We start from the raw sequence: 113,455 nt of genomic DNA, 5'->3' as shown, positions 1-113,455 counted from the left end.
AAAAAGATTGAGTTTTCCGACGGAACTTCAATGGCGATGATCTACGAGGTTTATCCGTATGAAGGAAGCCAGTAATTCGAGTTTATTAATCCAGGTGGTAGGGATATTGCCAATTGAGTCAGGTACCGAGTTGGTAAACGCTACTTGGGCAACTTCATTCCGGAACAGACCTTATCAAGGGGCCGGTATCACCTCCTGCCAGGAGTTTACCCCAATTCTCATGAAATAATCGGCGAAAGCAACGAAGCGTATCTTCGTATTGGAACTTTGCCAGGTTCTTGGTTACGCAGTTGGTAGTGCATATCGTCCCGAATTGGGCAATGAAAGCCCCATGATCCCACCTGAACCCCAGCCAAGTAATGGGAGGAATAGGGCATGCCTGCCTCCTAACCCTGGTTTATCGTTTTATTGCGATCCTGGCATGGTTTTGATTTAGTCCTATATTCTATCAATGCATCAAGCTAGTGTTTATGAAAATTTTTTTAACAGGAATTATAGCGGGTTTAGCGATTGGGTACCTGACGGCTCCGCGCTCGGGAAAAGAAAGTCGTTCCCAATTATCGAGAGCCATCGATGAACAAACGAAGGGGGTAAAAAGTCAGTGGAATAAAGCAATGGCCCAGGAAAAAGAAACGGTGGAAAACCTAAAATCGCAGGCCAATAACTTAGCAAATAAAGATGTGGGCCAGATTGAGCAGGCCGTCAAAACGTAATAGCAGCATCTCTCGTACTCAACGATATGAAAAGAAATCCTGATCATAACTGACCAGGTTTTTTTTATTTTCTTCAGCCTACAGGGCTCGGCATAGCCAGCTGTTGCTCTACGCCTATTTACAAGCCACTACCATCTAATTAGTTTACCTCCGCTCTTTTTAGTTTACCTCCGCTCTTTTGCACGGCTGAATAGCATCGTTCGGACGAGCACGCTTCTGTTCCTGACGAATTCTGGATTGTAACCAAACAATACTAATAAAGAATGTAAACACCTTCCCATGCAACTCGTTAAATTTTCCAACCGGGACAAATCCCAATTCTTTTCAGTCCTGCGGGGACGGGTAGAAATTTATTTCAAGCAGGGGGCCATTTCCAAGCAGGGAGACAAGTCTTTAATCGGAAAGGGCATCTTTATGTTAACCTTACTGCTGCTCCCCTACAGCTTGATTTTAAGCTACCAGTTTTCACCCTGGGCCTGCCTGGGATTGGCGGTGGTCATGGGGCTGGGTACAGCCGGCGTAGGTATGGCAGTAATGCACGATGCGAACCACGGGTCTTTTTCGAGCCACCCCTGGGTTAACGCCTTGTTTAGTTCAAGCCTGTATTTACTGAGAGGAAATGTCTTAAACTGGAAGGTTCAGCACAATACGCTTCACCATACCTATACCAATATTCATGAGGTTGACGAAGACATTACGGGCAAGTTTTTACTTCGGTTATCCTGGGGTGACCCCTATTGGAAGATCCATCGCTATCAGCATATTTATGCATTTTTCCTCTACGGGTTAATGACATTGTCCTTCCTGGTAAAAGACTTCCGGCAAGCCTATAAATACAATCACCGCACAGAAAATAAGCTGGTCAAACCGTTTTCGAATTATGATATCGGCCTTTTAATCACTAGCAAACTGATCTACGTGCTGTTCATCGTCGGATTGCCACTGGCCATTACGAAACTAACGTTTGGGCAGTGGCTAATAGGTTTTTTGGTGATGCACTTCATTGCGGGCTTGGTTTTGAGCACCATTTTTCAACTGGCTCATCTAGTTGAAGGAGCCGAGCAGCCCGCCCCCGACCAGAACGGTTTGATTACGAACGCCTGGGCTATTCATCAGCTCCAGACAACAGCGGATTTTTCGAGTCCGCGGATAGTATCCTGGTTTATTGGTGGTTTGGATTTTCAGGTTGAACATCACCTTTTTCCGACCATCTCCCATATTCATTACCGCGCGTTGTCTTCAATTGTTCAACGCACGGCTGAGGAGTACGCCATTCCTTACAACCGTAAGGAATCTTTTTTTAAAGCCATTGCGTCTCACATCAGGATGTTGAAAAGGTTGGGTAATTAAGTGGGAGCGAAAGGATGTAATAGTCTTAATTAAAAATTGGATGGAATGGAGCGAACAGGAAAGCGAATACCCCAGAACACCTTGTTTTTGGGGATCTGATGGCTCGGTGTTGTATGGAATAGTGGGCCGATGCGACCGTTGGAAGTTAATTGCTTCTGAAAACCGGGGGGAGTATAGTACGGGAGATATTACCTTAACGGAAATTGGCCGTGCCCAAAAGTGGGCCAACGATCAATTAGCCCGGCAATAACTTCAATTCCGTTTTTTAGGGCGATTAACCTGAACCGATTGCCTTTGGTGATACTTCCCGGGCGAATTTCGCAAATTATAAATGCTCCTGCGGGCAACTTAAGTGAAAATAAACTGTTCAGTGTATATAGCTACCTCTTCAACGGTCCCTCCGCTTCACCCTATTGGGTCCTCCGTTAATCTGCCCTAGCACCCTGTCGCCTACTACGCTCGTTCGTGGAATTATTTTACGTTCCACCAATCAGGTTCTTTTGTAATTGAAATATACAACCCGTTCGATCACGATAACTAATTATGTTCATTTTTTACCCATCAGCCATGACCTTATCAGGATTTCGATTTAAAGTTTATCGCGTTAGCTTTTTACAAATTGCTGGTATCAGGGATCTTTTACAAAGAATCTTCCGTCCCGTCATTGATCAGAAACCATCCATTTTAGAAAGATTCGGCCCCTTTACAACGGCTGGTTTATCCCTGTTTACGCGCCAGCCGGAAGTAAGGCCGTCTATTCCCTTGCTCCAGGATGGCCAACCTGGTTGTCCAGTATTTTTAAGGCAAGTATCCTCCCCGCAGTTTCAAACCTTTCAGCGTGAAAGTTAACCTCAATCCGATCGACATTCCTTTCCAGGCAGGAGAACAGGTATGCGTTAAACATCTTTTCATGATTGGAGTGGTAACTACCCAAAAAAGTACTATGCTAACCATCCTGCGTTTTTTTGTCTATGACAATTCCGACCGTCACACAGCCCATCATTTGCATGCCGATATGTCAGGAAGCTTGTTGGCAGACTTTAGGTACGGGGAGCGATTAAGTATTACGGAACAATTCGAGGGAAGCACGGCGAAAAAGTACGTGGTTGCGGATTTGCCTTTCAGAAAACAACAAACCAGTAACTTACCCGGTATGATAGAGCAGACAATCGACGTTTATTTAGTCCCGGAAGAAAAATGGAATGAATTTACGCCTGATTTCTCTTCAATCGATAACCCCTGGCACGGTCCAACCTTATAACGGGTGAAGTGAACGATCGATTCAATCAAACTAACTTTTAATCCATGCCATGAAAACGCTATTAGAGTGGGCCATTGGGGAGCTAACCAGCCGCCATCGTTTACGCAACAATCAGATTTTAGGGGAAATAAATCACGCCGGGCGAAACTCGGTCGAGCTTCTATTCCTGGATAAAGACCAACCGGAACGGGGTGCAGTTGAATTGTTACTGGTTCAGAGTAATTCGGTTCAACTACTGGTGAACGGAAGCTGCTCGGCGTTTTCCTGTCAGATTTCTACGTTGATGGAACTGGCGGGTCGGTCTGACCAATCGAAAAAGCATCACACCACACTGCAATTTACTACGACCCAGGAGGTTATTGACTGGCTCGAAACCACCCATATTGCCAACCAATAAATCTAACAATATATGTCTAAAATGCTCTCAAAACAGCGCAAATCAGCAGCGCTTCGAATTCTTCCTTGCGATAAAATGCCCTACCTGGTGCGGGGGGTGGCTAACACAATTTTACATTTAACGGATACACAGGCCGCCAAACGGTCTGACTTAATTCCGCAATTTAAGGTGGTGCCGGTAAAGTCGGGACTGGTACGAATATGACTATTTTATTTGATAAGTTGTTTACCCAGACGGTGAATGGATTTGTCTGTCGGGAATCAGTACGGATCACGGTAATCGGAGTATTGCTCCAAAAAGGAGATACCACCGATGCACTTGAAGCTGGAGGTATTAATATATACCAATGGGTTGGCAAAAAACTGAGCGTTTCTTTAACCGCCGGCATCCATACCATTACCGGCCTGCCGGATTAACGTTGATGATTGTAAAATTACATTAAAGCCGGACTACCTGATTACTGGCATATTAACTCGACTGAAACGAAAATGGACGAACAGGATTTATTAGATCACATTGCACTGGTTGAAGGTTGGACAGTCAATGAACAAGGTCGTTTTTATACCTGGCCACTGCGTGATTTCCATTTTGCGACCGTTACAGAACATGAGGGGCGGCGGAAATACTCGATTCATAATGGCAATATGGATCGTAATCCGGAATGGGTTTCGGTAGTTTACTTTAAAACCAATTCGTTCGACTGGTTCCAGGACGCTTGGCAGGACATTCGGAATATGGAACAGCATCAATATGAAGCTACCTTTTAAGCCTTGCTTCGGATGTGTTACAACGTTAAAGCCGTAACCCCGTTAGGGGAGTTAGTCAAGCAATTTAAAGCCGTTCAGGCTCCTGCAGTTGAGTTTACGCCTTACGAGAAGGGCAGCGGTTTTGCTCATCCGATTTTGCCAGTCATCTCAGTAGGTAAACCCAACCAAATCCAACTGTTTAAATGGGGATTAATCCCCGCCTGGGCTGGTGGCTTCGTCGGGTTTAAGCATTGAGGTGGTTGCCTGCCCTAACGGTCACCATCACCTGGTGGACCTTGCCGCTGCTAGTGACGGTAATGTCCCTTGTTTCGAGCTGTCCCAAATTAATCAGTATCAGACTATCACGGCTGGATGCACTCATTTTCTGAACCCAGTTCCCGTGTTTGCCGGAGGTAATGACCTGCCGGGTTTGCAGTGCTGATTAGAAAAATACTTCTTAAACAATCGAAACGGCGAAACGTTTTATTCTTCGACCGGAATTAGCCTGCGATCAACCAGCATCTTTTAACCAGGCATTTTTCTTTACACTTTGTAAATCGATTCAATGCATGTTTACGGGGCCAATTATCATAATCGAAGACGACGAGGATGATCAGTTTATTCTTGAAGAAATCATCCGGGAGCTTAATGTGCCCAACCCAATCCGCTTTTTTGCGAACGGCGAGCAGGTTCTGGAATACCTGCTCGCCTCCCTAGAGCAACCCTTCATCATTCTTTGTGACATCAACATGCCGTTGATGAGTGGACTGGAGCTTCGGCGCGCTATTGATGAAAACGAAACCCTGCGCCGGAAAGCCATTCCGTTTATTTTTCTGTCCACGGATGCTTCTCCGCAATTGGTCAATCAGGCTTATGAGACGACCATTCAGGGCTTTTTCAAAAAAGCCGTCGTTTACCAGCAGACCAAGGAGCAGTTGCATTGGATCATTGGTTATTGGCGTCACTGCGTGCACCCGCATATTTGGAATTGAATCCTACCAATTCCAAATATGCGACAAACAAAATCCGGCGCAGGCCAGACGCTATTCTAGCCACCCAGGTACCGAGAAGAAAGGTTTTTATGGAAAGAACCGCTGGTCCGGCAATGTTGCCGTGTTCAGCCAATAGTCTTTCAGAGTTTGCAGGTACTGGACCCATCTTTCAAAGCTTTCGGGCTTGACCATATACGCGTTTACCCCCCGGTCGTAGGAAGTCCGGATATCTTCGGGTGAGTCCGAGCGGCTCAGGACAACGATGGGAAGACGCCGAAGCCGGGGAGCTAGTGCCCGGATTTCTGCCAGCAGCCTCCAGCCATCCTCCCGGTCAGGTAGATACAGATCCAACAAGATGAGATGGGGTACTCGTAAGCTAGTAGTGATACAATGATTTAGGTAATCCAGCGCCTTCACTGGGCCGTCGGCTAGCATCACGTCAACCTGCTGGAAGGCTTCGCCAATAGCCCGCCGGATAATGATCTGTTCATCGGCATCATCTTCGATGACCAGGATGCTGATCTTTTGTGGGTTGCGGGTTGATTGAGTTAGGTTGGGCATTCATTTGGGGTGATTGTGAGGGAGACCACGGTGCCAGCCCCGGGACACCTTCTGGGTTAAGGATGGGGAAGGTACGCTTACTAGCTGCCAACTCCAAGTTATTTCCGCAGAACCTGAGGTTACGATAAAATTCTGGCTCTCAAATGAAACAATTGACGTTTTAAATGGATTGATATAGGTTAATCTGAATCCTACAGGAAAAGAAAGCTTAATGCCGTACAACTACCATGAAAAGTCGAGTGGTAATGATTGATGATGATGAGGAAGAAGCTTTACTACTGTATCATGCCTTTATTGCCTGGCAGCCTTCCATCGAGCTAAACTGGTACGCTTCTGTTCAAGCCTTTTTAGACAACCACCCCACCGCAGCAAAGGCCCGGCTGATTCTGTTGGACTACAACTTACCGGGTCAAACTGGCAAGGACTGGTTACCGACCTTTCTGGCCCATCCCTGTTGTCAGGGTGTGCCGGTCGTGCTGTTCACCGGGTCTGAATCAAAGAAGGTTCATCAGGAAGCTATTCAAGCCGGGGCCGCAAACGTTTTTGTCAAACCAGAGACACAGGAGGAAATGAAAGAGCTGGTTAAACACTTCGCCCGTACCTGGTTAAGCGGCTAGAAGTAGTGATCGCCTAGTTCCGAAAATAGAACTAGGCGATACCTGGCGACGAAAAAACTCCCCATCCGGTTCACCGCGCAGACGCGGGTTATTGCGGTTTGGATACCTAACACCAATGCGGCCAGTGATCAGCCGTGGAGCGGTTTCAGGGACAGCATTGATGAGATCCAGAGCAAAACCGGTTATGATTTGCTGAGCAATGTTCCGAGTCGGCGATTGAGAAACAGGCAGATAAGGTGACCGTGCAGGCGGTAGATTTTCACCCGGATTTATAAAGGGCTTTGCAGGATTCCGAGTTGTCTTAGCTCTGAAACCTCGGGTTCCCTAACTCGTAAACTGCGCTGGTTTCCGTACGTTAATTGTTGGAATGAGTTTCCGATTTCTATTAAGATTCAGTCAGTTCCATAAAGTCACATTCTACTCTGTTTTTTAACACTCGTTTTATGGATTCTCTATTTCTCGATAGGCGCGGATCAAAGTGATCGCGTCCATAATGACTGAAGGATCGGTTCGTTCAAACGGATGATGCCTCAATTTAAACCCTCTTTTGACAATCCATTCTAATTCTCTGAGATGGTGTTGTATACTTTTTTTTCCATAAAGGGATAACTACATCCAAGTAGCACAGATACCCTGATCGGTGGAAAAACACTCGAAAAACAAGCTAACGGCCTTATGGAATGATCGAAGAGGAAGCAGCGTCAGTTAATCAATGGTTTGGTCCAATAATTGTTGTACATTCTACCGCCACCGTAACAAACCGATACTCATGTCTCAAATTATCCAGATTCAACAAAACGATACTGTTTTTCTCACCCGATTCGTTGAGTATTTACAAAAACAGGGACTCTCTGTGGGTCGGGAAGGAATATACATGGGGGAAGGCATCTGGTCTTCTTTTGAAAAGTACAACACAGATGAGGTCCTATCCGATTTTATAAACAGTACGGCCAATTATCCGGTCAAAACACCTAATTCAAGTAGAATGATCCAATAATCTCAATCAATTAATCTCCACTTTTCAAACTCATTATTGGAAAGGAACAAGGAGATCTTTTAACTACCAAAAATTGGTATGATTAGGCAGCGACACCGTTTTCAGCCAATATTCTCCCAGCATTTGAAAGGTTTCAACCCAGGAAGTTGTATCGGTGGGTTTGACCATATAGGCAGTGATACCTCGATTATAAGAGTTCGAAATATCGCCCTGGTCATTGGAACTACTCAGCATGACAATCGGAATCAGATTTACCGGAGCGGGTAACGATCTGATTTCATGGAGGAGGTGCCATCCCATCTCTCGTTCGGGTAGGTATAAGTCCAGTAAGATCATCGATGGAAATTCTACACCAACAGTCAGACAGTCGTTCAGATAGGCCAATGCCTCCTTCGGGTTGGTAACCCTGATCGGTTTAACCCCCATAATGGCAGATTTAATGGCAAGTTTCATCAGTATCCACTGATCCTGACCGTCCTCAATAACAAGCAGGCAACCCTTCTGTAGATTCGGCTTTTGGGTTGAAGAGTTCATGAGTATGTGTTGGGGTTGGGGTATAGAATAAAAATTGAAAGTGCAATGTTTGCACTGAATGAATAAACTAAAAACGGATTAAAGAACTTTGAGTAGTGGTGCAGTTTGCCGACTCACCTACTTAAAGGAGCGGAAAAGGGACCTTGTTGAAAAAAAAGGAAGGTAATTTATAGTAACTACCAGAAAAGCTATTTGTTAAATAAACGTCCGGTTATTACACCCAAAATCACTCGTTTTATGGACACTGGCAATGATTGGAAGGGAGTCTTCCATTTGCCTACCATTTAGAATTCGTGATGAATAATATAGTGTGTCACCTCAAGTATTTACCTGCCTCCAAACAAAACAGGCTGGATTTGCAGCGGGGCGTTTGACAAAGGCAAAGTATTTGGATTTAAGCTCGGTCCCCGAACAGTTTATGGATATTTGTACCAAAAATTTAGGGGAGTTGCCCAGGACCGTATCACTGATCAGAATCCGCTCATGTTGATTAGAACCGTTTTTCCAGGCGGATTTAACACTAATATCATTGCTCAAGGTGTCTTTCTGGGGAAAGATTTCAAAAAGTATGGACGCCCCGGTGGTCTCTTTGTAATCTGAAGCAATTAAATAAGTTCCCTGATAGCCACTTTCACAATTCGATTGGGCTATCAACGACAGGGGAGGCTGGCAAGCCTCTGGCTCCTGCTCTTTTCCCGACTGACAAGCGTTAAGAAGCAAAATAAAGACAAATGCAACTATTGTTTTCATGACCAGCAGACGGGCTATTTATACGGTTTGTCCTTTCTTAAACTAGTCCCTTTAACAGTGCGGATCAGGTTAATGTTTTGCAACCTCTACCTATTTTGATACGGCTTTTAATTACAAGTTTACCTCCGTCTAGACATCCTCCGCTTCACAAACTTAATAGTGGAAAATCGGAAAGGGGAAGATCTTCGACCTGCGCCTTTCTCAAACTTAATAAAGTTTCCGGATATGCGCTGGCTTTTCATTTGGTGGTTAGATAAATAACAACAGACTCAAAATCAAGAAAATGGAGCCTTGTGGTATCTTGTTCCCGGTCTTTATAGTCAACCACAAAGCCAGTTGAATAATGGATGGCAACATCAAAAGTAGTTGGGTATACATTACCCCCTCGTCTGAAATGAAGACGAAACAGTTTGGAGCCGTTTAAGGCATTCGATTTGTGAAAATTGGAGAGTTGGTATCCGCCATCGGTAAGAGTGCAGTAGTCCAGTAATTTCTGTAATTTTATTGCTAGTTGATCCATCACTTTTTTAAATGTTCCTGTATTAATTATACTAATTTGGTGATCTATTCATACATGTAATCCAGTTTCATTTTTAGGAATGTAGACCGAAACGGAATATTAATTATCCTCGATACCTTAAGGAGGGGTAGCGGATCAGACCAATGTCTGAATCCAAAATTCGGCAGAACAGTATCAGCTAATAATTTATTCCAAGACGAAATCTGTAAGTTCTGATCTAAATCAGCATGTTTATTCACGGTTAAGAAGGGCATTTTGATAATCAAAAAAGGTAAGCAAGGAAACAAGTAATTAGCCAGGTTTCCTTAGATATAAAAAGATGTGCTGGACTAAAACAGATGCGATATGAGCAGAACGAAAGTCCTATCATTCCGGAGCCAATGAAGAGAAGCAGGTACCCTAATAACGTCGCTCCGCAAATTAAATTCCCTTACTGGCGTATTAATTTTTAATTTCAACTAACTAATTAAGCAGATTAAGGCTCTTTTTAACAAACTAGCCCCATTTTGGGCTTGATTACATGGAGACTAGGCCATTGAGTAAAGTACCTGCCCGATTGAAAGAGCCTCATTACCGTTATCTCTAAACGCAGTCCTTCCTGGCCTCGGTCTTTTTTCGCTTGGTAGCCTTGTCAGGGCTACCCATTTCCGGACGGCCCGCCCCTGCCGGATGTAGAGATGTTTCCCAGATAACAACATGGTGCCCCTTACTGATTCCTCCCAGGCTCTTCTGGCCCTTTTGGCTACTTACCGCCCGACGTCAAGCCCTTTTAAATAATTGGCGAACGGTCTGCGAAGGCGATACGTCCCTTCACACGATTGCCAGCTTAAGCCAGGAGGGATGAGAATCTGTTTGTTTGATGACGCTAATCTGACCATTCCGCTCCAGATGAGCCTCTTTAATTGTGGTGACTGCGTCTATATTGGCCTTGATGCGAACCTCTTCCAGCAGGTCTTCTTCGGTGATATATTCCCGACGCATGTTTTGGTGTAACCAGGTTCCATTGCGAAAGAGCACTATTTTCTCGCCTTTGATTAGCGCTTCCAGTCGGTGACTCCGGCAACTCACCCAGCCCAGGAGTCGATGTAATAACACCAGTACCAGGCAGGCCGTCAAGGTGGAGACAAAGGGAGAAGCACCGACCACCGCCCGACTTAAAATTGCGCCCAGTAATAATAAGATCACATTGTCGAACGGAGCATGCATACCGAAAGCGCGCTTTCCAGCGATTCGGTTGAAGAACAGGGCTACAAAGAAAACAACAAACGCCCGGCAACCCATCTGCCAGGGAGTCAAATCCCGTCCCTGACCAAAGATTACAATTAAATAATCCTGAAACATATTTGGTGTCGTTATTATGCAGGAGCGTGTTACTCTGCTCAAGGTCGCTAACATCCGAGCGGGGCAATCTGTTTGAAGAAGATGATACCGGTCAATCCATACTTGATTCTATGGAAGCATCATTTATACCCTGCCCGGTGAGGCCATTTTGGTTTGATCAAACGGGCAGGTAAATGCGAAAGGTAGCTCCTTTTCCCGGCTCACTGCTGGCTGTAATGGCTCCCCCGTGATTATCCACCACTTTTTGGCAGATAGCCAGACCGATACCACTGCCGGCAAATTCCTTCCGACCATGCAGCCGCTGGAATACCTGGAAAATCCGACTGCTGTATTTTGGCTCAAACCCGATGCCGTTATCGGCTACATCGATCCGGTGATAGTGTTCCGTTCGACGGGCAGGCGTTACGCCGGCGGGGAGGGCATTCACCGGTACGACAGACGCCTGAATACTGATGAGCGGAGTGACGCCTGATCGGCGAAATTTCAAGGCATTGCCCAGCAGGTTCTGAAACAACTGCCCTAATTGCGAGGCGTCCCCCTGAATTATCGGTAAGGGGCCGACCGTGATAGTCGCCCCCGTTTCCTGGATCAGTAGGTCTAAATCCGTCAGAGCAGTTGTCACTACCTGACCCAGGGATACTCGCGTCGTGGCGGCTGCTAGGGAAGAGAAGCGGGAAAAGGCCAACAGGTCTTTGATGAGCATCGACATGCGGCTGGCCGCCGCCTGCATCCGTTCCAGGTAGCTCAGGCCCGGGCCTAACGTGTCGGCGTACTGGGTCTGGAGTAGATCGCTGAACGATTGGATTTTGCGCAGGGGCTCCTGCAAATCGTGAGAGGCCACCGAGGCGAATTGCTCCAGGTTTTGATTCGAACGCGTCAGCATCTCATTGGATTCGGCCAGTTGCTGATTGACGGCGTTTAACTCCCGAGTGCGCTCGGTAACGATCTCTTCGATCTTCCGCCGTTCGGTCACCTGCTGCGTATTTTCCAACACCCAGACGGCTACCTTGATGACCCGGCCGTCGGCATCTTTCAGGGGCGAATAGACGAAGGTAACGTAAATGATTTCTTCCTTTCCGTGGCGGATCAGCATCAGCTCCACCTCGTTGGCAAAAAACGGCTTCCCTTCGCTGACGACCCTGTCCAGCGCTTGGGCGTAGTAGGGAGCCGCTTCAGCAAAGGGCACCCAGTAGTTTTTGCCAATGATGTCCTGGTAAGGCTTGCCGGCTACTTCGATAAAACTGGCATTGACAATTTCACTCACCAGATCCGGGGCGCTCATCACACAAATACCGATTGGAGCCTCCAGGACCATATTCCGCAGCACCTCTTCGCTGGCTTCAATTTTTTTACGGACCAGTACCTGCTGGGTGACGTCGGTCGCCACCACCAGAATGCCGGATACTTGCTGATTGGCCTCGCGTCGGGGTTGATAGGTCAGATCCACGTAAATAGTCTCCAATTGATAATTCCGCTGGATCTGGACCGACACTTCGTTGGCAATGTAGGGGGTACCAGTGGCAATCACCTCCCGGAGCAGCCCGTCAAAGCCCTGCCCCTTTAATTCAGGCAAGGCATCCAGCAGGGATTTCCCGACGATCTGCTCGGGTTGGCGCCCTACCAGGTAGCCATAAAAAGGATTCGCCATTCGGAAGGTCAGATTCTCCTCACTGATAATGGCAATGGCGACGGGAGACTGTTCAAAGAAGGCCAGCACCTGTTGCTGGGTTTCCTCTTGAACAAGACGGGTAGTATTGGCGGGGGTAGTATCCTGCCCGATAACCAGCACCCCCATCACCTGGCCCGCTTCATCCCGGACGGTGCTGATGCTGAAGGTCCAGTAGCTGTCCTGCCGTTGGCCGTTGCGCTGGATGGGTAGGTATTGATTCGGCGGCCAGGTGGCTTCTTCGCCAGCCAGGACCTGATCGATCAGCGGCTGGATGGGTGGCCAGCTTTCGGGCCATCGCTGTTGGCTGGGTTGGCCTACGTCCATCGAATGCTGTTCGTCACTGCCCAGACTAGTGAGATACGCGTCGTTACCGAAGAAAAGTTGGTCAGGTCCCCAGAACAGAAACAGGGGAAACGTCGATTGCAGAAGAATGCTCAGGGTCGTCTTGAGGCTTGGGGGCCATTGGTCGGGCTCGCCCAGCGAGCTTGATGACCAATCGAAAACCCGTATTCGTTGACCCATCTGGCCGCCACCATCTAAGAAGGGGTATCGATGGGCAGATGCAGTGCTGATTGGCATAGAGTGATGGGAATGCCGACAAGATACGAAAAGGCGGGTAGAATCGGAAAGAGGTCCTGGTATGCTACCCGTTAACTTATTCATTGGCAGCAAGGCCGAGTTTTTGAATCAATCAACGCCGGGCAGCGGGATCTTTTAAATCGGAGTAGTGATTTACAAACGTCATCGGTTTGTCAAATGATACAAGAGCTGCCTCTTAAAACGCCCGTTTTCTCTGGACGGTGACCCATCGTGCCACCTAGCCCTTTTCGGCTTAATCCGTTAGTCTCAAATTGCCGTCTCCTGAATCTACGTTCCAATTTTAGTGACATAGATGAGTTTGTGATACTAAAATCGAGTAAAGAAAACGTCGACTTACTTTAATAATTCGGGCAATTATTTTCACACCAAAAACAGGCGATTTGAGACACTTAACGACTAGGTAACACAAAGAGTTGATTTTCGGCAGAGCGCATCGCTACGGGCGGGTTTTGCGGGACGAATCGACCGGATGGCGAGTTAAGCAGGGCGTTGGCTGGCCGATTGGCGAAGCGGGACAAATATTTGTACGTACAAATTAATGGACAATGCAGGTACCAGTGTACTACATGTGTTGCTTCGTGTCTATTAATGTAGTAGATTTACCCGGTAGCGAAAATATTTCTATGGCAAAGGTTCACTTATCTTACCGGCTTAAACAGGAGACGATCGATCAAACAAAAGAGCTTGCCCAACTCCTAAGCAGAAGCGAAGCGGTTATCATTGAAGAAGCCGTAAATGCTTATTATTCAAGGAGAAAGGAGTTGTTTGAAGAGGACACAAAGAACCGTCTGAATAAGCTCAAGTAAACTGTTATAACCGCTATTGTATTGTTTTAATACTCTCCGTTCAATTCAACGAATTACCGGATAATCAATATAATTTATTAAATAATGTGTGGCGTGGTATTGCTTCGTGTCCGCTAATTGTATATATTCGCTTAATCAATTCAAAATCAAGTGCGAAAAACTGAACAGGCCCGCAAGGGATGACGGCAAAGTAGGCGCGATTTTGAGCAGAAACAGTAAACCCCGGCGCTGAACTTTCTCACGGTCGTAGCGTCGGGGTCCCAAGTCAAACACTTTAACTTATCATCAAAATGTCAACGGGACGAAATTACGACCGGGTAAGGGATTCTACAAGCCTTTCCCAAGAAAAAGGACCGGATTTTGTGCAAACGGTCAATCCATCGGATGAAACGCACATTTCTTCATTTGTAAATCGCGCCAATCAGCAGATAGAAGCTGCGATTGCCTACCTCATCAAAGATTACGAGGGCATTGAAATCAACGAACAGGGCCTTGCTGACCTGTCTGCCCGAATCAAGGGTATTATTTCACAAACTTTTGCGGGTGAAGCTGAAATCCTGCCCGCCACCGACCTGCCGGTATTCGTTCAATTCCCTGACCTGCTTGCCTGCTGTCTATCCGAGCAGCACGACGTAGACAACCTGCTGAAAACGATCCAGAGTATGCGGGCAGCGGCCGAAAACGATCCGCAGTTTGAAGCCGATATCTACACCTTTGACCGGGTTGCGGAAGCCCTGCAATGGATCGTAGTAGCGGGACGCATTGCATTTGTCGGCCGCGAAACCGGAACGATTGTACTTCCCGCAATGCAGGCCCCCAGCCGCGCCGAATCGCCTGCGAATCCGAAACAGGACAACTTCTACGACGCCGTAAAACACGCCAATAACAATCCGGTCACCATTTCTTCTGACTGCATCTTCTTTAGCATGCTGACAACGCCGGAGAACCTTGCCAGCTTCATTGAGAACATTTCCGCATGGTTTGCTATCTGGTCGAATACCGAAGAAAAATGGGCGGGCAATTTACGCACGTCTGCCTGTGACTACTCGGTCATTATGGAGTTTCTGGGTAGGATGGTGGCAGCCGTTGCCGAACATGATGCCGAAGAGTCGGAAAGCGAAGCCGAATTGAAAGCTGAGAATGCGGCCTTACTTACGGAACGGAAATGGCTGGCTAAAACACTGGACAAATCCAACGCCAACGTCGAAACCCTGAAAGCGGGTGCCGAAAAGATTAACGAGCTACAGGCGGAGGTTGATCGGTTGAAAGCCAAATACGAACCAAACGGCGAAACGAAGAAAGGAGGATCGGCGAAATGAGTCGTCATGTCCAACTTAACCTGTTTTACCTCAGCCACGGCGCTGACAATTCAACGGCGATGTTGGTTTACCACGCGCTGCGTAACGAACAGGAACGGCTTATTACCCAATTAGCGAAAGAGCACGCTGATCAGGATTACAACAAAGCGGCTATCACTAACGACGAACTGGACCGGATCACCATCGAGATGGGTCGTATTGCCACCGGACTGGCTAATGAGTGCGAACGCCTGTCCGATGAAATCGAGCGGTTGAAAGACCCGAAGGCGCACGAGCTAATTGTTAAGTCTTACGATAAGCAGGCCGAACTGGCAGGGCTGTACGATGAGCGGTTTTTCGATAAGCCGTACAAGCCAGGTGCCGAGGAAGGGGGACAGCCCGCCCAATGAGTAACCTAACCGCCCAACGCGATAGCCTGATCGCTGAATTGAATCAGGCTATCACCGCCCAGGCTGGCCAGCCGATCACGGGCCCGCTACCCGCCCAAATCCTGCGTCTGTTGAGCCGAATCCAGAAAGTCAACCAGCAACTCAACGCGGACACCCAAGCGTCTGTAGCACGGATTCTGGACGCGCAGGACGCACTGGCTGAGAAGGTGTTCGGCGAAGGTCAAACCGGGCCTGAACTGGTGGCAGAAATCAACCGCGTTTCGGAGTCGATTGAGGACTTTGGCCAGCAGTTGTCCCTCGGAGCCTACTACTACGCAGCCGCGTAAGCAACGCTTTCACTGATGAGGTAAGTCCGGACTTACCTCATCCCTTCGCTACAATTTCATAACATCAAATCAGACAAACCGTCATGAATACCCCGAACTATATTGTACTAATTGGCGCCCTTGCCGCCGTGGATCTGCGCGCTTATTACCATTCAAATTTCGACAACGATGAAAATTATCGGGGCTGGGTAACCCGCCGGTTCGATGAGCTGGATATGCGGGAATGGGAAGCCTACCGCACCCTGAAGGATGGTCCGGCCAAGCGGCACATTACCACCTTGCCCGCCTTGAAAGAAATGCTGCTGGTTGGCCGTGGTGATGCGACCCGCGACCAAAGGAATGCCGTTAAAATCGTTGCCAGTCAGTTGCTGGAAGCGGGCTTTCTGGTTCCTGATTCGATCCGCGATTTTCCGGAGTCGGCATTTCAGCCGGTGGCGTTTGGCCCACTGTCCGAAGAGCAGATGCTAACGGTTGAGGTGGACCAAACCGAAGAAGGTGCCTTTGTTGATGGGTTTGCACTCTACCGTCGCTTTGTGAAGCAAGGTGGCACGGAGTTCAACGAATGGATGCGGGGCCGTATTGAAAAAAACGAACTGGCCGAAGGGGTGAATTTTATTAGGTTCGAGAATGGTATTCCCGATCGGTTCGTCAAAACGCGGGGCTATCGACTTACCCTCGATGCGGCCATCACGGTTGCCAGGAACGAAGCAAAATCAAAGGGCCACACCATTGCCAACTTCCTTTCCGGCTTTCGAAATGCCCTGACGGCTCAATCATCGACTGCAAAAAACGATCAGGCCGACACGGTTGATTCAGATCCCGAAAACGTGCGTAAGGTTGAGTTGGAACCAGCGGATGCGGTCAATGATCAACCCGCAGATGAAGGTCACCTGCAACGGGCATTATTCGCCAATCCGGTACCGGTCGACTCAGTAACTCCTCTGCCGGTGAGCGAAGGTAAAGAGCCGCAGGCTGTAGAGCAGGCCCCTAATCCCGGCTTTGAAAGCGAAGATACTCCGCAGGTTGAGAGTGACGCCGACCGGAAGTACTACGAACCCGAAGAACCAGAACCAGCCGAGGAAAACCCGAATGCAGTACCCACAACCGGACAGATGCTGCTCCAGTCGGCGCAGCTTCTTTTGCAACTCGCGCACGTAGTAGTGGATCAGGAACGCAAGCTGTCCGAGACGCGGCAGGTGGTCGGCCAAATCGTTTCCATTGAACAGCAATCCGCCCAGCAGACGCTCGGACTTTTTGCCGGCAATGTTGAACCGCCCCAGCAGACCTTGCGATCCCGCATCCGGCAGGCGGTTAACGACCGGTGCCGGAAAACCGGCGAGACGCAGGATCAGGTGTACGCCTTCATCTACAACCGGCTTTACTACGTCTTTGGAATCAACGTCAACGCCCGCGACCGGGGCAAGGATGAAACGTATCTGATGCTCTGCGAACGCATCGGCGTACTGGACCGGGTGTATACCATTGTCACCAGTGAAGAGTTTCAGGTAGCTATTCGGAACGCTCCCGTTCAGCCGAAAGCGGCTGCCTGAATTAGTTGACAGAAATAGTGAGGTTCAAAGGCCCGGCGATGTCGGCCGGGTCCTTTCTACCTCTTTGACAAAAACGCCGTTTCCAGCGAGTTGTCGCATTCATCACCCACTTTTCACCCTTTCAAACAATGAGCTTAAAACGAATCATGTGCCGATTCTACCGAATGGTAGACCGGTACGACGGACTTGTTCTGTCCTTTTACCTGGTCGTTTTCGTGGTATTGCTGGCCGCATCCTTCGCGTTCTCCTTTGATCCGATCACCGTCCTGGTATGGAAAAGGTAACATTCGCCCGTATCTGGAATGCCTGCCTACCGAACTTCATCGACTTTCGGATCAGTACCCATTTAGGCCCGCTTTACTTCTCGCTGATCGAAATCGAAACGGATTGCGAGGATATGAATTACCGACCCCGGCTTGAGCCGTATTTGCCCCGCATCGGGCTGATTTCGTTTCAATGGGAGAAAGCATTTTCGGTCTGAACGATCGCTGGTCGGCCATTAACTCAATTGCTATCCGGGCGAAAAGGTGAAGGGTAAAAAATCCGAGGACGAATACTGGCACATTGTCAGTATCCTGTTTTACGACTTCTGGTTTCGGGCGAAGGGTCCGCTTAAACTCCACATCGAGCCATGAAAAAGCACAAAGCAGAAGTGCTACAATCGGTAATTGAGCAAAGCGTGTCGGAGGATATTAAACTAAGCGAGTTCGTCCGCCTACTAGAAGAAAACGGATGTTCGGGTGTGGTCTGGCTCGAAGAATCCAACCAGCAAAAAGACGTCATTTCGTGTATTAAGGCGGACCTGTACGATCCAACCAGCACGAGGGGCAAATCCCTCATCCTGGCCACCACTTCAACCGGCGTGTAGCATCCCATGAAAACAGGCTTCCAGATACCCGATTTTACCATTCGGCTGTTCGGCTACGACCTCAGACGAAACGAGAAAGGTCACGTGCATTTTTGGGTTAGAATCCTTCAACTGGATTGTAGCTGCCGATGGTTCGACCTCTTCCGCTCCCTTTTTGAATACTCCTTCAGCGAACAACTGGCAGTCGAAAACGACCACGATCCTGACTATGCCATGCACGAGTTGGAGCTGCTTTTCTTCCGGTTTCGCTGGCCGATGAGCAAACGGCGATACCGCCGGATAATGTCAGAAGCTGGCAAAACCTTAACCGACGTATAGCAATGGCCGTAAGCATCAATTTTACGCTGGAGGTAGTCGTCTTTGGCTGGCACTTCAACCTGGTAACGCTACTTGTTGGCGAGCAGGCGGAGCCCTATTTCGCACTGCTAGGTATCTGGCAGGAGACATTTACCCAGCATCACTACTTTTCCATTGAACGGCGAGCGTTGGGCTATTCATTCTACACCAGCTACAGCGGTGAAGACTGGAGCGAACCCGAACGACCCATGCACTGCATTGACTTACTTTACCTGCGAATCCTGATCTCGGCAAAACAACCATGAGCTACGCCGTACCCTACCGACGGATATCCGCAAAGATTGTCCGCCAGGTGATCGATGCCAACCCCGCGAAACGGCTGCAGGAGCTGCGCCGAACGCTTCGCAAATCTTACCCGTTTGGCCCGCCCGAAGGAGATGCACTCAGGCTGTGGAATCTCGAAGTGGCTAAACAATTAGAAGCCCGAAAACGTCCGCGAAAGTGCGCAAAATAATAGACTTATTCTTTGATTATCAACCCATTAAATCGTAAATTGATCATGTCAAACGGCGCAGATTATGGGGGCGATGTTGAAAGCATCCTCAACAGCAACCTGTTTTCATTGACCCGAAACTCGGCGGTTAATAAGCATGTGTCTATTCCGTCACTGGAAGGCAAAAGCAAGTACCGGGTGTACGGGGATGGCATTACGCGGCCGGTCTGGATATACATCTATCCCTACCAACTGGCAGCCAAGAATGCGAAGTACAAAGCGCGTAAGCAGTGGCTGTTCGGGCCGCTGCCAAATGATGAGTAAACCATAAACAACAGGACTATGAACATAATTAACCCCGATTGGGTCAAGCTGGTACACCTTGACTACCCGAAGCATTCCACCTACTGCGCTTCGGAGTTTATTAATACCGCTGGAATGACCCCCCGCGAATTGATCGAAGTTTTAGCCAAAGGGCCGATCTTTGACGACAATTGCATCATTGAGGGGATCGGCATCAACGACCTGCCAGACTTCGTAGAAGCGCCTGAAGATCGGGCCGTTTTATCGCAGATGCTCGAAAACACAGGGCTAACCGGTTCGGGCCGAACATTTGCGGAGTCCATTGACACCGACCCATACCGGTACCTCGGCTTTGAACGCGTAATGGTAACGGCTCAAAATCACTATGTCTATAAGCGCAATGGAGTGTCTTACTGCTCATTGGGGTACACCTACACCTCGTATGGCGTTCGGGTCAATGCTATGTTTATCGCTTTTTTAATGTCGCTCGATGATGATCCAGGCATCGACCTGATCTGGTTTGTAACGACGACCAACAGGGGCGTTAACGAGTCGTTCGACGTGCTTTACGACATGCGGTTTCAAGAGTATCTGATCAAGATCGGCCGTGATTACCAGGCGCGGTTTGTGGATATGCAGGAGAATGTCCCTGCTCCCGAGACGTTGCTTGAAACCGTTACTTTTGACCCGTTACCAGAGCGTGAACCATTCACTGAACCTTTTGACGTGCTGCATGAACGTTATCACGGTGACTGCCGGTATGAATCCGCAATATCCAGTGGCGCAGATGAGAAAAAGCAAATGGTCGCGCTATTCACTGATGATCTGGATTATTCGTTCCGTTCCTGGCTGGTGAAGCCCCGAACGAATATGCGCCGGGTATACTACAATGTGGAGGATCTGATCACCTGGGCGGGCGATGACGCTCCGAAGGTGATGCAGCTGGTGCTGGGCGAGTTAAAGAAGCAAATCATCGAGCATGAGTTTTACGAGTACATGCCCCGGTTCGAGAAGGGGCTGGTGATGATCAGCAAGCGCGGTGGAATCACCATCAAAATTGACGAATAAATGGCATTACGGTTATGAGGTAGTTAAATCGTTAAAGGTGTGGGCTGTTGCTCTACACCTTTTTTTATTGCTGATAATCAGCTATATTAGGAAAGGTTAAATTGGTTCATCCATTCTAGTCTTGTTGTTGAGATTCAAAACGCCCGGGCTGATGGTCTGGGCGTTTTTCACGAACATTCGTAAAAATTCGGCTGTGTACTTTCAAGAAAGTCCAGTGTAACGGAAAAGGCCAAAGTCCCGAATCGGCTGGCTACCTAATATGCTTGATTACTTCAGTTTTAAATTTTAAAGAGGTTTTGTCTAAAACGATTTCCTTGATTGCAATTCCCCTGTAACCACCCTTTTTAATGGCAATCAACACTTCTTTCTTGTTTTCACTTGTGGTGCGATACCCAAAAATAACCTCTTTCAGACATGCTTTATTAAATTGAAAGAGCCCATTCTGGTAATACTGAAAGACACGCCATTCCTTTTCATAACTCCATATTGAAGATTTGGTAAGAATTAAATGTCGTAAGGTTTCTTCATTTCCTGTAAAGTAGCTTTGAGCTATTATTTGATCCAAATAATCTACTGGTTGAATAAAAAACTGCCCCCCTTGCATTACAGGCATAATGTTAAACCCTAGAGCAATTCCTTTGTGCGATTCGGTATAATGGCTCCACATTAAAGCATTATCAGGATCTGAAGTAAAACAACAGACTCCGCAATTTTTCCTTAAGCCGGTAAACAGGTTTTTCACGAAGGTATAAAAACCTTTTTTAGGTGTACTTTTTACGAACTCTTCCTTTGGCCCTAGGTTTTCAAACTCGGAAACTCTATCATACCATTTCGCTAACGTTTCCTTATCATATTTGAAGTCGATAAGGCACTCATTCATATCAAGTGGGTCATTAAACTCAGTGGGAGAGCGAAAGAATAACTTTTCTGACTTAATGGTTTCCAGGGCCCACTTGTAACCGAAATACCTGTATAGCACTCTAGGAGGCATTATAAAATAAGGCGTATTACTAGCGTCTCCTTCAGTTAAGCCCTCACTCCACGGCTGTAGAATCAGTGGCTGTGTAATTGGTCTATTTGACACTTTTGTCAGTTTTGTCAGTAAGTCGCCTTATGTTTTCTCAATTATTTTTTTTCTGCTTCGACCCGTTTATGAAGTCGATGCACCTGCATAGCGTGGAACTCCTTACCAGTGGAGGTAACAAACCCATCCTTATTTAATTGCTCGGCAATCTGATCAAAGGTTTTGCCCTGACTGCGCAGTTGTGCTACCATTGCGGTTGCCCGACGGTTGTTTTTATTTTCTCCCGCCCGTTGTTTGTTGACCTCAGCGCCTTTAACCTGGGCAGCGTAGTTCATATTCTCGGGTTTGCCCAGCACTTTGCCGCCCGCCTTTTTTTGAGCCAGCGCGTTACGGGTCCGCTCGGATACCTTCCGAAGTTCCTCTTCAGCAAAAGCGGCTTTAATATTGATGATCATCTCGGAGTCGTTCAGGCAATCAAGTGCCGTGAACTTGACTTTGTTCTGACGGAGGATAACCAATATATCCAGGCTCCGCAAAATCCGATCAAGCCGGAATGCGATCAGCTTCGCATTATTCTTTTTGCAGAGTTCGACCGCCCGTACCAATTCCTTCCGGCTGACCTTGCCGCCGGACTCGACTTCGACAAACTTGCCAATCAATGATTCTCCGCAGTAGTCAAGAATGCCCTTCTCCTGGGCTTTCATCCCTAAACCTTCCTGACCCTGCTTCTGGGTGGAAACCCGCAGGTAGGCCACGTACTTTTGAGGTCCCTCAGTTTCTGCTCCGTTTTTCTTCGCCATGTTAAAGCAACTCTTTTACGGAACGGGATGATACATTAAACCGGCAGTTGATGCCCATGCGCTCGAACCGATACCCTTCGCCGATCATAGCAACAATCAATTCACCATTAGCCAGGTGATGACCAATAGCGCCTTCAATTCGGTGCTTCAACCCGTAACTGTTTGTTTTTCGATTGAAAGCTGACGTCTTTTCAAAGTAAAGGTTGATCTTGTCGCGGGCATCTTCGATAAGATTCAATCGAAACGAGTAATTAGGCTCGGCGTGCTTGCCACTCTCAAAGCCGTTCATGTCCAGATCGGCCGGCACTTCTACCCCTGCAACCTTTTTTGTCTTCATCTTAATACGGGCTTGAATACATCAGAAAGATAAAGAAAATGGGGTAAATTAACAACTCTTAAACGAACGTATAAGAGGTGTTATATTGCGATGTGTTCAACGTACGTACGTTTAAGTACCTGATTTATACGTACGTTATGCACTTTTTTCGCTATCTTTAGTAGTAATCAATCAAATACTAAAGCAATGAAAGACAGTCGTTTGAATATCAAACTCAGCAGCAAGCTAAAATCCGAATTTATGGCCGTTTGCGAAGAAAGAGAAATAAGTGCCTCTGACGCCCTGCGTGATTTTATCGCAAAAATTGTCAGGAACCACCGAAACGGGAAGGGATAAGGCGAGGTTTTGCCGTTATACTCTCACTAAATTGTGTATCAAATGGTGTATCAAACAAAAAGCCACTACATAAAAGCAGTGGCTAACTCATTGATAATGAAGTGACCCCGGACAGGTTCGAACTGTCGACCCACTGATTAAGAGTCAGTTGCTCTACCAACTGAGCTACGGAGTCGGATGATGGGCAAACGTGGAAGCGAATGTAATTTGTTCCGGAAATAAAACAAATAAATCGCAGTCGGTTTCTGCCTGCCCCGATCGATTCCGCTAATTCCGGGCAGGCGCCGGCGAACAATCAGCCCAGGTTATCGCCATTTAAAACCGCATTCAGAACCGATTGAATTACCGGCAGTTCGGATTGCAGGACCTGAATATATTGTTCGATCAGGGGGACAATTTCGGCCATCGGCTTCTTGTCGGCAATCATCGCTTCCGAGGTGGTAATGAGTCGGGCAGCTTCGTTTAGCCCAAACGTTTGAATGACGGCTTTCTGAGTGTGAATCAACCGTTTAACGCCCGCCAAATCGCCGTCTTCCACAGCCTGTTGCAACTGCTGAATTTCAGCGGGAGTCTGGTGCATAAATAACGTCATCATTTCAACCGCGAAATCCATATCACTTCCTACAGCTTCCAGAAGTGGCTCAACCGTAAAGCTGGCTTTGGGGGGTGAATACGAATTTTGAGTCGGGTTTTTGGCCGTCGCCGTCGGTAAATATTTACGCATAATTCGTTGTAGTTCTTCGATCTGAAACGGTTTTGGGATAAAATCATTCATGCCGGCCTGCAAACATTGTTCCCGCTCATTTGCCAGCGCATGGGCGGTCATCGCAATAATCGGTACCCGGCTTTTCAAGGTCGTTCGGATGTGATTCGTCGTCGTATAACCGTCCATAACGGGCATTTGAATATCCATCAGCACCAGATCGACTTCTTCTTTCTGCAAGATGTCGAGCGCAATCTGGCCGTTTTCGGCTACCTGTGCCGTGTATCCCAGGCGGTTCAATACCTGAAGTGCCAGTTTTTGATTCATCACATTGTCTTCCACCACCAGAATATTTACCTCCCGGCCGGCGTGCCCCGCAGCGTCCGTGCTCAGGTCAATTTCATGATCGGCCTGATGCGGAGCCACTTTGTACGGAATTTCCAGCGTAAACGTCGACCCTTCACCGGTTTTACTTTTTACCCTGATCCAGCCGCCCTGCATTTCCGTCAGGGATTTTACGATGTTCAGCCCCAAACCGGTGCCGCCATAGTAGCGGGTCGTAAAGTCACTGGCCTGCCGGAACCGCTCAAAAATGAACGGAAGAATATCCGCTTCCATCCCGATTCCCGTATCTGCTACGGTAAATCGAATGCGCACGAAATCGTTCTTTTCTTCCTTTTTCTCGATACGAACATCGACACCCCCGTGTTTGGTAAATTTGATGGCGTTGCTCAGCAGATTCAGTAAAATCTGCGTGAGCCGGGTTGGATCACCCAGCACCACCGCTGGCAAATCAGGGTCGGTTTTGACCGTCAGTCGCAGGTTTTTATCGCTTGCCGTACCATCCATCATGGTACGGATCGAATCCGCCAACGAACTGACACTGAACGGAATGCTTTCTAACGGCAGCATTCCGGCTTCAATTTTTGAAATATCGAGAATGTCGTTGACAATCGTCAGCAGGTTCTTGCCCGCCGTTCGGATGTATTCAACAAATTCTTTCTGTTCCGCATTCAGCGCCGTCGATCCGATCAGGTTCGAAAAGCCCAGGATCGCATTCAGGGGCGTCCGGATTTCGTGGCTCATGTTGGCCAGAAACTGCTTTTCGGTGTGCTGCGCCGATTCGGCAACCAGCTTGGCCTGAGCCAGTTCGTGTTCCAGTTCCTTCCGCTCGGTGATGTCATAATGAATCCCCATCGATCCAACGACCTGCCCCCGCTCGTCGAGTATCGGCGCACCACTAATGATCACCCAGATTCGTTTTCCGTCTTTGCGCTTCAGTTGGATCTCGTACGAGTTGGCACCGCCCGCATTCCGGAACCGCTGCTGTTTGCTCAAAAAATCCGTATATTCCTGCGGCACCAGCAATTCATCGGCGCGCTGACCGATCAGTTCTTCCTCGGAATAACCCACCATCTGGCAAAACCGGTCGTAGGCCTGCCGGATTAACTGATTGTTATCCACTTCGAGCAAACCGAGTTCCATCCGGTTCATGATGCCCCGGTATTTCTCTTCGCTTTTGCGAATCTTCTCATTCGCCCGGAATTTCTCCGTGATGTCGGTATACTGCCACAGGTGTCCAAGGTATTTTCCTTCCAGAAAGATGGGAATGTAGCTCCGTTCCAGAACCCGTCCATCAACCATGCCAACGACCTCATTGACGATCGTATCTTTTTGTTCGAGGGCATTTTCCATCTGTTCGCGAAACTGATCCGGATTGGTCAGCAGCGCTTCCGACGGGTTGGCATATTCCAGATAATCCTGGCCAACCAAATCGTCGGGCTTTTGGGAAATACCAAACAGGTCGCAGTATAACTGATTGGCTAAGATAATCTTACGGTTTTCGTCTTCAACCAAAACCCCGGTTTGCAGATTGGTAATCAGGCAGGCAAACCGCGTTTGCGTCGTCCGCAGCGTGTCTTCGTTGGCAATTCGGGCCGTAATATCCCGGGCCACCGCCACCAATTCAGGCACAGTGCCATCGCCTTCAATGATCCGCAGCGTCTGGCCGATCCAAACGGTTCGCCCGTCTTTTGCCTTTACCGGAAACTCAATGTACGAACTTCGTTGCCGGGTACGAATCACTTTCTGGTAAAACTCGACCATCGTTGACCGCCAGGCCGGTAGCACCAGATTGATAAAATGCAGACCGATTATTTCATTTTCGCTGTAGCCCAGACACTGCTCGACAACCGGATTGACAAACGTAAAAAAACCGTCGATTGTGGTTTTAAAGATGATATCCGGCACCGATTCAACCACGTGGCGGTAATGCCGCTCGCTTTTTTTCAGCTCGTTGATCTGGCTCTCCCATTCCTGAGAACCGGTCTCCGTGCGTAGACGCAGCGCTTCGGTAGCCTCATCAAGTTGACGGATTTTCTCTTCCAAACTAGCCTCAGCCTGCCGACGAGCTTCCCGTTCAAGGATAAGTTGGCGTTCGAGGGGTTCTATTGGGGACATATTACTTTAAAAACATTGATGAACTAAACCGTACTTTTCCTCAAGTCAAGTACTTATTGGTAAACGTGGCTTTTTCACCAGTAATCCGCAGGGTTTTCCACTAAATTTATCCGACAACGACACCGATCACGAACCCCGATCAAAACCAAAAATTCAGAACCCAGTGTATTTTAGTTTGGGATACACGTTGAAGCTTTGTTACCATTATAGCTAAATTATCAACAAATCAAAGCAACAATTATGCCGTGACCCGCTTTCAATGCCTAGGAATTGCGGGAATAGGTTTCACTACCTAATTTATCATTCTTTTAAATAAGTAGTAATTCTAAGCAAATTAAAGTTGAATAACCAGACATTTTTGATTATTTAAAAACAAAAAAACCGGCCGACCGGCCGGTTTCTAAATCGATCGATGATGGCTTAGTTCATGCTCACCAACCGGCTCGACTGAACAACCGGTGTGCTGGTTTGCAATTTGACGGTTTTTATTTCCGTGTTCGTTCCGTCCGAGATTTCAACTTTATAAACCCCGTCTTCCAGTTGGTTCAAATCAAAGCGAAGTGTTGCCACCTCCTGGCCTTCGCCCAGTTTCCGGTTGGCCAGGGTTTGTCCTTCGCTGTTAACCAGCCGAACGTTGACTTTGCTGTCGGTTTCCTTGCTCACACACACGTTTACTTTCATACTGTTCGTCATCGGGTAAACCGCCGACTGGAAAGTCGATTTCGTTTTCTTTTCTTCCCGGTTGTCAGCGGCAAACGTGGTGGAAGCGGCCAACGTCAAGGCCAGTAAAGCGGAAGCAAATAGCGTTTTCATGAGATTTGTTGTTTAAGGATATTCTTTTTTGTTATCTACTGCCGTTTATCGGCCGGTTTGATGACTCAAAGATATCAACATCCTAAGGTACCTTGCTATACATAGTACTTTGACGGTCGAAATAGAAGGACGAGTGGTCGATAACCCGGATGAGGTTTTTGAATTCTACGGGAAGAAGGCGGTTTGAGTAGGATTTAATTCTGATTAGCTGCTTTTTTCAATTGTCCGATGCCAAACTGATCGCCAGCGGCCACGGCTTTTCCACCACTGAAATGGATTTCAACCATCTTTTCGCTTTGCACCTGGTTGAAATGCTGGTCCTCGAGCGTGGCCACAATCTTCCGGGTTTTCACGTCGATAATATCGCCCGAAGAGGGATACGCGTATTTTCCGTCCATGCTGAACGTGATCCAGCCCGGCATGTCGCGCACCAGAATCGACGTTTTCTGCACCGGCGGCATCACCGTATTATCAAAAACGTGTACCCGGTTGTTGGCGCCGTCGCACAGCCAGATTTCCTTTTCGTCAGGCGTCATGCCAATGCCGTGGCTCGGGCAACTGTGCCGTTTCACTTCGCCAATGTTGAAGCCTTCGACTACCACCCGGTGTAAAAATTTTCCGGTCACCAGGTCGCCCACTTCAAATCCCAGCAGTCCGTTGACGTTCACGTACACCAGCGTCTCCGCGCCGTTGATGGTGAAAGGCCGTATGTCGGCGCTGAACGGTCCTACTTTCTTGGCAATCGTGTGCGTTTTCGCATCGGCCACGTTTAGCATAGTTGATTTCAAACCCGCGAGGTAGACGTATTTTCCCGCCGGGCCGTATATCGTATTGTGCGAACCGGAATTGGTCACAATTTTGGTAATAACATCCCCGGTTTTGGCGTCGACCACCGTCCAGAATTCTTTTTCGAGCGAAGGCATGTAGATGGTTTTTCCGTCGGGCGAAATCGAAATCCGGTCCACACCTCCTTCGTATTCCCGCTCCCACAACACTTTTTCGGTCGACATATCAATGCATTGCAGCGCTTCCAATGTACTGATGTAGATGCAGTTGGTCGCCAAACTAACGTCGACGCCTTTTACGTTCGACGGTTTTCCGTTTTTCTGAAACCCTTTGGTCTGAATGAATTTAACAAACCGGTGATTGTTGTCGATGTCAAATACCTGAATGCCGTGGCCGCCGTAGCCGAGGTAGTTCCGAACGCCGGGTGTCGCAACGTACAAATAACGCTGGACTTTCGGGGCGGTTTTGGGCGGACGATCGGCGGTTTTGTCAACGGGCTGGGGCATCCAGGCCGTGGTGAATACGACAGACAGGCCGCAAATGAGGGAAAGAATTACCGAAGTTTTCATTTTCGTAGGCTTTTGCAGGAGATCCGTTTATGAACCGATTAAGAAAAAATGGGTCCTAATCTACCTGCGCAGCCTAACTCGCATTTCTAACTAAAGCCCAAAGGGCTTGACTTTGGATAACCCCGAATGCAATTCGGGGGCGGGAATCACGTAAGACACGTCAACCCCAGCGGGGTTGAATCGCTTGTAAAGGGTGAGTCAACCCCCGCCGGGGTTGCATCGGACAGTTGGTATAGCGTTGCCCCGAATTGCATTCGGGGTTATCCAGAGTTAAGCCCCTAGGGCTTTTTTGAACCGTCGAATTAAGACATAAGTAGACTGAAGACACAAATGGACCGAAGACATTAACTTTAGAATATAGATATAAAAGCTGAAGACATAAGGAGAATGAGACCTAAACAGATATCGCAAACCATCCCTTAAAATGATTGTTGCTATGTGAAAAAGAAAAACACTCCGGCTCATGCTTCGCAACCTCGTTCAACTTCTGATTGCTGGGACATTCTGGCTCTGCCTGACCAGTCCAACCGCTTCTGCGCAGTTTGCGGGCGTAGACTATCCGCATCCGGTTCATTTTCTGAATCTTACGATTGAATCGAAACCGGTTCGAATGGCGTACATGGACGTAAAACCAGCTCAGCCAAATGGTAAAACCGTGTTGCTGCTCCACGGAAAAAACTTCAATGGCTACTACTGGAAAACCGTGATCCAGTGGCTGACCCAACGTGGCTACCGCGCCATCGTTCCCGATCAGATTGGCTGGGGAAAATCGTCGCATCCCGACATTCATTACAGTTTTCACCGGCTGGCGGCCAGCACCAAACTCCTGCTCGATACGCTGGGGATTCCGAACGTAACGGTTCTGGCACACTCGATGGGCGGTATGCTGGGAACCCGGTTTGCGCTGATGTATCCCGAAAAGGTGGAAAAACTGGTGCTGGAAAATCCCATCGGCCTGGAAGATTACAAGACATTCGTGCCGTACCAGACCATCGAGCAGCAATACCGGAAAGAGCAATCCGCCACGCCTGAATCCTACCGGCAATACCAGAAAAGCTATTATCCTGTCTGGAAACCGGAATACGACGATCTGGTTCGCGTGCAGGCCAGCGACCTGAAATCGCCCGATTTCAACGCCATTGCCTGGGCCAACGCCGTCACTTACCTGATGATTTATGAACAGCCGGTTTGTTACGAATTTTCCCGGCTGACCACGCCTACCCTGCTCATTATCGGACAGGCAGACCGAACGGTGGTCGGCAAAAATCTGCTTTCCAACGAGTTACAGGCGCAGCACGGCAACTATCCCGAATTAGGAAAACAAACCGCCCGACTGCTCAGAAACGGCAAACTGGTGGAGCTGGCGGGCGTCGGTCATATTCCGCACATGCAGGAACCGGAGCGGTTTTTCAAAGCCCTGGGAGATTTTTTGCAATAAGCTCGAATTATTTCTAACCAACTGACCAGCTACGCAGTTAGGTTTACACGAATCAACCAACGCATTCATCATGAATACACAGGAAAGCAAAACCGCCCTGATCACGGGGGCTTCCAGCGGAATCGGCCAGGAACTGGCGAAACTGTTTGCCAAAGACGGTTACAACCTCGTGCTCGTGGCCCGAAGCACCGACAAACTGAACGAACTCGGTGCCCAGTTCTGGGATGAGTATGGCGTCGAGACGACCGTAATTACCAAGGATTTGTCGGAAGAAAATGCCGCGCAGGACGTTTACAACCAGGTAAAAGACAAAAATATTCGGGTTGATATTCTGGTGAACGATGCCGGGGTGGGCTTATACGGGAAGTTTGCGACCGAAACCGATTGGGAACGCGAAAAATCGCTCATTCATCTCAATGTGCTGACAACCACGCTGATGACCAAGCTTTTTTTAAAGGACATGGTGGAACGCAATGAGGGCAAAATTCTCAATCTGGCCTCACTTGTTTCCGTAACCCCGATGCCCCTGATGGCGGTTTATGGAGCCACGAAGGCATATATCAATAATTTTACGCAATCGCTGATCAACGAACTCAAGGGTACGAATATCAGCGTAACGGCCCTGATGCCCAATGCGACCGATACGGACTTCTTCAACAAAGCCGGAGCCGCGAACACTAAAGTAACTGAGAATCTGGACGATCCGGCGGTGGTGGCCAAAGATGCCTACAACGCGTTTATCAAAGGAGCGCACAAAGTGGTGCCGGGTAGTTTTGCCAATAAAGCGCTCGAAGTTGTGTCGTACATCACTCCGCAGGAAACGCTGGCGGAACGGATGCGCAAAAGCATGGAGCCAAAAGATGAGCCGAAAACGGAAGAAAAAAACAACACAGCCGCCTGGACCTGGGGAATCAGTCTGGCAGCTGTCGTCCTCGCCGGAGCGGCACTGGCGGTTCTCTACACCAATAGCAGTGAATATGATAAGTTACGTTATCGTTACAAAGCCAGAAAATTGAAGTCCGGTGCAGATGACATGTTTGGCGATGTAAAAGAAAGCCTATTAACCGGTTTAGACAATCTCAAAGGTGCGGTTTCGACGGCCAAAGAAGTGGTTGCCAAAGCGAAAGAAACCTTCGCCGATGCCGTTGCTAAAACCCCGTCCGAGGTGGAAGAAGCGGTGTAGAATGAAATGAATTAACAATGAACAATTAATAATTAACAAGTGGCTGGTTATCAGATTCTTGTTAATTATTAATTGTTCATTGTTCATTCCTTCAACTATAGCTCGCTGAGGAACAAAATCACTCCCAGCGAAACGCGGAACGTGCTGACATCGGCTTTGTCGCTGGTTCGTTCGCCGTTCAGATCGATTGCCGATTTGCCGCCTACCTGAAACGAACCGTTCGCGGTCAAGGCAATGGGGAGGGAGAGGTAATAGTTGAGCCCCGCTCCTATGTGGGCCGCCCCGCCTTTGAACAGAATATTGTCGTACGAATTGTTGTTGATCACCTGATCGACTTTGCCCACCCGATGGACATAGCCGACCTCCGCAAACGGCCGCAGGGCGTGGGTGGTTGCCGAAAAATTAAAGCGGACTCCGCCGGTTAAATTCGTAAATGTAAACGACTCAGCATCAATATTTTTGATATTCATTTTCGTCCGGTCATACTGCGCGAACACCTCAAACCGCTGTGTCAGACCAAACCCCACGCGACCGCCAAAACCCAGGCCGTTGCCCGAATTTTCGTCCAGAAACTGAAAGTAATCCGACGACCAGCCCAGCATGTGGCCCTGCAAACCGATGCTTAGCCCCTCGGTAGTTGATTTTTGGCGAATGGTTTGCGAAAACGTAGCCGTCGAAACAAACAATCCGGCCAGAAGTAGAAGCAAGGTAAACGAGTAAGGTCGCATGGGAAAAGTACGTTTATATTCGGTATTAATCTGGTTGTAAGTCTTTTAAAAAGTAAGAACGCTGTCGCCGGTGCGGACTTCAAATGTCTGGCCGGAGTGGAAAACAACCGGTTTTCCTTTGGATTCCTCACTGATGGTGGCCGACCGCAGCGCCAGTCGCTGGCCGTTGGCGGCTTCTACTGCGTAAATCCGAAACTCGAGCAGGTCTTTTTTGCGGAACAAATCGTTGCCCGCCTGTCTGATTCGGGTAACTTCCCCAAACGCCGTTGCTCCGGCCTGAATGACCACTTCGCCTTCTGTGACAACCGCATCAATGACCCGGAACCGAATGGTCTGCCCCTCCTGCGCATTTGATGACGAAAGATCCGCATTCAGGGATAACTTCACCGGCAACCGCCTGATAGCAACCGACTTGTGCGTAACCGGACGTTTGACAGGCTCAGGTGTCGGCTCGGTAGTTGGGGGCAAAACCGGTTCATCTTTCGTTTTCGGAACCGGTTTTTCTTCCACGGCTTTAGGCTGCGCTGGCCGGGGTTTCTCCGAACGCGGTTTCTTCGGTTGTTTCGTTTTGGGCTCTTCGGTTTCAACCGGATCGGGCGTTGGCGACGAAACGCGGGTTTCTTCAACTTTGGGCTCGGAATAAGCAATCGTCACGGTAGAATCTTTCGCCACTTCCGGTTTCTTTTTTTCCGACAAACCGGCGTCAGGTTGCGGACTTACCGTATTTCGTTCGGGCTGAATGGGTCGGTCTAGCAACATCAGGCTCAGGAAAATAACCGCGATGACAGTCAATCCTCCGGCCAGCAACAGCTCCCAATTGGAACGAATCCAGGTGGGAACCTGCCAGGTTAAAAACCGCTCCGGGTTGAGTGAAATAGCTCTTTTGGTGGCTGGAATCTTGCGTTTGGGCTGAATTTCTACCACATCCGTCGCAGGCAGCGGGGGTAAAATCCGGGCCGGATCAAGGATCGGGGCGGTGGCAAAAAACGGCTGTAAGGCTTTCTGAAATTCCTTGGCATCTGCAAACCGCCTGGCCGGATTTTTCTCCAGCGCTTTCTGAACAATCGCTTCCAGTTCTTTCGGAATCTGTCCGTGCAGTTTCCGAAGCGGGATCGGTTTTTCGCGGACAATGGCCTGCATCAACTCATAATCCGTGCGGCTGGCAAAAGGCAGTTTCCCGGAAAGCAGTTCATAGAGCAACACGCCCATCGCGTAAATGTCGGAAGCAGGCGAAGGCTCCTGGCCTTCAATCAGTTCCGGGGCCATGTATTCGAGCGTTCCGACAATCCGGTTGGCCTGGGTTAATCGCTGTTCGCCTTTGACGCGGGCAATTCCGAAATCCATCAGCTTGACGGTGCCTTCGGGCGTCAGCATCAGATTGGCCGGTTTGATGTCGCGGTGCAGAATTCCCTTGCGGTGGGCATGCGCCATGCCTTCAAGTCCCTGTCTGACAATCTCCGCAGCAATGGCGGGCGACATCGCCCCGGCTTTCCGAATCAGCGGTTCCAGGCTGTCGCCTTCGACGTATTCCATCGCCATGAAATAATCAGAGCCTTCCTGCAGAAAATTGTAGACAACGGCGATATTTGGGTGATTGAGTCGCGCCAGAATCAAAGCTTCGTTCCGAAACCGTTCCATGAAGGTCGTCTGCGAAACCAGGTGCGAATGCAGCATTTTGACCGCCACCAACCGCTGAAGCAGCATATCGGTTGCCTGATAAACCGTCCCCATTCCACCTTCACCCAGTAAGGTTTCAATGCGGTAATGTTGGATCAGTCGGCCTTTCATGGTGAGTGTCTGGTTATTCATGAGGAAGTTCGTAATCAAGCGTAATGGGCACTTCAATTTCGCGGGTTTCGCGGGGTGGCGGCTGAATGCTGGTGGTGGTTCGCTCGGCCAGCACAACCGTGATGTTGTCGTGACCACCCCGGTTTTTCGCCATCTGAACCAATTCGGCGGCTACGTTGGGTAAACTTTCCTGCCGGAGCAGCCGAATCAGGTCATCCGGTCGACAGTATTCGTACAAACCGTCGGAACAGAGCAGAAGGCGGTCGCCGGGATCGAAGGGTAAAATGCACCGGCCAATGTCCACGCGCAGATCGGGTTTGGTGCCCATGGCCTGCGTCAGCACATTTCGTTCGGGGTGATGGGCGGCCGCAGCTTCATCGATTTCGCCCTTTTTGATCAGCTCCTGCACGTAGGTGTGGTCCTCGGTCAACTGAATAATCTGGCCGTTTTTGAAGAGATAGGCCCGGCTGTCGCCCACGTGCGCAAAAACAATCTGTTCGTTGTGAACCACGACGGCGGTGCAGGTAGTGCCCATGCCGCGGAAGGTTTCGTGTTGGTGCGACTCGTCGTAAATCTGCCGGTTGGCCAGCTGAAAGGCCCGCATCAGGCTCTTTTCGATGGTGTCGCGGTGCTGAAAATACTCCCGGCTGACGATTTCGGCCGCCATCTGGCTCGCAATTTCACCAGCCAGGTGCCCGCCCATTCCATCGGCGACGAGCAGCAGATACCCTTTGAACCGCCGAATGCCTTCGTCTGCCAATCGGACAAATAAACCGGTATCTTCGTTGTTTTTACGAACGTTGCCGATGTCCGACACTACGATTGCGTTCAGATCTCCGGTGGGTGGTGATGTCGGTTCAGGTTCGGCAGCGAGGGCGGTTGTAACTTCTTCTTTCGTCGGCTCCGCCAACACCGGTTTTACGTTTTTCCCGAAAAGATGCTTCAAAAAATTTCTCATGGTGTATGCTCGCTTTCTGGTTTTCAAAGCATCTTTTCGGTTGAACGATTAGTCTACTACCTGGCGACGGCCCATCAATTCGAGACCGTAGGAAATTGGTACGGCAAAGGTGACGCGGGTGGCATCGCGGGTGCTGTTGCTGGCGGTGAAAATCCCGATCACGTTGCCTTCCTTGTCGAAAACCGGTCCCCCGCTGTTGCCTGCCCCCGTGGCGTTGACCGTCAGCTGGTAGTAGTCGCCAAACTCGCTGTAGTAGCTGGCCGCTTTCCCGGTGCTCTGGCCTTTGATAACCTTCCCGACGTTGCCGGGCGTGACGGTTACATCCGGCACCTTGACGAACTGCGGATTGCGGTTGGCGAAGTCGGATGAGTTTTCACCCACAAATACGTCCGGCGAAATACCGGGGTAACCCATAACCGTAACCGCCTGGCCGGAAGCAATGTCTTTTCCGGCATCCCGCAGCTTCACCGGTGTCAGCGGTTCGACCAGATCGATTTTAATCATCGCGACGTCGTGTTTCGGCGAAATAATGGGCTTGCCCGTAGCCGGAAAACGTTGTTCATTTTTGTTGAAGGTCACATCGAGGTAGGTATTGACGCCCTCAATCACTTTTCCCGACATCGGTTTTTTACCGAAAAATTTCGTTTCAGAAGGTACCCAACGGAATTCCTGCACCGGTTGCGGGCTCACATCCCAGCCTTTCACTCCCTGCACCAGCAGGATTCCCGGGAACGCATCCGCCGGAAAATCGTAGTAAGAATTCCAGGCTGCGGCTACGTGCCGGTTCGTCAGAATATGACCCTGCTCCGACACTACAAAACCCGAACCGCTGGCACCGTGCATCGCAATCGGCTGGCCCACAGCCACATCCTTTTTCAATCCGAGCAGGGGTTCGACCACGCCCGGTTCCACTTCAATGTACATCGGAACGTTTTTAATGCTGCCGTCCCATTGCTTCACCGGCAAATACTGGTGGTAAATATCGTCGCCGGTCGGCGTGTAAATCAGTTTGTAACCAAATTCGATGAAAACGACTTTGCTGGTGTTGGCCGACGCAATCTGTTCGGCCGACAGTCCGGTTTCGGGTTTCATCGCATTGTGAATAATCGGCGTCCGGTTCACCACAACGGTCGTCGTCGTGCCGATTTTATCCTTGAACGCATAGCCGATCGTCGACAGAATCACCAGAATAACCGCAGCAACCAGCATAATGGAACGCGTACTTTTTTTGCGCTCGGTGACCATCATGCGCTCCACGGTTTGTTTGCCCAGGCCGACTTTGACCGGAATGTTATTCAAATCATCCACTTCGGAACCCGGTGCAGGAATCGGCATTTTGATCTCACTGGTCGATTTGAACGAACCCGGCATTTCAACAAACCGGGTGCTCTGCATCAGTTCGATGGGGCGGGGATTCAGGTCAAATTGAAAAACCGGTCCGCCCTGGCCCAGTTGAATTTCGTCGCCCGGTTGCAAAACCGCCGAAGCCGTGATGCGGGTTTTGTTGACGAAAATTCCGTTGCGGGAGTTATTATCCACGACTTTAAAAGATGGAACTTCGCCTTCTACTTTCACAATTTTGCCGTGCTCGCGGGAAACCGTCGAGTCGAGTTCGGGGTCGAAACGGAGGTCGTTGGCGACTCCGCGTCCGAATGAAAGTTCAGAATACTTCTTGTAGTCGAATTCTTCGACCTGATTGGCTTTGGTGCCGGTTACATGACGAATGACGAAACGATCGATTTGCGTTGACATGACTGAGCGTAGTTAATGGTATTTTCGAGTTGGAAATGTGTGCTGTTTGAACGATACAAAGTTGGGGAATCGGCGAGCGGCAGTAAATCAGGAAAAGCCCTGATTTTCAGGTCCGGGAAACCTATATTTTGCGTCTATAGGAAAACCTGTATTTTACGAGAAACCATTGTACTTAAAGGTTTTATGTCCGTACTTTCGGTTACATAATTCCCACTCAACCAATGCGTACCCTTCTGATTCTGCTTCTGTTCGGGACGGTGTCCGTTGCCCAAACCCCGGTAATCGATTCGCTGCAAAACCGGCTGAAACAGCTTCCACCCGACAGTTCCCGCGTTCTGACCTTACACGAGCTGGCAACCAATTTCTGGTGGAACGGGTACGATTCGCTCGCCATTCAGACGCTGCGGCAGGGGATGCGGGTCGGGAAACAAGCCAACTATCCAACCGGCGTCATTCGCGCGCGGCTGGCGCTGGCCCGCATCGAAGCCGATTACCTTTCCGACACTAAATCGGCTCATGCTCAACTGGATACGGCCCAAACCGAAGCCATTGCCATTCACGATCTGTCGTTGCAGGGGCAGGTTTTTCTTCGTCGGGCACAGCTGTATTCGAACATCATGGCCAAACTGCCGGAAGCCCGGACGCTGTTGCAGAAAGCCCTGGCGAAATTTCGGGAAGCCCACGACCGGCGCTGGGAAGCGCAGGCTTATAACGAACTGGCAATCATGCAAATGGGTAAAGGTCAGTACGTTGAAGCAATCAATCTCTGGCTCAAAGCCCGACGGATTCAGGAACGCATGAACGATCTGAAAAGCCTGCGGGCAACGCTCCCGAATCTGGGGGCGGCTTACTTGAAACTAAACCGCTATGACGACGCGCTGGCGTGTTTTGCCGAGGGCGAAAAGATTGCGAATCAACTGAATGACCAGATGGTCAAGCACTTTCTGATGAGTCGGAAAGCCGAGATTCTTGAGAAAAAGAAGCAATATCCGGCGGCCCTGGCCATTTACCTTGAGTTAGTCAAAGCATACGAAAAACCGTATCAACCCAGTAGCCTGGCCCGGGCGTACGGTTCGGTTGGCCGGCTATATACTGAATTGAAAGACTTTCAAAAAGCGCTGACTTACTCGCAGTTAGCACAGGATACCTACCGAAAAACCGTTGAAAAATCGCAGGAAGCCATGGAACACAATGCTCAGCATAATTTTGGGGAGATTTACCTCGGACTGAAGCAGTACAGCCGGGTGATTCCGTACGCTCAGGCGGGCCTGGCCTGGACCAAAGATGTTCAGGAAATGCGGCCCGAACGCACGGCCTACCTGCGTCAACTGGCCACGGCTTACGATCATCTGAACCAACCCGCCAAAGCGCTGTATTATTATAAATGGTACAAGGCAGAGGCCGATACGATGCTCAATGAAGAAGCCATCCAGAAAGTGACGATGGCCAGCATGACGTACGATTTTGAGAAAAAACAGCAGGTTACCCGCTTACAACAAGCGCAACAGAAAAACCGCATTGCGTCACTGGAAAACGAGCAGTTGGAACAATCCCGTAACTTCCTGATTGCCTTGCTGGTATTGAGTGGTGGAACGCTCGGTTATGTGTTCTGGAGCAACCGGCGACTTCGGACGAAAAACGAAGAGCTTTCCCGGAAAAATGCCGAAATCGAAGCGGCTTTGTACCGGGGGCAGACAATGGAACGAAAGCGGGTGGCCAGCGAATTGCACGACAGCGTAGCGGCAAAAGTGTCGGCCCTGAAATGGCGGCTCGAAGCGATGGACACCTCGCAGTTTGACGGCGATCAGCAGCGCGAACACAACCGCCTACTGGATCACATGGGCGAAGTGTATGACGACATCCGGACCATTTCGCACAACCTAATGCCCGAAATCCTTGAAAAACAGGGCCTTCAGGCGGCATTGATTAAGCTGACCGATACGCTGAATGTGCAAAACCGCACCCGGTTTATGCTGGAAGTGGACGATTCGGGCGCAGACGTTCGTGGAAAAACCGCTTATGAACTTTACGCCATTTCGCTCGAACTGGTCAATAACATCTTGAAACACGCCAAAGCCCGCAGCGCCGGAATTGCCCTGCACCGGCAGAACGGTTTTTTGAAACTGACCATTCAGGATGATGGCCTGGGAATCGATGGAAGCAAATTTTCGGACGGTGTAGGGATGCGCAACATTCAGTCGCGACTCGAACGTCTGGGCGGCACCTTCTTTATTTCGACCCCCGAACCGGGCGGTACCTGCGTCGATGTTCAGATTCCATTGGCAGGCTAAACCATTGAATGACAACCTTATAACAAACCGTGCCGGACGGCGTATTTGATAATTCCGATTGAGTTTTTGACGCCCAGTTTGCGGAGAATGTTGTGCCGGTGCGTTTCGACCGTGCCCGGACTGATGAAGAGTTTTTCGGCGATGGCGTTTGTCGATAATTCCTGCGCCACGAGTCCGATGATTTCCAGCTCGCGGTCGGTCAGGGGCGCCAGGGGGGCAGGTGCTTCGTCCACGGCCCGAGCCACCGGTACGGGTAGCGCGACCAATTGCGTCATGACCGATTCGGAAAAGTATTTTTCGCCCCGGGCCACGGTTTTGATCGCCTTTTCCAGTTCGGCCTTCCCGGCTTTTTTCATCACGTACCCCGAAATACCGGCCCGAAACGCTTCGCGAATGCTGTCGGCATCTTCCGAAACCGTCAGCATCAGGACTTTAATGTGCGGGAAATGTTGCCGGACTTTCAAAGTCAAATTAATGCCGTCGAGGTTTGGCATGTTCATGTCCGACAGGAGAATATCAGCCTCGTTGTCCCGCAGATAGTCGACCACATCCCGGCTATCGTTCAGTGTTCCAATCACTTCGACGCCTTCAATCCGGCCCAACAACATCGCTAGGCTGTCTAAAATTATTTCATGATCATCGGTAAGCAGTACACGTATTGGGGTCATAAGGTACAGAGTCTAGGTGAGTCTCGCGGGTATTTCAAAGATAAAGAGGATTCAGGAAAAAGTTTAACGTGCCTGACAATGAGCGATATATTTTTAAACCGTTGGAAGATTAATGAGCACCTCAAGTAATTCAAGGATGCCTTATCAGCCAGAAAACCGTCGCGCTAGCGACGAAATGTTTGCAGCAACCAAAAGCTGGCCAGGACAACGGTGGTCGTGTAGCGACCGAACCAGCCCGCCATTCGGTTATCAAAGACGATTTGTTTCGTCGCTACGCGACGAGAATCCGGTGAGTCAGAATTCTGCTACAAACATCAGGTCGCTAACGCGACCGGCAGGCAATGACCTCTCCTAATTGCCCCTACGTTAAGTGATCTACTTACATATTGCAATAAAAATCTACATTTGCTTGCTAAATCAATATTCCATGCCAAATACATACACCCAAATCTACCTTCAAACCGTTTTTGCCGTCAAACACCGTTATGGCTCGATTCGTCTGGAATGGAAAGAAGATCTATTTCGCTATATGACGGGCATTGCGCAAAATCAGGAGCATAAACTACTTGCCATTAACGGAATGCCCGACCATGTGCATATTTTTTTGGGACTCAATCCAAAACAGGCGGTATCAGACTTGCTGCAAGACCTGAAAGGTGATTCGTCCAGATGGATTAACGACAATCGGCTGGTACAGGGCCGTTTTGAATGGCAATCGGGTTACGGCGCATTTTCGTATGGCCAATCTCAAATTGATAATGTCGTAAAATACATTAAAAATCAGGAGGATCATCATCGGAAAAGAACGTTTCTGGAAGAGTACGCCACCTTTTTGCAAAGGTACAATGTGCCTTACGACGATCGGTACATTTTTAAACCGTTGGAAGATTAATGAAGATGTCAAGTTTTAAAATATACATTTTAGCAAGGCGCCAGAAACGTCGCGTTAGCGACGACAGGTTTGTAGGAAACGAACTATTGCCATAAATCCCGGTGATCGCGCAGCGACCGAACCAACCCGCCGCAAATAACAATCAATTCATTTCGTCGCTACGCGACGATGTGACGGAAGATTAAGACTCTTGCTACAAGCATCCCGTCGCTAACGCGACTAAGGGAAAGATCACCGTCGAAAAAACATTAAACTATCCAAGCCCGTCGCGCTAGCGACGAAATGTTTGTAGCAACCAAAAGCTGGCCTGGACAACGGTGGTCGCGTAGCGACCGAACCAGCCCGCAATTTGTCGTAGTAACAAAATGAGTTTCGTCGCTACGCGACTTATGTGACTTAATGGCTAATAATTATTGCTACAAACATTGGGTCGCTAACGCGACTGGCGGTTAATTCCGCTTCTCAATTTGTCACGAAATTGTTTCTAGCCATAAAACTGCTTCTGCTTTCACAACAAAAAACGCCCGGCTTCATCGGCCGGGCGTTGCCAAAACTTATTCCAATTTTCAGTCCAATTCCGGAACAACCTTATCCAGGTTATAGAAGATAATGTCTTCCTTGCCGTCTTCGGTTTCGTTCAGCATCATACCGACAATGGCGTTCTTCTGAATCCGACCAGCCAGAATTTCCTTCGACAGGGCGTTCAGGATGCGACGCTGCATGACGCGCTTCAGCGGGCGAGCCCCAAACTGCGGGTCGAATCCTTCTTCGGCAATCTTGTCAAGCACTTCCTGATCGGCTTCGATCACCATTCCCTGTTCGGCCAGCCGCTCCTGAATATTTTTAAACTGAAGATTGACAATCTTGCGAATCTCACGTTTGGTCAACGGCTGGAACATCACCAGTTCGTCGATCCGGTTCAGAAACTCGGGGCGCAACGTCTGCTTCAGCAGTTCAAATACTTCTTCTTTGGTATCTTCAATCACCTGATCGTGGTTCCAGTCTTCGATTTTCGACAACCGTTCCCGAATGATGTGGCTACCAATGTTCGAGGTCATAATGATGATCGTGTTCTTGAAATTGGCGACCCGGCCTTTGCTGTCGGTCAGCCGACCGTCGTCCAGCACCTGCAACAGGATATTGAACACATCGGGGTGAGCTTTTTCAATTTCATCGAGCAAAATCACGCTGTACGGTTTCCGGCGAACAGCTTCGGTCAATTGACCACCTTCGTCGTAACCGACGTAACCCGGAGGAGCTCCAATCAGCCGACTGACGGCGTGACGCTCCTGAAACTCCGACATGTCGATCCGCACCAGCGAGTTTTCATCGTTGAACAGGTAGTCTGCCAGCGCCTTCGCCAGTTCGGTTTTACCCACGCCGGTGGTTCCCAGAAAAATGAACGATCCGAGCGGACGTTTGGGGTCCTGCATTCCGGCCCGACTCCGACGCACGGCATCCGAAACCGCCTGAATGGCTTCTTCCTGACCCGCCACGCGTTTTCCCAGTTCGTCTTCCAGGTGCAGCAATTTCTCGCGCTCCGATTCCATCATGCGGCTCACCGGAATGCCCGTCCATTTGGCAACGACCTCGGCAATATCGTCGGACGTAACTTCTTCCTGCAACAGATTCTGACCGTCGCCTTCTTTCTTAACCAACTCATCCAGACGACTTTGCATCTCGGGCAAACGACCGTAGCGGATTTCGGCCACTTTGCCGTAATCGCCGGAACGCTCGGCCTGTTCGGCCTCCGATTTCAACTGATCGAGTTGCTCTTTCAGCGTGCGGACTTCGTTCACCGATTGTTTCTCCACTTCCCAACGCGCTTTCAGGCTGTTCCGCGACTCGTTCAGGTCTTCGATTTGCCGGTTCAGCAGGCTTTCCTTGTCCCGATCCGACTCCCGGCGAATGGCTTCGCGTTCAATCTCCAACTGCATAATCCGGCGGTTCAGCTCATCGAGTTCTTCCGGTACAGAGTCAATTTCGAGCCGCATTTTGGCGGCCGCTTCGTCCATTAGGTCGATGGCTTTGTCGGGCAAAAACCGGTCGGAAATGTAGCGATTGGACAGTTCGACGGCGGCAATTACCGCATCATCCTTGATCCGAACACCGTGGTGCAGTTCGTATTTTTCCTTGATCCCACGCAGAATCGAAATGGCATCCTTCACATCGGGCTCGTCGACCAGAACCGACTGAAACCGCCGTTCGAGTGCCTTGTCTTTTTCGATATACTTTTGGTATTCCTTCAGCGTCGTGGCACCAATGGCGTGTAATTCGCCCCGTGCCAGCGCTGGTTTCAGCAGGTTAGCGGCATCCATCGCGCCATCGCCACCTCCAGCCCCTGCACCGATCAGCGTGTGAATTTCGTCAATGAACAGCACGATTTCGCCTTCCGAATCGGTCACTTCCTTGATAACTGCTTTCAGCCGTTCTTCAAATTCGCCCTTGTATTTGGCACCCGCCACCAGCAAACCCATGTCGAGCGAAACGATGATTTTCGACTTGAGGTTTTCGGGAACGTCGCCCTGCACAATCCGCTGGGCCAGCCCCTCGACGATGGCGGTTTTTCCGACGCCCGGTTCACCGATCAGCATCGGATTATTTTTGGTCCGCCGACTCAGGATCTGGAGTACCCGGCGAATTTCTTCATCGCGACCGATAACAGGGTCAATTTTCCCTTTTTCGGCCAGTTCATTCAGGTTCTTGCTATACCGCTCCAGTGACCGGTATTTCGCTTCGGCATTCTGATCTTTCACAGGATTATTTTTTCCGCGTAATTCTTTAATCGCTTCTTTCAGTACTTTTTCGGTAAATCCGACGTCTTTCAACAAGGTCGCTACCGAATCTTTGCCGCTGGCTAATCCCAACAGAATCAGCTCGATACTCACGTACTCATCGCCAAACTCTTTGAGAAAACCGGTGGCCCGCTGTAACGCCGTATTCAGGTCGTTACCGAGATAAATATTGGGTGTTCCCTGCGCACCGACCGATACTTTGGGATAGCCATTGACAATCGCGTCAAGCGCCAGCGTCAGACGGCTCGAATTGATACCGGTTTTTTTTGACAGAAAACCCATCGTGTTGGGGTCTTCATCGACAATTGCTTTCAGCACGTGACCGGTTTCCACCGATTGCTGCTGATTTCCCTGCGCAATCTGGGCCGCCTGCTGGATGACCTCCTGCGCTTTGATCGTGTACGTATTTAAGTTCATGGTTGTGGGTTAAACGATACCGGACACACGTTTTAACAACATTCGCACGGCATCCGTTTTAGTTGATGATACATTACTAACAAATGATAGACCAGTCGGTTTTTCCGGACATTTTGACGGCTTTTTAACGGTTTTAGCCGCAAATGTTGCCATTTTGACGTGTCTCTCTAAAACTCCCAGTCGGTAGAAAAGGAACCAATTCAGACAGATGGCTATTTAAAAATCTGAAATTCAGGAAGGTATGAATCATCCGGCGGTAGCCTGTCAAAATGGAATAAAGGCGCCGATACTATTCAATTGATTTAAGCGTTACCTTTAATTACCTTTTCAGCGCATGGAATATTTTTACTGCAACGTATGAAAGCCAGCAATACACTATTTGCCTTTGGTGCCCTATTTTTTCTACTGAGCTGTGGTGGCAAGGACAAACCCGATCCTGAGCCGCAAGCGCAAGTCTGTCTGCTCACCGAAGTCCCCGATTTGTATTTCGATTCCGGCCCGGTTACGGTTACTTACAACCCCAGCAATCTCGTTGCGACCATCGTGCAGTCTTCGTTCAACCTCTTTTCGTTTACGTATGACGCCAATGGCCGAATCACCAAATTTTTAGTCGGCACCTCATTATTTGAAAACCTGGGCGCTGAAGAACATACGATTACGTACGATGCAAACGGCCGGATTGCCACCATTTCAGCCGTCGATAATGGCCAAACCGTTACGGCAACCACCACATATGACTCCGAAAACCGCATTACAAAAGTGACCGTGACGGACCCACGGGGACAACGCAATTATTACAAACGCATGGAATATGACGCTGCGGGGAATGTAACGAAAGTCTATTACGCAAAGGATAAGGATGCCGAAAAGTTATACGCTGAATATAAGTACGACGATAAAAAATCGCCTTTTCTTAACCAGCCTGCCTTCAAATTAATTCCGCTTATTTCAACGCTCGTCGATCGAAGCCATTATCTAAGTGTGAACAATCCCGTTCAATACAAGGATTACGGTTATGGCTATACGGCTACCTATCAGTATGCCAATGACTTACCAACAGAAATGGCCATGCTCCTCCAGCAAACCGGTAGTCCCTCCATCGTAAATAAGCAGAAAGTCTATAAGTATACGTGTAAGTAAGGGCATATGGGTTAGGGCAGTGGGCATAGGGACATTCTGAACCTGCTACCCCATGCCCTTACCCCTATGCCCTCTGCCCTCAAATCGACGTATACGAATACGACTCAGATTCCCGGTTTGGATTTTCATCTTCCCACCACAAGTCCTCCTCTTCATCATAAATGTCAGATTCATCGACATCGCTCGCCAGTTCCCGGAATTTTCCGCGTGGCAGCCATTTGGTCAGAATGGCTCCAACGGCCAGCGAAAAAGCGGCTGCAGACAGCGCAATGGCGTTATTTTTTCCGTATTGCTTCGTGGCAATTCCCGCAAAACCGGCCACAAACGGCAACAGATAATACGGGTCATTTAACCGACGGGCAACCGTATAGGCCGTTCCGGTGGTGGCAGCCAGCACACCGATAAATACCGGCGTATCGCGACTTGGATTGGGTTTCCAGAGATTAAGATTGTACAACAGATTTGGCGTTCCGACCACCGACGCTGCCGTGAGCCATCCGGCGTATAAACTAAACGGAATGCGGAGGTATTGCTCCGGCCCTTTAACCTCGGTTTCCCCAATTTCCAATTGCTGATGAAGAACCAGCGCCACCGGCAAGCTGGCTTTGGTGACCAAGTCGGAGCCAATCATGCTTTCCATTCGTGTATCCGAAAAAAGCCGCCCAAAAGCCGCATTGAGCACATAGCTGATAGCCAGCCAGGGGGCGGCCCGTTGAAATCGCGGATTTGTTTGCTGGGAAGGCAGCGCCTGGTAAATGGCGTAAGCGGCTGTTCCGGCGTAGATCGTCGACCAGACTACCCCAAACGTCCATCCATCCGGAACTATGGGGTTTTCATCGAAAACGCGCCGGTATTCGGGCAAAACGTTTTCTTCCGCGTAATCAGCAGGAGCCCCGTCGTTTTCTCTCTTTTTCCCCGAAGATGCCTTCGGCCGACCGGCGGTTGCGGTATAAACAATGCTGGCGACAACCAGAACAGCCGTTCCGATTCGTCCTAACAACGAGTAGTTTCTCATGGTTTCTGATTGATTACGTGGATAATAACTAGAGCGCCCAGTTACTAGCTAACAATCAAAAACGGGAGATGTTGGAAAAAAAGTATTTCTTGGAGGGAGATGTGAGAGCAGAGACGTGAGACAAGAGAGTCAGGATGGGAAACCGCTTTCTTATTGCTCTTGTCTCACGTCTCTGCTCTTTTGTCTATTTAATCACCACCTTGATGTCAATTTGTTTCAATCTTGGTTTACCGACGGCCGTCGAGTCGCCGGGTTTGATGCCCGTTCCCAGGCCAATCGCATCGATCCGGATGTAATTGATCCCCGATTTGATCAGCTGGTTTTTGATCGCCAGCACCCGCATGACGGACAGGGCTTTGTTCCCCATCGGCGGAATGGCATCGTTGGCGTAACCCACCAGCCGAATCTGCACAATCGGATTGTTTTTGAGTAAGGTTGCAAGCTCCCCAACTGTCACTAAACCCGCCGGTTTGAGCCGGTCCGTACCGGTTTCAAAATCAAGGGTCGGAATTTTAAAACTGCGTCCTCCCGGGGCCTGCGGATTGGTCAGGTAAGCCGCCAGGGCGGTGGTGACGGTACTCGTTGCGGTACCCGACGCGGGTAAGGTTGCCGTACCGGCCGAATCGGTTCGGGCCGGAGCGGCCGGACGCAGTTTGGCCGAATCAACCGGCGTCACGGCGACGGAATCGACAAATTCGGTGGACGTTGCCTGCTCTTCATTGGCGGAGGAATACGTCTGGGTATTGTTCCAGATGTAATAACCAGCACCCGCCAGGGCCAGCACCACCAAGGCACCAACGCCCCATTTGACCAGCGAACCGTTGCCTTCTTCCTCGGGTTCGGGTATAAACCGCTGCCGTTCCTGAATGGGCGAACGCTCGGAGATGGCCGATCGCTTGGCAGGTGTTACGCCCACCGCCAGCAGTTGCTGGATATTCAGCCCTTCGGCAATGCGGTCGAGCAGTCGTTCAGGCGTTAGCTCAATCAAATGGTCACGCTGATCGGCAAGGGCTGCTGCCAACCCATCCGCATCCAGTTTTTTCTCAACTACTAATTTATTCAGAGTACCTAAAACCAAAGGAGTTACTAAACCGAGTAGGGTAATAGCGGCCGAATTTTTAATGTTGGCATAACCGGAAATGGCCATTCCAATGGCGCTTTTCATCGCCGGAAGCAAATGACTAATGCTGGTACTTCCCAGTTCAGCCAGCCGGTTAATTTGTTCGGGGTCGCGAAGTAGATCAGGAAACGTAGCCACCAAATTGCCGTCGAATTTCCCTTTCTGAATCGCATTATATAATTGATTAACCCCGATTTCGGTGGTCGTCCGTTTCATCAAACCGGCAATTACGGTATGAATCAGCCCTTCCAGGGCGATCCGGGTTTTTTCCGGATTTTCATCAACGTAGTAAGCCGCTCGGGAAACAACCGAATCAGTCAGGTTTTCTTTCAGTTCGACTAATAAATTCATAAAGACGCTATTGCATGGGAACTAACACATCAACACAATCACCACATCCGTAAACCCAAAGTTGACGAATACAATATGAATGATAAAGTTAGATAAAAAAAAGAAGCAAGAAGCGGGAAGTAGGATGCAAGTAAAAATTTTAGACAAAAAAAGGAAGTGAGAGGACAGAAGTGAAAGAAAAGATGTAAGAAATAGGAGAAAAGAAATTTGAAGCACTCCTTTATCTATCTTCTTTTCACATTCTTTCCTCCCACGCTGCTCTCAGGCACCCTGAAATTCTCGTAGAAATCGGACGTCGTTTTCGGTGTACAGCCGCAGATCGTTCACGCCGTACCGAAGTTGCGTAATTCGTTCAACACCCATGCCGAACGCATAACCGGTGTATTCTTCGGGGTCTACGCCACAGTTAATCAATACATTCGGATCAACCATGCCCGAACCGGCGATTTCCACCCAGCCGCTGTATTTGCAAATGTTACAGCCTTTGCCGTGGCAAATCTGGCAGGAAATATCGATTTCGGCGCTTGGCTCGGTGAAAGGAAAGTAAGACGGGCGGAAGCGAATCTTCACGTCTTTGGCAAACATCTCCTTCACGAAGTGGTAAAGCGTATCTTTCAGGTCTTTAAACCCGACATTTTTGTCCACATATAAGCCTTCCACCTGATGGAACATGCAGTGCGCCCTGGCCGAAATGGCTTCATTCCGGTACACCCGCCCTGGCATAATGGCGCGAATGGGCTGAAAGGCAGTATTGTATTTCTGATGTTCCATCAACCGGATCTGCACGTTCGAGGTGTGTGTCCGCAACAGCAGATCAGCCGGAGCTCCTTCGCTCTTTTTCTCCACGAAAAACGTATCCTGCATGTCGCGGGCCGGGTGGTTATCCGGGAAATTCAACGCACCGAAATTGTACCAGTCGGTTTCAATTTCGGGACCGTCGGCCACGCTGAAACCGATCCGTCCGAAAATGCTGATAATCTGCTGACGAACGATGTTCAGCGGGTGCTGCGCTCCGTATAAATTCGGAAGAACGGGCAAACTCAGATCGACGGGCGCTTTAACCTCTTCGGCAAAACTGTTTTCCAGCGACGTACTGGAATCCTTAAACCGCTGCTGGGCAAAATCTTTCACGGAATTCAATTCCTGCCCCACCGCCCGGCGGTTTTCCGGCGGTACCTGCTTTAATTGTTCAAACAGCTCCGTCACCACTCCTTTTCGCCCGATGTATCGAAGGCGAAATTGTTCCAACTGCTCTTTAGATTGAATTTCGTAATGTTCAATCTCCTGATAAATTTCTTTGACTCGATCCAGCATGCGCTTTGTATTCAATCCGGGTTGCGGCAAAGATAACCAATTTATGTCCTTCAATAAAATCACGTCCCGGTCACTCACTTTTGGTCCCGGTACGGTTGTTGGGCACGGTAGTACGAACAGGTAACTGGGGAATCACCTTGAAACTTCCGCACAAAGATAGTTAACCTGCTAATAATCAGTAGTATCCATTGTTTAACAATCTTACTCGATCAATTATGGAATCAATCCTAAAGGAAAATCTTTTCGACCAAGTGTCCACAAAATTCCCCAAAAGTGTGGAAAAAAAGTCCACTTCCTCAATTGCCCAGAAACTGCTTATTCCTTTCTACGACCGTAAAAGAACCATTTCGCTGGAAGAAATCGTTCGGTTGGAAGGATCAGGAAATTACACGAACTTCTTCCTCAAAGATGGTACTCGCATGCTGGTATCCCGCACCTTGAAAGAATACGAAGATTTACTGGATGGTCAGGCGTTCGTACGGGTTCACAAATCGTGCATCGTCAACCTGACTTACGTTCGCCGGTTTTATGTCAAAAAAGAAGGAGAACTGGAACTGAACGATGGTCAGCAGGTCAAGATTTCCCGTCGCCGGGCGCAAAACTTCATGGATCGTATCCGTAATTTTTTACCCACTGCAATCCGTTAGTTAATTGTAACCGATTAAACCCGCGTGGTGATGTGTAGTATACGCAAACCAGCAGTACGTAGAAATACGTAATCGGTCAAGGAGATATACGGGATGTAACCGCATAATTTACACAATAAAGGCTTGATTTTCAGTCGCTTATCTCACAAGATAGACCGCTGAATGTCAAGCCTTCTTTTTTAGTGAACGGTGATTTGGCGTAGTTTTGATCTATCAGTAACAACAAGAAACAGAAACAAAACTCTAATCGTCAAGCACCATGGAATCGTTAGCATATCCTTCTACTTCGACCTTGCAACCGTTGTTCCCCCGGATGTATCAACGTAATGCAAACCGCATCGCGCTTCCTTACCTGAATCGTAACATCATGATCTCGGTGGATGACATCGTCAGCCTGCACGGTGAAGGAAACTATACGTTTATTACGACTCGGGACAAAAAGCGGTATCTGGTATCGAAAACCCTGAAAGCGTTTGAACACATGCTCGATCAGACGATGTTTTTGCGAATTCATAAATCGACGATTATCAATCTGGCTTACGTGCAATTCAGCGTATTTGCCACGGAGCGGGTGGTTCGCCTGACCGACGGCCAGGAAGTAACGATCTCGCGTCGCCGAATGAAAGAAATCAGCCAGCGGTTGAACTACTTCATGCAATCACTTTTTAACTGATCGCATCAGAAAATACCATACTTATTACGGTTTATTTTGGGTTAGTTGAGCAGAACAGCCGTTGTCAGCTCCCTTCCGGGACGGGACAACGGCATGTTTTTTACCCGGAACCGGATTTTAAAGAATGGCATAGCCCAATGTCAATTGCCAGAGTGTCGATTTGGTATTAAATCGGGCATCGGTATTGGCGGTCTTGATCCCGACTTGCGACAGGTCGGACAAATTTCCTTCGTAGCGTAAATCCAGTTGCAATCCACCCAGGCTCAACCCAACTCCGGCCTGGTAGCCAAAAACCGCCTGTTTAAACGTTTCGTCGATGGGCTGCGTGGTGTATTGTTTGAACGAATCCTTCAGGTTTTTATCCTCCGAAATCGTCAGCGACATCAAGGGCCCGGCATTCAGTCGCAGAGGTCCCAGCTTAAATCCGATCAAAACCGGAACGTCGAAGGTTGTAAACTTCACGTCGACGGATTGGTTGACTAGCCCGGTTTGAATCAGATCGAATTTTCCGCCTTTGGACGAAACCAGCAGTTCGGGTTGAATGTAAAGTTTCCGTCCAAACCGGAAGAACGCTCCGCCCACGATTCCAGTGGTGCGGCTGTCGTTATTTCGGAAAAAGTCGTATACTACCTGTCCGCCCGACATCACCGGCATCCCACCGCTCGTCAACCGGGGCGTTTTCATTTCGAGGGTGTTGAGTTGTGAAAAGTTGGCTCCGACTTTCAGCCCAAACGAGAATAATTTACCTCCTCCAAATTGCCCGTAAGAGATGGCAGGCAGCAGAAACAGAAGGATGAAAAGACGTTTCATTCGTATTGTATTTTTAGGTGAGAATAAATGGCGCGCAAGTTAATGGAAAGCGTACGATTCTGTTCCTTCCATTGCGCAAACGGTAACTTTAAGTAGTTCAATAAAAAGCCCCGGTTTCAGGTCGCGAGAAACCGTTGCGACCCAAAACCGGGGATTGAAAACAGGTATCTAAACAATATCGAATGCTAGAACAGGCGCAATGCCAGCGTAACCTGCCAGGACTTGAGCCGCTGACTGAATTGCGCCGAGTTGGCATCACCTCCCAGATTCACCGCAGCCACGTCGGACAAACTTCCCTCCCGCCGGACATCAACGCCCAGGCGGCCCAGATCAAGGCCAAGTCCGATCTGATAACCGTATGATGCTTTGGCCAGGGCGTTGTTCAGGCTACCGGACGTGTAATCGCGCAGGGCATCGCGCAGCTTCTGATCGTCACTAACGCGGAATGAAACGATGGGACCAGCTACCACCCGGATCGGGCCACCTTTCAGGCCCAGTAAAATCGGAACGTCGAAATTGGTGGTTTTAATGGATACGGTTTCGGTTTTCGGCTGGCCGTTGATGTCGCGAACAATATCAAACGATCCACCTTTGGACGATACCAGCAGCTCGGGCTGAATGAACAGGTTTTTTCCAAAACGGGTGTAAATACCGTAAGCCCAACCGGTTTTGCTGTCAAAACTTTCTTTCAGATTATCCCGGATCACCTGTCCACTGACGTTTACCTGGGGCGTACCGTTGGCATTCAGACGTGTCGTCACGAATTCGCCCGTCTTAAACTGTGACAGGTTGACACCTCCCTTTATACCGAAGCTGAATTGGGCAAACGTCAGGGATGGCAGAATCATGACCATACCCAAAAACAGGATTTTTTTCATTTGAAGAGATGTTTGAGTGAATAACGTGAAAGATGGTAATTGTGCTATGTTTAACCGTTTTTTTTTGTATATTGTTAGTTTATGAACACATCACATTCTTGGCAGAAGCGCGTTTCTCACATGACACGTACCGGATCAAATCCCCCTATTCGGTCATAGCACCCTGCTTAGAAGTGCGATTGTAACCAAAGGTTTAATGGCAAAAACAAAAACAACTTTTTTCTGTCAGAATTGCGGTACACAGGCGCCCAAATGGCTGGGGCGCTGCCCGGCTTGTGGCGAGTGGAATACCTTTGTGGAAGAGGTCATTACGAAGGAAGAACCGGTGGCCGGAAACTGGCGGCCGGCGGGTGCGACCAAACAGGCGGCCAAACCCAAGGCCATCCACGCCATCAATTACGAAGAACAGGAACGAACGCTCACCCCCGATGCCGAACTAAATCGGGTTCTCGGGGGCGGCATTGTTCCGGGTTCGCTGGTGCTGATTGGTGGGGAGCCCGGCATTGGCAAGTCCACCCTGCTTTTACAGATTGCGCTGGGGCTGACCGACACGCGGGTGTTGTACGTTTCGGGCGAGGAAAGCGAGCAGCAGATCAAGATGCGGGCCGAACGGTTGCCCGCTCCCGTCAGCGACTGTTACATCATGACCGAGACCTCCACCCAGAACATTTTCCGAACCGTCGAACATTTTGAGCCGGAAGTGCTCATTATTGATTCCATCCAGACCATGCATTCGTCGCTGGTCGAGTCGGGCGCTGGCAGCGTTTCGCAGGTTCGCGAATGTACGGCGGAGTTCATGAAATACGCCAAAGAAAAAGGCACCCCGGTTTTTATTGTCGGCCACATTACCAAAGATGGTTCACTGGCGGGCCCAAAAGTGCTGGAACACATGGTGGATACGGTTTTGACGTTTGAAGGGGACCGGCACACGACGTACCGCATTTTACGTACCACCAAAAACCGCTTCGGCAGCACGGCCGAACTCGGCATTTACGAAATGCAGGGAACCGGTTTGCGGCAGGTGACAAACCCGTCGGAAATCCTGATCTCCCAGCGCGACGAAGCCCTCAGCGGGATCGCCATTGGTTCGATGGTGGAAGGAAATCGCCCCTTGCTTATCGAAATTCAGGCCCTGGTCAGCGTTGCCAATTACGGAACACCCCAGCGCAGCAGCACCGGTTTTGATGCCAAACGCTTGCAGATGCTGCTGGCCGTTCTCGAAAAACGGGGCGGTTTTCGGCTGGGTCAGCAGGACGTTTTTCTGAACGTGGCGGGTGGCCTGAAAGTGGAAGATCCGGCGATTGACCTGGCGGTTTGTGCGGCCATTGTTTCGAGCTACGAGGACATTGCCATTCCGTCGTCGGTGGCCTTTGCGGCTGAAGTGGGCCTAGGTGGCGAAGTGCGGGCCGTTCACCGGGTTGAATCGCGAATCTCCGAAGCGGAGAAGCTGGGATTCAAGCAGATATTCATTTCGAAATACAACGTCAAAGGGCTGGACATAAACAGCTATAAGATCAAAATCCAGCCCGTCAGTAAACTGGACGAAGTTTTTCAGGGGGTTTTGATGTAACTTTGATAGCTTTACTCCTAAAACATCAGAATCATGCGCCTGATCATCGACACTGATATACAATACAAGACGCTTTTCATCGAAGTGGCAAAAGTGATTAACGCGAAAGTGCAGATTGATGAAAATTATCTAACTGAAAAGGAAGAAGAACTGGCATTGGCAAAGCTGGTGGAATCGGGTTCAAACGAAGGCCGAATGAGTGATGAAGAGCAGCGAGAGTTTACGAGCTGGCTCGGAAGTCGCTAAACTGCTATTGAACATTAGTCAAATTGAATGAGCAGCGCACAACGCGTTGCTTTTTTTTTTGTAGAATTGCTCATGCAAATATTCATTGATAACTCTTTTGGACGTGACGCAAAAAAGCTACCCGATTCGGTTGTAGCGGAATTAAATGAAATTTATAAAGCCCTCGAAGCAGCCCATTCTTTAGGCGAAGTCGTTTATGACATTAAGAAGATCGAAGGGCATCGAAAACGTAAAGCTTTCCGACTCAAACTAGAGAAAAATCGTGAATATCGGATTGGTTTTTATCTGGAAGGTGAGTCGATCGTTCTTTCCCGAATTCTGCATCGAAGAGATATTTACAATAGCTTCCCTCCTAAAAAATAAAAACTGTAGCTGATTCTTAATGTATTCAGCAGAATCGAGTAAATAAAATACCATTTTATCCTTCCCGTCTACAGAATCTCCTTTGAGTTTTTTACTTTTACCACTAGCTCATTAAATCCTTATTGAATGAAACGCATGAAAAATCTGCTGCTGGTTGCCGGTTTATTGGCTTTCAGTACTGTAGTATCGGTTGCGCAACGCAATCCTGAAGACAAAGCCGGCTGGAAACTCGGCTCGCAGTCCTACTCCTTCCGCCTGTTCTCCTTTGCCGAAGCCATTCGTAAAATCGATAGCTGCGGACTGAAATACGTCGAGGCTTTTCCGGGACAGACCATCGGGGGCGGAGTCGAAGGCAAAATGGACTATAAAATGGATGGAGCTACCCGCCAGGCCGTCAAAAAATTACTGAAAGACAAAGGGCTGACGCTTGTGGCTTTCGGCGTGGTCAATGCGCCGAACGAAGCCGACTGGAAAGCCCTGTTCGAGTTTGCCAAAGACATGGGCATTCTGAACATCAATACCGAGCCGAAAGTGGAGCAGATGCCTTACATTGCCCGGCTGGCCGACGAGTACAAAATCAATGTCGCGCTTCATAACCACCCCAAACCGTCGCACTACTGGCATCCCGACTCGGTTTTGGCGGTGATTGGCACGAGTAAATACGTGGGTTCCTGCGCCGACATCGGTCACTGGGTTCGCTCGGGGCTGGATCCGGTCGATTGCCTGAAGAAATTGCAGGGGCACATTCTGGGCATGCACTTCAAGGACGTGAAGAAAGATTCGCCGGATGGCAAACACCACGATGTGGTTTGGGGAAATGGCGACTGCAAGGTCGACGCAGTAATTGCCGAACTCAAACGCCAGCATTTCAAAGGCCCGATTTCGGTGGAATATGAGTACCACTGGGAAAACAACGGTCCCGAAATTGCCGAGAGCGTCAAATACTTCCGAAATGCTTTCAGCAAAAGCAAAGTGCAATAAATCAAAAAGAGCCCCGATCCTACGATTGGGGCTCTTTTTTGGAGTGAAAATGCCGGATTATCAGCGCAAAGACACAGTGCGCTCAGCTTGAACCGGTGTTTTCGTTTGCAGGTTAACTTCTTTTACAATTTTTGAAGCACCGTCACTGACTACAATTTTATATTCTCCATCTTCCAGTTGGCTCAGGTCAAAACGGGTGCGCGTGGTGGTTTCGTTTTTGTCCAGTTTATACGTTGCCAAAACGAAGCCCTTGCCGTCCAGAAGCAGAACGTTCAGTGAAGCGCCTTTTTCTTTCGCAACCATTACGTTTACTTTAGCGGTTTCGAGTGATGGATACAAACCGACCTGATAAGAGGTACCGGTTTTTGCGTTGTCTGAATTGGCAAATGTGAACGCCGATGCGCTAATTGCGAGCGCGACGAATGCGGATGTGATAAACGATTTCATGGTGTGTTTTTGTGTTCTACTTAGTTGTTGTTGTTTATGTCGTGATTGACGATTCAAAAGTAGCAGCTCAAATTCAGTCCACCGAAGGATAGTACGCAAATGGTCGAAGTACGTGGCCGAACGGTTGCTAAAATGGATGAATGATTTAACGGTAATCGCAAAAAATAAAAGTTAACAAACAGATTATCAGTTATTTATATAATTGAATTATTTTAAAATTTTTGCAATACGGTTCCAGAATAATCGTAAGTCCAGTAAAAACCGCAAAATTTTTGCGACCTTAATTTGAATAATGCAGAATAAAATAAAGAGTCATTAAAAAAAATGAGTGCATTAGCGTCTTCCTTTATCGCCCCACCAGTTTTTGAATTTTTCCAACAATTAATTGCCGCTGAGAGTACGCGACATGGCGGCATCAGTCCTTTTCCGTTTGCCTCACTCAACGTCGGCCTGAACACGGCAGACTCCCCGGAAAACGTTCAGGAAAACCGCCGACGGTTTTTCGCCGATCTCGGTATCGACGAGTCGCGGATTGCTTCGTCACACCAGGTCCACGGCGACCGCATTCTGACGGTTACTGAACCGGGCCGGTTTGAAGGTTACGATGCGCTGATCACCAAACTGCCGAATCTATTTCTAACCGTTACGGTCGCCGATTGCACGCCGATTTTGATTTATGATGCCCGGCAGCAAGCAGTGGCTGCGATTCATGCGGGCTGGCGCGGCACAACCGCCCGGATTGTGGCAAAAACCGTTCAGGCCATGCAGACCCAGTTTGGCACCCAGCCGGCCGACTGTCACGCCTATGTGGGAACCTGCATCGATCAGTGTTCATTCGAAGTAGGCAACGAAGTGGCCGATCAGTTTGACGACGTCCACAAACAGTTCGACCCCGGGCGGCAGAAATTTATGATTGATTTAAAAGCTGCCAATGTGGCTCAATTGGTGCAAACCGGTATTACCCACACGCAAATTGGAATTTCGCCGTATTCAACGGTTTTGAATAACGCAGATTTTTTCTCCTACCGTTCCGAAAACGGCAACACGGGCCGAATGCTGGCGGTAATCGGTTTTCAGGCTATCGACTAAAACCGCCTGAAGCGGTTTCGTAAACAAACCGGCTCATTTGGTGTTTTATACTTCAAACCAAACGTTTCGGACGGACATGGGACTGTTGATGACAATTCTGGTTGGGGCCATTGCCGGATGGCTGGCCGACATTGTTTTTAAGCGCTTTTCCTTCTCGCTTTTTATGGAGATTTTGCTCGGTATTGCCGGAGCATTCGTTGGCGGCTGGATTTTCGGCAACACCTTTGCCACGGGCGCCGGTGGGCTCCTCGACCGGGTTCTGACCGCTTTTGTTGGTGCCGTGATCATTCTGGGAGTTGCTGCCCTCATCAAGGGTTCGCGAAAAACCACTTAACGAATCACTTCATTATTCGATCTTCGATATTCAATATTCGTTATTTAACGTTTTTAAATCACAAACTCCACTTCCTTAAACGCAAAATTTCGCAGCGTCTCTCCTACCTGAATCGCCAGTCGACCGGTTTCTTCCACACCTACGATGATACCCCAAAAGCGTTCGCCATTGGCCATAAACTCGCTTTCTTCCTGGTAGCGGAATAATAATTGTAAATAATTCGTTTTCAGTACGTCGCGCTGTCCGGCTCTGAGCGCCATATAACGCCGTTCCAGTGATTCCAAAAGCCCCGGCAACAATTCCGGCAGAACGAAATCCTGTTCATTTGGTGTTTCATTAATAAGTGAGGTTGCGGTCGGGGTCTGAAAGCGGCTTTGGTTGATATTTAGCCCGATTCCGACGATCGACCAGGCAATTGTATAGCCATACAGTGTGTTTTCAATTAAAATACCACCAACTTTACGTTCCTGAATATAAAGATCGTTCGGCCACTTGATTTTCAACCGGTTGCCGACGTAAGTTGCCAGCCAGTCGCTGATGCCGAGCGAAATGGCAATGTTCAGCCAGAACTGATCCGATGCCTGCAGGAAGGTGGGTTGCAGGATAACCGAAAATGTCAGGTTTTGACCGGGTTGCGCTTCCCATTGATTGCCCCGCTGTCCTCGTCCGGCGGTTTGGTTACAGGTGATGACGACGGTTCCATCCAGAACGGTTTCGGAGGTAATCAGACTAGCCGCAACATCGTTGGTAGACTGACAAGTTGGCAGATAATTAATATTTTGGCCAAGAAAAAGCGTTTTGGGTCGAAACTTGTACAAATTTTTAATACATTTAGTTGGATGAATGCCGAATTATGGTACAAAATGTAGTTTGTTGGACTCGTACCCGCTGATATCGGTTTTTGCAATTTAAAGCAGTAGCATGAGAATAAATAAACCAAAGGAATTATCATCCGAAGAATTGTGCAAACTCGTCGTGAAGGGAATGCAGGAAAAGAAGGCGATTGACATTGTTGTAATGGACCTTCGCGACGTCAAAAATGCCATTTCTGACTATTTTGTCATTTGTTCCGGTACATCCGACACGCAGATTGACGCCATCGCCGATTCCGTTGAAGAAGAAGTTTTCAAAGCCGGTCAGGTTAATCCCTGGCACGAAGAAGGCAAAACGAATCGGGAGTGGATTTTACTCGATTATGTGGATGTGGTTGTCCACGTTTTCAATAAGGAACGCCGGGTCTTTTATGATCTTGAGCAACTCTGGGGCGATGCGGAAATCCACACTGTGGAGGAAACCTTTGCCTGATAACTAAAACGGAGACCCGTCAGAGCAATGTTCTGGCCCGGAACAGACCCGAATGAGTGTTTATCCGCTCTTACGACCACCTACCCCGGTTACTTTCCGTTTATCGAAACCCAAACCCAGTAGAAACATTCCATTGCGAAATGATGTTTCCTTTTTTGTCTATTTAGCCGTAATTCTGTTGCAAAAATGCCTGATAATAATAGAAATCCACTTTCACCCCGAACTCCCCGTCGGCCCAACTTCCAGGGCTGGATTGTAGCGATCCTGATTGCAGCGATCCTCGGGATAACTTTTTTCAACCGCAGCAGTGCCGTACGCGATACGACCATCCGCGGGTTTGAAAAAATGCTCAAGAACAAGGAAGTCGAAAAAGTAGTCATTGTCAACAATGATCTTGTCGAAGTAACCCTGACGCAACAGGCGCTTCAACAGAAATACCGGAACCAGTTTCAGGATAAATCCTACTTCAATTCCGACTCCGGCCCGCACTTCAGTTTTCGGGTGTCGTCCGCCGAGTCGTTTAAGAAAGACCTGGATCGAATCCAGGAAGGCGTTCCGGATAACGAGAAAATCGATTATAAAATCGAGCAGCGCAGCGACTGGACCGGTTTTCTGCAAACCTGGGGTTTCTTTATTGTCATGATTCTTGCCATGTACTTCCTGCTGGGCAGGATGTCGGGCGGGGCGGGGCCCGGGGGTCAGATCTTCAACATTGGTAAATCCAAAGCGGCCTTGTTCGACGCCGAAAACCGGGTCAAAATCACGTTTAATGACGTAGCTGGTCTGGACGAAGCCAAGGAAGAGATCAAGGAAATTGTCGATTACCTGAAAAACCCGACCAAGTTTACCAAACTTGGGGCTAAAATTCCGAAAGGTGCGTTGCTGGTGGGCCCTCCGGGTACCGGTAAAACCCTGCTGGCCAAGGCCGTTGCGGGCGAAGCGGGCGTTCCGTTCTTCTCACTGTCGGGTTCTGATTTCGTTGAAATGTTCGTTGGTGTGGGTGCAGCCCGCGTTCGCGACCTGTTCAAACAAGCCAAAGAGAAAGCGCCCTGTATCATTTTTATTGATGAAATTGACGCCGTTGGTCGCTCACGCGGACGCGGTTCGATGCCCGGTGCCAATGACGAACGCGAAAACACGCTGAACTCACTGCTTGTTGAAATGGACGGTTTTGCCACCGATTCCGGTATTATCATCCTGGCCGCTACCAACCGTCCCGATGTGTTGGATTCGGCTCTGCTGCGTCCCGGCCGTTTCGATCGCCAGATCAGCATTGACAAACCGGATATCGTTGGCCGGGAAGCGATTTTCAAGGTCCATCTCAAGCCCATCAAACTCGATCCGGATGTCGATCCACGCGAGTTGGCGGCTCAGACACCCGGTTTTGCGGGGGCTGATATTGCCAACGTTTGTAACGAAGCGGCCCTGATTGCGGCTCGCCGGAACAAAGAATCCGTCGATATGCAGGACTTCCAGTATGCGATGGACCGGGTGATTGGCGGTCTTGAAAAGAAAAACAAATTGATTGCGCCGGAGGAAAAAGAAATCGTGGCCTACCACGAAGCCGGTCACGCCGTAACGGGCTGGTTCCTCGAACACGCCGATCCGCTGGTGAAAGTAACGATTGTACCGCGTGGTGTGGCGGCATTGGGTTACGCCCAGTATCTGCCCCGCGAACAGTATCTGTACCGGACCGAGCAGCTCATCGATGAAATGTGTATGACGCTGGGTGGCCGGGCGGCTGAAGAAAACGTCTTCGGTAAGATTTCGACCGGTGCGCTGAGCGATCTCGAGCGGATTACGAAGCTGGCGTACAGCATGGTAACGATGTATGGTATGAATGATAAAATTGGTAACGTTTCGTTTTATGATTCAAAACAAAGCGAATACCAGTTCAACAAACCGTATTCGGAAGCCACGGCGGAAGCCATCGACGACGAAGTTCGCAAGATTATTGATCAGGCTTATATCCGGACGAAAGAGCTGCTGGAGAAAAACCGGGCCGGTCTGGAAGCCGTAGCCAAAGAACTGCTGGAGAAGGAAATTCTGTTCCAGAAGGACCTGGTTCGCATTCTGGGGAAACGTCCTTTCCAGAAAGAAACGACCTATCAGGCTTACAAAAATAACAGCGAAGTGGTGGAGGAAGAAATCGGTACCGAAAGCAAACCGGAACAAACCAAACCGCTGCCAACGCCGGATCTGCCAGCTTTATCGTAAGTTGAATGAAATACAGCATAAAAAAAGCCGACTGATGTCGGCTTTTTTTATGCTGTCACAAATGCTATTTCAGCTATTTAAATTTGTAGCCCGTTACGTCGAATGAGTGATTGGCCGGGCCGAAAAAAATGAGTTTCAGCGTGCTCGTTGCCGGTTTTCCATTCACTTTTTCCGAGTAATATTCTTTTTTCGATTGCACCAGCAACTCATTTGGCCCTAAGGACGAAGAGAAGTTAATGCTATGGGCATCCGGGAGTTTAGCTTCCAGGGCGATTTCGTTAAATAGATACAACGGATAGGAGTTGAAGGGCACCTCGGCTACCCAAAGCCATTCCGTGTCTTTGCGTCCCAAGCTGGCCCGGTATTCCGTGGCAGTTAAACCGTATTGGCTTCCTTCGCGACCGGTGGCCTGATACCGCTTCTGGAACCGATTGTGGCAGGCATCCGCGTGATTAGGCGAATAAAAAGTTTTTCCAACGTTGTAGCGCATGATAATTTTGCCCTCATACTTGTCGGAAACATACACCCGGTAGCTCCCGTCGGGCTGGCCCGTCACGAACGTATAACCGCCAACAACCCCCGGAAAACTCAGATTGGCCAGTTTGCGATCAAAGCCGAACTGACCGGTTTGGGAGTTCAATAACACCTGGTAACGAACCACGGAGCCGTTATAATCCGTCTGTTCATAAACCAGCACCCGGTCGAAAACCAGCTTTTCAACAACTTCAGGTCGTTTTTTTGTAACCATGGCCAGTGCCTGTGCCTGCAACTGGCTCCCCTCTCCTTTCGGAAATCCCATCAATCCTACTAAACCCATTAAGGCAATAAACCGTTTTTTCATATCATCTCTGCAAACTGGTGGTTAAGCGACGGCTTCGTCATTAAGAATGCAATATCCGAGTTTCGGATGAAAAGAAGCAATGTGTTACCTTTGTATTCCTGAAAAAATATTCATGCTTTCGATTGAACACCTGGCGCTCCCACCGGGCCGAGCCGTTTACTTTGCTTCTGACTTCCATTTAGGATCACCGACGCCCGCTGCCAGCCGCGAACGCGAACGGCGGATTATCCGCTGGCTCGACATGATCCGGGCCGATGCGGAGGCCATTTTTCTAGTCGGCGATATCTTTGATTTCTGGTTTGAATACCGGCAAGTGATTCCGAAAGGCTTCAGTCGGCTTCAGGGTAAACTCGCCGAATTGTCGGACGCGGGTGTGAAACTGGCCCTCTTTCCCGGAAACCACGATATGTGGATGGCCGATTATTTCACCGAAGAAATGGGCATCCCGGTTTATCGATTGCCCAAATCGTACCAAATCGGTGATAAATATTTTCTGGTTGCGCACGGCGACGGTCTTGGCCCCGGCGATTTCACGTATAAGCAACTCAAAAAGGTATTTGAAAACGGTTTTGCCCGCTGGCTTTTCCGCTGGCTTCATCCCGACATCGGGCTATTCTTTGGAAACGGCTGGTCACACAAGCGAAAAGTAGACAAAAACTACATGCCGGATACCTACCGGGGCGATGAAGACGAATGGCTGTGGCATTATGCCCGGAGTATCGAAAGCCAGCAACACCACGATTACTATATTTTCGGCCACCGACACCTGCTGCTGGATTTGAAAGTGACCGAAAACAGCCGGTATCTTAATTTAGGTGAATGGATCAATTTGAATACCTACGCCCGATTCGACGGCCAAACGACGAAACTGCTGACGTTTGAAAAGTAGGGTATCGGTATACGGTTCTCAGTTTACGATATTTGGCCACCAACTACTTCAACATTCGTTATTCAATATTCGCTATTCAATATTTTCACTAAAATTCAAAACCGGTCCCTTAGTTATTCTTAAGAATATCCTGACGGGATAACCCTTCCGGCGGGGTTGCGTTGAGTTCCTGACGGAAGTCTTTCTTTTTCAGATCACCGTTTTTAACCGATTTGATAAAGCTGGCCCAGGCGAATGGGTTCAGGAAGGGAATGGTCGTCATCTGGCTCCGTCCCGTCAGGGATTCGCGGCCATACCATTGCTGATTGAGGTAATACTTGTAATTAGCGGTGGCACTCATCGGCGTGAGAGCCGCCAGTCGCTGCATGGACTCGGCACTGAGGTTGCGGGCCATGTTTTCGCGCTCCTTTTCATCCGGTAATTTCAGATTGACAAACGCCTGTTTGAAAAGCTCTTCCGTCGGATACGGATACACTTTTACTTCCGTCAGCATCTGCACGTCTTCCTGCATCGCCACCACTGCCGAATAGGACTGTTCCGTCAACCGGCGGGGAATAATGTGGTATTGCTTTTTATAACCCAGGTAACTGAAAACAATACTATCGCCCGGCAAAACCGGAATCGCAAAATACCCGACCGTGTTGGACAAAACGCCCCGCCCGGCCCGTGGGATCGAGATATAGGCTTCCGGCAGCGGTTCAGAGGTTTTCCCGGCGGTAATAATCCCGGTAAACATGATCAGCTTTTCCTGTCCCTGCGCCTGCGAAGAGCTACGAATTGTCAGCAATAATCCCGACGCAATGGCCAGCACGGTTAGTATTTTTATAAATGAAGTCTTCATGTTTCAAACTTAAAACGCCCGTCTCACAAGCGTATTGTCTCTATTTTGTTGTACCTGACCAAAAGGCCGACTCCCGATCCGGGACTAAACGTTACGCAAACAGTTTCAAAAAAGTAATAATAAACGGAGCGGCCAGCAACAACCCGTCGAACCGGTCCAGAAAACCGCCATGCCCCGGAATCGTTGAGCCGGAGTCTTTGATGGCAATGCTTCGTTTAAACAGCGATTCGACCAGGTCGCCGTAGGTTCCCGTTACAACGATGATGGCGCCTACGCAGTACCACTCCCACGGCCGCAGATCATCGACGTAAATCGTCAGAAAAAAGGCAATGACCGCTGCCGCAACCGCTCCACCGACCGAACCTTCCCACGATTTTTTGGGAGAAACCCGCTCAAATAATTTTCTCCGCCCAAATTTGGTGCCTGCAAAGTAAGCCCCAATATCGCTCGCCCACAACAACAACAGGCACCCCAGCATCAAACCGGGGTGGTACGTACCACCCCGCAACGCCAGCACGTTCAGCAACGCGAACGGTACGGCTACATAAATCAATCCCAGGAAGGTAAAACCGATGTTGGTGAACGGTTTTAAGTCGCGCTTTTTGTATAACTTAATCAAAAAGATCATGGATGCTGCCGGACAGATCAGGAAGTAACTATCATAGTCAACAATCTGTTTTTCAATCAGATATGTCAACAAACAGATCAGACACCCTACGGCGGTGCCGTAATAGGTCAGCGGCTGGTTACCGTCCAGTCCGAGCAATTTATAGAATTCCAGTTGCGTCAACGCACTGATCGCGCAGAATAGCAAAGCAAACGTCCAGTCACTATACCAGATACCAAACAAAATGATGAGAACCCCTACAGCCGCGGCAATAACGCGCTGTTGCAGGTTAGACATCCGATTCAAATGGTCTTTCATGTAGAAAGTTAACTACAAATCAAGGTGGTTTATCCGGCGAAAATAAGAAAATATGACCAGGACAGGCCCAAATCGGTTTCTCTTTCCACCTATTTTATCTTACTTTACACATCACAATCATAGAGTTGGATTTGTCTGTGTTCTACTCTCCGACCTCATCGTGTATGCTTTTAGTTTTGCTTGGCCTGTTTTTTCAATTAACAGGAAACGGTCAACAACCGGATAACGACCTTCGTTCGCTACGTTGGGGGATGACCAGCAAAGAAGTTCAAACCGCTGAATTATCGGGTCCCTACCGGGTTACCGATACCACGCTCCTCTACCGCCAACGCTGGTTCTATGACTTCCCGGCTTCGGTGAAATTTGCATTTGTCAAAGATCAACTCGCGGGAGCCCTCTATATTCTTACTGACCGACACATCCGCGCACAACAGCATTGGGATGATTATCAGGCTATTATTAAAATTCTGACCGATCGCTACGGGCCACCATCCGGCGATTACCTGACCTGGAATTATCCCTTGTATAAAGATCGCCCGGACCACTACGGCGATGCGGTTTTACTCAGTCACCTGAGTCGTTCGTGCATCTGGGAAACCGCCCGGACCGTGATTACGCTGGAAATGTCCGGCAAGCCCAAAGAAGGCATCTACACGGTGATTTCCTACGCCAAAAAAAATGACAACGAAAGCAAATAACGAATCCGAAAAATACCGGTTTTCCCGATTCATTAGACACCTTTCAGTATTCTAAATCCGCTGAAATCAGGTGAATTTTAGCAATGGCGGCATCTTCGGCCTGCACATAGACTTCGCAGTTCCCCAGGAGATAATTACTATCTTTTTTATTGACAACAACGGCATTGATTTGATGTTCGGCTAACAATACTTTGGCCAGTTCGGCGCGGTAGGTGGTCGATGTTACCAGTACTTTCTCCCACTGATCAGACATAGGGCTGGGACGGCGATTGATTCGATTTTCTAAAAAAGGCCAAAAAACCTATGGTTAAAAGTAGCGAAATTAACGCGCCGGTCAAAGGAACGGATTCCGTATTTTCAATATCCACCGAAATCATCCGGCGGTGAAATAACCAGACCATTAAAACCGTAAAGCTGTTGTTAACCGCATGTGCGAGAATTGGCACCCAAATATTTCCCGACCACAAATACAGATAACCAAATAAGGCTCCCAGCAGCGCCCGCGGCACGAAACCGTAAAACTGTACGTGAATGGCGCTGAAAATCAAGGCGGAAAGCCAGATGGCAACGTGAACGTTTCCCGTCCATTGAGCCAGTTTTCGTTGTAACATTCCGCGGAAAAGCACTTCTTCGCCAATGCCGGGAATGAGACCGATGACGATCAGCGCCATGACGAGTTCAATCGGTGAGGTAAAATTGGTCAGGAAGTTGGTCAGACCCGCCATTTGGTCTTCCTTCTGTTTCATCCATTCTTCCAGCCCGGCGAACGAATCCGGAAGGTCGATGTTTTGATTCCACTCGATGATCAATCCGTTGAGCGGCATAAACGTGATCGTCAGCAGCGCCACCAATCCGACCGAATGAACCGCTGAAAGCCGCCGGTCGTTAAAATCCGACCAGGTTCGGTGCTCGATCCAGCGCTGGAATAAAAGACAGGGCAGTAAAAACGAGCAGAGGTGACTCACGGCCTGAATCAGCATCAGTAAATTCCAGCTACCCGGATAATCGGCCGGATTGGTCAGAATGTCAGCCATATCGGCCGCCGTCTTGCTGCCATTGGTCGAAGCCCAGGCCCCGAGAAACAATCCGGCCAGCAAACCGCCCAGCGACATACCCAGCAGGACAAATCCTAACAGAACCAGCAGGCTACGGAATGGATGCAAAGGTGGTTTTGACGAGGGATTCGAGCGGAAGTCTTCCATAATTGGTGTAAATTTACGCCCAAACCGGCAAGGAATTCAACAGCCGGGTGGTTTTTTATAAGACATTTCAATCAGAGCGTATACACCTGTCAGGTTTTGGAAACCTGACAGGTGTCGAACATCTTTTGAAATTGCGTTGTTAGCGGTATATGGTTAAAATTGGATCAATCGAACTGGGCGACTTCCCGTTGTTACTGGCCCCGATGGAGGATGTCAGCGATCCGCCGTTTCGGGCGGTTTGTAAAGACAACGGGGCGGATTTGATGTACACGGAGTTTATCTCGTCGGAAGGACTGATTCGTGACGCGGCCAAGAGCGTCCAGAAACTGGATATTTTTGAGTACGAACGGCCTATCGGAATTCAGTTGTTCGGTTCCGATATCGAAACCATGCGGGCCTGCGCCGAAATTGCCAGCCGCGCCAATCCGGATCTGATCGACATTAATTACGGTTGCCCGGTCAAAAACGTAGCGTGCCGGGGCGCCGGAGCGGCTTTGCTGCAGGACATTCCAAAGATGGTCAAAATGACCGAAGCCGTCGTGAAAGCTACGCACCTGCCCGTAACGGTCAAAACGCGGCTGGGCTGGGACGATAATACGAAAAATATTCAGGATGTAGCCGAACGCTTACAAGACATTGGCATTCAGGCATTAACGGTTCACGGGCGGACACGCGTGCAAATGTACAAAGGCGATGCGGACTGGACATTGATCGGTCGAGTGAAAGAAAATCCCCGCATCCGAATCCCGATTTTTGGCAACGGCGACATCGACACGCCCGAAAAAGCCCTGGAATATAAAAATCGCTACGGCGTCGATGGCATCATGATTGGCCGGGCGAGCATCGGGTCTCCCTGGATTTTCAACGAAATCAAACACTTTCTCCGCACGGGTGAACACCTGCTGGCACCCACCCTCGCCGACCGGGTGGCGGTTTGTAAAAAGCATCTGGAATTCTCCATCCGCTGGAAAGGTGAAAAAACCGGTATTTTCGAAATGCGCCGGCATTACACCAACTATTTCAAAGGAATGGAGAACTTCAAACCGTTCCGGCAACGGCTGGTTCTGGCCGACACGTTTGCCGAAATCGCCGGTATTCTGGATGAAATCTGCGATGCCTACGAGGTCGTATTAACCTAACAGTCAATCATTCAGGGCTTTAATTGTTACTGTACGCCAGGATCGGGCTGATTTTGGGTTTTTCCTCCGTGTCCTGGATTTCCTGCAATTTTGAGTATTTAATGACCGGATAGACCGCTGACAATAAGGCCCAGATAAAACCGGGATAGCCGTCGAGCAAACCGCCTTTGAAAAAATAAATCTTCAGAAACGTAAACAGAAAACGAAGCCCCTGCAGCGGGATGTTGGCTTTTTTATGTCGGGAAGCCATTTCCTCCGCGCTCAGAGTGGTATATTGATTCATTTTCAGGACGTAATCGTGCAATGATCCATAACTGTAATGAATCAGTACGCCCGAAAGCTGGCCAATTTCGCCGTTTACCCGAACCGATTCATGCACGGAGACGGGAGTAAAACTGCCTTCACGCCGGTTGAAAAGCCGTAAAACCGGTTGCCGGTTCTGACCGCTGTACCGCAAAACCCGACCCAGGAAAATGAGATTGCGGGGCAGCGAGTATCCTGCGAAAGCCGGAGGGTTACCAGCAAATAAGGCGATGATTTCGTTGGCAAGTGGCTCAGAGACAATCTCATCGGCATCAAGCACCAGCACCCAGTCATGTTTTGCCTGACCGACCGCATACTGTTTTTGAGCTCCAAATCCGTTGAATTTCCGATAGATGACCCGGCTGTCAAATTTCCTGGCAATGTGCAGCGTGGCATCCGTGCTTCCCGAGTCAACAATCACAATTTCATCCGCCCAATCCGCTACGGATGCAAGTGCCTGCTTCAGCGTCCGTTCGGCATTCAGCGTGATCACGACAACGGAAACGGGTATTTTTGCGGGAATTTTCATAGTGTGGTTAGTAGTGCGTTGGTTGAGTGATGTTCAATGGATTGGCTGGCCATACCCGGGAGTTCCTGGCGATATCGGAGGCTTTCGCGACCGGGCGCGCCCCGGAGTATAAACCAGGCTAAGTGCGCAAATAGGTTACTTTTAAATGCTTTTCGTCCCACTTTAACCGTGTAAAACAGTTGCAGCAGCAGCTGTGTCAGTCCGCTCTCGTACTTCCGGAAATAATAGAACAGCGACACGTAATATTCTTTTTCAATCAGCAGATTCCGTCGGGTGCTGCCTCCGCCCAGGTGCCGAAACCGCACGTCGGGAATCAGCATGGCTTTCCAGTTCATTGCCCGAAACCGTCGACACAAGTCCTCTTCCTCGCAGTACAGAAAAAAAGCCGGATCAAAACCGCCCGCTTCCCAGAAAGCCCTGGCGCGCACAAACAGTGCACTTCCCGTTACAACCGGCACGGCAGTTACGTCCTGATATACCCGGCGCCGGGAAAGATAATCCGCCGGTTTAATCCACCGCATGATGCCATGCCCGAGCAATTTGCCGCCCAGTGTCGGAAAATAATTGAAAGACGGTTCGTGCTCGTCCAGCCGATTAATGGCCTGCGCCGTACAAACCCCAACCGATTTATTTTCTTCCATAAAACCGAATAAGCGGCTACAGACATCGTCCAGCAACTGGCAATCGTTATTCAGAAAAAAGTAGTAGTCCGAGGAGGAATTAACCGACTGTAAACCCAACATATTTCCACCCGCAAAACCGAGATTGATCCGGCTCCGGATTAGTTTTAAATTGGGAAACCGGGTGATCGCGTACAAGCGATTAAAATCATCGATCTGGGAGCCATTATCCACAACAACCATCTCATAGTCAACCAACTGCGTTAGCGACCGAATGGAAGCTACGCAGTCCAGAGTTAAGCTACTGGAGTTGTAATTCAAGATAATAATCGATAATTTCATACCTGGTCTGAGGCAGATAAGTTTCTCGCTTTAAGGTATTTAATTCAAAATTTTGTAGAGATGGGGCGCACTAAACGGTAAGACAGAAGTCAGGCAATTAGCGTTGCATTTCAATACGCCAATTCTTAACGTACCGTTGCGTCCTAATTTAATTTTATACTTTCTTCGAACGCAGGAACCGGATAATGGTTTCAAATCCAGTGATTTACTGCCTCAACTTTTTCGAAAATGACCGAACCAAACCGCACTGGACAGCGGTTTTCAGACTATGACGAAACCATTTACCGAAAACTCACTTTCTGCCAGCGAACCCGTTGACCATCCTCCATCGAAACGCCGGTTCTGGGCCTGGCTGCTGCTCATTCTGGTGGCCTTGATCTGGGGAACTTCGTTTATTCTGATCAAACACAGCTTGGCGGTTTTTTCGCCGATGCAGGTTGGAACGGGCCGTATTTTCCTGGCTTTTGTTTTTTTTCTGCCGTATCTGCTCATTCTTGGCAAACAGTTTCCCGCAAACCGCTGGCTCCCGCTACTGGGCTCGGGCCTGCTCGGTTACCTGATTCCGGCGATTCTCTTCGCCACCGCCGGGGCTCATCTGAACAGCTCGCTTGCCGGAACACTCAACGCGCTCAGTCCGCTGTTTACCTTTCTGATCGGGATTATGCTGTTTGGCAAACGCCCCAGGCTGGTGCAGATTGGCGGCATTCTACTCGGATTTGCCGGGTCGGTTTTTCTCGTTTTTTTCAGCGCGACCGGTTCGTTTTCTTACAATGGCTACGCCTTTCTGATCGTGCTGGCCACGCTCTGCTACGGTTTTAACATCAACATCGTGTCGCGGTATCTGACCGATTTGCCCGCTTTGGTATCGACGGCTTCGACCTTTGCGATGGTCGGCCCGCTTGCCCTGCTCGGTCTGGCAACCACCGATTTTCCCACGCGGGCATTTTCTACGGGCTCAACACCCTCGCTGCTGATGCTGGTCACGCTCGGCATGGTCGGATCCGGTTTTGCCACCATTCTATTTAACCGAATTATTCAGTTAACTTCCGGCGTGTTTGCCTCGACGGTTACGTACCTGATTCCGGTCGTTGCGGTACTTTGGGGACTGCTCGACGGCGAACCGCTCCACTGGCCGCAGGTTGCCGGTATGGGAATTTGCCTGTTGGGTGTATATTTGATCAATAAAAAGTAAGATTTCCCCACATTCCAAAACGTCTTATCCATGTTTCGTGCCTCCGTCAATGATCAGGAATCGTTTGAAATCAGCTTTTCCGGTGATCAACCGGTTTTAAACGGCCAGCCCCTGCAGTGGGATCTGGCGCGCCTGAACGACCGAACGTTTCACATTCTGCACCAGAACCGTTCGTATACGGCCGAAATTCTCCAGCTTGACCCCGCTGAAAAAACCGCTACCTTAAAAATAAATCAGTCGGTTCATCGCATTAAGCTGAAAGACCGCTTCGATCTGCTCCTGGAAAAAATGGGCATGAGCGCGGCCAGTCAGACCAAAATCAACCACATCAAAGCCCCCATGCCCGGCCTGATCCTGAGCCTTAACATCCAGCCCGGCGACACCCTGCGGAAAGGTGATACGGTTTTGATTCTGGAAGCGATGAAGATGGAAAACGTCATCAAATCCCCCACCGACGGCATCATCAAAACCGTACTGATCAATCGGGGCCAGACCGTCGACAAAAACCAGGTTCTGGTTGAGTTCAATTAAGAGTTAAAGTTACGAATACGTCTGTTAACTCGTAATTCTTGACTCTTAACTCATCACTTTTGCTATATTTGTCGCCAAACTTTCCTTCATGACTCAACTGAAATATAAACGCATTCTGCTCAAGCTTAGCGGTGAAGCTCTGAGTGGAGAAAAAGGGTACGGCATCGATCCGGTGATTTTGGACCAATACAGTCTGGAAATCAAGCGGGTAGTTGAAATGGGTGTCCAGGTTGCCATCGTGATTGGCGGGGGCAACATTTTCCGGGGCATTCAGGGCGAACGCAGCGGCATGGACCGGGTTCAGGGCGATTACATGGGCATGCTGGCCACGGTCATCAATGCCATGGCCATCCAGAGTTCGCTCGAACAGCACGGTTTGTATACGCGCGTGATGTCGGCCATCAAAATGGAGCAGGTCTGCGAACCCTATGTTCGTCGGCGTGCGGTTCGTCACCTCGAAAAAGGCCGGATCGTTATTTTTGGGGCCGGAACCGGTAATCCTTACTTCACAACCGATACAACGGCCAGTTTGCGGGCCATTGAAGTGGAAGCCGACGTGGTGCTAAAAGGGACGAAAGTCGACGGTGTGTACACCGCCGATCCGTTCAAGGACAAAACCGCTACCCGCTATACCACCATTTCGTTTCAGGACGTTTACGAAAAGAAACTCAACGTAATGGACCTGACCGCCTTTACGCTGTGCAAGGAAAATAATCTCCCCATCATCGTGTTCGATATGAATCGAGCAGGGAATCTGGTTCGGCTGGTCGAAGGTGACGATATCGGGACCCTGATCACTGGATAGAATGATGAATTATGGACGATGAATTATGACGGGGCCGCCCATGCGGAGATGGACAAAGAATGTACAAAACCATACATTCATCGTTCATCGTCCATAATTCATCATTATTTTATAACTAATGGAAGAGATTGAGCTTTATCTCGAGGACGCCCGGGATACGATGGAAAAGGCGTTGAAGCATTTGAATATCGAATTAGGAAAAATCCGGGCGGGCAAAGCCTCTGCTTCGATGCTGGACGGTCTTCAGGTGGAATACTACGGTATGAATTCTCCCATCAACAACGTTGCATCGATTACGACGCCCGACGCCCGGACCATCGCCATCAAACCGTTCGAACGGAAAATGATCGGCGAAATCGAGAAAGCCATTCGCAACAGCAATCTCGGCCTGTCGCCGACCAACGACGGCGAAAACATCCGGCTGAATATTCCCGCCCTGACCGAAGAACGTCGCCGGGATCTGGTCAAGAAAGTCAAGGCTGAAATTGAAGTGGCTAAGGTCAACGTCCGGAACATCCGCAAAGACACCAACGACGGCATCCGGAAACTGACCAAAGAAGGCGTTTCGGAAGACGAAGTGAAGAAAGGTGAAGAGCGCGTTCAGAAACTGACCGACAGTTACATCGCTAAAATCGACGAAATTTTCGTCGCCAAGGAAAAGGATATTATGGTGGTGTAAACCCCTGCTGCGGTTTTTATTCAACAGGTGTTGCTCCCGAAAACCGAGCGGTTTCGGGATCAACACCGGTTTAGCTTTTGACTTCTTTTAGCTCTGAGTCAACTTCATCTTCTTCTTTTGACTGGACCAGTTCGGTCCGGATTCCGTTGTCAGGATAACGATCTTTCTGCGATGAAAAAACCGGTCCGGCCCCGCCAATTCCGATGCCCATCAACGCTAACCCAAGCAATAGACCCAGGCCGACCAGCCTGAGCAGTTTTATGACTTTTTTCATGGAAATAGAATGGTATTCAGCTGTATATCAACAGCCGGGTGACTTTTTAGAAGTGTGAATAGAAAGCCGGTTTTCGGCTGGCCGAAAATGGATTATCCCCGGTAAAAAGTCACGGATTCCTCGTCGGAGCTTTGAGGAATGGTTTTGGGAAGAAGAAAATGGCAGGCGGTTTTACCAACCGCAGTAGCTTTTGAAAAAACCGCAAACTTTACTTTTTCGAGCCGGTTGAAGACAACTAAATTCCGAAGATCGAATAAAAAACGGACCGACAAAATCGCTTTCTTAGCGACAGCAAGCGGTTCACTCTTAAATACAACGGATCGGACCGGCGAAACAACGGGCCGCGCCGAAGTAACGGATTCGATCTGAACGGGTCGTTGTTTGAAATCCGAATCGCCAAAACTACCCCAAAGCAGAAACAGCCCGCAAAACAGCGTGACGAGCAGCAACCATTCGGCGGCACGGTTTCGGAAGTTGGGGATTTGGCGGTTGCGATTGATCATTTCAACCGTAAAGAAACACATTTTTTATCAACAAGTACGGTTTGGTTGAAACCGTACTTGTTGAATTTTGGCCGGAAAATCAGAGTTCGACGATCGATCGAAACGGACCGGTTGTCTCGAATTGCGCCCACCAGATTCGGGAGCCGGTCGAATCGACCAGAATAACCCGGAATCCACTGTTGGCTCCTCCCGCGATAACTGTCTGGATTTTGCTACCCGAATACTGGGTGCTGAGGTACGTTCGGGCGGTTTCGGGCAAGTTCGTCTGGGCGATCAGCAAACCCTGATCAATCAGCGCACCGGTTACCCGAAAAACGGCCACTTTCGAAGCCGATGCATCGGTAAATCGCGCTTCCCAGATCCGCTCCTGAAAATTCGTCCAGGTAACGGCCTGCGCGTTGGGAAACGCCGATTGCAACCCACCGTAAGCGCCCGGAGCCACCCCGGCCCGCGACGCTTCATAAATAAAATCCGCCCCGGCCTTATCCTGGCAATTAAAACTGACGACCGCGACAACCAACAGGCTGACGAAGGCCCACAAACGATTCACCCTTGATTTGCTTATCATAACTTTCTTTTTTTTAGATGTAACTGATTGATTAATTGCTCATTAGACTGAAGTTAATATTCCTACTCGTCCAGATCCTTCAGCCGGTGAACGCGGTGGCGGTAGAAAAACCGGTAGATAATCGGGAAGATCAGAAGCGTTAAAACCGTAGCTGTCACCAGTCCACCAATCACGACAATGGCGAGCGGTTTTTGGGTTTCCGAACCAATCCCTGTCGAAATAGCCGCCGGAAGCAAACCAATGGCGGCCATGAGCGCCGTCATGACAACCGGCCGGATGCGGGACTGAACACCGGCGCGAATGGCCTCGTCGAGCGACATGCGGGCCAGCAGATTTTTGTTGAAAACCGAGATCAGAATCACCCCGTTTTGCACGCAAATCCCGAAGAGCGCGATGAAGCCGACGCCCGCTGAAATACCGAAATTCATGCTTGTGAGGTGCAGTGCGAGAATGCCACCAATCAGTGCAAACGGCACATTGAGCAGCACCAGCCCGGCATCTTTGGTGTTTCCGAAAGTGATAAACAGAATGACGAAAATGGCAGCCAGACTGATCGGAACGACCTGGGCCAGCCGCTCGGTAGCCCGAACCTGGTTTTCAAACTCCCCGACCCATTCCACCGAATAATCTTTGCCCGGTTTCAGAGCCGCATTCACTTTTTGCTGAGCCTCAGCGATGGTGCTGCCCAAATCGCGCCCGCGAACCGAGAATTTGACGCCGATAAACCGCTGATTGATATCGCGGTAGATGAAGGCCGGACCGGTTTGCTTCCGAACCGAAGCAATTTCCCGCAGCGGAATCAGGCCGCCTTTCAGCGTCGGCACCATCAGGTTCATGATGTCTTCCTCGCTCTGGCGGTACGCATCCTGATACCGAACCCGAATGTCGAATCGCCGTTCGCCTTCGTACAGGACTGAAGCGGTTTTTCCACCAATCGCCATCTCGATAACGGCCTGCGCATCGGCGGTCGTCACGCCATACAGAGCCATTTTATGGTCGTGAAACAACACGCTGATTTCCGGCTGACCGACGTTGCGGATGATGCCCAGATCCCGCACACCCTCCACGTTTTTCATGGCTTTCAGGACCTGATCGGCGTATTTTTCCAGCTCATAAATGTCCGGACCGAAGATTTTCACCCCGTTGCTCGCTTTATAACCAGCCACGGCTTCGGCCACGTTGTCGATGATCGGTTGGGAATAATTGTACAGGACGCCGGGGTAATTCCGCAGTTTTTTGTCCATCTCATCGGTGAGTTCTTCCACCGAAATGCGCCGTTTCCACTCTTCTTTCGGGGTCAGATCGACCTGAAATTGGCAGAAGTAAAAACCGTTGGGATCGGTTCCGTCGTTCGAGCGACCCACCTGCGAAAGCACCTGTTTCACTTCCGGAAAGGTTTTCAGATCGTGCCGGATTTGACCGGCCATTTCCACACTTTCGGGCAATGACAGGCTCATGGGCAGTTCCGCCGTTACCCACAACGCGCCTTCGTTGAGTTGCGGCAGAAATTCCGTTCCCAGAAAACGGGCGGAGAAAAACGTGCCACCCATCAGCAGCAAAGCCGCAACGATGCTGCGCTTTTTTCGACCGTAACACCAGCCAAAACCCGCCATGACAACGCGGTCGAAGAAGTTGACGACGGGATTATTCTTTTCTCGAACGTTCTTTTTCAGCAGAATGGAACACAAAACCGGCACCAGCGTCAGCGTAAACAGCAGCGCACCCAGCAGGGCAAACCCCAGCGTCCAGGCCAACGGAGAGAACATTTTTCCTTCAACTTTCTGAAAGGAAAAAATCGGTAACAAGGCGGTAATGATGATCAGTTTGGAGAAAAAAACCGCCTTTCCCAGTTCCCCACCGGTTTTCCGGATCAGCCCCAGTTTGGCGAGTTTGTTGAAACGCGCCATGCCAACCTTGTGCGCCTGATGGTCGAGGGTGACAAATATTCCCTCGACCATCACCACCGCCCCATCGATGATAATCCCGAAATCGACGGCACCCATCGACAGCAAATTAGCCGACATCCCCCTCAATTTCAGACACATAAAGGCAAAGAGCAGCGCCAGCGGAATGATGATGGAAACGATGAGCGTGGTGCGCCAGTCGGCCATGAACAGAAAAACCATCACGGTTACCAGCACGATGCCTTCGGTGAGGTTGTGCAAAACCGTGTGCGTACAGAACTCGATCAGGTTGTCGCGGTCGTAAAACGTGACCATTTTGACGTCAGCCGGAAGAATTCGCGTATTCAATTGCTCGATCTTGGCTTTGACGCGCGTCAGCACTTCGCTGGGGTTTTCGGATTTCCGCATCACTACAATACCTTCCACCACATCGTCGTCGTCGTCCAGTCCGACCTGACCCACGCGCGGCAACTGTGATTCAGCTACTTCCGCGACGTTTTTCACCAAAACCGGATTTCCGTTCAGCTCTTCGATGATGATGTTGCCAATGTCCTGAATGGACGTCAGCAGGTCAATTCCGCGCACCACATACGCCTGCCCGCTCTTTTCGATGACGTCGCCCCCGACGTTGATGTTACTCCGGGTGACGGCCTGGTAAACTTCAAGTGGTGTCAAATCATATTTGGCGAGTTGCGTGGGATTGACCCGCAGTTCGTAGATTTTCTGCCGCCCGCCAAAAGCCACGACATCCGCGACGCCCGAAACACTCCGCAACTGGCGGTCGATCACCCAGTTATGAATCGTCAGCAGTTCGCGGCTGTCGCGCTTATCGCTTTTTAGCGTAAACCGGAAAATTTCCCCGGTTGGGCCGTAGGGAGGCTGGACATCCGGCTCAACGCCCTCGGGCAACGCCACATTCCGCAGTTGATTATTCACCTGTTGTCGGGCGAAAAAATCTTCAACATCGTCCTCAAAAATGATTTTGATGACCGACAACCCGAACATAGTAACGGAGCGAACGTTGGTTTTTCGCTGCACCGAGTTCATGGCGACTTCGATGGGAACCGTTACAAACCGCTCGATTTCTTCGGCGCTGCGGCCGTTCCACTCCGTTACGACGATGATCTGGGTATTGGTTACATCGGGAAACGCTTCCAGTGGCGTCTTCAGGTAGCTAAATACCCCGGCAACGACCAAACCGGCGGTCATGAAAAAGATAAAAAACCGGTTTTTCAGCGAAAAACCGACAATATTTCGAATGAATTGATTCATGAGTTCAATGAGCGATTGAGTGAATGAGTGAATGAGTGAATTCTTGTCATCGTTCATCGGCTGACGACCAGACATTCGCTCATTCACTCTTTCACTCATTAATTGCTAAGTGCGTTATACAGCAGGATTTGATTTTTGGAGATCACGCGTTCGCCGGACCGAACGCCCGAATCGAGGTAGGTGACTTTGCGCAACGTCTTGTGGACCGACACCTCCCGAACCTCCAGGTCGCTCCGGTTTCGGTAGACGACCACGAAATTTTTCGAGTGATCGAAAATAACCGCGTCGGTCGGCACCGTCGTCAGTTGTTCTCCGGTTGCCAGGCTGAGCCGAATGGTCGCGTGCATCTGCGGTTTTAGCTTGTAATCGGCGTTGGAAAGCTTGATGCGGACGCTCATCGCTTTAGTACTGGGATCGAGCACGTTATAGATTTTATCGACCTTGCCCCGAAACACCTGATCCGGGTAACTCAGGGTTTCGATCTGCGCATCCATGCCCGTCCGTACGCGCCCAATATCGCTTTCATTGACATTGGCCAACACCCAGACGTCGTTGATTTCGCCGATCGTAAAGAGGTTGTCGGCATTGTCGGAGCGCAGTTGCAAACCGGGATTGACATTTTTCTCGATGATAAAACCGGAAATTGGCGCCTTGACGGTGTAGTTCGTTGACTTACCCAGCCCGTAAATCTTGAAAACTTCCCGCAAACGGGTCAGCTCGGCTTCGGCCTGATTTACTTCATTTTGCGCCTGCACTACGTCGCGCTGAGCGTTCAGTTTGCTCTCGTTCAGGTCCTGCGCCACCCGCAGATTTTTCTGAGCCACCAGCAAGCCCGATTGCGCCTGAATCATTTGCCGCTCCAGATCGGCCACTTCGCCGGAGCGAATCAGCGCCAGCGTCTGACCTTTGCGGACGTAATCGCCCAGTTCAACCGGCACTGTTTCCACGTTTCCACCCACCAGTGGAAACACCTTGATGACCTTGTTTTCGTCGGCGATCACCCGCCCCACCAGCGTCAGTTCATTCCGGACCGGCTGAACTCGGGCCGTATCCAGCCGGATTCGTTTTAACATCGTATCCGAGAGCATAAACGCTTTGGCTTCTTCCACTTCCGCTTTTTTCTGACACCCCAGACTAGCCATTCCCAGCATTAGCAGGAAACCGCCTATGATAATTTTGTTCATGATTTAGTTGATTAAATCGGTACCAATGACGTAGTTAAATTCCTCGTAAGCCGTCATCCGGTCGGCCTTCAGCCGGTTCAGATCCCGGACGTTTTCGGTGTAGGTTTCGAAGAGATCGACAAACTCGAGCAGGGAGATATTGCGTTTCAGAAAGTTGCTCACCACGCCCTCGTTCAGTTCTTCGAGCTGTTCCGTAAACCGCCCTTCGACCGACCGGATCATTTGCTCGGAATGGCGGATTTTCTGCCAGGCGGCCGTCACTTCATTTTCAATTTGCCGGGTTTTGTGCTGCTGCAACCCTTTCTGGTAGCCAATCTGACGCTCTGCAGCCCGAATGGCGCCCTGATTGCGGTTGAAAAGCGGCAAATCCACCGCCACCGACAGCCCGAAATAATTCGGAATGTAGTTCGACGACTGATCGTAAACCCCTCCAACCCGCACATCCGGTTTAGCCAGTGCTTTCTGAAGATTGTAATTCAGTTGGGCCTGCCGGGTCAGCGACTCGCTGAGCTGCCGATCGGGGCGGTTTTGCAGCGCCAGATTCCAGAGCGAATCCAGTGACTGAACCGGCGGTTTAAGCCGCGCCAGGGCGGTTTCGTCGGCTAGCGGTCGGATTGGCTGGTTGGTAGCCAGCAGCGTTTGCAGAAACTGTTGCTGGTCCGTGAGCTGGGAGCGGATTTCGGTGCGATCTTTCGACAGTTGAAACAGCAGCGATTTCAGTCGCAGTAACTCCCGCAGCGAAATATTGTTACGCCGGTATTGTTCCTCAAAGGCATCGACGGTGTTTTGCAAAACCGCAATCTGCTGGTCATACTGACTCAGCGTTTTCTGCTGGAAATACATTTCATAAAACCGGGTGTGCAGCTCGAACCGCATCGCCCGCAGCAAATCACGGAATTCCAGTTCGGTCAATCGCGCCGATTCCTGCGCCAGCGCCACCCGTTTGTTGCGTTTCCCGGCGGTATAGAGCAGTTGCTCGATGCTGACGAATTTTTGTCCCTGTCTGCCAACGTCGAGCGCCCGACCCCGTTCGGGATTATAGGCATTCACTTCAGCCGTTATGGTCGGATTTTCAAACAAACTTGCCTGAAGAACCTGGGCCTGAGCCGCTTCAATCTGGTAACGACCCGCGAGCGCGAGCAGATTTCGCCCGCCAAACAGGCTATCGGCCTGCCGGAGGTGGATGGACAGCGTGTCCTGAGCCCGGGCCATTCCGCAGTAAAGCAGAACCGCCAGGGTCATGTATTTAATCATAATCCTGAAGTCACATAGTGGAATGAATGACGTACCGGTCCGGTGATTACCCGAAAGCAATGCTACAACGCCAGACCCCGAAAAGATCGACGCAGCACGCAACGCGGCAAAACCGTGGATACGAAAAAACGGAAGGACAACCCACCGGCCGACCAGCGACCCCGGTTGATCACTTCACCAGAAAAGGGGAAAATCAGGCCCGTTTGGGCGGAGGAGAATCAATCTCGGGCGAATGAGACGAGTAGAAAGAAGCGTAAAAGAAGGGCTTCTTTTGGGACAGTAAGGGAAAACTAACGGTTATTTTTTCGACGGAAGCGACGGCCTGGGAGGCATTCCAGTCATAAACCGACTTCACTAATTTGACCGCAACCGGGTGATCCGGATCGTCCTGCTCGGGAATGGCGTTCGGAATTTCGAGGACTTTCTCCAGAAAGACCTCCCCGATACTTTCCATTTTATTGACCGACAAATCTTCCACGCCCACGTTCTGAATCGCGGATTGAGCGATTTCGTCCGGGGGGTCGATACTGAAGTTCAGCACGTTGATGGCCATCAACAGGCAGAAAATCCGGTGCAATAAAGGAAGTCGACGAAGTTTTTTCATGCAAAGACATTGCAAAGATACAAAAAACCGCCGGAAACCGCTCAATAGCCTTAGAAGCCAAATCATTCCCGCCATATTGCAAATTGATCATTTGTCAGTATCTTGTCCTGAGTTCTAAACCTATGCTGATTGGTGAAATTTCTACGCTATGGCGGGCCATTCGTTCTGGCCGGCTTATTCTTTGCATTTAGTTGTGTTGGCGTACAGGCTCAGTCTTCGCTTTCCCGCGTTATTTCCGGCTACGTGCGCGAAACCAGTACCAACAAACCCATCAGCGGAGCGTCCGTTTTTATCACGGAAACCCGCCGGGGGGCCACCACGGATCGCGACGGTTTTTATACGCTAACGGTTTCCGGCGGCACCTACACCCTCCTGATCTCGCACCTGGGCTACCTGCGTTTTGAACAGAAAGTGACGGTTCCGCCCGACCGCAACCTGAACAACATTTCCCTGTCGCCCGACACCCGGCTCCTCGACGAAGTGACCGTCAAAACCGAGACGCAGGATCGGAACGTTAAAAAAGTGGAAATGGGCGTTACGCAACTGTCCATCCAGCGCATCATCAAAATGCCCGCACTGATGGGCGAAGTGGATATTGTGCGGAGTCTGCTGCTCCTGCCGGGCGTTACGACCGTCGGCGAAGGAGCAACGGGCATCAACGTGCGGGGCGGCAGCGTCGATCAGAATCTGGTGCTGCTCGACGACGCGCCGATTTACAATTCGTCTCACCTGATGGGTTTCTTTTCGGTTTTCAATCCCGATGCGGTTCGCGATGTAACTTTGCAGAAAGGCAGTCTTCCCGCCCGTTACGGGGGCCGAACGTCCGCCGTGCTCGATGTGCGAACCAAAGAACCGGATGCCGAAAAACTGCGGCTTAGCGGTGGCGTCGGCCTGATCTCAAACCGCCTGGGAATCGAAGGGCCGATTGCGGGGCGCAAACTCACGTTTCTGGCCGATACGCGATTGGCAATCAACAATTTCCTGTTCAAAGCCGGTCCGGCCAATATTCGGGATGTAAGAGCCAGTTTCTACGATGTTACCGCCAAAATCAAGTATTTGCCCAACGAAAAGAATACGGTTTATCTGTCGGGCTACGTCAGCGACGACCGGATGTTATTGCCTTCGGATTCGCTGTTGTCGGTGGACGTATCGGCTACCCAAACCGGTTTCGATTACCAAACCGCAAACGGTTCGCTGAAATGGACCCACACGTTCAATAACCGCCTGATTCTGAATCTATCCGGCGTGGTTTCGCGCTACCGGGCGGCCACCGCCGTGCCCGATAGCAGCAATAAATTCCGGTTGCAATCGGAACTGCTGTCGAAAATTGGCAAGGCCGAACTCAACTACCAGACCGATCTGCACCACTGGTCGTTCGGGGTTCAGGCAACGCATTACGATTTGTCACCCAATACACTGACGCCCGGTCCGGTTTCCAACGTGCAGCCCGTTGATCTGCCGTCCGAGCAGGGGCTGGAAGCCGGTTTGTACGCCGAAGATGAAATCACGTTGAACGAGAAAACGTCGCTTGTCGCCGGATTACGGTATTCGCAATTCCTGTTTCTCGGCCCCACCACCTTGCGCACCTACGCACCTAACGGCCCCCGCCGACCCGAAACGCTGGCCAGCGAGGAGACCATTGGCGCCGGATCGGTAGCCAAAAGTTACGGCGGTCTGGAGCCCCGGTTGGCGCTGCGCTGGGCGCTGCAATCCGATCAGTCGCTAAAATTTTCGTATACCCGAACGCGGCAATACCTGCAATTGATTACGAATTCGACGGCGGCTTTACCGACTTCGCGCTGGAAAATGAGCGACAACCACATCCGGCCGCAGATTGCCGATCAACTGTCGGCGGGGTATTTCCGGAATTACCAGAACGACACCTACGAAATTTCGGCGGAGGTTTATTACCGCCAGATTCAGCACGCGATCGACTACCGCGACGGCGCCAAATTGCTGCTCAATCCGACACCCGAAACCGATCTGGTTCAGGGCCGGGGAAAAGCCTATGGCGTTGAATTGATGGTGAAGAAAAACAAAGGATTTCTGACGGGCTGGGTCAGTTACGCCTACACGCGCACGCTGTTGCTGGTCGACGGCCTCTACGCGGGCGAGCGGATTAACAACGGAAACTGGTATCCGGCAAATTACGACAAACCGCACGCGGTGAATGCGCTGGCGATCTACCGGCCATCGCTCAAGTTTACGTTTTCGGCCAATTATACCTACAGCACCGGTCGGCCGATGACGGTGCCGTACGCCAAAGCTCGGGTCAATAACCGGGTTACACTGCCGGTTTACCTCGACCGCAACCAGCAGCGCATTCCGGATTACCACCGGTTGGATATTTCAATGACGTGGGAGAAAAATCCCGCCCGAAAATCGCGTTACTGGTACAGCTGGACCTTCTCGATTTATAACCTGTATGCCCGAAAAAATGCCTATTCCGTGTTCTACCGGTTTAGCAGCTATGCCGGGAGCGACGCCAATAAATTATCCATTTTCGGTTCGGCAATTCCATCGCTGACCTACAATTTCAAGTTGTAACCCCGCCTGGATGAAAACCGTATCTTACTTTTTGTGTCTCGTTCTGACCGTACTGCTCTGCCAGTGCGTCACGCCCATCAATCCCGACGTCCGCTCGCTTCCTCCCGCACTGGTGGTGGATGGTCTGGTGACCGACCAGCCCGGCAAAAACCGGGTTTCCATGAGTTTTACGGCCGATTATACGTCAACGTCCCTGAATTATGTTGCGGAAAAAGCGACGGTTTTTGTCACGAATAATACCAATCAGCGAACGACTTTCAGCGAAACATCGCCCGGTTTTTACCAGCCTGATTCAAGCTGGCGGGGTAGTATCGGCCAAAGCTACACGCTGCATATCCGGCTTTCCGACGGTCGCGAATACCAGTCCAAACCGGAGTTGCTGAAACCGGTTGCGCCCATAGATTCGATTTACATTGAATTTAATCAGCAGCTAAAACTGGGCAGCGATGCGTACGACAAAGGCTTTGACGTCTACCTTGATTTGAAAGATCCGGCGACGCCAGACGATAATTACCGCTGGAGCTGGGTACATTATGAGCCGCTGGTCTATTGTGACGTTACCCGGGTGCAGTCCTGCCCGGGTTGCGCCGTTTATCAGGAATACGGCCTGACCTGCTGCACCCGATGCTGGGATATTGTCCGGTATCAAAATCTGATTAATATTACCAGCGACAACGCCATCAACGGCAACCGCATCAGTCGGCGGCCCATTCTGCGCGCGCCGTTTAACTCGTACCAGCCTTATTATGTGGAGATTGAGCAGCAATCTCTGACGAAAGAAGCCTACACGTATTTATCGGCGGTAAAAGACATGATTCAGAATGTGGGCGGTCTTTTCGATGCAGCTCCGGCTACCTTAACCGGTAATATCAGCAGTGTCAGCCAGTCCGACGAGCTGGTGCTGGGTTATTTTGGGGCCTCTTCCATGATCATTCGCCCGCTTTACATCGACCGCAGCAAAGCGCCGGTCGAGCCAGACATTATCCTGGCCCCTCCCCCGCAGCCCCCGCCCACCACGTGTGCGAAATGCGCAGAAAACCTGGGCAGAACCTCAAAAGCTCCGAGATGGTGGAAGTTTTAGTGGAATGAATAATGAACAATGAATAATTAACAATGAAGGGTCTGCGGGCTTTCATTATTAATTATTCATTATTCATTATTCATTTATTTCTTACCACCCCGGATTCTGCGTCAGATTCGGATTGAGCTGGCGTTCTTTGGCGGGGATGGGAAACAAATAATCCTTTTTCTCATCGAAGGGCCGACCTTTTGAGGTCAGTTCCTGATAGGCTTTTTTCCAGCGGACCAAATCCCGCCAGCGGTGGCCTTCCAGCCCCAGTTCAACCACGCGTTCGTGCATGATCCAATCCATGAAGGCGGTTTTTGATAAACCGGGATCCAGTTCTTTCAAACCGGCCCGTTTCCGAACCCGATTGACGGCCGCATAGGCATCGGCCGTCGGGCCCTGCGCCGAGTTAGTGGCTTCGGCAAACATTAACAAAACATCGGCAAACCGCATGAGCCGGATGTTGACATCCGAACCGGTAGTCCAGTCGAACTCATTGCCCGCATCTTTCTGGTATTTGCGCACCGCAAAATCAACAGGTAGCAAATCGGACCAGCGGGTGTATTCCAGCACTTTGTAATAATCCAGCCCGTCGAACTTGCTGCCCTGCGGACCAAAAACCGACGCCAGCAGCCGGGTATCTCCGGTTTCAAACTGCTTGACGTACCACTCCGACGGAATGACGTTGTTATACGCCCGGCCCCGAACCCCCATTTCAAGCGGCCGCAAACCGCCGGTTCCGCACTCGTCACAAAAGGCACCGGGATCAACCGTGGTCGAAAACTGGACTTCAAACAGGGATTCCCGGTTATTTTCGTTGATATTGGTGTGATTATCCCGGTAGTTCGGCACCAGATCGTAGACGTTCGAGTCGATAATTTCCTTGAACAGCTTGGCTGAAGCAGCATAATCAGCCTGACTATTGGTCAGATTGGCACGGTACAACAGCGCTTTAGCCCTAAATCCTTTGGCGGCTCCGCTCGTGGCCCGGCCAATGTCGTCGTCTTCATACGAAACCGGTAAACGCTTTTCGGCCTCTTCAAAATCTTTCAGAATGGCCGCATACACATTGGCAGCCGCAATCCGGGTCGGCTGTTTTTCCTCCGGTTTACTGACGTCGACCACTTTCAGAATCAGTGGAACATCGCCGAAATTCGTTACCAGAATGAAGTAATACATCGCCCGCAGGAAATACACTTCGCCCAGCAGACGGCTTTTTTTAGCTTCGTTCATCGACACGCCCGGAAGGTGAGTAATCGCCAGATTGCTCCGGTAAACGCCCTGGTAACAGCCCGACCAGACGAAGTTGAAAATTTCATTCGTTGCATCAGCTTCTACTTCCCGCATCAAAACCAGACTCGGGCTGGTCGAAACCGTTGCGCTGGTTTCGTCCGACATCAGTTCCTGCGTCAAATGCATGATCTGGGAATACAAGTCCGGCGACGCTAGCGTGGCATAAGCGGCATTGACGGCTTTGAGCGCATCCTCCTCCGTTTTGTAATAATTATCCGTTGTCAGCTCATTGACATTCTGAACGTCTAACGTTTTTTCGCTGCAACCGGCCACCAAACCGGCCGCGAGAAGAAGCGTGCTTATGTTTTTCATAACTAGTTAGCGATTGGGTGATTGAGTGATTGAGTGATTGAGCGATTACCTGCGCGGTTTGGTTTTTCCGCTCAAACAGTCAATTACTAATTAAAAACTGACCTGAATACCGCCCAGAAACATCTTCGACTGCGGTTGTTGGGCAAAATCGATCCCTTCGGCCAGGGCCTGGTTACTGGCAAATTCAGGATCGAGACCCCGGTATTTTGTTTTTGTAAACAGATTCTGCGCACCTACGTACACCCGCAACCGGCTGGCGCCAAAAGCGGAGGTGAGGCTGGTGGGCAAGGTATACCCCAGTTGCAGGGCTTTCAGCCGGAAATAGCTTCCGTCTTCCACGAACCGATCCGACGGCCGGAAATTCCGGGTGCTGGACGCGTCGACGCGCGGCTGCGTAGTCGACGGTTTTTCGCGGGTCCAGCGGGTAAGCACCTCCGTTCCGGCATTGTACCGACCCTGATAGCCGTTCAGCCAGTAGGCATTGGCGTTGTAAAGCTGATTCCCCGATGCGCCTTGCAGCAACACCGATAAATCAAAATTCATGCTGCTCACCGTAGCCGACAAACCGTAGTAAAAGGTCGGAACCGGACTGCCGAGGAACGCCTTATCGGCATCGGTAATTTTGCCGTCCTTATTCAAATCCGCGTAACGAATGTCGCCGGGTTCGGTCCCGGTCAGGTTCGGATTTTTAATGACTTCGTCGCGGGATTGAAAAATCCCCGCCCGTTGAAAACCGTAGTAACTCCCAACCGGCTGCCTAACCGCCGTGGCCGTTACGGTTTCGTCCTGCACCAGACCACCCAAAACCGGGTTCGGCCGGTCGCCTAACGAAACCACCTTGTTTTTCTGCCAGCTGGCAAAACCGGTTACATGGTAGGTAATCAAGTCGCTACTTTGGGCTGCGGTTAAAGACAGATCGATGCCGGAATTATCGAGCGTCCCGGCATTGGTCAGCGGGGCAGCAGCGCCCACCGACGATGGTAGCGGAACCTCTACAAGCAAATCCGTCGTGCGTTTCCGGAAATAGTCGACCCGCAGTTTCAGGATATTGTCGAGTCCGGTAACATCCAGACCGACATTACTGGTCGTTGTGGTTTCCCAGCGAATGCCCGGGTTGGGCAGCGTACTCGGAAAAGCCCCAACGCCTAAAAACGAATTGGTTGGGCCAAATGGGTAGTTATAGTTTTGCGTAATCAGCGAAGCATATTGAAAATCGCCGACGTTGTCGTTACCGGTTTTTCCCCACCCAGCCCGCAGCTTTACGGTATTCAGGTACGGCACCGCTTCCAGAAACCGCTCTTTATTGAGGTACCAGGCTACTCCCAGCGACGGAAAAGCCCCAAAACGGTGCCCCGGTCCGAAACGCGACGAACCGTCGCGCCGTAAAACCGCCGTCAGCCAGTATTTCTTGTCATAATCGTACGACAACTGCCCCAGCAAACTCACCACCCGGTAAAACGCGTACGAACCGCCCACTGTCCGGTTGCGCGACGACTGACCAGCCGTCAACGAACGGATGTCGTTACCGGGCAGCCCGTCCGCAAACGCCGAGATGTCGTTATTTTGGTACGTCTGGCGACTGCCCGCGAGCAAAACCGTCAGGGAGTGGGCGTCCTGCGTGTGGGAATAACTCAATTGGTGATGCAGCAGCATATTGTACCCTGTCTGTTTGGCGCGGGCCAGTGAAGCCGTCAGGTTGATGTTGTACTCGCCCATGTTGAACGCGGGCATGGAATACGCGCGGTCAAAATTTCGCAGATCGAAACCGAGCGTGGCCCGGTATTTTAATCCGTCGAACAGCGTCCATTCACCGAAGAGATCCCCGATCAGATTCAGGGAGGTTTGCCGGTCGTTGGTCAGGACCGATAGGCCAATGGGATTGAGTGCATCATTGCTGGCATCCAGATAAGTCGTTCCTTCGTAACCACCGATGCGTTTCGGGTTGGTGATCGACAGATACGGCGCACTTTTAATCGCCTGCTCGATCGCCGTTCGGCCCCCGGCGCCATCATTGACATGTTCAACCGCCTGACTGACCGTCAGGTGCTGTCCTACTTTCACGTTTTCGAGCAGGTCAAAATCCGTGTTGAGCCGGATCGAAAACCGCTCAAAATCAGAGCCTAAAATAACCCCGTCCTGTTTAAAATAATCCGCGCCTACCAGGTAGCGGGCCGATTCGGTTCCGCCCGAAACCGACAGATACGCACTCCGCACGGGCGCCGGACGAAACAGCGCCCCGAGCCAGTCCGTATTGTTTTTCAACAGCGTATCGAGCGACACCTGATTGGTCAGTTTAAACGCCGGAATCAGTCCGCCATTCGAACGGCTATCGTTGATGTAATCGATGTACTGGCGCGTGTTGAGAAGTTGGGGCCGCTGGTTGATCTGCTGAACCCCCGTAAACAAATCGACCGTCACCCGGGGTTTGCCAATGGTGCCTTTTTTCGTCGTAATAAGAATGACCCCGTTGGAACCGCGCATGCCGTACACGCCCATTGCGGTGGCATCTTTTAGCACTTCGACCGATTCTACGGCGTTCGGAGTCAGCCAGTTCAGGTTATCCGTTTGTCCGATAATCATTCCGTCAACCACCACCAAAGGCGTGGTATCACCGAATCGACCAGGTCCGTGAATCTGCAAAGTTGCGCCCCCGCCGGGTTCGCCGGAATTGGATCGGACCAGCAAACCCGCGACCTGCCCCTGCAAGGCTTGCACGAGATTTGCGGTAACAATCTGCCCGAGCTTTTGACTGGAAACCGTATCCGTCGAACTGGTGTGCTGATAAGCCGTCAGACGGCCGTGGCGGATCGAAAGGGAATCATCCGACTGTATTTTTGGGGAAGCAGAAAGGGGAAGTTGAGCAGTTAAGAGTACAAGTAAACAAGCAGTTAAATGAAAAGAGGACGTTGTCCATAACGTTGCATAACACCGAAAAAGCGGTGGGTGTATCATACCTGGATCGGGTTAGAGAAAGTAATACCAAAAAACTACTTACCTCTTACCGCAACAAGAATAATACCAATCAAAAAATTAAAAGCCTGCGTAATCGTAAAGATTACGCAGGCTCCTGGTATTCACGGGCTTTCGTCCGTGATTTACTTTCCATCTTTTCTATTCAGGGCACTTTACACGGACTAAAATCCATGAGTATGTCTGTCTGTTATTTCTTCACAAACTCGCGGTGGTAGGCGGCTTTGTACAACTCTTCATCCGGGAGGCTGCGGAAATAATCGTACGTAATCCGGAGCCCTTCGGCCCGCGAAACTTTCGGCTCCCAGCCCAGAATTTCCTTCGCCCGGGTGATGTCCGGTTTCCGTTGCTTCGGATCGTCCGTGGGCAGCGGTTTTACGATCAGTTTCTGCTTGGTGCCCGTCAGTTTGATAATTTCCTCGCCAAACTCCCGAATGGTGATTTCACCGGGATTGCCGATGTTAACCGGATACGCGTAGTCGCTCAGCAACAGGCGGTAAATCCCCTCAACCAGGTCGTCGACGTAGCAGAACGAGCGCGTCTGGCTACCATCGCCGAAAACCGTCAGGTCTTCTCCACGCAACGCCTGACCGATGAAAGCGGGCAGAACCCGGCCATCATTCAGTCGCATCCGCGGGCCGTAGGTGTTGAAAATCCGCACGATCCGGGTTTCCAGGCCGTGGTAGGTGTGGTACGCCATCGTGATCGCTTCCTGAAACCGCTTGGCTTCATCGTACACGCCACGCGGACCAACCGGGTTGACATTTCCCCAGTAATCTTCGTTCTGCGGGTGAACCGCCGGATCGCCGTAGACTTCCGAGGTGGAAGCAATCAGAACCCGGGCATTTTTGACCCGCGCCAGACCGAGGCAATTGTGAATTCCCAGCGAGCCGACTTTCAGCGTCTGAATCGGAATTTTCAGGTAATCGATCGGGCTGGCGGGAGATGCGAAATGGAGAATGTAGTCCAGATCGCCCGAAACATGAATAAATTTTGAGACGTCGTGGTGATAAAATTCAAAATTGGGCAACGGGAACAGGTGCTCGATGTTGCGAATATCGCCCGTAATCAGGTTGTCCATCGCAATAACGTGGTAGCCTTCCTTGATAAAACGATCGCAAAGGTGCGATCCCAGGAAACCAGCCCCGCCCGTGATAAGTACGCGTTTCATATTCTAGTTTATAAGTTTCCAGTTTATTGTTTATAGTTAAACAGCCGGTTTTCAGGAGGTAAAAACCATAAACGCTAAACTATAAACTAATTTTAATTGAGTTACGAATTAGATTACGCCGTTTGTGAAACTTCTGGTGTAACCGTTTCCCGCCCGATGCTGTAGTACGTGTAACCGACTTCTTTCATCTGGTCGAGTTCGTAGACATTCCGGCCGTCGAAAATCAGTTTATTTTTCAGCAACAGGTTCATTTTGCCAAAATCCGGCGTCCGGAACAGCGGCCATTCGGTCATGATCACCAGTGCATCCGCATCGTCGAGCGCGGCATAGGATGTGTGGGCGTAATTGATCTGGTTGCCCAGCACATTCCGCACGTTATCCATCGCTTCGGGATCGTAAACCGTCACTTTGGCTCCTTCGTTCAGCAGGAACCGGATGTTTTCCAGCGCCGGAGCTTCGCGAATATCGTCGGTATACGGTTTGAACGCCAGCCCCCAGACAGCGATGGTCTTGCCCTTCAAATCACCGTCAAAATGCGCTTTGATCATCGGCAGCAACTTGCTTTTCTGTTTGGAATTCACGTCCATTACCGACTTCAGAATCTTGAAATCGTAGTCGTATTCCTGCGCGGTTTTGGCCAGCGCCTGCACATCTTTCGGGAAGCAGCTTCCGCCGTAACCAATTCCGGCGAACAAAAACCGCTTGCCAATCCGGCTGTCGGTTCCAATGCCCCGACGAATGTCGTCCACGTTGGCACCGGCTTTTTCGCAGAGGTTGGCAATCTCGTTCATGAACGAAATTTTAACGGCCAGAAACGCATTGGCGGCATATTTAGTCATTTCGGCCGAACGCTCGTCCATAAAAATCACCGGGTTACCCTGCCGAACCAGTGGCGCATAGAGTTTATTCAAAACCGCCTTTGCCTTGTCCGATTTCGTTCCGATCACGACGCGGTCGGGCTTCATAAAATCATCGACGGCGACGCCTTCGCGCAGGAATTCCGGGTTCGACACCACATCGAAATCAATTTTGGCTCCCCGCGAAATGTGCAGCCAGACCTTCTCGGCGGTTCCGACGGGCACCGTGCTTTTGTCGACAACCACGGCGTATTGCTTTAGCAGCGGCCCCAGATCGTCCGCAACTTTCAGGATATACTTTAAATCCGCCGAGCCGTCTTCGCCCGGAGGTGTGGGCAGCGCCAGGAAAATAACTTCTGCGCCTTCAATTCCTTCGGCCAGATTGGTCGTAAATTTCAAACGCCCTTCGGCGGTATTGCGGTTGAACAGAACGTCGAGACCTGGTTCGTAAATGGGAATAATTCCGTTGTTGAGTTTTTCAACTTTCCGCTCGTCAATGTCGACGCAGACGACCTGGTTTCCGGTTTCGGCAAAGCACGTACCCGTTACAAGCCCGACATACCCGGTTCCAATAACTGCTAATTTCATGAGGAGTAATTAAGTTATATCTAAGATTGGTTGATGGAAGTCAATTGATTTGTACTTTTTATATACATAAGTTGCAGGACACAAAAATAGATTTTTTTGCTCAATTCTACTTATTCGTCCCGGAATTTGTGATTCACGGGCAAAACCGAATCGTTTGTACGCTGGTATTTTGCCAGTACATACGGAATAAGTGTCACACTTACAATTGATAAATCCGCATTCAGAAGATTTCAATACCGGTTTGTGACTATCAGGTTATTTTTGTAGATTATTACTAAAATCAGGGAAATTCGGCCACACAACAGAACTCGTCCATGACTTCAGAAATTGTAGAAAACCAAGTACAGGATATTTCGCAACTCATTGCGCAAACCGTCCGCGACTTTGCCGCGCGACAAATCCAGCCTTTTGTTCGGGAATGGGATGAAAGCCAGCACTTTCCCATCGAAACCATGCGCCAGTTGGGCGAACTGGGTCTGCTGGGCATTTTAGTACCGGAAGAATACGGCGGTTCGGGACTCGGCTACCGTGAATACGTCGGAGCCATTGTGGAACTAGCCAAGGTGGACGGTGCAATCGGCTTGTCGATGGCTGCGCATAACTCCCTGTGTACAAACCACATCCTGACGTTTGGCAATCCCGAACAGAAGAAAAACTATTTGCCTAAACTCGCTACCGGAGAATGGATTGGCGCCTGGGGTCTCACTGAACCGAATACGGGTTCGGATGCCGGAAATATGAAAACCGTCGCCATTCGCGACGGCGACGACTGGGTGCTGAATGGTTCCAAGAATTTTATCACCCACGGAAAGAGCGGCAACATTGCGGTGGTTATTGCCCGAACGGGAGCGCCCAATACTCCCCACAACGCCACGGCTTTTGTGGTTGAACGCGGAACGAGCGGTTTTTCCGGCGGCAAAAAAGAAGACAAACTGGGCATGCGGGCGTCGGAAACGGCCGAAATGCTGTTTCAGGATTGCCGCATTTCCGACAGCCAGCGGCTGGGCGAGGTCGGCGAAGGTTTTGTGCAGTCGCTGAAAATTCTGGATGGCGGCCGCATTTCGATTGCGGCTCTGAGCCTCGGGATTGCGATGGGTGCCTATGAACACGCCTTGAAATACGCCCAGGAACGGCAGCAGTTCGGCCAGGCCATTGCCCGGTTTCAGGCCATTGCCTTCAAACTGGCGGATTTAGCCACCAACATCGAAGCGGCCAACCTACTCACCTACCAGGCTGCTGATCTGAAAGATGCCGGAAAACCGGTCACGAAGGAATCGGCGATGGCGAAACTATATGCGTCCGAAACCGCCGTGAAAACCGCCGACGAAGCCGTGCAGATTTTCGGCGGTTACGGCTACACGAAAGATTTTCCGGTTGAGAAATTTTACCGCGACGCCAAGCTCTGCACCATCGGCGAAGGCACCAGCGAAATTCAGCGCGTGGTGATTTCGCGTCTATTGCTTCAGTAAAAGAAAAGGCGGAGAAAATCCCCGCCTTTTCTATCTATTCACAATTAAACCTCTTACTTACTACTCTTTTTTTCCGTCTTCTTTACGACTTCTGTTTTCTTGGCCATAACGTGGTGTTTGCCATGTTTGCCCTTCATTTTTTCGCCTTTTACGGCTGTGGCAGTGGATTTAGCCGGTTTGTCCTGCGAAAAAGCGGCCGGTGCTGCTAAAATAGCCGCGCATACAGCGGCAATGATCAACTTCTTCATGGTATTGATGGTATTGACCTTTTAAAATTGGTTTTGAGCCTGCCTAGAGACGGGCTTTCTGACTGAAAGGTCAACACTTTGTATTAAAACCCAGTTAACTTCAATTTAAAAGGAGATTAAACCGTATGTCACTGTTCCTCATAATGATAGGTTAAACCGCCGTCTACAAAGTAGGTGCTTCCGGTTACGTAACCCGCGTCTTCACTCGCCAGAAAAGCCACGACGGCGGCTACTTCCTCCGGTTTGGCGAGTCGTTTCATGGGAATGTTTTTCAGTAAATTATTGAGCAGTTCGGGTGTTTCCAGCAAATGCTGATTGATCGGCGTGGCTACGGCCCCCGGCGCTACGTTATTGATCCGGATGTGGAACGGGGCCAGTTCGGTGGCCAGGTTGCGGGTCAGCATTTTCAAACCGCCCTTGCTGGCGCAATAGGCCGCAAAATGGGGAAAGATGATTTCCTCGTGGACCGAGCTCATGTTCACCACCACGCCCGGCCGGTTATTGGCCCGGCAATATTTCACAAACGCCTGAATACCAAAGAATATCCCCTTTAGATTGGTATCCATCACAAAGTCGTACTCCTCTTCGGTGACGTCCCAGAAATCGTGATTGCGTTCCACGCCGGCGTTGTTGACCAGCGCATCCAGGCTCCCAAACGCTTCAATGGCACTGGCAACCAGTGCAATCACGTTTTTCGGGTCGCTCACGTCGGCGGCTATGAATTTAGCCTGCTGCCCCAGGGCCGTAATCTGATCGATAATGCCCTGCCCGCGCTCGTCAAACTTGCGACCGTTCAGGACGATGTTGGCACCTTCGCTGGCCATCCGCAACGCACAAGCCGCGCCAATGCCCTGCGTACTGCCGGTGATCAATACGGTTTTTCCTTCAAAACGTTTCATATTTTTTTGTGCTTTTGAACTAAATACCAGTTGGTTTGGATCAAACCGAAACTATTTCAATTACGCTAACAGCGCCACCAGTCCGGTCCAGCCGGTTTGGTGGCTGGCCCCGAGCCCCTTTCCGGTATTGCCGTCAAAATACTCATGAAACAGAATGTAATCCTTAAAATGCTCGTCGGTTTGCACCTTTTCGTTATCGCCAAAAACCGCCCTTCGGCCGGTTTCGTCTTTCAAAAAAATCGAATTCAGGCGTTTGGAAAGCCGGTCGGCCACGTCGCGGATCGTCATGAACTGACCAGAACCGGTCGGAAATTCGATTTTAAAATCATCGCCGTAATAATTATAGAACCGGTGTAAACCCTGGATCAGCAGGTAGTTAACCGGCAGCCAGATCGGTCCGCGCCAGTTGCTGTTCCCGCCGAACATTCCGGTATCGCTTTCGGCCGGGGTATAGCGTACCGTAAAATTCTGTCCCGCCAGCCAGTATTCGAAAGGCTGGGATTCGTATATCTTCGACAGCGACCGAACGCCGTAGGGCGACAGAAACTCGTTCTCATCCAGCATCCGGCGCAGTAAACATTTCATCCGGTGGCCGCGCAACAGACTGAGCAGCCGCATACTCTCCGAACCATTCTCACCCCGCCAGTTGCTCACCAGTGCTGCCAGATCGGGACGTTGCGCCATAAACCAGGTCATGTGCGATACCAGTCTCGGCAGTTTTTCCCACTTTTTATCTTCCGCCACCTGCACGGCAAATAACGGGAGCAAACCGACCAGCGAGCGCAGCCGGAGCCGACTCCAGGAACCGTCGGGCATCCGGAGCATATCGTAATAAAAACCGTCCTGTTCGTCCCACAACCCCTGCCCCTCGATATTGCCCATGTTGGCCATACTCCCGGCAATGTAAAAAAAGTGTTCGCCGTATTTGATCGCCAGATCCTCGTACACCGGATTCGTCAGCGCCAGTTCCATCGCGATTTGCATCATCGTGAGGGAATACATCGCCATCCAGCTCGTTCCGTCGGCCTGTTCCAGTTGCCCCCCGCCGGGAAGGGGTGCGCTGCGATCAAATATGCCGATGTTGTCGAGGCCCAGAAAACCGCCCTCAAAAATGTTGTTGCCCTCGCTGTCTTTCCGGTTGACCCACCAGGTAAAATTGAGCATCAGTTTATGCAAAACCCGCTGGAGAAAAACCGTATCCGCTTTGCCATTCATGGCCTCATCGGCCTTGTACACTTTCCAGGCCGCCAGCGCGTGCACGGGCGGATTGACATCGCTGAAATTCCATTCGTAGGCCGATAATTCACCGTTTGGGTGCATGTATTTTTCCTGCAAGAGCAGCAGCAACTGTTCTTTGGCAAAATCCGGATCGATTTCGGCCAGAATGATGCAGTGAAACGCCAGATCCCAGGCGGCAAACCAGGGATATTCCCAATTATCAGGCATGGAAATGATATCCGAAGCAATGAGGTGCTTCCAGTTGGCGTTGCGGATGGTTTTGCGGTTTTCGGGCGGAGGAATTTCCCCCTCATCGCCGTTGAGCCACTTATTGACGTTGAAATGGTAAAACTGCTTGCTCCACAGCATGCCCGCCCAGGCCTGGCGTTGAACCAGCCGTTCATCCTCCGTCGCGGCAGGGCTTTGCTTCGTGGCGTAAAAATCGTCTGCATTGGCTTTTTGCGTGGCAAAAACCGCATCGAAATCCGCAAATGGCTGGGAGTTTTCCCGATTGGTCAACCGCAATTTAAACGTCAGACTACTTTTTGCCGGAACGGTTACCCGATAATAAACCGCGGCCTTGGTTCCCGATTGCTGCGGATTTACGGCCTCCTGCAGCCCGTTTACGACGTAATTATTGATGCCATCCTTGACAAAACCGGCGGGGTTCGGCGCGTTGTACAAACGCAGGTTATTGGTTTCGTTTTCGGTAAATAAAAACCGCACATCGCCCTCGGCGTAACCGTGATACGTACCCATATTCCGGGTCTGGATCAACAGCTGATTCGCGCCAATCTGCGAAATAACCGGTTTTTTGTCCGGCTCATTCCAGTTTAACGTATTCCGAAACCACAGGGTCGGCAGCAGGTGCAGCGGGGCCGCTTCGAGGCCCCGGTTATGGACCGTATACCTGACCAGAATGTCGTGTTCATCGTTTTTCGCGTATTCAATAAATACGTCGAAGTACTGATCATCGTTAAAAATTCCGGTATCGATCAGCTCAAACTCCGGCTCCTGCCTCGACCGACGGCGGTTTTCGGTCACCAGCAACTCGTAGGGAAAGGCCTGTTGCGGGTATTTGTAGAGCATTTTCATGTAGCTGTGCGAAGGCACGTTGTCCAGGTAGTAATACAACTCCTTCACATCCTCGCCGTGGTTGCCCTGCTGGTTGGTCAGGCCGAACAGGCGCTCCTTTAAAATGGGATCACGTTCGTTCCACAACGCCAGCGCCAGGCAAAGAAACTGCTGCCGGTCGCTCATCCCGCCGATGCCTTCTTCGCCCCAGCGAAACGCCTTGCTGCGGGCCATATCGTGGCTGATGTAGTTCCAGGCATCCCCGTCGGCGCTGTAGTCTTCGCGAACCGTACCCCACTGACGATCAGAAACATAAGGACCCCAGGCTCGCCAGGTATTGATGTATTGCAGTTTTTCCGATTCAGTCATGTTGGTGCGTATAGGTGCCCGGTTTTCCGCCTTCCAATTGAGCGGATTCGTAAAAACCGCTCCTAATTTCCACATTACCCCGCATATTACAACCGAATCAATGGTCTGCGGAAGCCGGGCGATTAATTGTCCGTTAAATTTTGCGGTTTACTCCTCATTTTTTCCATCCGTCCCCACAACCTTTTATTTACGGTTTTTTCTGCCTATCATCACATTCTTGGAGTTATCCTGTTAATTATCCGAGATTTATTGTTGATAAACGAAAGATGTGAGACACGAGACGTTAGACTAACCAGATTTGTCGCTACTCTCTTGTCTCACATCTTTCCTCCTATTTACCACTTAACCTCGCTTTTCTCATGGGATATGTTTTTTTGACGTTTGTTATTCTGGCACTGCTGGTGGTTTTCATGACGGTCAAGGTGGTACCTCAGCAAACCGCTTACGTGGTCGAGCGACTCGGCAAGTTCTACGCCGTGCTCCAACCCGGTATTACGTTCATTATTCCTTTTTTTGATCGAGTCGCCTACAAGCACAGCCTGAAGGAAACCGCCCTCGATATTCCCGAACAAATCTGCATTACGCGCGACAACGTGCAGGTGCGGGTCGATGGCGTCATTTTTATTCAGATTGTGGACCCCCAAAAAGCCTCCTATGGTATTGCCGATTACCGGTTTTCGGTCATTCAATTGTCGCAAACCACCATGCGGAGCGAAATGGGGAAAATTGAGCTGGACAAAACGTTTGAGGAACGGACAACGCTCAATCAGGCCGTGGTTCGGTCCATCGACGAAGCCGCTATTGGTTGGGGTGTGAAAGTGTTGCGCTACGAAATCAAGAACATTACGCCCCCGCAGTCGGTGTTGAATGCGATGGAAAAACAGATGCAGGCCGAGCGTGAAAAACGGGCGGTGATTCTGCAATCGGAGGGTGAAAAACAGTCGGCCATCAACATCGCCGAAGGCCAGAAACAGAAAGTCGTGCTGGAATCGGAAGGAGTCCGGCTACGGCAGATCAACGAAGCCGCCGGGGAAGCGGAAGCCATCAAATCCATCGCCGACGCCACCGCCGAAAGCATCCGAAAAGTGGCTGCCGCCATCAACGACGAGGGCGGAATGAACGCCGTACAACTTCGGGTGGCCGAACAACTGGTCGATCAGTTTGGTAATCTGGCCCGTACTAACAACACGTTGATCTTACCCGCCAATTTCGGCGATATGGCATCGATTATTTCAACCGCGATGACGGTGGTCAAACAACAGGACAAAACCAAATAAGCATGGACTTCATCACCTGGCCTCAACTGTGGGTACTGCTGGGCATTCTGTTTCTGATTGCCGAGTTACTCAGCGTCTCGTTTGTGTTCGCTTTTTTAAGCGTTGGCGCGTTTTTAACCGCGTTGGTGACGGTGGTGGGCGTAACGCCCGATCTCGAAAATCAATTGTTCTGCTTTGCCGCTGTCACCATCCTGACACTGGTAACGGGCCGAAAACCGCTCCGTCGCTGGTTCGAATCCCGCACCAAAAAACAGGAATACGTCGAATCCGTCGGCGACAAAGCCACCGTCACCGAAACCATTCCGGCCCACGGCGAAGGCCGGATTTTCTACCGAGGCACCGAATGGTCGGCGGTTTCGGAGAACGATGAATCCATTATAGCCGGGCAATCGGTGGTGATCCGGCGAATGGAAGGAAGCCGGGCGGTAGTTTTTAAATTGAATGAACAATTAACAATTAAAAATGAACAGATTTGAGAGAATGTCTAAAATTCAGATTTTCCCTTTCTTCGGTCTGCCCCCAACCCCCTGAAGGGGGCTTTGAAATGCCGATTAAAGCCCCCTTCAGGGGGTTGGGGGCAGACCGAAGAAAAGAAAAATTATAAAACTTAGACAGCTCTGAATCCCATGCACTTTTTAATTATTAATTGTTCATTGTTAATTATCTATTAATCAGTTACTTAATCGCTTCCGACACCGGATTGCCGATGTTTCCGCTGGGCTCCAGGATGTGCAGGAGGGCCGAAACCGTGGAGGCAATGTCGGCGATCTGGGTCCGGCGGGTGGTTTCTCCCGGTTTGATCCCCCAGCCGTAAAACACCAGCGGCACGTGGGTGTCGTAGTTAAAGAGCGTTCCGTGCGAGGTGCCGCCTTTCTGGTAACCTTCCAGCCAGCCGGGTTGGGTAATCAGCAATAAATCCCCGCTGCGTTTCGGGTGGTAAACGTTCCGTAAAAAATGCAGCCAGTATTCCGGTACCGTGTTCGAGTTCACATCGTGCAAATTGACGACGTTCAGAATGCCGGGGTGTTTCAGTAGAGCCAGTTTAACAACTTCGGCGGCATCCGCGATTTTTACCTTTTTATCACGCAGCAGATCATGGTTCAGGTAAACCTGCGCATTGGCATTTCCAATTACCCATTTTCCGGGACCAAACGCGTCAGTGAGTGCCTTATCGGTGGCGGCCCCAACGGTTTTTCCCTCGAGAAAACCGCCCGGCAGATTTAAGCTCATCGAATACGCCGGATTGTCGGCAGCGCCGTGGTCGGCCGAGAGGAACGTGAAGTAATTGCCTTTGCCGACCTGGGCATCCAGCGCGTTCAGCAATTCTGCCATCACTTTGTCCAGTCGCAAATATTCATCTTCAATTTCAATGGACGACGGACTGAACCGGTGGCCGATGGCGTCGGGCGATGAAAAACTGACGCAGAGAAAGTCGGTTTCGGTGCCACGACCCAAATTTTCACCGCGCAGGGCCGCAACGGCCATTTCTTTCGTCAGCACATCGCCAAAAGGGCTGGTGCGCAGGGCTTCGTATTTACTCCCCAGCGACGCAATGGCCTGGTGCGGAAAAACCGCCTTGGGCTCTCCGGCCAGTGGGTTTTCAAACGGGGTGTCATCAACCGTACTTTCAACGTACTGATTGATCGGCAGGGTGGTTTCCCAGGCCTGCGTCAGGTATTTGTCCGACAGTTTGAGAGCGTTGAAATCCTTCGCCCACTGCGGCAGATCTTTCATGTAAAACGTACTCGAAATCCAGCTTCCGTCTTTCGAATCGAACCAGTAAGCGGCATTCGCGGCATGTCCGGCGGGCAGAATCGAACCCCGGTCTTTCATAGCGACGCCGATTACTTTGGAACGTCCCTGCGTAGCCACTTTCAGTTGGTCGGTTACGGTTGTCACCTGCAGATTTCGGGGCGACATTTTTCCGGCCGACGATGAATTTCCGACCGACGAAACCGTTGAGTCACCGACGCAATACAGCGTCTGGCCGGAAGCCCGGTCGTACCAGTCGTTGCCCACAATCCCGGAAATGGCCGGGGCCGAACCGGTATATACGTGCGTGTGGCCGGGCGCCGTGATCGTTGCGGCATAGTGATAATGGTTGTTGCGGGCGTTGAAACCGTCGCGCATCATGCGTTTAAAACCGCCTTCCGTATATTTGTTATAAAAGCGATAGAGGTAGTCGTAGCGCATCTGGTCAACGATAATTCCGACAACCAGTTTCGGGCGACTCAGCTTCGTTGACGATTCAGCTGTTTTTTTCGGAGCAGGCTGCGCAAACGCCAGTGCGGGTGCGACTAGAAATAATGCAAAACGGGCTAGTTTCATGCCGATTTAGAAAAACAATGGAAATTGGTCGGGTTACAGCCGCAAAAGTAGTGAACATTTCCCGTACACGAGTCGTTAGCCGGTAAATGAATTGTTATGACAACTCCAGTCTTTTCCTTTAAACCGACCCAGATTGGCAACCGTGGCCTCTATTTTGCCGCGGCTATTCTACTGAGCTGGTCCGGAATGCTGGTTTTTCTATTGAATTACGCGCTCGACTGGCGAAACCCGCTCGTTTACATTTTTGCCCTTATCCAAACCCACCTTTACACCGGCGTATTCATCACTGCCCACGATGCGATTCACGGCGTGGTGGCCCCGAACAACAAGCGGTTGAATTACGGGATCGGTTTTCTCTGCGCGACCTTGTTTGCGTTCAATAATTTCAACCGACTCAGCCGCAAACATCATTTGCACCACAAGCACTCCGCCACCGGCGACGACCCCGACTACCACGACGGCAACCCCGGTTTTCTGGCCTGGTATTACAGCTTTTTGAAGGAATATATTTCGATTATTCAGATCGTCCTGATGGCGGTTACGTACAACATTCTGAAAATCTGGTTTCCGATGGAAAATCTGATTGTGTTCTGGATGGCTCCGGCGGTTTTGAGTACGTTCCAGCTTTTCTACTTCGGGACTTACCTCCCCCACCGTGGAGAACACCACAACCCTCCCCACAACGCCCGCAGCCAGAAGCTGAATAACGTAACGGCCTTCCTGAGTTGCTACTTCTTCGGTTACCACGCCGAACACCACGCCTGGCCGTATCTGCCGTGGTGGAAGCTACCGGAAGCGAGAGCTTCAAATAAATGATGAATTAGGAATGATGAACGATGAATTATCACACTCCGCCCATTCATCGTTCATCATTCCTAATTCATCATTCTTTAATTACTTGCTCCGTTCAATCGTATACTGTACCAATTGCTCCAACGAAGTTCGGTAGCGGGATTCGGGGAATTTGTAGAGGAGGGCTTTGGCTTCGTCGACGTAGCGGGTCATGACCGTCGTGGCGTACCCGATACCGCCCGATTTTTTCACGAAATCGATCACTTCCGCTACTTTTTTCGGATTTTCACTGTCGTTTTTGACAATGTTGATCATCCGGCGTTTTTCAACCCAACCCGCATTATTAAGCGCGTAAATCAGCGGAAGGGTCATCTTTTTCTCCTTGATGTCGATTCCGAGCGGTTTGCCGACCTCCTCTTCGCCGTAGTCGAACAAATCATCTTTGATCTGGAACGCAATGCCCACTTTTTCACCAAAAAGCCGGGCGGTTTCAATCGTTTCGGGTGAGGAATCAACGGAACGGGCGCCCACCGCGCAACAAGCGGCAATCAAGGAAGCGGTTTTCTGCCGGATAATTTCAAAGTAGATATCTTCCGTAATATCCAGCCGCCGGGCTTTCTCAATTTGCAGCAATTCGCCTTCCGATATTTCTTTTACCGCCCGGTTGATCAATTTCAAAAAGTCGAAATCTTCGTGGTCAACGGCCAGAAACAGGCTGCGCGAAAGCAGGTAATCGCCCACCAGTACGGCAATTTTGTTTTTCCAAAGGGCGTTTACTGAAAAGAAACTCCGGCGGTAGTTGGAGTCGTCGACCACATCGTCGTGCACGAGGGTGGCGGTGTGAATGAGCTCAATCAGGGCGGCCCCGCGGTAGGTCGATTCGTTAATTAAACCACAGACGCCCGCCGTCAGAAAAACAAACATGGGCCGCAGTTGCTTGCCCTTCCGGCGCACAATGTAGTTCATGATCTGATCCAGAAGCATGACTTCGCTTTTCATAAACTGCCGGAATTTCTGCTCAAACGTTTCCATTTCGGCAGCAATCGGCGCTTGTATGTCCCGGATCGATAGTGGCATCATTCACAACGGTTCATCGCATTGGACAAACCGGATTCAGGGCGCAAGTATACCACGGAAACGCGAACTTCGGGGCAAAACTTGAAAAAATTATGAATTATGGATGATGAATGATGAACGGAAAAGTTTTACATTCATCATCCATAATTCATAATTCGATTCATGCGCGCATTGGTATTAGGGGGCGGTTCGCTCAAGGGGGCGTTTCAGGCGGGGGCCATTCAGGCGGTTCTGGAGGCCGGTTTTGAACCTGAAGCCATTTATGGCATATCCGTAGGCAGCTTAAATGCAGTTTTTCTGGTTCACGAAGCCGGAAAACAATTCGCAGAACACGGGGCTGTCGACTGGAAAAAAGCCGGTCGCCAACTGATCGAATTCTGGGTCCGCAACATCACCCGCCCCGAAGATGTGGCGGTGGTTCGTTCGCGATTTCTGCTCGGCTATAATACGCTTTTAAGCCGTTTCGACGGTTTGCTCGATTCTACCCCGCTTCAAACGCTGATCAAAACCAATATCAAGCTCGAAATCCTCGCCAACAGCCCGATCAAACTGAAAGTGGGCACCGTCGATATCATGAAGGGCGATATACTTTATGTGGGAAATGAGGACAAATCCATTCTGGATTACGTCATCGCCAGCAGTTCGCTGCCGTTTCTGATGCCCGCCGTTTGCATCGGGGGCGACCGAGAGAAAATGTACCTGGATGGCGGTTTGCGCGAAGTGGCTCCCCTGCGCGAAGCCATCGACGACGGTGCCAATGAACTGGTTTGCGTCGCCTGTCATGCCAAACATATTTTTACCGAAAAATTCAATTACCGCAGTCTGCTGAATTTGTCCGAACGGGTTAAGGACATTACGGTTAATCAGCTCGTTAACAACGATATTGCCTGGGCGGAGCGCTGGATTGAACGGGAAAAACTGCGCGGAAACCCGATGGTGATGACCCTCGTTCGTCCGCGCGAACCGCTGTACCTGAACCTGATGCGGTTTTCGTCCGACGACATCGGTCGACTCATCGTGCAGGGTTACCGGGATGCCACGATTGTGTTGCGGGCTGAGGGAATTGGGCGGCAGGTGTAATATTGGTCGGCAAGTGGAATTAGAATATTTCAAGTCCCAGAGGGACGAGATGTTTGTAGAAAATGATTTTATCCTCGCATACCAGCGTGCCGTAGGTACGCAACCATTTATATTGCATACCTCCGGCACGCTCACAATCATTGGTCATTTTTGCTACAAATATTGCATCCCTACGGGATTTACGGGCTGGCAATAGCAATAACTTCTTATTTCAGTTTCAATCTATTCTTAACATATCAACTGTAATTGTAATCCAAGTACCAATTCCTGACATCTATTCGATCCTACCGACGGTATTTTGCCCCAAATGAAGGATATTGCGTCTGGAAGTTTACCTTGAAGTGCAAACCGCTTATTCTGAATTCCATATTTTCAAATACCGCCGATTCATCGAGTGACTCCTGCGCCATCGGCTCAGGGCCTAACTTGTAAATTCGTCATTCTACCCAACCGACCTTTACCCACAGCAAATGAGCGATTTAGAATCTTTAGAGCAAGAATTGATCAAACCGTCGGCGGCTTTGGTGACCGATTTACAGGAACTGGACGGCGACATTATCATTCTGGGTGTGGGCGGAAAAATGGGGCCAAGTCTGGCGCGATTGGCAAAAAAAGCGATCGATCAGGCCGGTCTTGAGAAGCGCGTCGTCGGCGTGTCCCGGTTTTCGGAACCACAATTGCAGAACGAACTCGAAGCCGACGGAATTGAAACCATTTCTGCCGATTTGCTCAACGAAACCGATCTGGCGGCTCTGCCCGATGTCCGGAATGTGCTCTATCTGGCCGGAACCAAGTTCGGAACCACGGGAAAGGAAGCCTTCACCTGGGCGATGAACGCGTATTTGCCCGGCCGGGTGGCCGAAAAATACCGCCATTCGCGGATTGTTGCCTTCTCGACCGGCAATGTCTATCCGTTTACGCCGGTAACGTCCGGCGGGGCCACGGAAGAAACCGCCCCCGAACCCGTTGGCGAATACGGCCAGTCGTGCCTGGGCCGCGAGCGGGTTTTTCAGTATTTCGCGGAGAAAAACAATACGCCGACCTTGATTTACCGCCTGAATTACGCCATCGACCTGCGTTACGGCGTGCTGCTGGAAATTGCCAAATCCGTGCTGGCCGAAAAACCGATCGACCTCCGGATGGGCAACGCTAACGTCATCTGGCAGGGCGACGCCAATGAAATCGCGATCCGGGCGCTGCGGCACTGTGCGGTTCCGGCGAAACTCCTGAACGTCACCGGACCCGAAACCGTCTCGATTCAGTGGCTGGCGCAGGAATACGGTCACATGCTCGGCAAAGACCCGGTTTTTATCAATGAAGCCCAGCCGACGGCATTGCTGAGCAACGCGTCGCAGGCCAATCGCCTGTTCGGCTATCCGCGCGTGACACTTCGCCAGATGATGGAACTGACAGTTTCGTGGCTGCAACAGGGCGGAAAAATCCTGAATAAACCCACGCATTTCCAGGAAAGAACCGGCAAATTTTAACCCCGTCAACCATGACTTTACGCGCTGATATTCAGGCTTTATTACATGCAGGAACCGTTATTCCGGCGCATCCGCTGGCTCTGGACCAGAACCGACAGTTCGACGAAAAGCGTCAGCGGGGGCTGACCAACTATTACATCGCCAGTGGTGCCGGTGGCGTGGCGGTGGGTGTGCACACGACTCAGTTCGAGATTCGTGATCCGAAAATCAATCTGTACGAAACGGTTTTGCGGGTAGCGGCCGAAGAAATTGCTGCCGCTCAACTGGATCGCCCGTTTATCAAAGTGGCCGGTCTGGTTGGTCCTACCCAACAGGCATTGAATGAAGCCAATCTGGCGCTCAAGTACGGCTACGATCTGGGGTTGCTGAGCATGGGCGGTTTGCAGGGCTGGACCGAAGCGGCCGTTCTGGAGCGCGTCCGGGCGGTGGCGGAAGTTATCCCGGTTTTTGGCTTTTACCTGCAACCATCGGTGGGCGGGCGGATTTTCAGCTACGATTTCTGGCATCAGTTTGCCGAGATTCCCAACATTCACGCGATTAAAGTAGCCAGTTTCAACCGCTACCAAACGCTGGACGTGGTTCGGGCGGTTTGCCATTCGAGCCGCCGGGATGAAATTGCATTGTACACCGGTAATGACGACAATATTGTGGTGGATTTGCTGACGGCTTACCGCTTTCAGATTGACGAAAAAACCGTCGAAAAACGGTTCGTGGGCGGTTTGCTGGGCCATTGGGCGGTGTGGACGCAGAAAGCCGTTGAACTGCTGGCCGAGATCAAAACCTGCCTCCGAAACGATAATGCCGGACTGGCGGAACTGCTGACCCGTAACGTGGAAGTAACCGACAGCAATGCGGCTTTTTTCGATCCGAGCCACGGTTTTCACGGCTGCATTGCGGGGCTGCACGAAGTGTTGCGACGACAGGGATTGCTCGATGGACGCTGGTGCCTGAATCCGGCGGAAGATTTGTCACCCGGCCAGCTGGAAGAAATTAATCGGGTTTATGCCGCTTATCCGCATCTGAACGACGATGCTTTTGTAAAACATTTCTAACTAATAATCAGGCAATTACCTCCGTTTGAGCAAAAATCTGAAGGCCGGTTTTATTCAATCACCATCGTCCGAATTTTCCCGTTTTCAAGGGTGTAGATGTGTTTCACATGGCTGTCGGCGACCACGTTACCTTCGCGATCTTTGACAAACTGGTGAACATCGACTTCGATTTCGCCACCGGGCCGAAGATGAAAGGAAACCGGCGTCACCCGCGGGTCGAGTTGCTGCCATTGCCGCGTCCAGTAGTCCCGAACAGCATCGTGACCCTGCACATAACCGCCCTCCCAGCCGTTGGGCCAGGCCACATCCGGATGCATCAGCGCCAGCACGCTGTCGATGTCCCGGGCATTAAACGCTTCATAAGCCCGATGGAGCAGTTTCAGGTAATCGACGTGCCGATCCATCACATCCGAAATGATTCGCCAGACGCGTTCCGGCTCTAAGTGATACCGGATGGAAAGCGCATTGTTTACCGACCGGCGCAGGAGCGCCATACCTTCCGACTGCCGTTGATCAAATTGCCTGGCCGACTCGGTCAACATTTCGTCGTAAGTCAGAAAATGAAATTTGGTTTGGCTGTCAAAAACCGGTTCCTTAGCACTCTTTTCTGATTCTTTCATACGCTCGAACCAGTGTCTGGCCAGACTACCAAATTCATTCCGAAAACCGGCATCCGCGTAGATTTCTTCTACCATTGCCTGATAATTCAGGACCAGTTTTCGGACGGTTTCTTCCTGCGACAAATCCTCGAACCACCAGTTCGTCAAAAGCCATTTTTCCTGATTAAAAGATCGCTGATAGGCGGTTTTGAATAAATAAAGCTGTAACCGATACGCCTTTTCCAGCTCGCTGTCCGGCAGCAGAGCCGTGCGGTTGATTCGCAATCGGTCTTTTTTCAGGTGGACGACGGGAAGATCGGTTTCTTTTAATTCGCTATCCGCAATGGCCTGTTCAATATCGGAGTCAATGGTTTTCAAGCCCCACATGAAAAAAGACAGATCCCTCAGCTGGTTTCTTTTTTCACTGGTATCCAGTCGGTTATAAGCATCAAGCAGGTATGAAACCGGGTGGATTCCCTGCCCGAACCGCACGATCCGTATTTCCTCTTCCAGGCTCAGCATGTTCGAGTTATCTCACAGTTGCGCTGCCAAGGTAAGCGAAATTTTGCAATTTCTTCTTACTTCGTGAATAACGCCCTGACCTCGGCGGGCCGGTCGGTCGTTAAGATGTCTGCGCCCGTCTGAAAAAACGTTTGGTAGCTCTGCGCAACTTCACTGAGCGGTTTTTCATCCAGATTTCCGGGGCCGAAGGTGCTGACCGTACACGGAATGCCGGCGCGGTGCAGTCGGTCGTAAAATTCACGGTTTTGCCGGGCCGACAACCCGATCAGGTGACGCAGCGACAAACCGGCTTTCTGAAGCGTTTCACCGTGATTTGCTTCGTTGAAGCCCACCGCCACCCAGACATCTGGATACTCTTTCCGGACGCTGAGCGCATCTTCCGTTGAATAACAGATAATAAACACGCTGTGCAGCGCTTTCCGATCCGCGATGGATTTCATCACTTTCCGCAGGTCGACGCCCGGTTTCGCATCAATCGCCATCAGAACCCGGCCCGCGCCCCATTGCAGCACCTCGTCGAACAGCGGAATGCGCTGGCGCGTCGGTCTGCCCTGAAGATCGCGGAGAAAAACCGTCTTCAATTCGGCCCAGTTCATCGCTTTCAGTGAGCCTTTCCCGGTGGTTGTCCGTTCAATGTCATCGTCATGCAGCATGGCCAGCATGCTGTCTTTTGTCATCCGAACATCCATTTCGAGAATCGCTTCCGGCACCTGCTGGTACGTATGGCGAAAAGTCTCCATACTATTCTCCGTCTCCGAAGCCTGCGGACCACCCCGGTGGGCCAGAATGAGCGGAATTTTACGATCCGGGCGATAGGAAAAAACCGCTTCCAGGTCTTTCGCCGTCGTATATTTCGGTGCTTTCTGGGCAAAAACCGCCACCGAATTCAGCAAAATCGTGCCAATTAAAACTAGCTTTTTCATAGTCCTGACGAAAAAAGAACCCCCACCGAATGACTCCGGCAGGGGCGTGAATTTCAGTATTGAACGATTAATTAAAGATATACCGAATACCGATCTGTGCCTGATACACCGCATTGATGTTCTGGGCGGGCACAAATGAATCTTTCAGCAAAACCGTCTTTTTATCGATTACCTGCGTGGCAATCCGGTACGATGGCACACCGGCGGTGCTGATACTTGCCAGCGCCAGCGGGTTAGAGGTAGAAGAGGATGTCGACGCCGTAAGCGCGTTACCTAACCCCCAGCTGTTGTTGATCAGGTTACCAACGTTCAGAATATCAGCCCGTAGCTGGATCGTATTCTTCTTTCCTTTGGCTCCAACGGCTACGTAAAACTCCTGAATTACCGTGAAGTCGAAACGGGTCAACCACGGATACTGACCACCATTCCGCTCGGCATACTGACCCCGACGGGTTTTCAGGTAGCTGTTGCCTTCGATATAGGCATCGAAAGCCTGCTGCTGCTGCTCCGGCGAATATGTTACCGCCGGATAGGCCGGGGTTGTGGCTGTTGCCGCCTGGGCCGGAACCGTCAGCGGCACGAATGTAAGTTCAGAAGCTGTTTTCGGAACGTACAGCAAATCGTTGGTCGTTTGTCCATCCAGGTTCACGTCCTGGTTGTAAGTATACGAAATCTTGCTGCCGCTGCTCGAAAGCATACCGAGGGTAAAGATTGTTGCCCCTCCGATTTTACCACCGTAGTTAATGCGGTAGTTCACATACCCCACAATCTTGTGACGCAGGTCGTTGTCGGAATAGGCGTTTGTCAGGTAATTCTGACCGTAGATTGTCGGAACGTTGGCTTGTACGGTACTTCCTACGAAGGCGATGTCACGGGCTTCGCCGTAGGTGTACGCCAGCATTCCGCCCAGACCACGGGCGGCCGGTTTTTCCAGTTTCGCCGTGATGATGTACGAACTCCCTTTATTGGTGTTCCGCAACACAAACGCGTTGCCGATATTGGAGTTATAATACCGCGCTTTGTTCACCAGATTATCCTTGCCGGTACCGGTATTGGCAACACCAAACGCCGGAAACAACTGCCGATTGTCTGGTCCACTCAGTGTTTTGCCCGCAACGGGTGCCTGCAGGTTGGCATCGATGTAACGCAGTGCCTGAATGTTCTTGTTGAAAATAAACTCCAGCGACCCAATCAGGCCCCAGGGCAATTTCTGGTCGATGGCCAGGTCGGTTTTCCAGATTTGCGGGTATTTCAGATTCTGATCTTCGGCGTTGATCTGGTACGGAGGCAGATCGGCGATCGCAACGGGTTTGGGACGAACGGACTCCGGCAGCTTGCTGGGGTCGGTCACAAATGGAAACCGCGTTGTGTTGGTTTCAGTATAAGCGGCCGTATTCACACCGTTGTTGCCCAACTGGTTGGAAATCAACACTTCCGGAATACGTGACACGAAAATACCGCTTCCGCCCCTAATCTGGGTCGTTTTATTGCCCTTCACATCCCAGTTAAAACCAACCCGGGGCGACAGCAGCAAACGGGCCTTGGGGAAGGTTCCGGTCGTCACTTTGTAATCCTGCCCGTTTTCGTTTTTAAAGGTCAAAGCGGCCACAATCGGGTTGTTAAAATCCTTCGCCGTGCTGTTGTCGTACTGGAAGATATCTCCCCGCAAACCAACCGTCAGTTTGAAGTTTGGGCTGGCCTGGAATTCATCCTGAACATAGGCGCTGTACAGGTTGCGTTTCAGGGTCTGCAAGGGTTCACCACCACCCGGAATGAGGGAAGTCCGCAGGTTATAGCGGTTCACCGTCACCGGAGACGTCGTGCTGTTCGGGTTGGTAATGGAAGCTAAAGCCGCCGTCTTGAAATCGTCGATGGAATTGTACACATACACCCCGTTCGACGATGGAAAGAAGACGTTGTTCGACGTATAATGTTCAAAAACCAGACCCGCCGTAATCGTGTGTTTACCGGCAAAATAGCTAAAGTTATTCGTGATGTTCATCGTCGAATAATTCAGTTTGTTGTTCGGCGTAAACGGATCAAAACCGATGGAGGTGTACGTACTTCCGTCTTTCAGAATGTCGATGGTCGGAAACAAACCGGTTTTGTACGTCCGGTCTTCAATCTGCTTGTTGTAAGTGAAGATGAGGTTGTTGGCAAACTTACTCCCGAAATTCGAGGTCAGCTCGGCCGCCAACGAACGGGTATTGTCGGCAATCAGGTAGCCCGAGTTTTCCGGGGAGATCGCGCTGCTGCTGTTGGTCCGGTTTCCGTTCCCCGCCGTGTTGCTACTGTTGCTGTTGCTGATGATCGAGCCGGTTTCGGAGTTGTGATGCGAATACCGGACCGACAGTTTGTGCTGATCGTTGATGTTATAATCCAGCCGGATCAATCCTTTGCGGCTTTTCACGTCGTTATTGAAGCCATCGTACGCACCCAGGCTGCGGCCAAAATTGGTCTGCATGAACTGATCGAGGTCTTTCATGTCGGCTTCCGTCACGCGCGAAACGTTCGTGCCCGACTGCCCCCGGTTCAAACTCCAGGTCAAAGCGGGGGTGCTGCTGTCGAACATTTCCCCGTTGACGAAGAAAAACAGTTTATTTTTAATGATGGGGCCGCCCAACCGAAAACCGTATGTTTTTTCGCTGACGTTGGGAGCCGGTGAAAGCAACGTTCCATCCGCTTTTTTACCCACCAGGCTGTTGTTGCGGAACAGTGTGTAAGCCGATCCTGAAAACTCGTTGGTCCCGGAACGGGTTACGGCGTTGACGCCCGCACCCGTAAAACCGCTCTGACGGATGTCGAACGGTGCCACGTTGACCTGTAACTGGTCGATGGCATCCAGCGAAACGGCCGTCGTTCCGGTCCGGCCACCGGCCAGCGCCGAGCTACCCAAACCAAAACCGTTGTTAAACACCGATCCATCGATCGTAAAATTGTTGAAACGCGGGTCCTGGCCGGCAAAAGACTGGCCGTTTCCGTACGGATTGTACTTGGAAATATCGGTAATCGACCGGCCAATCGTCGGAATGGTGTTGATGGCATCGCGGTTGAAGGAAGCAGCCGCACCCGTCCGGTCGGAACTGAAAATAGCCCCCCGGTTTCCCGAAACGACAATCTCCGAAAGCTGGGTACTTTCGTCGGCCATTGCAAAATCGACGTTGGCGGCCGTGCCCAAACTCGCTAAAATGTCACTTTTTACCTGCTCTTTAAATCCAACAAACGTTGCCGTAACGGTATACGGCCCTCCTACCCGAACGTTAGGGAATGTGTAACGACCTTCGTTGTTGGTGACGGTTCCGTAACGCGTTCCGGAAGGCGTGTGGACGGCAACGATTGTTGCGCCGGGCAGAGCCTCTCCTTTCTGATCTTTTACGAACCCCGCAATGGCCGAAGATGTTACCTGCGCCTGAACATTGCTCCCGCTAAACAGGACAATGGCCAGTCCACTCAGTAACGTGACAAGGTAGACAGACAGTAATTTTCTGTTCATAAAAATGGTTGATTTGGTTAAATTTGGTTTGAAGTGTATCCTAAACTCGCTACAGTTCATCACAAAGAAACGACATTTTTTTTTGTGACTCAAGTACCAGTTCTTAGTAAAGTACTATAATAACATTTATACAAACAAGCAATCTATAAAAACTCCATAAATCTGTTTTTATCGTTCAATTTCGGCACATTATTTTTTTATTACCATTTCATTAGAGGCCCTGCGGTTTTTGTATCAATTTAAGATAAACTACTACTATTCAGCTACATATCAATTTTTATTACCCCTTTTCGCTCTTCACCGATTGTGATTTTCTGAACCTTTCTTTTTAACTTTCAGTAATACAAAAAGGAAAATTATTCTGCGGTTACATCATCAACTGACATGATACAACAAACGGAAATATACAAACTGGCTCAATTCAGCCACAGTGCGGGTTTTGCCGGTAAATTGGCCCCGGAGGTTCTCAATGCATTGATCGGTTCCCCAGGCTCGCTCCTGCCCGGATTTCCTCATTTACTGGTTGACTTAACCAACCGCGACGATGCCGCCGTGCTGGAAACCGGCCACGGCGAAGCCGTCGTCAGCACCGCCGATTTCTTCGCTCCCTTCGTCGACGACGCCTTCGAGTTTGGGCGAATCGCTTCCTCCAACGCCGTCAACAATATTTACGCCATGGGTGGAGAACCGCTGCTGGCGATCGCCCTGCTGGGCTGGCCTTCTGCCAATGTTCCGACTGAAGAGGTCGGTCAGATACTGGACGGTAGCCGGGCCCTTTGCGCCGAAGCCGGTATTCCGCTGGCGGGCGTTCATACGCTCGAAAGCGCCGAACCGTTTTTCGGTCTGGCCGTAACCGGTAAAGTCCGGCTCAACCATTTGAAACAAATCAGCACGGCCACCGAAGGCTGCTGTTTATACCTGACCAAACCGCTGGGCACCGGCCCGCTGTTGCGCGCGCAGCAAAAGGAAACCCTGAATCCCGAACACGCCGACCTGGTCCGGGAGCTGACGACCCGGCTGAATTCGTTTGGGACTTTCCTCGGAAAATTACCGTACGTCAAGGCGCTGACCCACGTTTCGGGCTACGGGTTGCTGGGGCATCTCATCGCCATGACGGAAAGCAGCGGTGTAAGCGCCGAAATTGATTTTCACAAAATTCCGGTTCTACCGGTTTTGGATGCGTATCTGAACCCGGAAAATGTCCCGGATGCAACCCACCGCAACTGGGATTATTTTGGCGACAAAACCAACGAGCTGACCGAAGCGCAGCGGTTTATTTTAGCCGATCCGCAACTCAGTGGCGGCTTACTGATCGCGGTCGATCCGGGGAGTTCGGCTGAATTTGAGCGCGTTGCATTCGAAAACAAACTGTATTTGAAAGCATTCGGTCAGTTGACAGAAAAACGGAAAAAAGCGGTTTACGTTAGATAACCGCACCCACGGACCGATTGGCATTTCGATTCAGCCCGGAAATTCTTTCCCGATTTGGTGTATTTTTGCCAGCATCACACGGACTAAATCGCAACGCCGACGGGTCCGCAGGTACGTACTTATGAAATTATATTTCCGACAAACCGGCGAGACCGGCACACCGATTATTATTCTGCACGGTATTTTGGGGTCGTCCGACAACTGGCTGACGATCTCAAAAGCCATCGCCGAACACAACCACCGCGTTTTTCTGGTCGATCAGCGCAACCACGGCCGCTCTCCGCGCAGTGAGGAGTTCAATTACGACGTCATGGCGGCCGATCTGATGGAATTCATTACCGACCATCAGTTGGAAAAACCGGTCGTGATCGGTCACTCGATGGGCGGAAAAACCGTCATGCAGTTTGCGATGGATTATCCGGGCCACTACAGCCATCTGGTTATCGTCGACATCGCCCCGAAATTTTACCCCGTTCATCACGCCGAGCTGATTCGCGGGTTAAAAGCCATCGACCTGGCGATGCTGAAAAACCGGAACGAAGCCGACGAAATTCTCAGCCGGTTCGAGCCCATCCTGACCGTCCGGCAATTTCTGCTGAAAAACCTGTACCGCAACGAGCAGGGGCAATTCGACTGGCGGCTCAACTTGCCCGTGATCGAGCAGGAATTGTACGGCATCGGCGGAGAACTGCGCAACCTGCGGATTGTTACCGAGCCGACGCTGTTCATCCGCGGCAGCGAATCGCCGTACATCAAGGATGAGGATGAGCTCGAAATCAAACGCATTTTCCCCAACAGCACCCTCGAAACCATTCAGGATGCGGGCCACTGGGTGCAGGCCGAAAAACCGGCAGAGTTCGTCGAAACACTGATACGGTTCCTTGGAAAAAGTTAAGAATTATGAGTTAAATGCGTAAGTCAACTCATAACTCTTAACTCATAATTCCCTATTCCACCCAAGTCACTTTCTCTTCGATGGGTTTGCGGATGGCCGGTTTTTCGGGCGCCGTGTGGTAGCCCATGTAAAAAATTCCGACGCATTTTTGCGAAGGTTCCAGGTTTAAGAACTCGCCCAGCGCATCCAGATTACCGGGCGTGCTCCAGTACGCACCGACGTTTAAAGCCGTGGCCGTCAGCCACATATTCTGTACCGCACATGCCACCGCAGCCAGTTCTTCCCATTCCGGCACTTTCTCGGGATGCAATTCCATGTTGATCGCAATCACGCAGGAAGACCGCAGGATTTTTGTGCGGGTTGTCTCGTATTTACCTTGGGAAAAAGCGGCCGGTGGCGTCTGCAATCGGTAGCTATCGGCCAGGAAATCAGCAAGTTGTTCCAAACCGTTTTCCCGAAAAACCGTAAACCGCCAGGGTTGCGTCAACCGGTGCGTGGGCGCAAAATTGGCGTTGGCCAGGATGGCTTCAACGACATCCCGGGGAATGGGCTGGTCACTGTAATCAGGTGGAAAAATACTCCGGCGCGTGCGTATGAGCCGGTTAATTGTTTCAAAATCGTTTTCCATGTATGTTCTTGAACCCTTTTGTACGAAATTGCAAAGCTAATCCAAACCGCGGACTCCTCTTTCATTCGGTCCAACTTGTTTAGTTTGCAGTCTGTTTGTTAATCGATCGAAAATGCCCGTTCTGTATCTCATTCCCACGGTTCTGGCCGAAAATACCGCCGACCACGTTCTGTCACCGCAAATTCGCGAGGTGATCAGCCAAACCGGCGTGTTTTTTGTCGAGAATGTACGCACTGCCCGGCGGTTTATCAGCAGCCTGAAAACCGGTGTCATCATCGATGAGCTGTTGTTTTACGACCTCCACAAGGACACGCCGGAAACCGAAACCAAACAGCAGCTAAAGCAATTGAAGCTGGAAAACCGGGACGCTGGCGTCATTTCCGAAGCCGGTTGCCCCGGTGTGGCCGATCCCGGGGCGGTGGCGGTGCGGCTGGCTCACCAATCCGGCTGGCAGGTGCAGCCGCTGGTGGGGCCGTCGTCGATTCTGCTGGCGCTGATGGCGTCGGGCATGAGCGGCCAGTCGTTTGCGTTCCACGGCTATCTGTCGATTGAAAAACCGGCGCGGCTTCAGGAAATCAAGCAGTTGGAGATGGATGCGCGCAAACGGCTGCAAACGCAGATTTTCATGGAAACGCCCTACCGCAACAATCAGTTGCTGGCGGATATTCTGGCCACCTGCAACCCCGAAACCCGGCTTTGCATCGCCTGTAACCTGACCGCCAAAGACGAGTTGGTTCGTACGCTCAGCATCCGGGAGTGGAAAGCCCAAACCCCGGATCTGCACAAAAAACCGAGCCTGTTTTTGCTGCTGTAAGAAAATACAAATGATAAATGTAAAATGATGATTGTTAAATGTAAAAGTTATTGGCTTTTCACTTTTATATTTAAAAGACTGACTAAAATGCCGATTTTCCCTTTCTTCGGTTTACCCCCAACCCCTAAAGGCCGGGCGGCCGGTGCCGGGCTTTGAAATGCCGATTAAAGCC

General features: G+C 50.3%; 109 protein-coding genes and 1 tRNA gene (1 of these 110 cut by a window edge). 58 read left to right on the top strand and 52 right to left on the bottom strand.

The features are described 5' to 3' along the window. The 10 genes from GJJ30_RS10210 to GJJ30_RS10165 form a co-directional block, all read left to right on the top strand. Window positions 1–75: the end of a hypothetical protein gene (locus GJJ30_RS10210; protein ID WP_154175048.1), read on the top strand. It extends 219 nt beyond the left edge of the window; only the last 75 of its 294 coding nucleotides appear in the window; the start codon falls outside the window, past its left edge; its stop codon occupies window positions 73–75. A gap of 395 nt (window positions 76–470) precedes the next feature. Beyond that, window positions 471–713: a YtxH domain-containing protein gene (locus GJJ30_RS10205; protein ID WP_154175047.1), complete on the top strand. Its 243-nt coding sequence runs from the start codon at window positions 471–473 to the stop codon at window positions 711–713. 279 nt (window positions 714–992) lie between these two features. Beyond that, a complete protein-coding gene (locus GJJ30_RS10200; protein ID WP_154175046.1) occupies window positions 993–2,063 on the top strand; it encodes a fatty acid desaturase family protein in 1,071 nt (356 codons plus the stop codon). Window positions 2,064–2,630: 567 nt separating this feature from the next. Beyond that, on the top strand, window positions 2,631–2,912 hold the full coding sequence (locus GJJ30_RS10195) for a hypothetical protein (RefSeq protein WP_154175045.1): 282 nt from the start codon (window positions 2,631–2,633) through the stop codon (window positions 2,910–2,912). After that, a complete protein-coding gene (locus tag GJJ30_RS10190) occupies window positions 2,902–3,324 on the top strand; it encodes a hypothetical protein (protein ID WP_154175044.1) in 423 nt (140 codons plus the stop codon). The genes GJJ30_RS10195 and GJJ30_RS10190 overlap by 11 nt, the downstream gene beginning before the upstream one ends. A 49-nt stretch (window positions 3,325–3,373) precedes the next feature. Beyond that, on the top strand, window positions 3,374–3,721 hold the full coding sequence (locus tag GJJ30_RS10185) for a hypothetical protein (protein ID WP_154175043.1): 348 nt from the start codon (window positions 3,374–3,376) through the stop codon (window positions 3,719–3,721). Window positions 3,722–3,921: 200 nt separating this feature from the next. Next, window positions 3,922–4,137, top strand: coding sequence for a hypothetical protein (locus GJJ30_RS10180; protein ID WP_154175042.1), 216 nt, complete (start codon window positions 3,922–3,924; stop codon window positions 4,135–4,137). A gap of 72 nt (window positions 4,138–4,209) precedes the next feature. Continuing rightward, entirely contained in the window at window positions 4,210–4,488 is a 279-nt protein-coding gene (locus GJJ30_RS10175; RefSeq protein ID WP_154175041.1) for a hypothetical protein, read from the top strand. A gap of 12 nt (window positions 4,489–4,500) precedes the next feature. After that, window positions 4,501–4,722 carry an SOS response-associated peptidase family protein gene (locus GJJ30_RS10170; protein ID WP_154175040.1) on the top strand — a complete coding sequence of 74 codons (222 nt, stop codon included), beginning with the start codon at window positions 4,501–4,503 and terminating at the stop codon, window positions 4,720–4,722. A 314-nt stretch (window positions 4,723–5,036) separates the two neighbouring features. Continuing rightward, on the top strand, window positions 5,037–5,459 hold the full coding sequence (locus GJJ30_RS10165) for a response regulator (protein ID WP_154175039.1): 423 nt from the start codon (window positions 5,037–5,039) through the stop codon (window positions 5,457–5,459). 87 nt (window positions 5,460–5,546) lie between these two features. Here GJJ30_RS10165 and GJJ30_RS10160 read toward each other — a convergent pair whose 3' ends face one another. Further along, window positions 5,547–6,020, bottom strand: coding sequence for a response regulator (locus tag GJJ30_RS10160; RefSeq protein WP_154175038.1), 474 nt, complete (start codon window positions 6,018–6,020; stop codon window positions 5,547–5,549). A 227-nt stretch (window positions 6,021–6,247) separates the two neighbouring features. Here GJJ30_RS10160 and GJJ30_RS10155 point away from each other — a divergent pair, with 227 nt between their 5' ends. Together GJJ30_RS10155 and GJJ30_RS10150 are read left to right on the top strand one after the other, a co-directional pair. After that, window positions 6,248–6,637 carry a response regulator gene (locus GJJ30_RS10155; protein WP_154175037.1) on the top strand — a complete coding sequence of 130 codons (390 nt, stop codon included), beginning with the start codon at window positions 6,248–6,250 and terminating at the stop codon, window positions 6,635–6,637. A 769-nt stretch (window positions 6,638–7,406) separates the two neighbouring features. Continuing rightward, window positions 7,407–7,634 carry a hypothetical protein gene (locus GJJ30_RS10150; RefSeq protein ID WP_154175036.1) on the top strand — a complete coding sequence of 76 codons (228 nt, stop codon included), beginning with the start codon at window positions 7,407–7,409 and terminating at the stop codon, window positions 7,632–7,634. A gap of 63 nt (window positions 7,635–7,697) precedes the next feature. Here the strand turns inward: GJJ30_RS10150 and GJJ30_RS10145 are convergent, their stop codons facing one another. From GJJ30_RS10145 to GJJ30_RS10130, 4 genes are all read right to left on the bottom strand, one after another. After that, window positions 7,698–8,168 carry a response regulator gene (locus tag GJJ30_RS10145; RefSeq protein ID WP_154175035.1) on the bottom strand — a complete coding sequence of 157 codons (471 nt, stop codon included), beginning with the start codon at window positions 8,166–8,168 and terminating at the stop codon, window positions 7,698–7,700. 318 nt (window positions 8,169–8,486) lie between these two features. Continuing rightward, window positions 8,487–8,918, bottom strand: coding sequence for a hypothetical protein (locus tag GJJ30_RS10140; protein WP_154175034.1), 432 nt, complete (start codon window positions 8,916–8,918; stop codon window positions 8,487–8,489). Between the two features lie 1,330 nt (window positions 8,919–10,248). After that, entirely contained in the window at window positions 10,249–10,779 is a 531-nt protein-coding gene (locus GJJ30_RS10135; RefSeq protein ID WP_229313071.1) for a DUF421 domain-containing protein, read from the bottom strand. 157 nt (window positions 10,780–10,936) lie between these two features. Beyond that, a complete protein-coding gene (locus GJJ30_RS10130; RefSeq protein WP_170299160.1) occupies window positions 10,937–12,970 on the bottom strand; it encodes a PAS domain-containing sensor histidine kinase in 2,034 nt (677 codons plus the stop codon). A gap of 701 nt (window positions 12,971–13,671) precedes the next feature. Here GJJ30_RS10130 and GJJ30_RS10125 point away from each other — a divergent pair. From GJJ30_RS10125 to GJJ30_RS10070, 12 genes are all read left to right on the top strand, one after another. Then, window positions 13,672–13,854 carry a hypothetical protein gene (locus tag GJJ30_RS10125; protein ID WP_154175032.1) on the top strand — a complete coding sequence of 61 codons (183 nt, stop codon included), beginning with the start codon at window positions 13,672–13,674 and terminating at the stop codon, window positions 13,852–13,854. Window positions 13,855–14,144: 290 nt separating this feature from the next. Further along, window positions 14,145–15,173 carry a hypothetical protein gene (locus GJJ30_RS10120; RefSeq protein WP_154175031.1) on the top strand — a complete coding sequence of 343 codons (1,029 nt, stop codon included), beginning with the start codon at window positions 14,145–14,147 and terminating at the stop codon, window positions 15,171–15,173. Further along, entirely contained in the window at window positions 15,170–15,562 is a 393-nt protein-coding gene (locus tag GJJ30_RS10115; RefSeq protein ID WP_154175030.1) for a hypothetical protein, read from the top strand. The genes GJJ30_RS10120 and GJJ30_RS10115 overlap by 4 nt, the downstream gene beginning before the upstream one ends. Further along, the gene (locus tag GJJ30_RS10110; RefSeq protein ID WP_154175029.1) at window positions 15,559–15,888 is read left to right on the top strand and encodes a hypothetical protein; all 330 of its coding nucleotides are present in this window, start codon (window positions 15,559–15,561) and stop codon (window positions 15,886–15,888) included. Before GJJ30_RS10115 ends, GJJ30_RS10110 begins: the two co-directional genes overlap by 4 nt. Window positions 15,889–15,971: 83 nt before the next feature. Beyond that, entirely contained in the window at window positions 15,972–17,438 is a 1,467-nt protein-coding gene (locus tag GJJ30_RS10105; RefSeq protein ID WP_154175028.1) for an antA/AntB antirepressor family protein, read from the top strand. A 128-nt stretch (window positions 17,439–17,566) separates the two neighbouring features. Further along, entirely contained in the window at window positions 17,567–17,722 is a 156-nt protein-coding gene (locus tag GJJ30_RS10100) for a hypothetical protein (RefSeq protein ID WP_154175027.1), read from the top strand. Next, the gene (locus GJJ30_RS10095; RefSeq protein ID WP_154175026.1) at window positions 17,710–17,919 is read left to right on the top strand and encodes a hypothetical protein; all 210 of its coding nucleotides are present in this window, start codon (window positions 17,710–17,712) and stop codon (window positions 17,917–17,919) included. The genes GJJ30_RS10100 and GJJ30_RS10095 overlap by 13 nt, the downstream gene beginning before the upstream one ends. Window positions 17,920–18,069: 150 nt before the next feature. Then, complete coding sequence (locus GJJ30_RS10090; protein ID WP_154175025.1) at window positions 18,070–18,306, top strand: hypothetical protein; 237 nt, start codon at window positions 18,070–18,072, stop codon at window positions 18,304–18,306. Between the two features lie 6 nt (window positions 18,307–18,312). After that, window positions 18,313–18,624: a hypothetical protein gene (locus tag GJJ30_RS10085; protein WP_154175024.1), complete on the top strand. Its 312-nt coding sequence runs from the start codon at window positions 18,313–18,315 to the stop codon at window positions 18,622–18,624. A 2-nt stretch (window positions 18,625–18,626) separates the two neighbouring features. Beyond that, complete coding sequence (locus GJJ30_RS10080; RefSeq protein ID WP_154175023.1) at window positions 18,627–18,908, top strand: hypothetical protein; 282 nt, start codon at window positions 18,627–18,629, stop codon at window positions 18,906–18,908. Between the two features lie 254 nt (window positions 18,909–19,162). Further along, window positions 19,163–19,420 (top strand): hypothetical protein, encoded by a 258-nt coding sequence (locus GJJ30_RS10075; protein ID WP_154175022.1) that lies wholly within the window; start codon window positions 19,163–19,165, stop codon window positions 19,418–19,420. 18 nt (window positions 19,421–19,438) lie between these two features. Further along, on the top strand, window positions 19,439–20,467 hold the full coding sequence (locus GJJ30_RS10070) for a hypothetical protein (protein WP_154175021.1): 1,029 nt from the start codon (window positions 19,439–19,441) through the stop codon (window positions 20,465–20,467). A 250-nt stretch (window positions 20,468–20,717) separates the two neighbouring features. On the opposite strand, the gene GJJ30_RS10065 is transcribed toward GJJ30_RS10070, so the two are convergent. The 7 genes from GJJ30_RS10065 to GJJ30_RS10030 form a co-directional block, all read right to left on the bottom strand. Then, on the bottom strand, window positions 20,718–21,347 hold the full coding sequence (locus GJJ30_RS10065) for a DUF2971 domain-containing protein (protein ID WP_170299157.1): 630 nt from the start codon (window positions 21,345–21,347) through the stop codon (window positions 20,718–20,720). Between the two features lie 245 nt (window positions 21,348–21,592). Then, entirely contained in the window at window positions 21,593–22,291 is a 699-nt protein-coding gene (locus tag GJJ30_RS10060; protein ID WP_154175019.1) for a recombinase family protein, read from the bottom strand. A 1-nt stretch (window position 22,292) separates the two neighbouring features. Next, a complete protein-coding gene (locus tag GJJ30_RS10055; protein WP_154175018.1) occupies window positions 22,293–22,628 on the bottom strand; it encodes a hypothetical protein in 336 nt (111 codons plus the stop codon). A 438-nt stretch (window positions 22,629–23,066) separates the two neighbouring features. After that, window positions 23,067–23,139, bottom strand: a tRNA-Lys gene (locus GJJ30_RS10045). 120 nt (window positions 23,140–23,259) lie between these two features. Then, window positions 23,260–26,127, bottom strand: coding sequence for a PAS domain S-box protein (locus tag GJJ30_RS10040; RefSeq protein ID WP_154175016.1), 2,868 nt, complete (start codon window positions 26,125–26,127; stop codon window positions 23,260–23,262). Window positions 26,128–26,547: 420 nt separating this feature from the next. Beyond that, entirely contained in the window at window positions 26,548–26,940 is a 393-nt protein-coding gene (locus GJJ30_RS10035; protein WP_154175015.1) for a T9SS type A sorting domain-containing protein, read from the bottom strand. Window positions 26,941–27,134: 194 nt separating this feature from the next. Next, window positions 27,135–28,295, bottom strand: a complete 1,161-nt coding sequence (locus GJJ30_RS10030; RefSeq protein ID WP_154175014.1) for a YncE family protein — start codon at window positions 28,293–28,295, stop codon at window positions 27,135–27,137. A gap of 463 nt (window positions 28,296–28,758) precedes the next feature. On the opposite strand from GJJ30_RS10030, the gene GJJ30_RS10025 reads away from it, so the two are divergent. Continuing rightward, window positions 28,759–29,733 (top strand): alpha/beta fold hydrolase, encoded by a 975-nt coding sequence (locus tag GJJ30_RS10025; RefSeq protein ID WP_154175013.1) that lies wholly within the window; start codon window positions 28,759–28,761, stop codon window positions 29,731–29,733. 70 nt (window positions 29,734–29,803) lie between these two features. After that, window positions 29,804–30,916: an SDR family NAD(P)-dependent oxidoreductase gene (locus GJJ30_RS10020; protein WP_154175012.1), complete on the top strand. Its 1,113-nt coding sequence runs from the start codon at window positions 29,804–29,806 to the stop codon at window positions 30,914–30,916. A gap of 95 nt (window positions 30,917–31,011) precedes the next feature. Here the strand turns inward: GJJ30_RS10020 and GJJ30_RS10015 are convergent, their stop codons facing one another. Genes GJJ30_RS10015 through GJJ30_RS10000 form a run of 4 tightly spaced genes read right to left on the bottom strand, consistent with a single transcriptional unit; the run spans window position 31,012 to window position 36,142 of the window. Continuing rightward, window positions 31,012–31,644: an outer membrane beta-barrel protein gene (locus GJJ30_RS10015; RefSeq protein WP_154175011.1), complete on the bottom strand. Its 633-nt coding sequence runs from the start codon at window positions 31,642–31,644 to the stop codon at window positions 31,012–31,014. A 45-nt stretch (window positions 31,645–31,689) separates the two neighbouring features. After that, a complete protein-coding gene (locus GJJ30_RS10010; protein WP_205880551.1) occupies window positions 31,690–33,432 on the bottom strand; it encodes a serine/threonine protein kinase in 1,743 nt (580 codons plus the stop codon). A 13-nt stretch (window positions 33,433–33,445) separates the two neighbouring features. Beyond that, on the bottom strand, window positions 33,446–34,390 hold the full coding sequence (locus GJJ30_RS10005; protein ID WP_154175009.1) for a Stp1/IreP family PP2C-type Ser/Thr phosphatase: 945 nt from the start codon (window positions 34,388–34,390) through the stop codon (window positions 33,446–33,448). A 48-nt stretch (window positions 34,391–34,438) separates the two neighbouring features. Continuing rightward, on the bottom strand, window positions 34,439–36,142 hold the full coding sequence (locus GJJ30_RS10000) for a trypsin-like peptidase domain-containing protein (protein WP_154175008.1): 1,704 nt from the start codon (window positions 36,140–36,142) through the stop codon (window positions 34,439–34,441). Window positions 36,143–36,363: 221 nt separating this feature from the next. Between GJJ30_RS10000 and GJJ30_RS09995 the strand changes: the two genes are divergently transcribed. After that, entirely contained in the window at window positions 36,364–38,433 is a 2,070-nt protein-coding gene (locus tag GJJ30_RS09995; RefSeq protein WP_154175007.1) for a tetratricopeptide repeat-containing sensor histidine kinase, read from the top strand. Window positions 38,434–38,450: 17 nt separating this feature from the next. On the opposite strand, the gene GJJ30_RS09990 is transcribed toward GJJ30_RS09995, so the two are convergent. Next, window positions 38,451–39,101 carry a response regulator gene (locus tag GJJ30_RS09990; RefSeq protein ID WP_154175006.1) on the bottom strand — a complete coding sequence of 217 codons (651 nt, stop codon included), beginning with the start codon at window positions 39,099–39,101 and terminating at the stop codon, window positions 38,451–38,453. Between the two features lie 427 nt (window positions 39,102–39,528). Here GJJ30_RS09990 and tnpA point away from each other — a divergent pair, with 427 nt between their 5' ends. Beyond that, window positions 39,529–39,993, top strand: a complete 465-nt coding sequence (gene tnpA / locus GJJ30_RS09985; RefSeq protein WP_154175005.1) for an IS200/IS605 family transposase — start codon at window positions 39,529–39,531, stop codon at window positions 39,991–39,993. Between the two features lie 566 nt (window positions 39,994–40,559). Here tnpA and clpB read toward each other — a convergent pair. Continuing rightward, window positions 40,560–43,205 carry an ATP-dependent chaperone ClpB gene (gene clpB, locus GJJ30_RS09980; RefSeq protein ID WP_154175004.1) on the bottom strand — a complete coding sequence of 882 codons (2,646 nt, stop codon included), beginning with the start codon at window positions 43,203–43,205 and terminating at the stop codon, window positions 40,560–40,562. A gap of 357 nt (window positions 43,206–43,562) precedes the next feature. Here clpB and GJJ30_RS09975 point away from each other — a divergent pair, with 357 nt between their 5' ends. After that, window positions 43,563–44,345 (top strand): hypothetical protein, encoded by a 783-nt coding sequence (locus GJJ30_RS09975; protein ID WP_154175003.1) that lies wholly within the window; start codon window positions 43,563–43,565, stop codon window positions 44,343–44,345. 79 nt (window positions 44,346–44,424) lie between these two features. Here GJJ30_RS09975 and GJJ30_RS09970 read toward each other — a convergent pair whose 3' ends face one another. The 3 genes from GJJ30_RS09970 to pheS form a co-directional block, all read right to left on the bottom strand. Then, window positions 44,425–45,360, bottom strand: coding sequence for a TspO-related membrane protein (locus GJJ30_RS09970; protein ID WP_154175002.1), 936 nt, complete (start codon window positions 45,358–45,360; stop codon window positions 44,425–44,427). A gap of 184 nt (window positions 45,361–45,544) precedes the next feature. Continuing rightward, on the bottom strand, window positions 45,545–46,831 hold the full coding sequence (locus tag GJJ30_RS09965; RefSeq protein WP_154175001.1) for a DUF937 domain-containing protein: 1,287 nt from the start codon (window positions 46,829–46,831) through the stop codon (window positions 45,545–45,547). Between the two features lie 261 nt (window positions 46,832–47,092). Beyond that, window positions 47,093–48,145, bottom strand: a complete 1,053-nt coding sequence (gene pheS / locus GJJ30_RS09960) for a phenylalanine--tRNA ligase subunit alpha (protein WP_154175000.1) — start codon at window positions 48,143–48,145, stop codon at window positions 47,093–47,095. Window positions 48,146–48,360: 215 nt separating this feature from the next. Between pheS and GJJ30_RS09955 the strand changes: the two genes are divergently transcribed. After that, window positions 48,361–48,792, top strand: coding sequence for a LytR/AlgR family response regulator transcription factor (locus GJJ30_RS09955; protein WP_154174999.1), 432 nt, complete (start codon window positions 48,361–48,363; stop codon window positions 48,790–48,792). A 259-nt stretch (window positions 48,793–49,051) separates the two neighbouring features. Next, on the top strand, window positions 49,052–49,465 hold the full coding sequence (locus GJJ30_RS09950) for a LytR/AlgR family response regulator transcription factor (protein WP_154174998.1): 414 nt from the start codon (window positions 49,052–49,054) through the stop codon (window positions 49,463–49,465). A gap of 117 nt (window positions 49,466–49,582) precedes the next feature. Here GJJ30_RS09950 and GJJ30_RS09945 read toward each other — a convergent pair whose 3' ends face one another. After that, window positions 49,583–50,275 carry an outer membrane beta-barrel protein gene (locus GJJ30_RS09945; protein ID WP_154174997.1) on the bottom strand — a complete coding sequence of 231 codons (693 nt, stop codon included), beginning with the start codon at window positions 50,273–50,275 and terminating at the stop codon, window positions 49,583–49,585. 185 nt (window positions 50,276–50,460) lie between these two features. Further along, window positions 50,461–51,153, bottom strand: coding sequence for a porin family protein (locus GJJ30_RS09940; protein WP_154174996.1), 693 nt, complete (start codon window positions 51,151–51,153; stop codon window positions 50,461–50,463). Between the two features lie 196 nt (window positions 51,154–51,349). Here GJJ30_RS09940 and radA point away from each other — a divergent pair, with 196 nt between their 5' ends. The 4 genes from radA (at window position 51,350) to GJJ30_RS09920 (ending at window position 54,313) form a co-directional block, all read left to right on the top strand. Then, window positions 51,350–52,723, top strand: coding sequence for a DNA repair protein RadA (gene radA, locus GJJ30_RS09935; protein WP_154174995.1), 1,374 nt, complete (start codon window positions 51,350–51,352; stop codon window positions 52,721–52,723). A gap of 33 nt (window positions 52,724–52,756) precedes the next feature. After that, complete coding sequence (locus GJJ30_RS09930) at window positions 52,757–52,969, top strand: hypothetical protein (protein ID WP_154174994.1); 213 nt, start codon at window positions 52,757–52,759, stop codon at window positions 52,967–52,969. 27 nt (window positions 52,970–52,996) lie between these two features. Then, complete coding sequence (locus tag GJJ30_RS09925) at window positions 52,997–53,332, top strand: type II toxin-antitoxin system RelE/ParE family toxin (protein ID WP_154174993.1); 336 nt, start codon at window positions 52,997–52,999, stop codon at window positions 53,330–53,332. Between the two features lie 126 nt (window positions 53,333–53,458). After that, window positions 53,459–54,313: a sugar phosphate isomerase/epimerase family protein gene (locus tag GJJ30_RS09920; RefSeq protein ID WP_154174992.1), complete on the top strand. Its 855-nt coding sequence runs from the start codon at window positions 53,459–53,461 to the stop codon at window positions 54,311–54,313. A gap of 60 nt (window positions 54,314–54,373) precedes the next feature. Here GJJ30_RS09920 and GJJ30_RS09915 read toward each other — a convergent pair whose 3' ends face one another. Further along, a complete protein-coding gene (locus GJJ30_RS09915; RefSeq protein ID WP_154174991.1) occupies window positions 54,374–54,760 on the bottom strand; it encodes a T9SS type A sorting domain-containing protein in 387 nt (128 codons plus the stop codon). A gap of 324 nt (window positions 54,761–55,084) precedes the next feature. Here GJJ30_RS09915 and pgeF point away from each other — a divergent pair, with 324 nt between their 5' ends. Continuing rightward, window positions 55,085–55,849: a peptidoglycan editing factor PgeF gene (pgeF, locus tag GJJ30_RS09910; RefSeq protein WP_154174990.1), complete on the top strand. Its 765-nt coding sequence runs from the start codon at window positions 55,085–55,087 to the stop codon at window positions 55,847–55,849. A 76-nt stretch (window positions 55,850–55,925) separates the two neighbouring features. Continuing rightward, window positions 55,926–56,183 carry a GlsB/YeaQ/YmgE family stress response membrane protein gene (locus GJJ30_RS09905; protein ID WP_154174989.1) on the top strand — a complete coding sequence of 86 codons (258 nt, stop codon included), beginning with the start codon at window positions 55,926–55,928 and terminating at the stop codon, window positions 56,181–56,183. Window positions 56,184–56,236: 53 nt separating this feature from the next. Here GJJ30_RS09905 and GJJ30_RS09900 read toward each other — a convergent pair whose 3' ends face one another. Beyond that, window positions 56,237–57,001, bottom strand: a complete 765-nt coding sequence (locus tag GJJ30_RS09900; RefSeq protein WP_154174988.1) for a biotin--[acetyl-CoA-carboxylase] ligase — start codon at window positions 56,999–57,001, stop codon at window positions 56,237–56,239. Between the two features lie 103 nt (window positions 57,002–57,104). Here GJJ30_RS09900 and rsfS point away from each other — a divergent pair, with 103 nt between their 5' ends. Together rsfS and ftsH are read left to right on the top strand one after the other, a co-directional pair. After that, window positions 57,105–57,488 (top strand): ribosome silencing factor, encoded by a 384-nt coding sequence (rsfS, locus tag GJJ30_RS09895; protein WP_154174987.1) that lies wholly within the window; start codon window positions 57,105–57,107, stop codon window positions 57,486–57,488. A 186-nt stretch (window positions 57,489–57,674) separates the two neighbouring features. Continuing rightward, entirely contained in the window at window positions 57,675–59,705 is a 2,031-nt protein-coding gene (gene ftsH, locus GJJ30_RS09890) for an ATP-dependent zinc metalloprotease FtsH (protein ID WP_154174986.1), read from the top strand. A gap of 73 nt (window positions 59,706–59,778) precedes the next feature. Here ftsH and GJJ30_RS09885 read toward each other — a convergent pair whose 3' ends face one another. Further along, window positions 59,779–60,546: a hypothetical protein gene (locus tag GJJ30_RS09885; RefSeq protein ID WP_154174985.1), complete on the bottom strand. Its 768-nt coding sequence runs from the start codon at window positions 60,544–60,546 to the stop codon at window positions 59,779–59,781. Window positions 60,547–60,658: 112 nt separating this feature from the next. On the opposite strand from GJJ30_RS09885, the gene GJJ30_RS09880 reads away from it, so the two are divergent. Beyond that, on the top strand, window positions 60,659–61,435 hold the full coding sequence (locus GJJ30_RS09880; protein ID WP_154174984.1) for a UDP-2,3-diacylglucosamine diphosphatase: 777 nt from the start codon (window positions 60,659–60,661) through the stop codon (window positions 61,433–61,435). Between the two features lie 109 nt (window positions 61,436–61,544). Here the strand turns inward: GJJ30_RS09880 and GJJ30_RS09875 are convergent, their stop codons facing one another. Next, window positions 61,545–62,276 carry a carboxypeptidase-like regulatory domain-containing protein gene (locus GJJ30_RS09875; RefSeq protein WP_154174983.1) on the bottom strand — a complete coding sequence of 244 codons (732 nt, stop codon included), beginning with the start codon at window positions 62,274–62,276 and terminating at the stop codon, window positions 61,545–61,547. Between the two features lie 91 nt (window positions 62,277–62,367). Continuing rightward, on the bottom strand, window positions 62,368–63,201 hold the full coding sequence (locus GJJ30_RS09870; protein WP_154174982.1) for a phosphatidate cytidylyltransferase: 834 nt from the start codon (window positions 63,199–63,201) through the stop codon (window positions 62,368–62,370). Window positions 63,202–63,365: 164 nt separating this feature from the next. Here GJJ30_RS09870 and GJJ30_RS09865 point away from each other — a divergent pair, with 164 nt between their 5' ends. Further along, window positions 63,366–63,899, top strand: a complete 534-nt coding sequence (locus GJJ30_RS09865) for a hypothetical protein (RefSeq protein ID WP_154174981.1) — start codon at window positions 63,366–63,368, stop codon at window positions 63,897–63,899. A 43-nt stretch (window positions 63,900–63,942) separates the two neighbouring features. On the opposite strand, the gene GJJ30_RS09860 is transcribed toward GJJ30_RS09865, so the two are convergent. Both GJJ30_RS09860 and GJJ30_RS09855 read right to left on the bottom strand, forming a co-directional pair. Further along, window positions 63,943–64,152, bottom strand: a complete 210-nt coding sequence (locus tag GJJ30_RS09860) for a DUF2007 domain-containing protein (protein WP_154174980.1) — start codon at window positions 64,150–64,152, stop codon at window positions 63,943–63,945. Continuing rightward, window positions 64,145–65,101 carry a CPBP family intramembrane glutamic endopeptidase gene (locus GJJ30_RS09855; protein ID WP_154174979.1) on the bottom strand — a complete coding sequence of 319 codons (957 nt, stop codon included), beginning with the start codon at window positions 65,099–65,101 and terminating at the stop codon, window positions 64,145–64,147. Before GJJ30_RS09855 ends, GJJ30_RS09860 begins: the two co-directional genes overlap by 8 nt. A gap of 149 nt (window positions 65,102–65,250) precedes the next feature. Between GJJ30_RS09855 and dusB the strand changes: the two genes are divergently transcribed. Next, window positions 65,251–66,240, top strand: coding sequence for a tRNA dihydrouridine synthase DusB (gene dusB, locus GJJ30_RS09850; RefSeq protein WP_154174978.1), 990 nt, complete (start codon window positions 65,251–65,253; stop codon window positions 66,238–66,240). Between the two features lie 19 nt (window positions 66,241–66,259). Here dusB and GJJ30_RS09845 read toward each other — a convergent pair whose 3' ends face one another. After that, window positions 66,260–67,072, bottom strand: a complete 813-nt coding sequence (locus GJJ30_RS09845; protein WP_154174977.1) for a glycosyltransferase family 2 protein — start codon at window positions 67,070–67,072, stop codon at window positions 66,260–66,262. After that, the gene (locus tag GJJ30_RS09840; protein ID WP_154174976.1) at window positions 67,069–68,034 is read right to left on the bottom strand and encodes a glycosyltransferase family 2 protein; all 966 of its coding nucleotides are present in this window, start codon (window positions 68,032–68,034) and stop codon (window positions 67,069–67,071) included. Before GJJ30_RS09840 ends, GJJ30_RS09845 begins: the two co-directional genes overlap by 4 nt. A 268-nt stretch (window positions 68,035–68,302) precedes the next feature. Here GJJ30_RS09840 and GJJ30_RS09835 point away from each other — a divergent pair, with 268 nt between their 5' ends. The 4 genes from GJJ30_RS09835 (at window position 68,303) to frr (ending at window position 71,241) form a co-directional block, all read left to right on the top strand. Then, entirely contained in the window at window positions 68,303–69,226 is a 924-nt protein-coding gene (locus GJJ30_RS09835; protein ID WP_154174975.1) for a DMT family transporter, read from the top strand. Window positions 69,227–69,256: 30 nt separating this feature from the next. Beyond that, window positions 69,257–69,757, top strand: coding sequence for an acyl-CoA carboxylase biotin carboxyl carrier protein subunit (locus GJJ30_RS09830; RefSeq protein WP_154174974.1), 501 nt, complete (start codon window positions 69,257–69,259; stop codon window positions 69,755–69,757). An 88-nt stretch (window positions 69,758–69,845) separates the two neighbouring features. After that, window positions 69,846–70,562: a UMP kinase gene (pyrH, locus tag GJJ30_RS09825; protein ID WP_205880550.1), complete on the top strand. Its 717-nt coding sequence runs from the start codon at window positions 69,846–69,848 to the stop codon at window positions 70,560–70,562. 118 nt (window positions 70,563–70,680) lie between these two features. After that, window positions 70,681–71,241, top strand: coding sequence for a ribosome recycling factor (gene frr / locus GJJ30_RS09820; RefSeq protein WP_154174973.1), 561 nt, complete (start codon window positions 70,681–70,683; stop codon window positions 71,239–71,241). 70 nt (window positions 71,242–71,311) lie between these two features. On the opposite strand, the gene GJJ30_RS09815 is transcribed toward frr, so the two are convergent. The 7 genes from GJJ30_RS09815 to GJJ30_RS09785 form a co-directional block, all read right to left on the bottom strand. Then, the gene (locus GJJ30_RS09815) at window positions 71,312–71,515 is read right to left on the bottom strand and encodes a hypothetical protein (protein ID WP_154174972.1); all 204 of its coding nucleotides are present in this window, start codon (window positions 71,513–71,515) and stop codon (window positions 71,312–71,314) included. A 92-nt stretch (window positions 71,516–71,607) separates the two neighbouring features. Continuing rightward, the gene (locus tag GJJ30_RS09810) at window positions 71,608–72,039 is read right to left on the bottom strand and encodes a hypothetical protein (RefSeq protein ID WP_154174971.1); all 432 of its coding nucleotides are present in this window, start codon (window positions 72,037–72,039) and stop codon (window positions 71,608–71,610) included. 58 nt (window positions 72,040–72,097) lie between these two features. Then, window positions 72,098–72,586, bottom strand: a complete 489-nt coding sequence (locus tag GJJ30_RS09805) for a hypothetical protein (protein ID WP_154174970.1) — start codon at window positions 72,584–72,586, stop codon at window positions 72,098–72,100. Between the two features lie 62 nt (window positions 72,587–72,648). Further along, complete coding sequence (locus tag GJJ30_RS09800) at window positions 72,649–75,762, bottom strand: efflux RND transporter permease subunit (RefSeq protein ID WP_154174969.1); 3,114 nt, start codon at window positions 75,760–75,762, stop codon at window positions 72,649–72,651. A gap of 98 nt (window positions 75,763–75,860) precedes the next feature. Then, window positions 75,861–76,946: an efflux RND transporter periplasmic adaptor subunit gene (locus GJJ30_RS09795; protein WP_154174968.1), complete on the bottom strand. Its 1,086-nt coding sequence runs from the start codon at window positions 76,944–76,946 to the stop codon at window positions 75,861–75,863. A gap of 3 nt (window positions 76,947–76,949) precedes the next feature. Further along, a complete protein-coding gene (locus GJJ30_RS09790; protein WP_154174967.1) occupies window positions 76,950–78,200 on the bottom strand; it encodes a TolC family protein in 1,251 nt (416 codons plus the stop codon). 193 nt (window positions 78,201–78,393) lie between these two features. Beyond that, the gene (locus tag GJJ30_RS09785; RefSeq protein ID WP_154174966.1) at window positions 78,394–78,804 is read right to left on the bottom strand and encodes a hypothetical protein; all 411 of its coding nucleotides are present in this window, start codon (window positions 78,802–78,804) and stop codon (window positions 78,394–78,396) included. A gap of 132 nt (window positions 78,805–78,936) precedes the next feature. Between GJJ30_RS09785 and GJJ30_RS09780 the strand changes: the two genes are divergently transcribed. Beyond that, window positions 78,937–81,351: a TonB-dependent receptor gene (locus GJJ30_RS09780; protein WP_310588226.1), complete on the top strand. Its 2,415-nt coding sequence runs from the start codon at window positions 78,937–78,939 to the stop codon at window positions 81,349–81,351. Window positions 81,352–81,361: 10 nt separating this feature from the next. Further along, a complete protein-coding gene (locus GJJ30_RS09775) occupies window positions 81,362–82,432 on the top strand; it encodes a DUF4249 domain-containing protein (protein ID WP_154174964.1) in 1,071 nt (356 codons plus the stop codon). A 90-nt stretch (window positions 82,433–82,522) separates the two neighbouring features. On the opposite strand, the gene GJJ30_RS09770 is transcribed toward GJJ30_RS09775, so the two are convergent. From GJJ30_RS09770 to GJJ30_RS09755, 4 genes are all read right to left on the bottom strand, one after another. Then, window positions 82,523–84,022: a RagB/SusD family nutrient uptake outer membrane protein gene (locus GJJ30_RS09770; protein WP_154174963.1), complete on the bottom strand. Its 1,500-nt coding sequence runs from the start codon at window positions 84,020–84,022 to the stop codon at window positions 82,523–82,525. 90 nt (window positions 84,023–84,112) lie between these two features. Further along, window positions 84,113–86,974, bottom strand: coding sequence for a SusC/RagA family TonB-linked outer membrane protein (locus tag GJJ30_RS09765; protein ID WP_154174962.1), 2,862 nt, complete (start codon window positions 86,972–86,974; stop codon window positions 84,113–84,115). A gap of 208 nt (window positions 86,975–87,182) precedes the next feature. After that, entirely contained in the window at window positions 87,183–88,163 is a 981-nt protein-coding gene (locus GJJ30_RS09760; protein ID WP_154174961.1) for a UDP-glucuronic acid decarboxylase family protein, read from the bottom strand. Window positions 88,164–88,276: 113 nt separating this feature from the next. Beyond that, a complete protein-coding gene (locus GJJ30_RS09755) occupies window positions 88,277–89,608 on the bottom strand; it encodes a UDP-glucose dehydrogenase family protein (protein ID WP_154174960.1) in 1,332 nt (443 codons plus the stop codon). Window positions 89,609–89,922: 314 nt separating this feature from the next. Here GJJ30_RS09755 and GJJ30_RS09750 point away from each other — a divergent pair, with 314 nt between their 5' ends. Continuing rightward, window positions 89,923–91,077, top strand: coding sequence for an acyl-CoA dehydrogenase family protein (locus GJJ30_RS09750; RefSeq protein ID WP_154174959.1), 1,155 nt, complete (start codon window positions 89,923–89,925; stop codon window positions 91,075–91,077). A 53-nt stretch (window positions 91,078–91,130) separates the two neighbouring features. Here GJJ30_RS09750 and GJJ30_RS09745 read toward each other — a convergent pair whose 3' ends face one another. The 3 genes from GJJ30_RS09745 to GJJ30_RS09735 all read right to left on the bottom strand — a co-directional run bounded on the left by GJJ30_RS09745 (window position 91,131) and on the right by GJJ30_RS09735 (window position 94,960). Further along, window positions 91,131–91,325, bottom strand: a complete 195-nt coding sequence (locus GJJ30_RS09745; protein WP_154174958.1) for a hypothetical protein — start codon at window positions 91,323–91,325, stop codon at window positions 91,131–91,133. 128 nt (window positions 91,326–91,453) lie between these two features. Further along, window positions 91,454–92,224, bottom strand: coding sequence for an SDR family NAD(P)-dependent oxidoreductase (locus tag GJJ30_RS09740; RefSeq protein WP_154174957.1), 771 nt, complete (start codon window positions 92,222–92,224; stop codon window positions 91,454–91,456). 60 nt (window positions 92,225–92,284) lie between these two features. Continuing rightward, window positions 92,285–94,960 (bottom strand): MGH1-like glycoside hydrolase domain-containing protein, encoded by a 2,676-nt coding sequence (locus tag GJJ30_RS09735; RefSeq protein WP_229313069.1) that lies wholly within the window; start codon window positions 94,958–94,960, stop codon window positions 92,285–92,287. Window positions 94,961–95,244: 284 nt separating this feature from the next. Between GJJ30_RS09735 and GJJ30_RS09730 the strand changes: the two genes are divergently transcribed. Both GJJ30_RS09730 and GJJ30_RS09725 read left to right on the top strand, forming a co-directional pair. Then, on the top strand, window positions 95,245–96,162 hold the full coding sequence (locus GJJ30_RS09730; protein WP_154174956.1) for an SPFH domain-containing protein: 918 nt from the start codon (window positions 95,245–95,247) through the stop codon (window positions 96,160–96,162). Between the two features lie 2 nt (window positions 96,163–96,164). Beyond that, on the top strand, window positions 96,165–96,638 hold the full coding sequence (locus GJJ30_RS09725; RefSeq protein ID WP_154174955.1) for an NfeD family protein: 474 nt from the start codon (window positions 96,165–96,167) through the stop codon (window positions 96,636–96,638). Between the two features lie 199 nt (window positions 96,639–96,837). On the opposite strand, the gene pafA is transcribed toward GJJ30_RS09725, so the two are convergent. Next, the gene (gene pafA, locus GJJ30_RS09720) at window positions 96,838–98,490 is read right to left on the bottom strand and encodes an alkaline phosphatase PafA (protein ID WP_154174954.1); all 1,653 of its coding nucleotides are present in this window, start codon (window positions 98,488–98,490) and stop codon (window positions 96,838–96,840) included. Between the two features lie 96 nt (window positions 98,491–98,586). On the opposite strand from pafA, the gene GJJ30_RS09715 reads away from it, so the two are divergent. Next, window positions 98,587–99,306, top strand: a complete 720-nt coding sequence (locus tag GJJ30_RS09715) for a fatty acid desaturase (protein ID WP_154174953.1) — start codon at window positions 98,587–98,589, stop codon at window positions 99,304–99,306. 78 nt (window positions 99,307–99,384) lie between these two features. On the opposite strand, the gene GJJ30_RS09710 is transcribed toward GJJ30_RS09715, so the two are convergent. Next, entirely contained in the window at window positions 99,385–100,359 is a 975-nt protein-coding gene (locus tag GJJ30_RS09710) for a polyprenyl synthetase family protein (protein WP_154175092.1), read from the bottom strand. Window positions 100,360–100,521: 162 nt separating this feature from the next. Between GJJ30_RS09710 and GJJ30_RS09705 the strand changes: the two genes are divergently transcribed. The 3 genes from GJJ30_RS09705 (at window position 100,522) to GJJ30_RS09695 (ending at window position 103,978) form a co-directional block, all read left to right on the top strand. Beyond that, complete coding sequence (locus tag GJJ30_RS09705; RefSeq protein ID WP_154174952.1) at window positions 100,522–101,439, top strand: patatin-like phospholipase family protein; 918 nt, start codon at window positions 100,522–100,524, stop codon at window positions 101,437–101,439. A 470-nt stretch (window positions 101,440–101,909) separates the two neighbouring features. Beyond that, window positions 101,910–102,926 carry an NAD-dependent epimerase/dehydratase family protein gene (locus GJJ30_RS09700; protein WP_154174951.1) on the top strand — a complete coding sequence of 339 codons (1,017 nt, stop codon included), beginning with the start codon at window positions 101,910–101,912 and terminating at the stop codon, window positions 102,924–102,926. Window positions 102,927–102,937: 11 nt separating this feature from the next. Further along, window positions 102,938–103,978: a dihydrodipicolinate synthase family protein gene (locus GJJ30_RS09695; protein ID WP_154174950.1), complete on the top strand. Its 1,041-nt coding sequence runs from the start codon at window positions 102,938–102,940 to the stop codon at window positions 103,976–103,978. A 50-nt stretch (window positions 103,979–104,028) separates the two neighbouring features. Here GJJ30_RS09695 and GJJ30_RS32300 read toward each other — a convergent pair whose 3' ends face one another. The 3 genes from GJJ30_RS32300 to GJJ30_RS09680 all read right to left on the bottom strand — a co-directional run bounded on the left by GJJ30_RS32300 (window position 104,029) and on the right by GJJ30_RS09680 (window position 109,515). Next, a complete protein-coding gene (locus GJJ30_RS32300; protein ID WP_229313067.1) occupies window positions 104,029–105,099 on the bottom strand; it encodes a DUF5958 family protein in 1,071 nt (356 codons plus the stop codon). 56 nt (window positions 105,100–105,155) lie between these two features. After that, window positions 105,156–106,022: a glycerophosphodiester phosphodiesterase family protein gene (locus GJJ30_RS09685; protein ID WP_170299156.1), complete on the bottom strand. Its 867-nt coding sequence runs from the start codon at window positions 106,020–106,022 to the stop codon at window positions 105,156–105,158. A gap of 67 nt (window positions 106,023–106,089) precedes the next feature. Beyond that, window positions 106,090–109,515 (bottom strand): TonB-dependent receptor, encoded by a 3,426-nt coding sequence (locus GJJ30_RS09680; protein WP_154174948.1) that lies wholly within the window; start codon window positions 109,513–109,515, stop codon window positions 106,090–106,092. A 384-nt stretch (window positions 109,516–109,899) separates the two neighbouring features. Here GJJ30_RS09680 and selD point away from each other — a divergent pair, with 384 nt between their 5' ends. Together selD and GJJ30_RS09670 are read left to right on the top strand one after the other, a co-directional pair. Next, window positions 109,900–110,946, top strand: coding sequence for a selenide, water dikinase SelD (gene selD, locus GJJ30_RS09675; RefSeq protein ID WP_154174947.1), 1,047 nt, complete (start codon window positions 109,900–109,902; stop codon window positions 110,944–110,946). 121 nt (window positions 110,947–111,067) lie between these two features. Next, window positions 111,068–111,841, top strand: coding sequence for an alpha/beta fold hydrolase (locus tag GJJ30_RS09670; RefSeq protein ID WP_154174946.1), 774 nt, complete (start codon window positions 111,068–111,070; stop codon window positions 111,839–111,841). A gap of 52 nt (window positions 111,842–111,893) precedes the next feature. Here GJJ30_RS09670 and GJJ30_RS09665 read toward each other — a convergent pair whose 3' ends face one another. Continuing rightward, the gene (locus tag GJJ30_RS09665) at window positions 111,894–112,469 is read right to left on the bottom strand and encodes a nitroreductase family protein (protein WP_154174945.1); all 576 of its coding nucleotides are present in this window, start codon (window positions 112,467–112,469) and stop codon (window positions 111,894–111,896) included. A gap of 112 nt (window positions 112,470–112,581) precedes the next feature. On the opposite strand from GJJ30_RS09665, the gene GJJ30_RS09660 reads away from it, so the two are divergent. Next, the gene (locus tag GJJ30_RS09660; RefSeq protein WP_154174944.1) at window positions 112,582–113,283 is read left to right on the top strand and encodes an SAM-dependent methyltransferase; all 702 of its coding nucleotides are present in this window, start codon (window positions 112,582–112,584) and stop codon (window positions 113,281–113,283) included. Window positions 113,284–113,455: the final 172 nt, after the last annotated feature.

Source organism: Larkinella terrae, from assembly GCF_009668025.1.
Taxonomy (GTDB): domain Bacteria; phylum Bacteroidota; class Bacteroidia; order Cytophagales; family Spirosomataceae; genus Larkinella; species Larkinella terrae.
This window is presented reverse-complemented; position numbering and strand designations above follow the sequence as displayed.

Excerpts from the sequence above, each read along its gene's own strand:
- GJJ30_RS10205 (WP_154175047.1), top strand. The coding sequence starts at position 471 with ATGAAAATTTTTTTAACAGGAATTATAGCGGGTTTAGCGATTGGGTAC.
- GJJ30_RS10200 (WP_154175046.1), top strand. The coding sequence starts at position 993 with ATGCAACTCGTTAAATTTTCCAACCGGGACAAATCCCAATTCTTTTCA.
- GJJ30_RS10195 (WP_154175045.1), top strand. The coding sequence starts at position 2,631 with ATGACCTTATCAGGATTTCGATTTAAAGTTTATCGCGTTAGCTTTTTA.
- GJJ30_RS10185 (WP_154175043.1), top strand. The coding sequence starts at position 3,374 with ATGAAAACGCTATTAGAGTGGGCCATTGGGGAGCTAACCAGCCGCCAT.
- GJJ30_RS10180 (WP_154175042.1), top strand. The coding sequence starts at position 3,922 with ATGACTATTTTATTTGATAAGTTGTTTACCCAGACGGTGAATGGATTT.
- GJJ30_RS10175 (WP_154175041.1), top strand. The coding sequence starts at position 4,210 with ATGGACGAACAGGATTTATTAGATCACATTGCACTGGTTGAAGGTTGG.
- GJJ30_RS10170 (WP_154175040.1), top strand. The coding sequence starts at position 4,501 with ATGTGTTACAACGTTAAAGCCGTAACCCCGTTAGGGGAGTTAGTCAAG.
- GJJ30_RS10165 (WP_154175039.1), top strand. The coding sequence starts at position 5,037 with ATGTTTACGGGGCCAATTATCATAATCGAAGACGACGAGGATGATCAG.
- GJJ30_RS10160 (WP_154175038.1), bottom strand. The coding sequence starts at position 6,020 with ATGCCCAACCTAACTCAATCAACCCGCAACCCACAAAAGATCAGCATC.
- GJJ30_RS10155 (WP_154175037.1), top strand. The coding sequence starts at position 6,248 with ATGAAAAGTCGAGTGGTAATGATTGATGATGATGAGGAAGAAGCTTTA.
- GJJ30_RS10150 (WP_154175036.1), top strand. The coding sequence starts at position 7,407 with ATGTCTCAAATTATCCAGATTCAACAAAACGATACTGTTTTTCTCACC.
- GJJ30_RS10145 (WP_154175035.1), bottom strand. The coding sequence starts at position 8,168 with ATGAACTCTTCAACCCAAAAGCCGAATCTACAGAAGGGTTGCCTGCTT.
- GJJ30_RS10140 (WP_154175034.1), bottom strand. The coding sequence starts at position 8,918 with ATGAAAACAATAGTTGCATTTGTCTTTATTTTGCTTCTTAACGCTTGT.
- GJJ30_RS10135 (WP_229313071.1), bottom strand. The coding sequence starts at position 10,779 with ATGTTTCAGGATTATTTAATTGTAATCTTTGGTCAGGGACGGGATTTG.
- GJJ30_RS10130 (WP_170299160.1), bottom strand. The coding sequence starts at position 12,970 with ATGGGTCAACGAATACGGGTTTTCGATTGGTCATCAAGCTCGCTGGGC.
- GJJ30_RS10125 (WP_154175032.1), top strand. The coding sequence starts at position 13,672 with ATGGCAAAGGTTCACTTATCTTACCGGCTTAAACAGGAGACGATCGAT.
- GJJ30_RS10120 (WP_154175031.1), top strand. The coding sequence starts at position 14,145 with ATGTCAACGGGACGAAATTACGACCGGGTAAGGGATTCTACAAGCCTT.
- GJJ30_RS10115 (WP_154175030.1), top strand. The coding sequence starts at position 15,170 with ATGAGTCGTCATGTCCAACTTAACCTGTTTTACCTCAGCCACGGCGCT.
- GJJ30_RS10110 (WP_154175029.1), top strand. The coding sequence starts at position 15,559 with ATGAGTAACCTAACCGCCCAACGCGATAGCCTGATCGCTGAATTGAAT.
- GJJ30_RS10105 (WP_154175028.1), top strand. The coding sequence starts at position 15,972 with ATGAATACCCCGAACTATATTGTACTAATTGGCGCCCTTGCCGCCGTG.
- GJJ30_RS10100 (WP_154175027.1), top strand. The coding sequence starts at position 17,567 with ATGAGCTTAAAACGAATCATGTGCCGATTCTACCGAATGGTAGACCGG.
- GJJ30_RS10095 (WP_154175026.1), top strand. The coding sequence starts at position 17,710 with ATGGAAAAGGTAACATTCGCCCGTATCTGGAATGCCTGCCTACCGAAC.
- GJJ30_RS10090 (WP_154175025.1), top strand. The coding sequence starts at position 18,070 with ATGAAAAAGCACAAAGCAGAAGTGCTACAATCGGTAATTGAGCAAAGC.
- GJJ30_RS10085 (WP_154175024.1), top strand. The coding sequence starts at position 18,313 with ATGAAAACAGGCTTCCAGATACCCGATTTTACCATTCGGCTGTTCGGC.
- GJJ30_RS10080 (WP_154175023.1), top strand. The coding sequence starts at position 18,627 with ATGGCCGTAAGCATCAATTTTACGCTGGAGGTAGTCGTCTTTGGCTGG.
- GJJ30_RS10075 (WP_154175022.1), top strand. The coding sequence starts at position 19,163 with ATGTCAAACGGCGCAGATTATGGGGGCGATGTTGAAAGCATCCTCAAC.
- GJJ30_RS10070 (WP_154175021.1), top strand. The coding sequence starts at position 19,439 with ATGAACATAATTAACCCCGATTGGGTCAAGCTGGTACACCTTGACTAC.
- GJJ30_RS10065 (WP_170299157.1), bottom strand. The coding sequence starts at position 21,347 with ATGAATGAGTGCCTTATCGACTTCAAATATGATAAGGAAACGTTAGCG.
- GJJ30_RS10060 (WP_154175019.1), bottom strand. The coding sequence starts at position 22,291 with ATGGCGAAGAAAAACGGAGCAGAAACTGAGGGACCTCAAAAGTACGTG.
- GJJ30_RS10055 (WP_154175018.1), bottom strand. The coding sequence starts at position 22,628 with ATGAAGACAAAAAAGGTTGCAGGGGTAGAAGTGCCGGCCGATCTGGAC.
- GJJ30_RS10040 (WP_154175016.1), bottom strand. The coding sequence starts at position 26,127 with ATGTCCCCAATAGAACCCCTCGAACGCCAACTTATCCTTGAACGGGAA.
- GJJ30_RS10035 (WP_154175015.1), bottom strand. The coding sequence starts at position 26,940 with ATGAAAACGCTATTTGCTTCCGCTTTACTGGCCTTGACGTTGGCCGCT.
- GJJ30_RS10030 (WP_154175014.1), bottom strand. The coding sequence starts at position 28,295 with ATGAAAACTTCGGTAATTCTTTCCCTCATTTGCGGCCTGTCTGTCGTA.
- GJJ30_RS10025 (WP_154175013.1), top strand. The coding sequence starts at position 28,759 with ATGCTTCGCAACCTCGTTCAACTTCTGATTGCTGGGACATTCTGGCTC.
- GJJ30_RS10020 (WP_154175012.1), top strand. The coding sequence starts at position 29,804 with ATGAATACACAGGAAAGCAAAACCGCCCTGATCACGGGGGCTTCCAGC.
- GJJ30_RS10015 (WP_154175011.1), bottom strand. The coding sequence starts at position 31,644 with ATGCGACCTTACTCGTTTACCTTGCTTCTACTTCTGGCCGGATTGTTT.
- GJJ30_RS10010 (WP_205880551.1), bottom strand. The coding sequence starts at position 33,432 with ATGAAAGGCCGACTGATCCAACATTACCGCATTGAAACCTTACTGGGT.
- GJJ30_RS10005 (WP_154175009.1), bottom strand. The coding sequence starts at position 34,390 with ATGAGAAATTTTTTGAAGCATCTTTTCGGGAAAAACGTAAAACCGGTG.
- GJJ30_RS10000 (WP_154175008.1), bottom strand. The coding sequence starts at position 36,142 with ATGTCAACGCAAATCGATCGTTTCGTCATTCGTCATGTAACCGGCACC.
- GJJ30_RS09995 (WP_154175007.1), top strand. The coding sequence starts at position 36,364 with ATGCGTACCCTTCTGATTCTGCTTCTGTTCGGGACGGTGTCCGTTGCC.
- GJJ30_RS09990 (WP_154175006.1), bottom strand. The coding sequence starts at position 39,101 with ATGACCCCAATACGTGTACTGCTTACCGATGATCATGAAATAATTTTA.
- tnpA (WP_154175005.1), top strand. The coding sequence starts at position 39,529 with ATGCCAAATACATACACCCAAATCTACCTTCAAACCGTTTTTGCCGTC.
- clpB (WP_154175004.1), bottom strand. The coding sequence starts at position 43,205 with ATGAACTTAAATACGTACACGATCAAAGCGCAGGAGGTCATCCAGCAG.
- GJJ30_RS09975 (WP_154175003.1), top strand. The coding sequence starts at position 43,563 with ATGAAAGCCAGCAATACACTATTTGCCTTTGGTGCCCTATTTTTTCTA.
- GJJ30_RS09970 (WP_154175002.1), bottom strand. The coding sequence starts at position 45,360 with ATGAGAAACTACTCGTTGTTAGGACGAATCGGAACGGCTGTTCTGGTT.
- GJJ30_RS09965 (WP_154175001.1), bottom strand. The coding sequence starts at position 46,831 with ATGAATTTATTAGTCGAACTGAAAGAAAACCTGACTGATTCGGTTGTT.
- pheS (WP_154175000.1), bottom strand. The coding sequence starts at position 48,145 with ATGCTGGATCGAGTCAAAGAAATTTATCAGGAGATTGAACATTACGAA.
- GJJ30_RS09955 (WP_154174999.1), top strand. The coding sequence starts at position 48,361 with ATGGAATCAATCCTAAAGGAAAATCTTTTCGACCAAGTGTCCACAAAA.
- GJJ30_RS09950 (WP_154174998.1), top strand. The coding sequence starts at position 49,052 with ATGGAATCGTTAGCATATCCTTCTACTTCGACCTTGCAACCGTTGTTC.
- GJJ30_RS09945 (WP_154174997.1), bottom strand. The coding sequence starts at position 50,275 with ATGAAACGTCTTTTCATCCTTCTGTTTCTGCTGCCTGCCATCTCTTAC.
- GJJ30_RS09940 (WP_154174996.1), bottom strand. The coding sequence starts at position 51,153 with ATGAAAAAAATCCTGTTTTTGGGTATGGTCATGATTCTGCCATCCCTG.
- radA (WP_154174995.1), top strand. The coding sequence starts at position 51,350 with ATGGCAAAAACAAAAACAACTTTTTTCTGTCAGAATTGCGGTACACAG.
- GJJ30_RS09930 (WP_154174994.1), top strand. The coding sequence starts at position 52,757 with ATGCGCCTGATCATCGACACTGATATACAATACAAGACGCTTTTCATC.
- GJJ30_RS09925 (WP_154174993.1), top strand. The coding sequence starts at position 52,997 with ATGAGCAGCGCACAACGCGTTGCTTTTTTTTTTGTAGAATTGCTCATG.
- GJJ30_RS09920 (WP_154174992.1), top strand. The coding sequence starts at position 53,459 with ATGAAACGCATGAAAAATCTGCTGCTGGTTGCCGGTTTATTGGCTTTC.
- GJJ30_RS09915 (WP_154174991.1), bottom strand. The coding sequence starts at position 54,760 with ATGAAATCGTTTATCACATCCGCATTCGTCGCGCTCGCAATTAGCGCA.
- pgeF (WP_154174990.1), top strand. The coding sequence starts at position 55,085 with ATGAGTGCATTAGCGTCTTCCTTTATCGCCCCACCAGTTTTTGAATTT.
- GJJ30_RS09905 (WP_154174989.1), top strand. The coding sequence starts at position 55,926 with ATGGGACTGTTGATGACAATTCTGGTTGGGGCCATTGCCGGATGGCTG.
- rsfS (WP_154174987.1), top strand. The coding sequence starts at position 57,105 with ATGAGAATAAATAAACCAAAGGAATTATCATCCGAAGAATTGTGCAAA.
- ftsH (WP_154174986.1), top strand. The coding sequence starts at position 57,675 with ATGCCTGATAATAATAGAAATCCACTTTCACCCCGAACTCCCCGTCGG.
- GJJ30_RS09885 (WP_154174985.1), bottom strand. The coding sequence starts at position 60,546 with ATGAAAAAACGGTTTATTGCCTTAATGGGTTTAGTAGGATTGATGGGA.
- GJJ30_RS09880 (WP_154174984.1), top strand. The coding sequence starts at position 60,659 with ATGCTTTCGATTGAACACCTGGCGCTCCCACCGGGCCGAGCCGTTTAC.
- GJJ30_RS09875 (WP_154174983.1), bottom strand. The coding sequence starts at position 62,276 with ATGAAGACTTCATTTATAAAAATACTAACCGTGCTGGCCATTGCGTCG.
- GJJ30_RS09870 (WP_154174982.1), bottom strand. The coding sequence starts at position 63,201 with ATGAAAGACCATTTGAATCGGATGTCTAACCTGCAACAGCGCGTTATT.
- GJJ30_RS09865 (WP_154174981.1), top strand. The coding sequence starts at position 63,366 with ATGCTTTTAGTTTTGCTTGGCCTGTTTTTTCAATTAACAGGAAACGGT.
- GJJ30_RS09860 (WP_154174980.1), bottom strand. The coding sequence starts at position 64,152 with ATGTCTGATCAGTGGGAGAAAGTACTGGTAACATCGACCACCTACCGC.
- GJJ30_RS09855 (WP_154174979.1), bottom strand. The coding sequence starts at position 65,101 with ATGGAAGACTTCCGCTCGAATCCCTCGTCAAAACCACCTTTGCATCCA.
- dusB (WP_154174978.1), top strand. The coding sequence starts at position 65,251 with ATGGTTAAAATTGGATCAATCGAACTGGGCGACTTCCCGTTGTTACTG.
- GJJ30_RS09845 (WP_154174977.1), bottom strand. The coding sequence starts at position 67,072 with ATGAAAATTCCCGCAAAAATACCCGTTTCCGTTGTCGTGATCACGCTG.
- GJJ30_RS09840 (WP_154174976.1), bottom strand. The coding sequence starts at position 68,034 with ATGAAATTATCGATTATTATCTTGAATTACAACTCCAGTAGCTTAACT.
- GJJ30_RS09835 (WP_154174975.1), top strand. The coding sequence starts at position 68,303 with ATGACGAAACCATTTACCGAAAACTCACTTTCTGCCAGCGAACCCGTT.
- GJJ30_RS09830 (WP_154174974.1), top strand. The coding sequence starts at position 69,257 with ATGTTTCGTGCCTCCGTCAATGATCAGGAATCGTTTGAAATCAGCTTT.
- pyrH (WP_205880550.1), top strand. The coding sequence starts at position 69,846 with ATGACTCAACTGAAATATAAACGCATTCTGCTCAAGCTTAGCGGTGAA.
- frr (WP_154174973.1), top strand. The coding sequence starts at position 70,681 with ATGGAAGAGATTGAGCTTTATCTCGAGGACGCCCGGGATACGATGGAA.
- GJJ30_RS09815 (WP_154174972.1), bottom strand. The coding sequence starts at position 71,515 with ATGAAAAAAGTCATAAAACTGCTCAGGCTGGTCGGCCTGGGTCTATTG.
- GJJ30_RS09810 (WP_154174971.1), bottom strand. The coding sequence starts at position 72,039 with ATGTGTTTCTTTACGGTTGAAATGATCAATCGCAACCGCCAAATCCCC.
- GJJ30_RS09805 (WP_154174970.1), bottom strand. The coding sequence starts at position 72,586 with ATGATAAGCAAATCAAGGGTGAATCGTTTGTGGGCCTTCGTCAGCCTG.
- GJJ30_RS09800 (WP_154174969.1), bottom strand. The coding sequence starts at position 75,762 with ATGAATCAATTCATTCGAAATATTGTCGGTTTTTCGCTGAAAAACCGG.
- GJJ30_RS09795 (WP_154174968.1), bottom strand. The coding sequence starts at position 76,946 with ATGAACAAAATTATCATAGGCGGTTTCCTGCTAATGCTGGGAATGGCT.
- GJJ30_RS09790 (WP_154174967.1), bottom strand. The coding sequence starts at position 78,200 with ATGATTAAATACATGACCCTGGCGGTTCTGCTTTACTGCGGAATGGCC.
- GJJ30_RS09785 (WP_154174966.1), bottom strand. The coding sequence starts at position 78,804 with ATGAAAAAACTTCGTCGACTTCCTTTATTGCACCGGATTTTCTGCCTG.
- GJJ30_RS09775 (WP_154174964.1), top strand. The coding sequence starts at position 81,362 with ATGAAAACCGTATCTTACTTTTTGTGTCTCGTTCTGACCGTACTGCTC.
- GJJ30_RS09770 (WP_154174963.1), bottom strand. The coding sequence starts at position 84,022 with ATGAAAAACATAAGCACGCTTCTTCTCGCGGCCGGTTTGGTGGCCGGT.
- GJJ30_RS09765 (WP_154174962.1), bottom strand. The coding sequence starts at position 86,974 with ATGATACACCCACCGCTTTTTCGGTGTTATGCAACGTTATGGACAACG.
- GJJ30_RS09760 (WP_154174961.1), bottom strand. The coding sequence starts at position 88,163 with ATGAAACGCGTACTTATCACGGGCGGGGCTGGTTTCCTGGGATCGCAC.
- GJJ30_RS09755 (WP_154174960.1), bottom strand. The coding sequence starts at position 89,608 with ATGAAATTAGCAGTTATTGGAACCGGGTATGTCGGGCTTGTAACGGGT.
- GJJ30_RS09750 (WP_154174959.1), top strand. The coding sequence starts at position 89,923 with ATGACTTCAGAAATTGTAGAAAACCAAGTACAGGATATTTCGCAACTC.
- GJJ30_RS09745 (WP_154174958.1), bottom strand. The coding sequence starts at position 91,325 with ATGAAGAAGTTGATCATTGCCGCTGTATGCGCGGCTATTTTAGCAGCA.
- GJJ30_RS09740 (WP_154174957.1), bottom strand. The coding sequence starts at position 92,224 with ATGAAACGTTTTGAAGGAAAAACCGTATTGATCACCGGCAGTACGCAG.
- GJJ30_RS09735 (WP_229313069.1), bottom strand. The coding sequence starts at position 94,960 with ATGTGGAAATTAGGAGCGGTTTTTACGAATCCGCTCAATTGGAAGGCG.
- GJJ30_RS09730 (WP_154174956.1), top strand. The coding sequence starts at position 95,245 with ATGGGATATGTTTTTTTGACGTTTGTTATTCTGGCACTGCTGGTGGTT.
- GJJ30_RS09725 (WP_154174955.1), top strand. The coding sequence starts at position 96,165 with ATGGACTTCATCACCTGGCCTCAACTGTGGGTACTGCTGGGCATTCTG.
- pafA (WP_154174954.1), bottom strand. The coding sequence starts at position 98,490 with ATGAAACTAGCCCGTTTTGCATTATTTCTAGTCGCACCCGCACTGGCG.
- GJJ30_RS09715 (WP_154174953.1), top strand. The coding sequence starts at position 98,587 with ATGACAACTCCAGTCTTTTCCTTTAAACCGACCCAGATTGGCAACCGT.
- GJJ30_RS09710 (WP_154175092.1), bottom strand. The coding sequence starts at position 100,359 with ATGCCACTATCGATCCGGGACATACAAGCGCCGATTGCTGCCGAAATG.
- GJJ30_RS09705 (WP_154174952.1), top strand. The coding sequence starts at position 100,522 with ATGCGCGCATTGGTATTAGGGGGCGGTTCGCTCAAGGGGGCGTTTCAG.
- GJJ30_RS09700 (WP_154174951.1), top strand. The coding sequence starts at position 101,910 with ATGAGCGATTTAGAATCTTTAGAGCAAGAATTGATCAAACCGTCGGCG.
- GJJ30_RS09695 (WP_154174950.1), top strand. The coding sequence starts at position 102,938 with ATGACTTTACGCGCTGATATTCAGGCTTTATTACATGCAGGAACCGTT.
- GJJ30_RS32300 (WP_229313067.1), bottom strand. The coding sequence starts at position 105,099 with ATGCTGAGCCTGGAAGAGGAAATACGGATCGTGCGGTTCGGGCAGGGA.
- GJJ30_RS09685 (WP_170299156.1), bottom strand. The coding sequence starts at position 106,022 with ATGAAAAAGCTAGTTTTAATTGGCACGATTTTGCTGAATTCGGTGGCG.
- GJJ30_RS09680 (WP_154174948.1), bottom strand. The coding sequence starts at position 109,515 with ATGAACAGAAAATTACTGTCTGTCTACCTTGTCACGTTACTGAGTGGA.
- selD (WP_154174947.1), top strand. The coding sequence starts at position 109,900 with ATGATACAACAAACGGAAATATACAAACTGGCTCAATTCAGCCACAGT.
- GJJ30_RS09670 (WP_154174946.1), top strand. The coding sequence starts at position 111,068 with ATGAAATTATATTTCCGACAAACCGGCGAGACCGGCACACCGATTATT.
- GJJ30_RS09665 (WP_154174945.1), bottom strand. The coding sequence starts at position 112,469 with ATGGAAAACGATTTTGAAACAATTAACCGGCTCATACGCACGCGCCGG.
- GJJ30_RS09660 (WP_154174944.1), top strand. The coding sequence starts at position 112,582 with ATGCCCGTTCTGTATCTCATTCCCACGGTTCTGGCCGAAAATACCGCC.